A 112,873-nucleotide genomic window follows, 5' to 3' on the forward strand; every position below is an offset into this window, starting at 1 on the left:
GCTCCTGCAACGGAGCGGCGGGCAACTGATGTTCAGGCTGAGCCGTACCGAACAGGGCACGACGCATTTCTTCTTCAGTCAAATCAGCACTCATAAACATCTCAATGGGGTGGGGCAGTAAGCTTGAAAGCTACTGGGACAGCTACGGCAGGGGGCTGACTGCTGTATAAGTGAGGTCAGATGCCCAAGTCAATTTCGAGGCAGGAGCCTCTCCAGGATCGCGAAAGCTGCTGTTTCGGCAGTCGCGTAATGAGCCCGTCGGCAAGATCGCTCGCGTGACGAGCGTACAATGTTACGGCCCTGGAGCCGGCGTTCGACCAGGTACAAATGCCCCGACTCGCTCTTGGGCAATTTTCAGTATATTCAGGACTTGTTGGCTCTCAGATGCTCGACTAATCGTGTGGGTGGAGGAGACGCGCCTCCCCACAGCTCCACAACCAGCTCGAGTAGCCCATCATGGCCAAGATGCTGGAGGGCCATGTCCCATAGCTGTCCTTCCTGCGCCATATTTAGGCGGGCCCTAGTCATCACGGAGTTTTCGTAACATGAGGCTCTTTCTTGATTGCGAATTCACCGAGCTCTCAGCAGCAGCGAAGCTGATTTCGCTGGCACTGGTTGCCCCGGATGGTCGCGAATTCTACGTCGAAGTGATCGGCACGTGGCGAGAATACGACTGCAGTTATTTCGTGAAGGAGATCGTACTGCCACAGCTCTGGGCCGGTGAGTACGCCATGCCGATAATCGAGGCCAGGAAGGCACTCCTCCAGTTCTTGGCAACCTACGACGAAGAGCTCGAAGTTGTCACTGACGCCCCTGTCTACGACTGGGAGCTGTTTTGCGAGCTCGCCTATCACGATGGGAAATGGCCCAAGAACGTCAGAAACTTTCCCACTGATGCCACGACCCTGACAGCGATGAATGATGGGGAAGAACTGCCTCACCATGCCCTGCTAGACGCCAGGATCATCGCAAGCATGTTCACAGCTAGAGCGTAACCATCTCACGCTCGATGGATTGCCTGAGGTGTTCAGGCATGTCGTTGCTCACGTGAAAGTCGACCGGCACACCCACCAAGACCTGAAGCTCGTCTTCGAGGCCGGCGATGTCGAACAGGGAGATTTTGCCGACCATTGCTGGAGGAATGGTGGCGAGCAGATCGAGGTCACTCCCTTCGTGATCATCTCCTCGAGCGGCAGAGCCGAAGAGTCTGGGCTCAATGAAGCCATAGGTCTCGATCAGACGTCGAACCTCCCCTTCCTTTCCTCGTATCGCGTCAGTGGGCCTCATACCTTTCTCCTTGAGCCACAGGCGCTCATCGATGCCCCCGGCGAACCAGCATTTTGGTGCCCGTCTTTCCGGAGCTCAAGCGGCTCGTTAGACTCGGTATAACGCCTTCGGCGACCACTATCTTGATCAGGGACGACAGCACTATGCCTTCTATGCGGCCCTCGCAGTACGCCATGCAGCAGCGCACCGACGGAGGGCCTTTTCTTCGGTTTGATCTCGAAGACACTGGGGCTTTGAGCGAGGAAGAGCTCTCGGCCATCGAATCAGATGAGGGGTACGAGTCCATCGGTGAAGAGATATATGGGATTTCTAGGGTCTATTACAGCGACGTCGCGTTGGCAGAGCATGAGCCAGGTTGGCACCTTCTGCTGGAGGTTGCACCGTCTTACCTGACCATTTATCCCATCAACCCTAGAGCCGAACACCCCGAGTACGGTCAGCCCCGATATCACGGAATCAGGTCGATCATCATTACAAGACCTGTTTATACACCGTACTCCCATCCAGCCACTCCTTACGAAGTAGATGAATTGCTCGATGGGCTTCCGGAAGGGCTTTATACGGATTGGCGCTACGGCCTTGGCTTCAAGTACGAATACAGGTGCATCGTCCAGGCACTGAGCAGCCTAAAGGGGGTTGATACCATCGTGATACACGGTGGTACTGGTCACAACGATGCGAAACTCAAAGGCAACGAGTTTTACTTGGGCGTTGATCGTCTAGAGCAGCTGCGGAAATGCCTGGATCGGTTAACCCAGCGCCACCAGCGGGAGACGGCGTCTGACAAGAAACTTGCCTGCTATACAAGCCTGCTTCATGAAGCTGCGCCTGAGCTCTATCCTCCACGCGCCAGGAAGCTGCCTCCTGACCTTCTCGCTAACTTGGTTTCTCTAGGATCCCTGTCGCCCCGGCTTTCGCCTAAAGATCAACAGCAGGCAGCCAAGCTGACGGAGCAAAACGTTCCTGCGCTTGCTAAATCTGCGCCCAACTCACTGTTCAATCTCAAGGCAGAAATCGAGCTCGTTACACTCGGAGAACTCATTGAGATCTATCGAAAAATGATGGACAACAAGGTAAGCGAACCTAGATGGCAGCGGTTCTTAAGTGAACACCCCTTCGTGCTCGACATGGCATTTGGGTATCCGGTCAAGAAGATTGCAGACCAGCCATACATCGGCGGTAAAGGCTTCAGTGGCCGGGGCGGTCAGTTTTCGGATTTCCTGATGGCCGCCAGAGCAACCGGAAATCTTGCCCTCATCGAGATCAAGCATCCTCAGACTGAGCTGCTCGGTCAGTCATACCGGCAGACATTCGTGCCTTCCTATGAGCTAGGCGGTGCAGTCGGTCAGATCATTAGCCAACGCAGCGTGCTTCAACGGGAGGTTTTCGGTTTGTCCCAGGAGCTTGATGAGCGCGTTCACGCACACGCCATTGCGGCAATCGTCATCATTGGTCGAACTCCCAGGGATCTGGCTAAGCAGCGTGCCTTCGAGCAGTATCGAAGCGGCCTGAAGGATGTATTGGTGGTGACTTTTGATGAGCTCCAAGTACGACTAGAAAGCATCCACCAAGCCCTCACGCCCAAGCCGCCGGTGGAGCCAGAGCCAATCCGCGAGGAAGATCTACCATTCTGAGCCTAGGGCAATCAAATTTGCGCCCCGTGAGCGATGCGCACCAATAATTAATTTCTGCTGCTGGCCGTTCCAGAGCTCGAATCTGATAACCAGTGACGGCTTGAAAACGATGCTCGGCCACCGTTAAACAATGGTAGAGAATTTAATGCAGCCGACTCGGCGTTGGGATATACCGATCACCCGCAATACCCATGAACTCACGCAGGCTAAGCCGTTCGACGTCTAGCCTGAAAGTCGCTTCGACTCAACAGTATGGATGTCGTCCATGGCTACACACCCTCCGACGACGATGTTAAACCGGAGGTCTGAGAGCGGCGTCGGTACAGCTCCTTGACCCCGACCAAGGCATCAACATCAAGGTCACGCTGATGAGTATTGATGTACACATCACCGCTCTCGACCTGAAGAACGCAGATCGGCACCGCTACCTGGTTGAGTCCCATCGACAAAGACGTCAATTGCTCCATCTTCCAGCCCGAACCTTTGTTCATCCAGCCAGGTGTAACGACTTGGACGTCCTGAACAACCATGCTCTCATCCTGAGCAATGAGTAGCTCCACAAGGCGGGGCTCATCGCTGACCATCTCCTCAAAGGCTACAAATCGGCCCTCATGCCGGCGCTTGAGACTGACGTGATACCAATGCGTTGCGAGAGATCGTGAGACGGCGTGAAAGTGAGCTAGGCCATCGCCAAACATTCCAACGGGCCCAGCCTGATCTTGCATGCAAATCCTGAACATCTTGTTTCTCGTGTGAAGCAGGCCCATCAGGCGCACCTGCAGTTGACTTGAAGGGATCATTGTCTTGTCGCAAGCCGTTGCCTTGAGGCCTTACCAAGCGCTCCAACGAAACTTATGATTCTGAGCTTCGTCGCATTGAGCTGCTGCGGACACCCTACCCAGCAGGGGCCGGCTGACGATCAGAAAAGGGAAAATATTGCGTCGATGGAAGACGACTTCCGGTGCCCAGGGCCGAGAAGAACGTAAACGGAGTTCCGCGTAGCGAACAGGAAGCCTTCTTTGAAGGTGGTGCCCATACTGGAGCGCACCCAGTTACCGGGTTCGAATCGTCTCTGTTCGTCGTGCACCACCTGGTGGGCAAACAGAAACATTGGCTGGCAGCCTGCGGCGATTACTTTTGCGCGCTCGGTGTCAGTGACTACGGCGTCCAGGATGATCCACTCTTCGACGACGCATAGTGGAAGGTGCTTATAGTGCCTTCTTGCCGCCTGCAGGGCGTCATCAAGGCAAAGCTCCGCGCCCATTAGGCTGACACCAGGATCGCCCAACAGACCGTCTTGAATGGGACTATCCACGTCCATATCTCCACCCTCAGGATTTATCATAAATTGTCAGGCCGTGGTCGCTGTCAGCTCCCCCCTGTTGGCGTCGGGCCTGAAGAGAGGGATTGGAGCCGCCCCGATCTTTACAATAATACCTCATATTGATGTTTATCGGAAACCCAATGGTATGGCTATATCCTGACTTTTGGCAGAGCCATGCATCTCAAAATCGCCTTAGCAGGCACCCTCAGGGCTCTACGCCTGAACAAACGCTTCCGGTATGAGAAGCTTTCGGATGCCAGCGCCAAGTCCAAGATCAGTGCTCTGGAGCGCGGTGAAACCAGCATCACGCTTGAGAAATTCGAAAGCCTGGCTGAAGCACTTGAGATAGATCCGCTCGCCCTTCTGGCCTTGTGCATGTCCGCACGGCTGGGGACGCCATATCCTGACCTCATGAAAAATGCACAAGAGCAGCTTCGAGCGTTTGAAGCTGGTGGGGGCATGGAGCTATTAGCAGAGCAATTTGCCGATGGGGCTTTAGTTCAGCGTACACGCGGAAAACCTCAGAACCCCGCAAGCCTCGACGCCGTTAGGAGGCTTAGAGCAACCGGCATGACACAGGCGCAGATCGCCCAGGAGTTGGGCTTGTCGCCGAGCCTAGTCAATCGTCATTGGAAGCGCATTCTCTCCGAAGACTCGAGTACGTGAAACAGGGCTCTTCCGTTGCGTCCAAGTTGGCATGGCACCGCACACTCATAAGAGGTTTTGATCTGAGTTGAAGCGAGGATAGTCTGTTTAGGCCTCATGCCGGCATCACTGCTGCCGCGATACGGCAGCGCGCTTTACGACCGTCCTTGCTTCAATCCGGATTTGAAGCGGGTCATGCCTATTGTTCTAGTTCAAGTATATCTAGGAGTTCCCAGCATACTTGATACCCTGACCCTATCGCCAAGTCCCGCAGACTCAGCGGCAAGGCGAATAGCTTGAGTGTCGTCAATAGACAGTTCTGGGCCAAGATAAATTCGATCTATAAGCAAGCAAACATCTACGGCCACTTTAATACCAGACTCAGGAACCTTTACGCCAAATTCCTCTGCCAAACGAAGTGATATCATCAGCCTGAATTCTTGCTCCCAGGAAAATGCCTTATGCTTGTACATAAAGCGCTCAAGCACATTAACCCTAAGTCTTTCTTTTAACAGATCGAGATACCGAACATTACCGCTCCAGAGAGTTTCGTCAGCGTAATCCTCCCTCAGTTTGAAGGGCTTAATCGCCTTGGCCAATCTCGCTGGACTTGTTCGAATAGCTACTCCTTTCCATGCTGCAGCATACAACTGCCACATCGCATCACTTTCATATGCAGCTCGATGCCAACAACATATTTTTGTTAGACGACGTAGCTGCTCGAAGGCTCTTTCGCCGCCCTCATTCTGCGGCAAAAACCGGGGATCATGAATTGATCCTGGTGGTAGTACAGCAGTAGCCCCCTCAAAAGGATCTTGAAACTGTCGGGCAGATGCAAAATAAAGACACCCTTGATTTATCATCTCTAAAAAACGATCAGGCCTAAAGTATCGCCACAAGTGTTCGTTCGCATCAATAGACTCATCAAACACAGTTCTCAACATTCACCTCTACCAATTACTTTCGGTTACCATCCCATGTCGGTAATAGAACTTGGCACCACCGAACATCCTCCTCGACCACTCTTTATTCGCCTGACTCCATTTCTTGAAAGGCAGCATGTAACGCTTCCGGATTTTGAAATGCCTTGTTATCAAGAAGACGATGTGCAGATCCGTATTCCAGCTGCTGGATGTTCATGAAGCATACGGGGCCACCTGATAAAAATCTAATAGCTTCCTTATGTGACGGAAGTTGGGGAGTGTCGGAGTTATAGTCTTCGATTGATTGTTCGCGCATTTCCCTCTCCCAGTGATAGGAGTCGTCAGCATCGATGTTCACTCCATGCTGCAGGGTACATCCTACGTCCTCTCTGACATAGGGTTTTTTGCCCTGCGCTGTGAGGCGTTTAGCGAACATGAATATGAGAGGCGAACGGTCGTTGTTGATTTCTGGGATGTGTACAACCAGAGCATCTAAACAAAACTGATATTTGGTTCGAATATCCACGGCATGGATCGTGAGGATATCGTCTTCTGCTAGGCTTACAATTTGTGCATGACCGGAGTTGTGCATATTTACAAAGTCACAACCATACCGGATTTCGCTTCCCTGTATTTGCTCCAGTATAGCGTAAGCCTTTTTTGGATCTTTGATTAGAAAAGTGCTCGGAGCGGTCACATTTTTAAGATTATTAGATTGCAGCACATCAATTAAACGTTCAACCGTCAATCCTTTAATTTTGTTATCCAGCTCGCCGTAGACCGCTTTTGTCAGCCTATAGGCTCGATCTAACTCTGTTCGTCCCTGCCCTTTTAGGTAGGGTTCTCCGATCAAAGGGCCAAAAAAATCATCCAGCTCTGTCAAAAATTTTATTAGGATTCTTGCTACTTCAATTTCCCTCAAAAGCACAGCGCTATGAGTAATGCTATTCCGCCATGCCTCAACCTTTTTTAGAGTCTTGACAAACCGTTCATCCATATGAATGCCGCAGATATCCTTTAGGCGCTCGATAGACTCCTTAAATGTTACGGTATGTAAGCCTTCGTACTCATAGAGCTCTTTAATGATTTCCTCTCGTCGGCTTTTATAAGCTTCTTTGAGTTTTGAAATGTCGGTAAAGAGCAGGATCTCATTTTTTTCTTTGAGAGAGTATTTGAATAAGATTTCAACACCATGTTGGATTGATAGGACTGAGTCTTTTAGTGCTGAGAATCTTTCTGTGTCGCCGGCCTTTTCGGCTAATAATTTCTCATACCTACCCAAGTGGACGTAACCTTTGCGAAGGGAGTCAAGCCCATTGTCTATCAACGAAATCTTCATGTGGCGTTCCTGATTTTCGATATTTTCAAACTACAAGCCTGTACAGCTTGAAGCAAGAAAGCAACCACAGCACGGAGGTGCAGGCGCATCCGGATGCGTTGTGGATGGAAGTCCAATCGGCCAACACTACAGGGGGGCATAGTTAATGACTGCCAGACCCGTGAGGCGCTCCCCAAAATTTTCAATGACTCATTACTCTCATTCAGCGTCTTACAACGGCTGTCTTCCTGACTAACCTGACTTCATCACCTATTGCGAGCTTAGCCAAGCTTCCACTTTTTGCAGCCTGTTCAATTCCGAAAGCTTGGGCTTGCCAAGATTCAGTATTCCAAGCAGCCGCTGCGTAGCCTCAGGGGAAGGGAACCATTCCGCGACTTCTACGTTGCAGTATCTTGAATCGCTCAACGACCATTTCACGATCATGTCTGCAGCAGCTCTGTAGTGGTCAGCCATGAAGAGCTTTTTGTCCACTATGGGCCATCCACGCTTCCTGAGCTGTTCGGTCACGTCAGTGATGCCCGTGTCACCAAAAAACGCATCGGTGTCTGGGTAGTGAATCCCTGCTAGCGACACTTTAGCAACGCCCGAATCTCGGTCGAAGTAAGACAGGAAATGCCAACCACCAGTGATACATCCTGGCTGGGGGAAATTGATTGCGGCCTTGCCAGTTATGTAGTGCCGACGAGAAACGCGTTTTAGGTCAAAATCAAAGAGCGGTTGCGTCATGTAGCATGCCTCTGTGCGCCAGTGCTACCAAAAGCAGTGCCTCGGTAAGCAAGAGCCTGACTGCTCATCTCAGGCGTTTGGTACAGCGGAGGCCCTGATGGCTTCCTCATCCTTGCGGAACCTTATTCCGGCATCCTTAACATAGACGCCGCATTCAATTAGCTCACTCACGTCCTCGTGCTTGCCAAGAAATGATGCTCGAATCCCCTTGAGCAAAACGTGGGCATATCGGGCATCTTCAATCATGGTGTCCATTTCGCCTGATATTGTTATCCCTCGTGAGCTCAAATTCTTCACAGCAGACAGAGTGAAAGGCTGCTGTGGCTCCTCCATTCGATACTGGTGGCGCTGCTTCAGCAGTTCGCTTAACTGATGCGCGTCACTCAACATCTGTTCTGATAGGCCACTGCGGTTACTTTGCCGAGCTGCGACCAGCACATTTGCCTGCATGGATTGAAGCCCAGGCAGGATAAAGTCGCGGAGGATAAAGTAGAACTCCAGCTGCCGGTTCATCGCATCGTCAGCAGGCTTGCGCAGCCGCTTCAGGCGTTCAGCGGACGCGTCAGAATTGTTTGGAATGCACAATGCCTTCTGGCTATCCCTGATGCCCTGTTCAAAAAAATCAGTCATCTGATTGGCTATCAATCCTTGTCGATAATCCTCTCGCAAAAGATCGAGCAGCACATCCAGCTGATTAATCGCAGCAATATCAATCTTCAAACTGGCGTGCTGCACCTGATGCTCCATTGCATTCAGAGTCCTTTCCACAGGAACGATGCAAAATTGCTGAAAAGAATATGAGAAGGCAAAGGTCTCTTTGTCCAGCATCCCTAGGCAACCCTCATAGATCTGAATCAACCGATCATTCAGATCCATATACTCAGTGAGGCCCTCGACAGTCGCTTGGTTCATCTGTGCTGTATCGGCTTGATAGGTAAGGTACTTATGAGTTCCCACGACGGCAGCTACGAAAAAGCAGCTAGCCAACCCGACCCTGAGGAACCAGCCACGAAAAGAAATCTTCGGTTTGTAGTCAGGATAAAATGACTCCTGGAGCGAGGCGTTCTCTTGAATCACAGCTTCAAGCGCCCCCCAGCCCCATACGTCCACTGTTCCCTTTCCAACGATAGCTCGCTCTTCCGTGAGCTCTAAGGCACGATTGGTCAGGTGCTTGTCATGCGGACTGGTGGTAAGGATGAAGAAGTGATCGATCTTGAACGGAAAGTCTTCTGTTTCGAGAACCGCCTGGTTTACCTGAGCCAGGGTCAGATTTTTGCCGAGGTTATCATTTCGTCCCTTGCACTGAACGGCGATGAGAGAACCATTTTTGAGGCGACAATACAGATCCACGCCATGCTGCCGTTGGCCTTCCCGACCGTACTGATCGAACCTGCTTTTAAAGACGCAACTCATCACTGCTAAAGACAGACGCTCGAATTGCTTCCAGTCTGCGGGACGTCGGTAGGTCGAGGCATGTGGTGCGGTCATAACCTTAAAATCAACTCCATTTGTCAGTGCTAATGCTATGAAGCCATGGTGTTGCAACACCTAGTGGCTAAGCAGCCCAAGTCTACACGTGGTCTCCAACGGGCTCCTTGAGGGCAGAGCCTATGGGCCGCAGGTTTCCATCGAGCCGAGCGTCTATGTTGACTTAGAATCACCGTCAACTGAATTGCTGAGCACAGCCACATGGATGAAGACCTGATCTGCCACAAATGCTTGAACGAAGCCTATCTCATTGGGTTGATCAGGCGAACCGGCATGACTGCGGAGTGCTCGTTCTGCCTAATAAAAAGGCGTAAGGCTATCCCATTCGACGCCCTGATCACCATGGTCGACGATGTCCTCCAGAAGTATTGCCATCCTGGAGCGATATACGATCATTACGATGACAATGGGAAACGCTCTGAAACAGAGCAGGCTGGCGACCCCCTTATTTTTCATGTCGCAGAATTACTTGGTTTGGATGAGGACGACCCCGTTGTCGAGCGTGTTCTCTGCGACCTCAACGAAAGCTCCCATTACGACATCATTCAGGGAGGTGAAGCGAGGTACAGCTATGATGAAAACTATGAGTGGAGAGTGATTCGACCAAGAGAAGCAGAAGCTCGATGGCTGAATTTTCAGAACGAAATGAAGCATGGAAATCGATTTTTTAGTCAGCATGCCAAGGATTTTCTGGACTGGCTGTTTCGAGGGCTCTCATCCTTCAAAAGCCCTGATGGCTCGATGTCCGTTATTAGAGAGCTTGTCGACGAACAGATCTTTCGTGCCAGGCGCTGTGATTCCCTTGCAGAATACGACTCTATCATTAGCAAGCCTGCTGCAGAACTAGGCCCTCCACCCAAGGAGGCCGCTGGTGCTGGCCGAATGAACCCTAAAGGCTTGGCTGCATTTTATGGAGCCTTTGATCGAAAAACATGTGTTGCCGAGCTTCGCCCGCCAGTAGGAGGACGAGTCGTTAGCGGCGAATTCAAGCTCACAAGGCCCGTTCGCGTCCTGGATTTCATCGCATTGGATGAAGCCTACGAAGCGAGGCCGTTGAGTGCCTTTGAAGCAAGCTATGAAGAGCAAATGGGTCGGCGCATCTTCCTGAAAACGCTCCACGCAAAAATCACCGTACCAGTGCTTCCGAACCAGGAACACGAATACTTGGCTACCCAAGTCATGGCGGAGTACCTAGCTACGCAGTTCGACCCGCCGCTCGACGGTGTACTGTTCGAATCCGCTCAAGTGCGGAAAGGCACTAACCTGACCCTTTTTAATCATGCGGTGGTGGCTTCACTCGAGCCTCGAACTGCTTTCACGAAACTAGATGATTTGCTCAGCAGCCCCCCATCGCAGACGCCTGCGATTGAGTACGTTCCTGACACGCTGGTCAGGCATAAGGTTTGTCGTGTCAGATTCATAACGGAAGACCTCCAGCGCGAGGATGGTCAGCCAGAGTCCGACGAGTATTATGACGACTGGGATGATTACTAAAGGCTATGTACGCTGACGTAGGTGTTAAAAGATGCGCGGCTGCGGCAGTCGTCGTGGCCGAAGAAAACCTACCGCTAGAGAGCCTTCAGCAGTTTCTCAAGGGTCACCATACAGCATTAAGAACAAGGGAATTAACATGGTAACCACCAAGCCAATCAACCCCCTCCTTAAAGGAGTTGCCAGTTGAAAATCAAGCATATCTCAGTGACTAACTATCGAGGTCTAGAGTGCTTTGATATGAGATTCGAAAAAGACATAACAATTATAGTTGGAGAGAATGGCAGCGGAAAGAGCTCCGTCGTTAGCGCAGTAAAACTATTACTGTGGGCATATGTTAAAAGCTATGGAAAGGATATCAGGCGAGGTGCTGTGCCTACAATTAAGGCGGAGGACGTTCTTTCTAAACATGGCCAACAACTATATCCTTGCTCGGTAAGAGCTGAACCTTGGTTTTCCGAAGATGGTGTTTTTCAGCGAGACTGGGATGACATTGATGAAATACACGACGCCGATGATTTTGATGTAGATGAATTCGCTCTCGATTGGTCTGAGATGTATCAGATAAGCTGCTCTCTAAATAATAGCGGAGGGAAGTGCAAATGGAAAAATGTTTCAATGGTAGCGTATCACGCAGCCTCGAAGAGCATGGATGCGATATGGGCAGACATACAAAAGCTAACCGGTCAAGAAAATGACACACCAAATCTTCCTGTAATTGCATTTTACGGGACGAATAGGCTATGGAAAAAAAATGCCGGTCGGCGTAGTATCCATAGGGAAATCCCTAGACTTGCTGGTTACGATGGAGCAGTCAATGTAACCACTAGCTTTATGGGGTTCAGCTATTTTGTCGGTAATCTTTTTTCTTCCGTATATGCAGGTCTTTTTGACAAGAACTATGCAACCATACTTTGGCTTGGTGTCAGAGATACAGTAAAAAATGTTACCGGCTGGAAATTAATACTGCCCCGTAAAGGTGAAAGCGAATTATATTTCGAGCAGAGTGGTGCAGGGAAGCTTAAACTTTCCCAGCTCGGGGATGGGGCTCGGGGATTGATTCAAATGGTGGGTGATTTGGCTTGCAGGTGCGCATTATTAAACCCCCACTTCGGTGCTAAGGCGGCGGAGAAGACGGATGGAATAGTTCTGATTGACGAGATTGACTTACATCTTCATCCAGCTTGGCAGCAAACAATTCTCAACGATCTTAAGCAAGCTTTCCCATGCATTCAATTTATAGTTACGACTCATAGCCCGCAGGTATTAAGCACGGTACGTCGCGACAATATACGCATCTTGGGACGAGACAGTACAAATCGGGTTGTAGCAGGAAAGCCATATGCGCAAAGTTATGGTGAGCCCGCCGGGGATGTACTCCAGGGAGTGATGCTGGTTGACCCGCTGCCTCCAGTTCCAGAGAGAGTAGAACTGCAGCACCTGACCTCATTAGTGGAACAAGGTTATTATGACAAACCTGAGGCCGTTCTGTTGATGACTAATCTGAGCCAGGTCTTGGGTGAAAAACACCCTCAGTTGCTCCGTCTCCAACGGAGTATTTTTCGTCAGCGGGCTCTTAGTCAATGAGATATATAGCTAAGTCTCAGCAAGGCTATCACCAACTTAAACACATTAATAATCCCCCTCCCGAATCCTCAAAGGAGGCAGGGCGCAGGTGGAGTGGATTCAAAAACAAATCCGCACTCCTTGATGCGTTACTGGAGGAGCAGTTTAAAATATGCTGCTATAGTGAGCTTAGGGCTGAAAATTATGGGTACGGCTATCATGTGGAGCATGTTTTAAATAAAAGCCAATACCCAAGGCTTACATTTGAATACGCAAATCTTGCAGCAAGCGCACTTAGTAGCAGTGATCTTTGCTCAATAAGCAACGCCTGTAGTAGAGCTGCATTTGGCGGGCATGCAATAGGCAAGTCACAAACCGTGGACAAGAAGCTTTTTATCACTCCGCACAAGCCAGGCTGTGAAAGATTTTTTTACTACTTGTCCAATGGCGAGGTAGTTCCTGCTATAGGGTTAAATACGCTTGACTCTGCTCGGGCAAAATACACTATCGAATGCCTAAACCTGAACAGCCAGTTTCTAGTTCGAGAACGCAAATCTTGGTGGAACGAACTAAACGATTTAATTATTGATGCGCTTCCGGATGGCTATGCAATCCAAAGGCTAGCCGACCTATATATTGGAAAATCTAGCGGAGCTATTTACTCATTCTACAGCATGAGCCTTCAAATGTTCGGGAAAGTTGGCAAAGGCGTGAAATGATCTAGTTGCAACGCAAATCAAATATAGAGAAATCACAACGCATCTCAAGGGGGGGTAAGATGTTTTAAGTTTTTAAATCACCACCCTCCTGGGGCTTAAGACTTTGATTTGTGCATTAGCTTCAGCTTTAAACTGTCGTCGACGCCCTGATGCCTTTGTAGATTAACCCCCTCATTAAAATAGCTATTTCTTCGACCTGGTTTTTTCTACAACCTTTGCTGCCGCCATACTTAAAGCGGGTCATGACACAATTGTATGCTCGCCTATTTTAGGTGTATGGCTGGGCAACTAGATAGCGACTTCTGGCTAGCCTGAATCGTCGATATCTGGCGAACTGCAGGCTCAGGTATTCCAGTATTTCTGGACGGTGCTCCTGGCAAGCCCGAGCCTTTCCGCAATTGTTTTCTTGTCGAGACCTTGTGCCTTCAGGGCCCGGACACTTTCAGCATTCAACGGCTGCTTGGGTTTTCCTTGGGAACGCTTAATCAGCTTACCGCCACTGAATTGCTCCTCGACCAACTGCCACCCACCTGTCGCCTCAAACTCTCGGACTCTCAAGGCCGTGCGCTGCAATACATTCGATGGAGGCTCATTCCCCTGAGCCGCTAAGGCTAACGTGACCATGGTTAGGAGGTCGAGCCCAAGGTACTCAGCGATCTCGTCGAGCTTTTCGAGCGTCGGATTCGCTCGTGCTTGCTCAAGCATTCCAACGTAAGTCCTGTGGGTTGCCCCTGCCAGTTCGTCGTAGCTCAAGCCTTGATGAGCACGTGCTCCACGCAACGCCGCCGCTAGCGCCTCTTTCAGTTGCATGAGCAGGATCCTCAAAACTGAGGATAGAGCCACGACGGGCACGTTTCGATAAACAGATCATAATGATATTATCGTGACATATCGGTAGCTAGGCGGCTGCTTGATCACGACGGCGCGATATTCGGCATAGCATCGCAAGGGACATCTCAAGGGCGCCACGCTCGTCTGATGCGTCATTGAGTCATCGCTTATGAACCGCACAAGCCCGCTTGCGTTCAGCATCGATCAGTGTCTAGCCATGACTGGGATAATTTTTGTGAAGGCAGGGATAGGTAGTAATGAAGTTTGATTGCGTGAAATTTTCAGGAAAGGTTGACTACGTTCGATCTGTAAACCCCATAAGCGGTGGTCATAAAATCAAGATCAGCTTGGATGGCGCGGTGATTCCGAATCTCCAGGTCTCCAACAAGCTCTATGAAGAGCTAGAAGCAGGTGAAACTGCGACCCTCTATGGAATTTTCAACAGGAGTAAGAAAAAAGAGAAAAATCATGGAGTGCTCTACGGCCTGACCCAGCGCGGTGAGAAAATATTTGATACCAGTCAGCGGTTCAAAGTACCTGTCGCTCTTGCAGGATTTGCAGTCATCGCGTTTTGCCTGATGTTCGTAATTGGGTGGGTTCCGTCTTTGTTCGCTCTGGGACTCCTGTTTGGGCCTAACCCAGACGTGTTCTCCAACGCCACTGTGCTTGCGCTAGTGGAAGGCAGCTTGGCTGCGCTGTTTTTTCTTTGGCGCTCTCAGGTGATGCTCAGTGCAACGGCGAATCCAGAGGTTTGGGAAAGCATCGACCCTGCGACACTTTCGAGTCGCTTCAGTAAATTTCATAAGTAGCCAACCTGGCGGTACGCTGGGGTACCTGCAACATCGTGCCCCACTCGCTAGAAAGCGCAGCAGGAATTCCAGATTCGCAGCGTGATGCCCTCCATACCATGCGAGCATCTAGCAAGCGGAGCGCGCAGGCGTGCAGGATGAGCGCCCGGAGGGCCGAGACGCAGCTTGCTGTGGCTCGGTTCACACCAGCCATACGCCGTCAGGCGGCACGCCATTACCGCTGCTCAGCTTCGAGCCATCTCAGAGGAATCTGCAATGACCAGTAAGGAGCTCAGCGAGCTTGAGAGAGCAAGACGAAGGGCTCTCTGGGCACTTGCTAGCCTCCATCCTGGTGATTCAATGGCACTAGGTGTCTTAGCCATCCTTGACGATCTCGACGACCAGGAGCGAAGCAGCACAGCCTTCGTCCATGAGCCACTCGATCTCAACAAGATTCGTCATTCTGCCCCGGTGAAACGCCATCACTCCGGCACCGATATAGTCTTGGAGCAAGAAATCCCGCAGCCTTGGAGAGAGCGCTTTCTGCAAGCCAGCATCGGTTCAACGCGACTCCCTGAAGGGCCTTATGCATGTGACTGGAAGAGGTTTCTGGTCGAATGGGAGCGTGAGATGCAGCACCTGCATAATCACCGGGTAGCGCACGCAGCCAGCGGCTAAAGCGACTGGCTAGGAGTAGCTGGAATCGCAACCTTCTAACAGGAGCAGCAGGATGGAACAGCCTTCGTTCTTTATTGATTTCGAGGCATCAGGGTTAGCACCAGATAGCTATCCCATCGAGGTGGCTGTCGTGTCGAGTGACATCACTTTCAGCTCCCTGATCCAGCCAGCCCGCTACTGGACGCATTGGTCGTATGATGCACAAGACATGCATGGTCTCAGTCAGGATCAACTGCGTGAGCAAGGTGATGCGCCGGTCGGCGTGGCGAGACGTATGAACCAGCTTTTTTCAGGTCAAATTCTCTGCAGCGACTCGCCACAAGATACTTTTTGGCTCGATGTCCTCTACGAAGCAGCAGAGCTGACTCCCACCTTCCAGTTGAAGCCTTTGGAATCGTTCGTGGGCCGGCAGGCTGCCAGTGACATTTACCGCCTGCTGCCCACAACCAGGATCCACCGAGCTCTCTCTGATGCGTCTGCTTTGATGCTTGCCTGCCGGGCTTTTTTCGAAGCTTGACTACTTTGGGGGACGGTTATCTGAAACCGTCCGGCCAAGTGATCTAGTCGAATATCTGGAATTGGCACGAGCGCTCGGTATTCTTGAGCGAGTCATCCTGCCCGTCAGTGAAGGACTGACGCCCATCAATTAATCGCTGGTGTGCGTGATGCCAGATTTGCCTGGGCCCACTGCTCAGCAGTCGTGACCTGAATCGACTGCTGCGCGTTGAAAGTCCCCGATTTAGGCCAGGCCACGCCTCTACCCTGGGCAAAGACAGCACGATACTTCTTGATGTGATGCGTTGGATCTTTCTCCAATTCCTCAAGCAAGTATGGAACAGTCCACACGTTTCGTTTGAACGGGCGGCCCAGCACACGTTCAAGGAGGCTGGCGACCTCTCCGTACGTCACAGTGTCTCCCGATAGATAAACGATTTCATTGCGAAACCGGGGTTCGAAGAAAACGATTTCCGCTGTCAATGCGCCGATGTCGTCTGGAGTCGTAAGGGTCACGCTGGTCTCAAGGCTGCCGAGTGCGTTCACGGTATCGTTTTCGAAATCAACCACCTCGAATACAGGCTCGAATAGGAAACTGGTAAACATTCCAGTCGAGATGATCACCCATTCAGTTTTGTCCTGTGCACGAAGCAATTCACGAACATCTAGCTGAGCATCGAACAGATCCTGGGGACTGCCCCGACCGATGACTTCAAAGTCGACGCCAAACTGCCATGGGAAGTAGCGCTTCACTCCGGACTTGAGCGCAGCGGTGGCCAGCTTCATCGGAGTTTCCCGGCCTGCAACCATGCCTGCACAGCCTATTACGGTATCGAAACGTGCGAAGACTTCAGCCAACTGATCAATTGAGTCATTCACGAGGTCTGCGGCCACCATCTGGATGCCAAGAGCCCGAAGCTCATCGATTTCGATCTTTTTCTCGGGCACCTCACTGTTGATGGTTGAATCTCTAAGCAGGACGCTGATTGTGGAACCGGGCGCGCGTTTTGCTAACCGCGCAAGATTTCGCAAAACCGGTAGCCCAAGCTCACCGGCGCCTAAAACCAGAATGGATTGGGATTGAAATGGGGTGACTTCGGTCATGATTTCTCCTGAGACCTCGTGCCTGTAAGATGAGCAAATGCTTGCACGATTAGGCAACGCTCGTAAGAAGGCACACCTGTGATACCAGACAAAGAAGTGACCGATGAGGAGGCTCTTAGCCAGGCAGAGACAATCTGCAGAACGCTAAGAGAGGACGATGATGGTGTCAGGCGGGAAGTGCTTGCTCACGCAGGCAGCCGCTGGTCGCTAGGTATCCTGCACGCCTTGGGGGTGTACGGCACCATGCGTCATGCCGAAATAAAAAGGCAGATGACTGGGGTGACTCAGCGGATGTTGACCAAGACGCTACGCTCGATGGAGCGGGATGGCCTGGTACTTCGGCGGGAGTTCGGTGAGGTTCCGCCACGTGTCGAGTATGAGCTGACCTCGCTGGGTATGGGGCTGCTGGTTCGTATGTCCCCTATCTGGACTTGGGTAGTCGAAAACGCTGAGGATTTCCGCAAGGCCCGGCAGATTTTCGACAGCCAGGATGACAAGAAACCTGCATGGCAAATACCTACCTCGATTCCACTAGATTCATAAGCGTCTGGCGAAAATGGCTGAGTAGCTAGACACTACGATCTCCTCTCCAGCGCCAAGAAGCCCTGGAGCAAATACCGCATCGCCTACCGCGCAAAGGCAGCCGAACACTGCAGGTCAGCTGCGTTGCTGTACATCGCCTGAGGACAGCTGAAAACTACGAGCGATTCCTGCTCAGTGGAATTTTGGACGGCAGCAATTGTCCCACTGAAAATTCTCACGAATCTTCATGCTATGGACTCTATTTTGGTTGTGGAGGATGAGCCTCTGATCCTGGAGCTCATCGCTGAAGCGCTTGAAATGTACGGCTACGGTGTACGTGCGTTTGAAAGCGCTGACCTCGCTTGGCAATTCATTCAGCAAAGCGGTTACCCACCACGCTTGCTAATCACCGATCTACGGATGCCAGGCCACACAGATGGTCTCGAACTGGCTAAACGGCTGCGCGATGCTGATGCAGAGGTGCCTATAGTCGTTGCCTCGGGGTTTCATCCTGCAGCAAGAGAACTGCATTCGCTCAACGTGCACTGGTTGATCAAACCATTCGAGATCGAGCAGTTGCATACCATTTGTAGAAAACTTGCCCCTCCGCCTTGATAGCCGGTTGTACTCATGTCGCTCGCGCCCTGACCGCGAACTAACTTAAGTAAGGATCTTTATGCCGAACCGCTCTACACCCGTCAGCAACACTTCTACCGGCGATATTAGCGGTTCAGATCACAACGTCTTCTTTGCCGCAGTTGAAACTACGCGCATGCCAATGATCGTCACGGATCCCAAACGACCAGACAATCCGATCATTTTCGCGAACAACGCCTTTATCGACATGACTGGCTATGATCGAGAAGACATTGTTGGCCATAATTGCCGTTTCCTTCAGGGCCCGGAAACAGACCCGCTTGTTGTAATGCAGGTACGGGACGCCATTGAATCTGAAACAGAGGTGGCGGTGGAGCTGGTGAATTACAAGAAGGACGGATCCTCCTTCTGGAACGCCCTTTTCATTTCCCCGGTATACAACGAAGCTGGCGAACTGATCTATTTCTTCGCGTCGCAACTGGATGTCAGCCGACGCCGGGACGCCGAGGATGGTTTGCGGCAGGCGCAGAAGATGGAAGCTCTCGGTCAGCTAACAGGAGGTATCGCGCACGATTTCAACAATCTGCTGCAGGTCATGATCGGCTACTTGGACATGATTCAGCGCACCGCCGACAAGCCTAATTACGATCAACAACGTATTCTGCGCAGCGCGGCAAATGCCCGTGATGCGGCTGAGAGGGCTAAAACCTTGACGCAGCAATTGCTGGCGTTCTCTCGCAAACAGAAACTACAGGGACGTGTAGTCAACCTGAACAACATCGTCGGCTCCTCCCAGGAAATGGCTGAACGTACTCTTGTCGACACCGAGCTTAGGTTGGCGTTGCAGGGAGATCTGTGGAACTGCCGCGTCGATACAACGCAGACCGAAGTGGCCTTACTGAACATTTTCATCAATGCCCGAGACGCGATGGACTCTCGTTCTGCGCGCAGGCTGACGGTTGAGACGAAGAACGTAACTATCCAAGATTTAGGATCAACCTCTTATGACGGCCTGATGCCGGGCCGCTACGTCAGCATCGCCATAACCGACAACGGTATTGGGATGCCTGCTGCGATTGTTGATAGAGTGATGGATCCATTTTTCACCACCAAGGACGAAGGTAAAGGCTCAGGCTTGGGCTTATCCATGGTGTACGGTTTCGTAAAGCAATCCGGTGGGACTGCGCGCATTTATTCGGAAGAAGGCATCGGAACAACAATCCGCATGTATTTCCCGGCTGACGATAGCCAACTCCATGCATTGGGCCCAGCAGAGCACGTTAATGATCAGTTAGGAAATGAGCGGATCCTGATTGTGGAAGACCGACCTGATGTTGCTGAGCTTGCGAGAATGGTGCTGGAGGAGTACGGCTACTCTTGTGCGTTGGCTTACAATGGCAAGGAAGCGCTGGGTCTTCTAAAAACCGATCATTTCGACTTGCTGTTCACAGACCTGATCATGCCAGGCGGTATGAACGGAGTGATGCTGGCCCGTGAGGCAAAACGGCTGTACCCCAGTCTGAAAGTATTACTTACTACCGGCTACTCCGAAAACTCTCTGGAGCGAACGGACGCAGGTGGAAAGGATCTCGATGTCATTTCCAAGCCCTACATACCAACCGATTTGGCGAAGAAGGTGCGTCAGGTTCTGATAGGGCCGAACGGCGTCAGTTGAAGATATTTCTCGTGTATGGGCAGCGTTGTAACTGGGTCATTGTATGACCTAGTAGCTCAGCGACTAGCGAAGATAGAGGTGTCACCGGAGAGCGTCCTTCGGTCGAATCAGGGCTCCATACCCATTTCCGTACTCCCCTTACCGCGCAACCAATAACGCGGATGGCACTGTAGTTTGTAAGCAAATACGAGCGCGTGAGGATGGAAGCCCGAAGGGCCAAGACGCCTGCTGGCGGCTTGGTTTACGACAGCCGTGCCGCAGGCCACGCCCAACTGATGTGGCACTCAATGCTCTAACGTAGGTAAGAGCTGATTATCGATGAGGCAGGACGCAAGCCCTCAGTCCAAGGAAGGGAGATGTATGGGAATTCTGGATAGATTATTCGGCGGCCGCTTCACTCAACCACCTCCTGATGAGCCACCGTTGAGTGACGCCGCAATCATGCGAGAGCTTCATCCTTACCGCGCTGAGCTCAAGGCTTTCACTCAGAGCCTGCTGACAAGTCTCCCTGAGAAGGAGCAGGAGCGTCTCGTTCGACGAGTCATGCGTTTCTATGGCCAGGGAGAGGAGCCATCCAGCGCGCTGACAGAGGGCTTGCTGGATCCTGACAAAGGGCAATCAATCGAGCACCTCATTCTGCTCGCCATAGATTGGAAAGGATTCGATGGTTTCGAACATCTGGCCCCATACCTGACCAACGCCTGTGGCATCCAAGAACCATATCCGTACGAGCTACGCGAAGGGATGACCGTTGTACAGGTGCTGGCCGAGTTTGATGAGTGGCTGACCAGGTTCGGCAAACGCTATCTGCACCTGAATACCGGCGGTGACGAGTACGTAGGCTTCATCGTAGATATCGACCGCGTCGACATCATGATTGCTATGGCCAGTGACGCCGGCATTCAGGCGAGGCTTGAGGCCTTCTAACAAGGCGAGTGGCCGATTCGCCTCTATACCGACTGCACTTTCCAGTTCCAGCCGAGGCTACTGGCGCAGGGAGCCAACCACTGGCGCAGCTCCGGATTGGAGGCCAACGCCTCAGGCTCTAGCAGGCGCGCGCCTATATCTGCATGCGGCAAGAAACTTACCTCAAGGGTGCGCTCCAACGATCCAATCAATTGCGGAAAGTCCATGACGCTCGCTAGGCGCGGCCACTCCAAAAGCTTTCGATATCGCAGTTGCTGAGACTCAATTCTTAGATCGTCGCCGTGACGCCATTGAGCCCGGAACAGCTTGTCGTGCCTTGCCAGGTCGACCCGCCAGCCCCCCGTGGAAGGAACGAGCAACTCGAGCTTCAGACTCTCAGGTCTCAATTTATTTCGCTTGTAAAACCAATGCTCGATGGGTTCGTTGCTCAGCGTCATGGAGATGACGCTGTAGTGGGGAGCATCGCCCAGGCCGAGCATTGCGAACCATTGGGCAGTCTCTGACGGGGTTTGCGTTTCGGGCATGCTGGATCATCCTTGATGAGTAATTCGGAGTACCGAGTAGTGTGCGGAGGCCGCTCTACGTGGGCAAGCGGAGCGCGCAGGCTTGCGGGATGGAAGCCCGCAGGGCCGAGACGAAGGCTCGGTGCACGACAGCCCATCCCCAAAGGGGCACCCCCCAACGCCAGGTCGATAAGCGAGAAGCGAAGACCATCCTACGAGGATTTTCGTTGGGAATGACAGACGATGACGACACAGTCTATTGCGACATTCAGATGCCTTTGGCTCAAGGTCGAGAGCTATTGCTCTTGGTGACAACATTGAGAGAGTCAAACGCCCACCCACGCTTCACAGGGTCTTAGAGCGCATGCAGTACGAGCTCAGCACCTCAATTGACATCATAAAGGATCCCCCTTCTTGGGGCTTCTCGTGCCCAACCCATCACTGACAACAGGCGCTGGCAGCATGACGTCCAGAATCGCGCCGTCAATCTTGGAGCTGAGCCCCTCAGGAAGATCAGGTGCGCTTCTCGCAGTAATGGAAAGCGGAGTAGTCAGTGAAAATGCGGATGCTGAGCCAGAAGATTCTTGCGAATGAACTCATAGGATAGTGGCATACTGCCTTTATTTAAACGAAAGGAATCGTCGATGAGCACCCAGCTAACGCAGTCTCAGGCAGATCAGATCGACTCAGCACTCGGTAATATCTACCCGAGGCTGGGAGGAGGAGAGCTTACGCAGTTGGCGAAGCTGTTCGGCTCACGGGGACTTTTAAACGCGCTGCGTACAACTCTTCGACCGCCAAAACCTGCTCAACCGCCTAGAGGGAATCCCCCCAAAGTAACCGTAACAGTTCAATTGGCATGGCTCGACAAAAGACCATATGCGCTGATGAATGGTGAGAAACACAAAGTTGAAATTGCTGATGTCGCTGTTTTTCATTTCAACACAAATAGATGGAACACAGGAAGTAGCACGACAGCTAGATGCCTGCTATTACAGGCCAAAGCAGTCAAGACCCCAGACCAACTATCAGCACCAAAAGTATGTTTAAACCCTCCCACGCCCAAATCAAATACAACCACTCAGCGGGAGCTTTTGCTTTTGTCAAAATGGCCTAAATTTGACATGTATTTAGGCTCTAACAGCAAAACTCCCCTTGCCACCAACATACAGATTCCTTTCTCAACCAGTCCTCCACCGATGGGGTGGTTTATTGGAACCCCGATGATCAGACCTTCCAGTTCACAAATGGGCGCCTGGGTTAGCCCATGGATGTGTGCTCCTGCGAAGCAGGATCACGCGTGCGACGAAACATTGGGAAGTTTGCTGTGTAGGCATTTCTCCGGAGGCCAGTCATCGCAGATAGCCAAGAGGCCAACAGATGCGGGAGCTCCCTTCAGCTACAACCCCACTTCGCATGGCCAGGGGAACCCCACCTCTTCCGATTGGGATCGGCTATGCATCGAAATGATGGGAGCTGTAAGGGGCCAGATAATCCCACCCCATTTGACCAACGGTACGCCTCAAGACCGGTTGCAGGCGGGCGTGATGTACTCGATACCCGTGTGGCCTGCGCTCAGAGTGCTCGCTGCTACAGTGGTCAACATCTTGATGCGATTTAGCAAGAAGCGTATGCCGATTTTGGTAGTTTCGCGAGTATTTGACGAGAGAATCATGCCGTAATTTTATTAAATTCACCGGTAGCGTGTGGGTGACCCGACTTACCTGCAACTTTGTTACCGAGACATACAGGGCTCATCTGGCTTAGCTGAGCCTTGGCGGGACTACTGATAGGGAACGTTCGTATGCCACGCTGCATCTTTCACACGATCACGATCTCCTGCGCTCGTTTTTGACGAGAGCTTTAGCTGCATTGACCAACACCTGCAATGCCTCGGGCAGCGCGAATAGCGGCAAGAGTCTGAGTGAAAACCCAAATAAGTTACTCACAAGCCTCAGAATCTGATTCGGAGCCGGCTTCCCGTGACTGCCAGTCCTACCAACCCATTGAGCTATCAGAACTCCGCATCCCACGCATTCATTGCCCCACCCACAGTCGTGAACCACCTGAGCTCGCCATCCTGTAGAGCATTTGCTACCTGCCTGTTGATATTGCCATCGACCCACGTAGGAAGGCTCTCCAAAGCTCCCGAAAAGAGACTGGCCGCCGCTACAGCGTATCGACCTGTACTTAGGCACTGGAGGCACGTGTAGCGCACAGCTGCGCCGCTGGGAAGTCGACGCCAAGCCACAACCTCTATGGAGTCCTGCAGCTCCTCAGAAGAAGGCTCAGCCTCCTGGGCCACCTCGGTAGCTGAGACTGCTTGGCACGGCTCACTACGCGTTCCAGGGTTGTGCACGAGGTGCTTCAACTGCTCGCGTGCGGAGACAATCTGTTCACGGAGCTCTTCTGGATCGATGGACATGCCACCCCGGTCAGTTACCGAGAGGGTTTTCAATGAGTTCGCCGCCAGGATGAACTCGCGCTCACGCTTCTGCTCCCAGTCGGGACGACGGTCAGGAAACAGCCAGCTTATTAAGCGATGGAGGTTGATCATGTGGCGCTCCGATTACGCGGATGGTAAGGCATCCAGTAGGCTATCACCCAAAACCTCCTTGCTTGAACGATGACGCCTTAAATAGCCGGCAGATGCCACGGGTTGTTCGTAAAGAACGTGATCCGGCAGGACAAGCGCACAAAGGCTATCCACCGCGTGATTGCACTGATTAGAGTGAAAGCCGTGGCAACAATTGTGCTGTCAGGTTCGTGTCGTGTTGCCTGAATCTTCCCCGACTCATACTTGACCCATCCGAACAGCCACTGAAACAGGGGTAATGAGATGAGCAGCTTCGACAACGTTGAAACCCGCGTGCTGAACAAAGATGAACTTGGCCAAGTGATCAGGTATCTGCGCGAACTCCGCCAGTGGTCTCAGGAGACACTGGCAGCCCTCGCCAGGGCTACGCCCAGAACCATTCAGAGGGTTGAAGCAGGGGCCGGCGCCAGCCTTAATACGCTTCGCTCACTCGCCTCTGCTTTTGAGTTTCAGGACATCGACGCATTCACGAAACCGATGGCAATTCCGACCGATGAGCAACTGCGCTCGGCTCGTGAGCAGTTTCATCAGAAATATTTCATGACCAAGGCACTGAAGCCCGAATCAGGCAGGGCCTTAGCCAAACTCGCAGCTGAAAGCATCGGGGATTATATCGAGCCCGCATTCGAACCCTCTAAAGACCAGGCACTGGCGTTCGCGGAGCTCACTGATTACCTCCGGGAATACCGCGACTGCGCCGAGTTCTACTCCAGCACAGGGCTCTTGGAAGTTTTTGAAGAACTCCAAGCAATAATCGAGCGCCTGAATGAACAGGGCGTTACGCTGCGCTATGCAACCTGCCCAGTAATCCAGAACACAAGCTCGGATTCGGAGGTGGGAGCAAGCCCAATTGGGGACGTACTTTATTTGATTGGATTCAAGGCAGGTGAAGCGCCGGAAGAATTGGGCCTGCGCCGGAAAATGGGTATCTAATAGCCTGCTTAACCAGGGGTACGATGTAGCTAGGCATTTTTGCCAGCTACGCCCACGTCAACTCAGTAACAGGCATTGGGGCGCTGAGGACTGTTATGACGTCCTCCCCAAATAATCCAAGCCTCGCACTCTCCCGGCCAACCTGTTCGGGGCTAACGGCCCATACTGACTTGATCTAGAGCACCGCAGGAATCACAGACCAGGAGGGTCGTAGGCATGAGGATAGAAGCCCGCAGGGCCAAGACCTGGCTTAGACAGGGCTTGGTTAACGACAGCCGTCCCTGCAGGGGCATGCCACTGTAACTATTGCGTGGCTCATTGCTAGAAGGTGCGCAGGACAGATGATCAAACTACACCCTCTAGGGGAACGTGCCATCCGCACTGTGACTGGTGTGCGAATCTGGTTGATCTCCGTTGGGAAAGAACTCCGTCAGACGCGAGACTTGTCAGTGCGTGAGGACGGCACAAGTTCAACCACGTTGCGCTCCCTCAACTGAGTCTTGAGCTTCTGATTCTCATCCATCAATACCTCATTGATGGATGCGATCTTGGCGAGCTTGGCCTCGAGCTCCTCAATCTCTTGACGGTAGCCCTTAGACTTCTGACGCTCAGCAATCAGATCCTGATGTTTGACATCCCGCATGGCACGACTAGACCGCCCCTGGATCTGTCGTATCTCCTCAGCGATTGATGGGTAATGATTATGGATGAGCGCCGTCGATACTCCCGCCTCACGGGCAACAGCGGCGATAGTCACTTTGGTTTCACCGCTTTGAGCTCGTCCTTTTTGAATGGCGTAGATGGCTAGCTTCAGATCCTTCGCTCGATCCATCGCAGGCTTGTAGTTGGATGTTTTGTCCTTCCTCTTCATGCGCTGAGATCCTCAGGAGGCATACCCAACCGTACCAACACATCTCGGCAACGTTTGAGGTCGCGCTCGACGCGTTGGCGACCACCTTCACCGATGTCCTTACAGTGCAGAAGCTCTTTAAGTTCATCGTAAAGCCGCTGATACATAGGTGCATGGATGCTCCCAATCACTGAGTGCTCGCAGCCAGTGCAGCGGGTGCGTTCAAGGGTATTGCCGACACAGCCGTCATTGTCCGCTGTACACCAGGCGTGGCCGTTGCTGCGGATGAATGTGCTCCCAGAGATGGACTTCAGCATTGAGGCACGATCTTTGAAGATCAGCAGGTTTTCCGGCTCTCGTTTCCATCCCTTGATGGCGCCCCCATAGCCTCCTGCCAACGATTCATCACCCATCCAGCCGTCGACGACGCCAAGTTTGATGTCTTCCAGCTCATCTTGAATCTCCGAATACAGTTCTAGATCCAGATGCTGGCCCCAGCTTTCGTCCATGGCGTAACCTAAAGTCATATCCATAGACCAGTGAGCGTAATGCTCCTTGAGGTAACGCAGGTCGCCAAACCTGCTGTGCGCAGCGTAGTTGGCGAATTTGCGCCTGAATTGATGGCTGGCGAGCTTCCAGCTCAATGCGCAATTTTTGGCGAACGATTTCAGCGCCGCATCCCAACTTGCGATGGAGAGCGTGCGGACTTGGTTGCCTTGGGTCGTGTCCATGCCGAGGAAAAGCGAATTGCGATGTTTTTGCGCCTCTGCGATTTGAGGATCCTGCGGGTCGATGCGCCGTCGCTGAATAATCTCGTCGGCAATCATGGCTTGGTAGGGCATGGCCCAGCGCTCCATAACCCTAAGGGCTCGCACAGCTGCCTCTGGAATCATCCAGTCATGGACTCCTTCATCGGTCTTTTCGGACACAGACCGCATCCAATGATAGATCGTACCGTCATCATCTTCTGTGCGGTGATGGGCGCCCGAGTGCAAATTAGTCAATTCGTGATTACGGCAGCCTGAGGTGCTGGCTAGTACGACATAGCAGGCCGTGCGGAGTGCTGTCAGTGACTTGTTGAATATGCTTAAACCGCCGTCCCAGCCTGAGAGAGCCAAATGGCGGTTTTTCTGCCAGATTAATCCCTCGACACTGTATCCCTTAAATTTCGCTGTGATTGCACTAAGATCATCCCGCAGATCAAGTAATTGCTTTCCGCGCTCTACTTGGCTATGGGCTTCTTCGAACAGTGTACAAAACACCTCATCTGGGATCAGTGGCGTTTTCCCTCTGAGGATGTCGCCATTACTTCCTGCCATGGCCATTGCGGATGTTTCGATCCATGGATGCTGCTGCATCCGGTCGTCGGTAAAATGGCTCAGTGCATAGAGCGCCTCTACAGTGCCGTAACGAGAACGTAACGTTTCTGGCGACAGCGGCTTGTCAGATCTCGCTACTTTGTGGGCTTTGCAAGCTGCCACGTATGTTGCTGCGATAATCGGTGTTACAGCTCTTAAATACTCAATCTTAAGTGCTTCAAGGTGCCTAAGGAACGGCAACGCGTCATGAAATAAAGTGATAATAGACCTTCCTTTAGGCCGATCCGATCCGCTGAGACCGCGCCTCATATACCTATAGATCACTGCTTTCATTGTTGCGCGAAACGCTGATGGTACGATGGAGAAGTTGATCTGCCTCCCGCTGGCCGGAACGTTACTAGGCAAACCATGAAGCTGCCAGATATCTTCAACGTACCTACTGAGGATAACCCAATGCCCATCGACGTTCGCAGCGGTGATGATTAGCTTGTCCCGCTCTGAGTCAGATAGCCGACGCACATCGCCAGGTTGAGCGGCAATGTCTGCAAAAGGCAGCCCCCCTAGGTTGTCGTCAATCATAAGGAGACCTCCAGACTGGCAATGAGATCGACTGACCAGAACGAGTGGGGCTCGGTACGGGCATGCTCACGTGCGGCCTCTACGGTCTCAGCCTTGAATGTGCCACGGCGTAGGCCTTCGGCAACGATGTAATGGTCAATCAGACGAGGGATATGGGCGTACTCGCGTGCCCACCGTCTCTTGTCCATACGGGAACGTTCACTCAGCACTCGAAAGTAGAAGCTAAACAGTTTGTACAAGTCTTCGGCGGTCACTGCGTAGTGCCTACAGCGCAGGCAGTTCATGAAGTTCATACAGGTTTCGCCTTCGCGTTTCGGGGCAAACTGACCATTGACTGGATCCGCACAACGACCCAAAGGACTTTTCTTGTAGGTTGCGCCAATAGTCTCTGCCAGTAGCTCATCCACAAGCATTTCCCCCATAAACCGCCAGTTTCGACGTGCGTCCCCGCTAGGCGCCAAGTAGTTTTGGTCGGCTACTCGTGCGGTGTTGCCGAGAGCAGATGCAGTGGTCGCCAGGTCTCCATCGGTTAGCTCAAAGATGCGATTTGCAAAAGTCTTACGCAGACGAGAGATGTTGATACGCAAAGGCTTTCCGTCGCTGTCCTTCAGATCATATTTGGCTACAAGCCGCTCAATACTTTTATCTAACCTTTGCACTTGCAATGCCGTGACATGACCTGCAGTGTTATGAGCCCGACTGCGGTACAACCACACACGTCCCTTGAAGTCATCGGGAGCTTCAGAGTCTAAGGGTTCAGTCAACACCATTACTCTACGGATCAAACGTTCTACGCTGGGTCTGATGCTAGGCATTGCCTCCAGCACACGCTCGGAGTCCGAGTCGACCCGCAAAGCCACCTTACTGGTGTTGTAGCCACGGCGCTTCCATAGCACGAGGAAGACGGTGTTGTCTTTGGGATGAGGGCGCAGACAATTGCGGCCCATTTCCAGCAATGGGATGGTATTGCGCCCGGTGTGAAGTGCTACTACCAGTAACGCGTAAACCAGGAGTTCGCTAGTCACCATTGTGTCATCGCTCCATATGGGCTTAATCGCCTGCCGCAGCGCCGCAGCAAACTCTTGACGCTCACGTTTCGAAAGCGCTGTCTCGCCCTTGACCTTGCGGTTGGAGTTTGGGAATGGGTTACGTGGAAATGTGGCCGCATCGCCAGAGATGATCAAAGGGAAAATGCCGCGCTTTCCGAGGGCAACGAGCACCGCTTTAGCTTTCGAGTAATAGTTTTTCTGGGCGTTGGTTGCTGTACCCTTTTCACGGAGATGAGCTAGAAAGCCGTCGATAAGACCACGATCCAAATCATTCAGCGTCAACCTACGCTCGTAAGCCACCGCTTGGAGCAGGCAATAGTCAAGAAAATGGTTCAATCCAGTGTCGCAATAGCTTGCAACAGTGGTAGCCGAGAGAGTGCCCTCTTGCCCCGCTAGGAAACGCTCAACCTGACGCTGACAGGCGTAAGTTAAGTCATCAATCTCCGAACCATACCATCTCGCAAAATCGAAATTGCGGCGGGTTGAGGAGTTTCGCCCGAACGAAACTATAGTGTTCGCTGGAGGGACGACATCGGGCCAGATGACCACACAGCCAGTTGCGTCGATGCAATGCTCGACTTGGGGAACGCTGAGATCAGTCTTGGTAAATACCTTTCGCTTCCCCATCACATTGCTCCGGCCATTTCATTCAGCTCGTCGTCGTACGCCAACACGGCTTCATCGGCCATTTCGTTAACAAGGTGCAGGTAGATCATGGTGGTTTGGATTGAGCTGTGACCAAGCTGCCGCCGGAGGAACACCAAGGGGTCAAGGCCTTGTTGTGGGTAGCGCTGAAGGTTTACCAGGGTGTGGGTCGCGTAGGTGTGTCGCAGCATGTGTGCATGGACTTCAATGCCAGCGCGTTTTCCTGTCTCGACGATGATCCGATTCAGGCTCTTGCCGTTGCTTCCATAGGGCTCTCCGAGGTGGTTGAGGAAGAGAGCCTTTTGATCCTTGCTCAGAGATGCTCGCTCTCCTCGCAGTTTCGTCACGTAGCGGTAGAGCTCAGCCATGAATTTGCGACTGACCAAGATATCCCGCGCCTTATTACCCTTGGTCTCCATCCCACTGCCGTCAAAAGGATCAAGGCAAATACGCAGGTTACGTTCGGTTCCTCCAGTCTTGTCAGGGTCGACAACATAAGCCATCGGGAAGGTAGCCAGTTCGTTACGACGTAGGCCTGTTCGCAGGGCCAACTGAATCATGATCCGGTGATGTGGATTGCCCGCCATGGACAGAAGAGACTTCGTCTGGGACATGCTCAGGTATTTAGGTAGGGGCTTGTCACTACGCGGCATCACATTGTTCACCAGCGCCTTACCACCGCTAGCGTCGACATGTTCAAGGAAACCTGTTTCGCGTGGCACAATTCGTTCTTCATGACCGAAAGGCAGGCGCCTTACCCAACCTTTCCCCAGGGCGAACTCGTAGAACTTGCAGATGTACGTCAGTCGCTGGCGGGTAGTGTTGCGTGCCAATCCGCACGTAACCAGACAGTAGTCCCGATAGGCAGCAACAAGACTCTTGGCCTCACCACGATCTACGTCCCGCCAGTCAAGGTCATGCGCTTGTAGGAAGCTGAAGAAGTCGTACAGCGCTCGTCCGGTATTCGGCCAGGATTCCTTCGAGCCGATCTCCCCACGAAGGAGGTAATGACGGAAGAATAGATTGGCCTGAGTGCAGCTCTCCATCGAGTCCCACAGCAGAATCGGAAACCCTTGATAAGGTTGCCCTGCGATCACGAAATCCTTGCTGCCCCACACAAGCTCCATCGTTCATCCCGTCGTCGGCCAATCACTATGTCACTCTGTCTGCTTGGGCTGTGTGATGGTTACTGCTGTGACCCTTCACTCCCCGTGGACAGAGATATGATTTTAATATCACATAGATCTAACGACCGCAACGCTCCAGTTCATAAGGCATTCCTGAGGGTTTGCAGGCACGCCACCTGTCGGCTGAAATCGGCGCTGGAAAGCCGTTTTGCCGGGAGTGGGCCAAGGGCCTGGTTGATGACGTGAGAGGGTTGGCGCGTCAGGTGTTCAAGCACGCGGCACTGTTCTGCGTTGTCGAGGCGTTCAAAACCGGGGTGGCGGCGTCGGGTCGCACGCAAGATATCGCGTTGCAAGGCCTGCAGCAGGGTGCCCTGGCCGCTGCGCCGCAGCAGGAAATCGGCACTGGCTTTCAGGTGTTCCTGCAATTGGCGACGCGCGGGGGATGCAGGGGCCCGAATCGGGCCTTGACGCACGCCGGCCCGCCAAAGTCCCAAGGCGACGAGGGCAGTGAGTGCCACCAGGGCTTGGGGGAAATACCGCATCAGCAAGGTGAACAGGTCGTCGAAGTCGCTGGTGAACAGCAAAGTCACGGCGGTGCCCTGGTTCAGGTACCACAGCAGCCAGGCATTGTCGTGCTTGCCGATGTTCGGGGTTTTCCACAGGTCGCTGTCCGTGATCACTGTGACACTGCCTTCCCCAAGGTCGAGCTGCATCAGGTGGCTGGCCCTTGCGCTGTTGGCGGAGAATTGAGCCAGGTGCTTGGGGTCGGTCAGGTTGAAATCTGTGTCGAAACTGAAATAAGCCGGTGCGGTTTCATTGTCGACATAGAGTTTGGTCAGGTCCCGGGCTTTCTTGCTTGAGGGCTTTTTGAGGGAAGTGGCAGGTTCTTCAGGTTCGTCACTCAGTGTCTGGTGAATCTGCAGGCGATCGAGCAGCAGGTCACCGCTTTTGCCAGTCTCTTCATCCCACAGCGCCTCGGCGACCAGCAACAGATGGCCGCCTGACCTGGTCCACTCCAGCAACTGTTCTACCTGGCGTGGCGACATATTACTGCGCTCGCCGAGCAGCAGTAGGCTGTTGCCCTTGGAGGGCAAGGTATCCAGCTGTTTCAGGTTATAGGCATGCTCTACGGTCAGGCCTTGTTGGCGCAGAAAGTGTTCGGCTGCCAGGTAAGGATTGGCCAGCGCCTCTGGCGAAGGACCACGATCTACCACTTCGTCATAGGGAGTCGCCTTGCTCCATGCGTAGTAACCGCCCGCGCCAAGCAGGCACGCCAGTAATAACCCCACCCATAGTAATGGCCGATTCATGGATTGCTCCCTGGGCTGAACAGGGCGCGCCAATCACTGCATAGTTTCTGCTGGGCAGGGAGCGGAGGCAGGCGGTGACCATAAGCGAGGTTTTGCCAATGACGGGTCAGTTCATCACTGAAGGCCAGCAGCTGTGGTTGCTGCAACTGGTGTACACGTGCCAGGACCTGGCCTTCGGTATCAGCGCCTTTCAATGGCAGGTTGAAATCATGCAATAACCGGCTGAGCAGGCCTCGATACAGCAGGGCGAGGGCTACCCTGGGTTGGGTGGCCCATAGCTGTTCGGCGGCGCCGGCAACGTCGTCGGGCAAGGTTTCGGTACCCAGTTCAAGACCGAACAATTGCGTGGGCAGGGGTTTGGCAACCTCTGTCTTACGCGGCCCGCGCCGGCTGACGAAGGTGTGCAACCAGTCTCGGTAACGCCACGCGAGCATGATCAGGCTGCCGATGAAAACGCCCCACAGTAGAACTTCCAAGCCTTGGGCGATGTGCTTGAAGGTATTGCTGTTGAGGTTGTCCAGCAGCGCCTTCAGCCAATCGGGAAGTCTGCCGTCACTGTGTGTTTTGTTTTTACCGGCTGGCTTTTCTTCGCCAAACCGATAACGGGTTACGGTTTCCGGGTTCTTGAAGGGCGGTTTGTCCAGCAGCGATTTGATGGATTGGCTCGCGCTCGGGGTACTCAGCGGTTTGGAGGGACTGGAAGCTTCGGCCATGACAGGATGGCTGAGAGGCAGCAGCATCAGTCCGATCATCAATAACAACAGCGGGGCCACATTGCTCAGGCGCTGACGAAGGCGTCGGAAGACCAGCTCCAGGTCCCAGGCTTCCAATACGGTGCGACGATTAAGGTAGAGGCTGAAGCCGCAGGCGACATAGATGGGTTCCCAAAATATCAGCAGCAAGACATAGAATGCGTTGCCCAGGTGCTCCAGCCATAACCCTTCCGAACTTGTCGCCAATAACAGGCGCTGCCAGTCCCAATCCATCTCGAGGTTTTGTGGGATGAACAGATAGAACAGTGCCATGCAGCCGAACCACAGGCCTATTTCCAGGTGCATTCCGATGATGGTGAGCCAGCGCGCGGCTCCGGCATTGCGTTGCTGCAACACGCCCAGGCGTTTCTGGCGTGCCGGGCCGTCCAGGCCTTCGAGCTGGCTCACCGGCATTACAAAGCTGCGGCTCAGGCTCAGCCGTCGCCAGGTCAGGCTGGCCAGCAGTTGACCCTTGAGGAGGAGCGGCCACTGGCGCACAGCGTGCTTGATAGTGGGCGTTTCACCAAACAGGGCCTTGGACAAAATGTACAGCGGCAAGCGGTCGAAGGCCGGCTTGAGCCACCAGAACAGAAATATGGCGGTGGACGGATACTGCCACAGCAGGGCTGTAAGCAAGGCGTACACAGGTACGGTGACCAATGCCCAACTGCCCATCAATAGCACGCGATGCTCCCGTGCCATCAAGGCGCCAAGATCCATGGCTTCCCAGGCAGTACGCGGCCGGATGACCACGCTGGCATCAGTCAGGCGCATGGCGATTCCTTCCCGCAAAGCCCAGGTAAGTGCCCACCAGCAGCCACAGAACAGCGCCCACCAGGTATTTGACCCACGGGGTTATCACGGTGGTGGATGACCAATAAGCCTCGATGAACGCTGCGATCAGCAGGAAAATCATGACACCGCAGAGCATTTGCACGCTCTTGCGTGCAGCCAGCCGCAATGATTCACCACGGGTCAATTGTCCCGGAGCGACCAGTGCCCACCCCAACTGCAAGCCTGCGGCCCCGGCGAGGGCGATCGCGGTCAGTTCGAATGCGCCATGGCCGATGACGAATGACCAGAAGGTCTGGCCATAGCCGATCTCGGTCAGGTGACCGGAGACCGCACCGATGATGAGGCCGTTGAAAACCAGAAAGAACACGCTGCCCAGACCGAACACTAAACCGGCGGCAAACGTCTGGAACGCGATACCGATGTTGTGCATCACGTAGTAGCCGAACATCATCCAATCTTCGCTCGATGCACGCTCGGCGGCGCGGCCCAGGCGGCTGGCATCAGGGTCGTACATGCCCTGCATCTCGGCCACCTGTTGCGGGCTGACGATGCTGTAGATCAGGTCGGGAAACAGGTAGACCAGCAGGGCAATACCCACCAGGCTGCCAAAGAACAGCAGGCTGGCGATCAGCACAAAACGCCACTGCTCCCGTACCAGCCGAGGAAAATCGGCGAGTACAAAGCTCAGCGCATTCGCCGCCAGTTGGCTGCGATGACGGTAGAGTTGTTGGTGGCCGCGCAGGGCCAGTTGTTGCAATGGGTCTACCAGATAGCTGCTGTAGCCGCGTTCCTGGGCCAGGGCCAAATGCTGGCACAGGCGTCGATATTGATGAGGGAAATCGGCCACGTCACCGGCCTTGGCCTGGCCTTGCTCCAACTGTTTGAGCTGTTCGGCGAAGGCTTGCCATTGGCGCTGGTGACGGCTTTCGAAAAGGCTCTGTTTCATGCTGGCCCCAGCAGGCCACGGGCCACGCCATTGAGTTGTTCCGCAGCGCGGGCAGGGGATACCTGCAAGGGGGCGGCAAGAATCGAGGCCAATTCGTGAACGCGCTCGGTGGACAGTTCCCCCTGGCGTTCCGCGAAACCAAGGATCGCCCGTTGTTCGCTCAAATCCAGGGCGAAGGGCAGGCGCAGGGCCGTCGCTTGAGGAATCTGGGGGCGTACCAGCGGCTGTTCACGGTAGATCACCAGAGTGCCGGCGGCCAGGTCGCCCAGGCGCTTGAAATGGGGGTGCTGCAGGCAACTGATCGCGCCGAGGCAGTAGCCGAACGGCAGCATGTCGACAAACCGCAGCAGGTTGCGGATCAGTGATGCGGACCAGCCAATCGGAGTGCCGTCATCTTGTACGACACGCAACCCCATGACCTGCTTGCCGGGTGAGCAACCCTGGTTGAGCACCTCGAACAGCACCATGTACCACCAACTGATCAGGAACAGCAGCAGCGCTCCCAGGCCGATACCGACGTTGCCAAGCAAGGCCAATGGCACCAGCAGAACGCCCATGACCACCGCGCGTACGCCCAGGTCGAAGGCAAAGGCGAGCACGCGCGGCACCAGGCCGGCCGGGCGCAGGGGCAGGTCGATGCCCTCCGGGGTCTCGATCTGGTAGCGGGTGTCCAATGGGGCTGACGGCATCGCGATCCTTGGCAGTGCAGAGTGGCTGGAAGACACGGATGCTAGCAGTGTCGGGGATGGAAGCAACCACTCAAGATTTTGCTGGATTTTTGTACAGTGTATTTGGTGCTGGTCGCGGACGCCTTCCAGCGCCTAGACTTTGTCGATCTTCAGTACAGGAACAGCCCGTGACCTCCATTTTCTGGTACGACTATGAAACCACCGGCATCAACCCGCGCAGCGATCGCCCTCTTCAGGTAGCCGGAATTCGTACCGACCTTGAACTCAACGAGATCGGCGCGCCGGTCAATCTCTATTGCCAGCCCAGCGACGATATCCTGCCGCACCCCATCGCCTGTGCGATCACTGGAATCACGCCCGCAATACTCGCGGAAAAAGGCTTGGCCGAGGCCGACTTCATGACTCGGGTGCACACTGAACTGGCCGTCCCGGGTACATGCGGCGCCGGTTACAACACGCTGCGGTTTGATGACGAGATGACGCGCTACAGCCTCTATCGAAATTTTTTCGACCCCTACGCACGAGAATGGCAGGGGGGTAACAGTCGCTGGGATTTGATCGACGTGGTTCGCACCGCCTACGCCCTGCGCCCGGAGGGCATCGAGTGGCCGCAGGAGGATGGGCGTGTCACGCTCAAGCTGGAGCGGCTGACCGAAGCCAATGGTATCGACCATGGCCAGGCACACGATGCGTTATCCGATGTGCGTGCCACGATTGCATTGGCTCGGCTGGTACGTGAGAAACAGCCCAAGTTGTATGAATGGCTGTTTCAACTGCGCAGCAAGCAACGGGTGATGGACCAGGTGCGTCTGCTGCAACCGATGGTGCATATTTCCGGGCGTTTCTCTGCCGAACGTCATTACCTGGGGGTGGTGCTGCCGCTTGCATGGCACCCGCGTAATCGCAATGCATTGATTGTCTGTGACCTCGGACTCGACCCGCAAGGGCTGCTGGACCTTGATGCCGATACCTTGCGCCAGCGTCTCTACACTCGCCGTGACGATCTGGCCGACGGTGAACTGCCGGTCCCCCTCAAATTGGTGCATATCAATCGCTGCCCCGTGGTGGCGCCCTTGAATGTGCTGCGCGCAGAAGATCGTGAGCGTCTGCACTTGGACATGAGTATTTATCAGGAGCGGGCGCTGCGGCTAACTGACGCACAGGAACTTTGGCGCGATAAGTTGGCGGCCATTTACGCGCACGAAGACTTCACGCCGAGTTCGGACCCTGAGCAACAGCTTTACGACGGTTTTATCGGAGACCGTGACCGGCGTTTATGTGAACAAGTCCGAACGGCTGAACCTGCGCAATTAGCGCGCCAGCAGTGGCCTTTTGATGACGAGCGTTTGCCTGAATTATTGTTCCGCTACCGAGCACGCAACTTCCCCGATACGTTGAACAGCGAGGAGCAACTGCGCTGGAAACTTTTCTGTCAGCAACGTTTGTCGAGCCCGGAATGGGGCGCACCGAATACCCTTGAGGCGTTTGAACAGGCTCGGCGTGAATTCGCTATAAGTGCTTCACCGTTGCAGTCCCAGGTGCTGGAGCAATGGCAGGAGTATGCGGACTCTCTAGCAACCAGAATGAATCTGTAGTCGGTTTTGCAGACTATGCAGACAATAAAAAACGCCAGCAAGCTGGCGTTTTTTATGTGTAACGGCTCAGGCGCAAGCCTGGTGAGGCTTAGCCCAGCAGGGTAGCCCAACCTTCAACTACGTCACCGCCCCACTTGGCTTTCCACTCTTTCAGCGTTTTGTGGTTGCCACCTTTGGTTTCAATCACTTCGCCGTTGTGCGGGTTTTTGTACTGTTTGACTTTGCGGGCACGCTTGGTACCGGTAGTTTTTACGGCGCCGCGTGGAGCCTTAACTTTCGACTCTGGATCCAGCAGCGCAATGATGTCACGCAGGGATTTGGAGTATTCACCCATCAGGGCGCGCAATTTACCTTCGAATTCCAGCTCGGTTTGCAGTTTGTCGTCTTGGGACAGGTTCTTCAAACGGGCTTGCAGCTCTTTGATAGCTTCTTCGGTGGCACGGTATTCGTTGATCAGAGACATGTGGACTACCTTATGTAGAGCGCTGATTGACAGGGATAGTGGCCCAATAATAGTCAGGCGGTTTGCCCAAGTAAACATTTAAGGTCGCATTTATGTGAATTACTTTGAATGTTTGTAGCAATGCTATGCATTCGAGTTAATTACCAGGGCGTAGACCCTAAGATAAATCTGCTTGAAAAGCGGGAGCAGCCGTGACGTGGCGCAACAGCCTCATATATGCAGTGGTAAAACCATAGGCTATTAAGGGACAAGGCTGTGGGCGGTGATCGGAATAAACGTTAACGAGTACTGCAGTTTTCCTGCGCAATCGCTAGAATGGCGACCTTTGCGAAGTTCTGGAGTTTTCCCCTAATGCGCACTTTTCGGCTGGTGATTGCTTGCCCGGACCGGGTCGGCATCGTTGCCAAAGTCAGTAACTTTCTGGCCTCCCACAACGGCTGGATCACCGAGGCGAGTCATCACTCGGACAATCTCAGCGGTTGGTTCTTCATGCGTCACGAGATTCGTGCCGATTCGCTGCCTTTTGGTCTTGATGCCTTCCGCGAAGCGTTTGCGCCGATCGCCGAAGAGTTTTCGATGACCTGGCACATCACCGACACCGAGCAGAAAAAACGCGTGGTGTTGATGGCCAGCCGCGAATCCCACTGCCTGGCCGATTTGCTGCACCGCTGGCACAGTGATGAACTGGACTGCGAGATCGCTTGCGTGATTTCCAACCACGACGACCTGCGCAGCATGGTCGAGTGGCATGGCATTCCGTATTACCACGTGCCGGTCAACCCGCAGGACAAGGAGCCGGCGTTCGCCGAGGTTTCTCGCCTGGTCAAGCAGCACGAGGCTGACGTTGTGGTGCTGGCGCGCTACATGCAAATCCTGCCGCCGGAACTGTGCCGCGAATACGCCGGCAAGGTGATCAACATTCACCACAGCTTCCTGCCGTCGTTCGTAGGGGCCAAGCCGTACCACCAGGCTTCCCTGCGGGGGGTGAAGTTGATCGGCGCGACTTGCCACTACGTCACCGAGGAGCTGGACGCCGGCCCGATCATCGAGCAGGACGTGGTGCGTGTCAGCCACAGCGACAGCATTGAAGACATGGTGCGTTTCGGCCGTGACGTCGAGAAGATGGTCCTGGCCCGAGGCCTGCGCTACCACCTGGAAGACCGCGTGCTGGTGCACGGCAACAAGACAGTGGTGTTCTGACCGACCTGTTGTGATTGAAGAATGAAGGGCCTGGGCGTTAAATCGTTCCAGGCCCTTTTTGTTTGCGCGCCTTTGAGGATTGAGCGATGAGTGATCCGTTGGACAAAGCCACGTCAAAAGCCCCCGCTACGTTGGGGGAGGGGTGTTTGAGTCGATATGACCCGAATGACCTGGACAGCGAGGACGGCACCGAGTTTCCCGGTGCCGCCCAGTTGTGGGAGCAAGAGCAGGCCAGGTCCGAGCCTGAGGACTGCTGATCAAATCCGGAAACTACCGACCAATTGCTTCAACCGTGTCGCTTGTTGCTCAAGGTCGGCACATGCTCGCAGCGTGGATTGCAAGTTTTCCACCCCTTCCTGATTGAGGGTGTTGATCTCGGTAATGTCCATGTTGATCGACTCCACCACTGAAGTCTGTTCCTCAGTCGCGGTGGCGACCGACTGGTTCATGCCGTCGATCTCGCCGATGCGCTGGGTCACGCTGTTCAGGCGTTCGCCGGCCAGGTTGGCGATGTCCACGCTGTCGAGGCTATGGCGCTGACTATCACTCATGGTACTGACCGAATCCCGGGCGCCGACTTGCAGTTCCTCGATCATCTTCTGCACTTGCTGCGCGGATTCCTGCGTGCGATGCGCCAGGTTGCGCACTTCATCGGCAACCACCGCAAACCCACGGCCCGCTTCCCCGGCACGTGCCGCTTCAATGGCAGCGTTTAACGCCAGCAGGTTGGTTTGCTGGGAAATACTGGTAATGACTTCGAGAATCTGGCCAATATTCACCGTCTTGCTGTTAAGCGCTTCGATATTGCTGCTGGAAGCGCTGATCATCGCTGACAGCTGATTCATCGCCTTGATATTGCGCTCGACCACTTGCTGGCCGTCCTCAGCCAGATGCCGCGCATCGCTGGCCTGATGGGACGCTTGCGCGGCATTGCGCGCAATTTCCTGGGCGGCTGCGCCCAATTCATTGATGGCGGCGGCGACACTGTTGGTACGGTTGGCCTGCTCGTCGGAGTTGACCATCGACGAGTTGGACGCGCTGACCACCCGCAGTGCTACCTCATTCACCTGTTCGGTGGCTGAGGACACCTCGCGGATCGACGTATGAATACGCTCCACGAAGCGGTTGAACGCGTTACCCAGTGTGCCGAACTCATCATGATTCTGGATGGTCAGGCGACGGGTCAGGTCGCCTTCGCCATCGGCAATATCCTGCATGGCGCGGGTCATCACATGCAGCGGTTGCATCAATACGCGGATAAGCATGCCGAGCAGGGCAATGATGATCACCACGGCAATAACCGTGGCTATTACCGCCGAAGTGCGGAATTCGCTGAGCATGGCGAAGGATTTGTCTTTATCTACTGAAATACCGAGGTACCAGTTCACCGAGGGCAGGCCCTTGATCGGTGTAAAGGTCACGATGTTGTCCTTGCCGTTGACCTCGACTTCGCTGAAGTCAGGGCTGATCTTCGGTGTGTTTTTTGGATAAACGTCAGCCAGGGTTTTCATCACCAGGTTTTTGTCCGGGTGTACCAGTACCTTGCCATCGGCGCTGACCAGAAACGCATAGCCCATGCCGCCGAAGTCCAGCGCGCCAATGTTATCCACCAGGGTTTGCAGGCTCAGGTCGCCACCCACTACGCCGATGCTCTGAGCGCCTCGAGTGCTGGGGGTAGCCACGGAGATGATCAATTTGCCGGTGGCCGCATCGATATAGGGTTCGGTCAGGGTTGAGCCGTTGCTGCTTTGGGCGCCCTTGTACCAGGGCCGCACACGCGGGTCGAAACCATCCGGCATCTTGGTGTCGGGGCGGATGGTAAAGGCGCCCTGACTGTCGCCGACGTAGGTCGCCATAAATGAGGACGTCAGGGTTTTCTGTTCCAACAGGCCGGCAACCGCAGACGGCTCGGGGTTGATGGCGATGTTTTGTGCGGCGTTTTCCACCAGCGCAATACGCCCGCTAAGCCAGGTTTGAATGTTGCTGGCGGTGACGTCGCCCATTTCATGCAGGTAGTTGTTGAGGTCGTCGCGAATGGCGTTGCGTTGCAGGTAGTCGTTGTAGAGGGTAAACAGCGCGAAAGCCGCGATGACGATAAGGGAGGCTGCAAGCAGGATTTTGTGGCTGAAGCGCAGATTTTTATTCATGGCTTGTAGGGTCCGCTAAGGTCTTAATATCCAAGGCGCGTCCTTGTGGGATGCGCAAAATGACAGCGTCAAAAAAGGTGTGATACTTCTTGTAGTAGCTCTGGTGGTCCATGTAGGAACTATCTGACCTATTTTTAGACTTTGTGGGTCTCACATCTGCCTGTATCGACCTGGCGACACTAAAGATTAACCATGGGTGACGAAATGCCTGACTCCTCGCAACTGCTTATCGGTGCCGATCTTTCCGGCCAACCCATCGCCCAGGCCATGCGGTTGGCCAATCGCCACGGGTTGATCGCCGGTGCCACCGGCACGGGCAAGACCGTTACATTGCAACGCCTGGCGGAAGCCTTCAGTGACGCCGGCGTGGCGGTGTTTGCCGCGGACATCAAAGGGGACCTTTGCGGCCTGGGCGCCGCAGCGAACCCGCAAGGCAAGGTCGCCGAGCGCATCGCCAGCATGCCTTTCCTGAACTACACGGCCAAGGCTTATCCGGTCACGCTGTGGGATATCCACGGGCAGTCCGGTCATCCATTGCGCACCACCATCAGCGAGATGGGCCCGTTGTTGCTCGGTAGTCTCCTGGAGCTCACGGACAGCCAACAGTCGGCGCTTTACGCAGCGTTCAAGGTGGCGGATCGTGAAGGCTTGCTGTTGCTGGACCTCAAGGACCTCAAGGCGCTGCTTAACCACCTGCGCTATCACCCGGAATTACTGGGTGAAGACGCGGCGCTGATGACCACCGGATCCAGCCAGGCCCTCTTGCGGCGCCTGGCGGTGCTGGAGCAACAGGGCGCTGAAGCCTTGTTTGGCGAACCGGCCCTGCAGTTGGAAGACATCCTGCAACCCACCAGCGATGGGCGCGGGCGCATCCATCTGCTGGACGCCAGCCGCCTGGTGCACGAGGCGCCGAAGGTGTATGCGACGTTCCTGCTGTGGCTGTTGGCGGAGCTATTCGAGCAACTGCCCGAGCGTGGCGATGCAGACAAGCCGCTGCTTGCACTGTTTTTTGATGAAGCTCATTTGTTGTTCGCCGATACGCCCAAGGCCTTGCAGGAGCGCCTGGAACAGGTGGTGCGGCTGATTCGCTCCAAAGGCGTCGGTGTGTATTTCGTCACTCAATCGCCAGGCGACCTGCCGGACAGCGTGTTGGCCCAACTCGGCCTGCGCATCCAGCATGGCTTGCGGGCGTTCACCACCAAGGAACAGAAATCCCTGCGCGCCGTAGCGGATGGGTTTCGGCCAAACCCTGCATTTGATGCCTTGTCGGTATTGACGGAACTGGGCACAGGTGAGGCCTTGGTGGGCACCTTGCAGGAAAAAGGCACGCCGGAAGTCGTCCAGCGCGTTTTGGTGGCACCGCCGCAATCACGGATAGGGCCGCTCAGCGAAGCCGAACGCGCCGCGTTGGTAGCCAGCTCGCCGCTGCAGGGGCGTTATGACAAGCCGATCGACCGGGAGTCCGCTTACGAAGTGCTGATGTCACGCAAGGCGCTTGGCCCGACCGAAGTAACCAGGCCGACCAACGACGAGCCGAGCTTCACCGACAGGGCCGGTGCATTTCTGGGCACCACGGCAGGCAAGGCGTTGAAATCGGCGATGCAGCAGGCCGCCAATCAGATGGGACGGCAACTGGTGCGTGGTTTGTTGGGATCGTTGCTAGGCGGCAGCAAGCGCAAATAGAGACTCAGGGTTTGGGCCTGGCGTGGGCTGCCAGCCGCTCAAGTGCAGCGCGCAAGGCGGGGTTGCTGATCCCGTCGGCTGTTGCCTGAATGGTTTCGGCGGCATTCGTCGACAGGTCGTGAGTATGCTCCACCACGGCAGGCAGGGTGGTGGGCGGTTGTACCTTGAACTGGATGCGCGTCAGGCCGGCGAATTCATCAAAGGCCATCAATTGACGTTGCAGGCGTTTTTGCTGATAACGCAGACGTGTCGCCCAATGCCCATCTGTGACAATTAGCAGCAGGTTGCCTTCGCGCCAGGACGCTACGCGGCAGTGTTCGCGCGCGGCCGGTTGCAGCTGGCTTTCAAGCAGGCGTTGCAGGCGGCCCAGGCGTTGCGCATGGCCGAAGATGGCTTTCAGCGGCTTGGCATCACGAAGCAACACCGCAGGCGCGCGGGCTGGTGAGGGGCGAAATGCCATTATTGGACACCTTAAGTAACAGAGCTGCCATCGTAGCAGAAAGCCCCCGTACGCCCCAGGCGCTGCATCCATGGGTTTTGTTCGTGAAATCAATCGGTAACTTCTGCGCTCCATGGGTTGAAGTTCCGGTAAAAGCCCTTATTTTAAACAAGCCCTCTCACCGCCCCATGCCAGCATCGGGGAACAACGCCACTTTCCTCACCCACGATTCCGGGTAGAATGCGCGTTCGCATGCGGCCGTGAGGGCTGCTCGGGCCACTCACGGTGCGCCCTCCATCCCTATGTGTGGAAGAACCTGCCGATATGTTTGCGCCTTTGTTAAAGAAACTTTTTGGAAGCAAGAATGAGCGCGAAGTCAAACGCATGCTCAAGACGGTGCAGCTGGTCAATGCCTTCGAAGAGCAGATGGTTGCCCTTTCGGACGAGCAATTGCGCGCCAAGACCCAAGAGTTCAAGGCCCGCATAGCCAAAGGTGAAACCCTCGACAAGCTGCTTCCCGAAGCCTTTGCGGTCGCCCGTGAAGCCGGTAAGCGTGTCATGGGCATGCGCCACTTCGACGTCCAGTTGATCGGCGGCATGACCTTGCATGAAGGCATGATTGCCGAAATGCGCACCGGTGAAGGCAAGACCCTGGTGGCGACCCTGGGCGTTTACCTCAACGCATTGTCCGGCAAGGGCGTGCACGTGGTGACGGTGAACGACTACCTGGCTCGCCGCGATGCCAACTGGATGCGCCCGCTCTATGAATTCCTCGGCCTGACCGTCGGCGTGGTAACGCCGTTCCAGCCGCCGGAGGAGAAGCGCGCCGCCTATGCCGCCGACATCACCTACGGCACCAACAACGAATTCGGTTTCGACTACCTGCGCGACAACATGGCGTTCAGCATGGAAGAAAAATTCCAGCGCGAACTCAACTTTGCCGTGATCGACGAAGTCGACTCCATCCTCATCGACGAAGCCCGTACCCCGCTGATCATCTCCGGCCAGGCCGAAGACAGCTCGCGCCTGTACACCGAGATCAACAAGTTGATCCCGCGCCTGGAGCAGCACATCGAGGAAGTGGAAGGCGTGGTGACCAAAGAAGGCCACTTCACCATCGACGAGAAGACCCGCCAGGTCGAACTCAACGAAGCCGGTCACCAGTTCGTCGAAGAAATGCTGACCCAGATCGGCGAGCTGGCCGAGGGGGAAAGCCTGTACTCGGCGCACAACCTGGGCCTGTTGACCCACGTGTATGCCGGCCTGCGTGCCCACAAGCTGTTCCATCGCAATGTCGAGTACATCGTGCAGGACGGCCAGGTCGTGCTGGTCGACGAGCACACCGGCCGTACCATGCCGGGTCGCCGTCTGTCCGAAGGCCTGCACCAGGCCATCGAAGCGAAGGAACACCTCAACATCCAGGCTGAAAGCCAGACGTTGGCGTCCACCACCTTCCAGAACTACTTCCGTCTTTACAACAAACTGTCCGGCATGACCGGTACGGCCGACACCGAAGCGTTCGAATTCCACCAGATCTACGGTCTGTCGGTGGTGGTTATCCCGCCGAACAAGCCACTGGCGCGTAAGGACTACAACGACCTGGTGTTCCTGACCGCCGAAGAGAAGTACGCGGCGATCATCAACGACATCAAGGACGGCATGGCCAAGGGCCGTCCGATCCTGGTGGGTACCGCCACCATCGAGACTTCCGAGCATGTGTCCAACCTGCTCAACAAGGAAGGCATCGAGCACAAGGTTCTCAACGCCAAGTTCCACGAAAAAGAAGCCGAGATCATCGCCCAGGCCGGTCGTCCGGGCGCACTGACCATCGCCACCAACATGGCGGGTCGTGGTACCGACATCCTGTTGGGCGGCAACTGGGAAGTGGAAGTCGCGGCCCTGGACAACCCGAGCCCCGAGCAGATCGCCCAGATCAAGGCCGACTGGCAGAAGCGCCACCAGGCCGTGCTGGAATCCGGCGGCCTGCAGGTGATCGCTTCCGAGCGTCACGAATCGCGCCGTATCGACAACCAGCTGCGTGGCCGTGCCGGTCGCCAGGGTGACGCCGGTTCCAGCCGCTTCTACCTGTCCCTGGAAGACAGCCTGATGCGCATCTTCGCCTCGGACCGCGTGAAAAACTTCATGAAGGCCCTGGGCATGCAGTCCGGTGAAGCGATCGAGCACCGCATGGTGACCAACGCCATCGAGAAGGCGCAGCGCAAGGTTGAAGGCCGCAACTTCGATATTCGTAAGCAACTGCTCGAGTTCGATGACGTCAACAACGAACAGCGTAAAGTGATCTATCACATGCGTAACACGTTGCTGGCCGCCGACAACATTGGCGAGACCATCGCCGATTTCCGCCAGGACGTGCTCAACGCCACCGTCAGCGCGCACATCCCGCCACAATCCCTGCCTGAGCAGTGGGATGTTGCCGGCCTGGAAGCGGCGTTGAAGAGCGACTTCGGTGTCGACTTGCCGGTCCAGCAGTGGTTGGACGAAGACGACCATCTTTACGAAGAAACCCTGCGCGAAAAACTGATGGCCGAATTGCTGGCCGCGTACAACGAGAAAGAAGAGCAGGCGAGTGCCGAAGCACTGCGCACCTTCGAGAAGCAAATCGTTCTGCGCGTGCTGGACGACCTGTGGAAAGACCACCTGTCGACCATGGACCACCTGCGTCACGGCATTCACCTGCGCGGTTACGCCCAGAAGAACCCGAAGCAGGAGTACAAGCGCGAGTCGTACACGCTGTTCTCCGAACTGCTGGATTCGATCAAGCGCGATTCCATCCGTGTGCTCTCCCACGTTCAGGTGCGTCGCGAAGACCCGATCGAGGAAGAGGCCCGCCTGCGTCAGGAAGCCGAGGCACTGGCTGCGCGTATGCAGTTCCAGCACGACGAAGCACCGGGCCTGGAAGCTCCTGAGGTATTGGGCGAAGAGATCGATGTGGCCCTGGCTAAAAGCCCGGTGCGCAACGAACAGAAGCTGGGTCGCAACGAGCTGTGCTGGTGCGGCTCGGGCAAGAAGTTCAAACACTGCCACGGCCAGATCGAATAAGATTTCCGCCTGACGCTGCAACACCCTGCGCCGCGACCGGCTCCTGCCGTCGCGGCGTTTTGCCATTAATTTCACCGTCGCTCACGACGGCACAGACATCACCCATTTTTAAGGAGCGCATTCATGGCTGTTGGTCTTGGTCCTTTGCCCACGTTGCACCCGGTTGCCGGTTTTGAACTCGGTATCGCTTCGGCCGGCATCAAGCGCCCGGGGCGCAAGGATGTGGTCGTGATGCGTTGCGCCGAAGGCTCGACCGTTGCTGGTGTGTTCACCCTCAACGCCTTCTGCGCCGCGCCGGTGATCCTGGCCAAGCAACGCGTGGCCGGTACCATCCGCTACCTGCTGACCAACACCGGTAATGCCAACGCTGGCACCGGCGAGCCAGGTCTGGTAGCGGCGGCGCGTACCTGCGCCAAGCTGGCCCAACTGACCGGCGTGGACGCCAGCCAAGTGCTGCCGTATTCCACCGGCGTGATCGGTGAGCCATTGCCCGTCGAGAAAATCGAAGGCGCGCTGCAAGCCGCATTGGACGACCTGTCTGTGGATAACTGGGCGGCCGCCGCCACCGGCATCATGACCACCGACACCCTGCCAAAAGGCGCCAGCCGCCAGTTCGTGCACGACGGCGTGACCGTCACCGTGACCGGCATCAGCAAAGGTGCGGGCATGATCCGTCCAAACATGGCCACCATGCTCGGCTACATCGCCACCGACGCCAAAGTCTCCCGCGACGTGCTGCACAGCCTGATCCTGGACGGCGCCAACAAGTCGTTCAACCGCATCACCATCGATGGCGACACTTCGACCAACGACTGCTGCATGCTGATCGCCACCGGCCAGGCCAACCTGCCGGAGATCACCGAGGCCAGCGGCCCGCTGTTCGCCGCGTTGAAGCAGGCGGTGTTTGAAGTGTGCATGGACGTGGCGCAGGCCATCGTGCGGGACGGCGAGGGCGCGACCAAGTTCGTGACGGTTGAAGTCAACGGCGGCGCTAACCACCAGGAATGCCTGGACGTGGGTTACACAGTGGCTCACTCACCGCTGATCAAGACCGCGCTGTTCGCCTCTGACCCGAACTGGGGCCGTATCCTGGCGGCCGTCGGCCGCGCCGGTGTGCCGGACCTGGACGTGAGCAAGATCGATGTGTTCCTGGGCGATGTGTGCATTGCCAGCCGTGGCGCCCGTGCTGAAACCTACACCGAAGCCCAGGGTTCGGCGGTGATGCAGCAGGAAGAAATCACCATCCGCATCGAGTTGGGTCGCGGCGAATGCAGCGAAACCATCTGGACCACTGACCTGTCCCACGAGTACGTGAAGATCAACGCGGAATACCGTACCTAAGAGGATAAGCGCGGTGAAACGAGTGCATGTAGCAGCAGCGGTGATCCGCGGTGTCGACGGCAAAATCCTGCTGGCGCGCCGCGCCGATACCCAGCATCAGGGCGGCCTCTGGGAGTTTCCCGGCGGCAAGGTGGAAGCCAATGAATCGGTAGCCGGCGCACTGTCCCGCGAATTGCAGGAAGAGCTGGGCATCCAGGTCACCACGGCGCGACCGCTGATCAAGGTGCAGCATGACTACCCGGACAAGCAGGTGTTACTGGATGTCTGGGAAGTCTCGGCTTTTACCGGTGAGCCCCATGGCGCCGAAGGGCAACCGCTGGAGTGGGTGGCGCCCCGGGATCTGCTCAACTACGAGTTCCCGGCGGCCAATGCACCGATCGTTGCGGCTGCGCGTTTACCTGCCGAGTACCTGATCACACCGGGCGAACTGGAAACCCCGACGTTACTGCGGGGTATTCAGAAAGCCATTGCTGGCGGCATCAAGCTGGTGCAACTGCGCGCGCCCAACGGCTACGACCCCAAATACCGCGACCTTGCGGTGGATGCGGTGGGCCTGTGTGCGGGCAAGGCCCAGTTGATGCTCAAGGGGCCGTTTGAATGGCTGGGGGATTTTCCTGCGGCCGGTTGGCACATGACCTCGGCGCAATTGCGCAAATACGCCAGCAAGGGGCGCCCGTTGCCGAAGGATCGCTGGCTGGCTGCTTCCTGCCATAACGCCGAGGAATTGGCTCTGGCAGAAATGATGGACGTGGATTTTGTCACGCTGTCGCCGGTGCAACCGACCCAGACCCATCCTGATGCGCAGCCGTTGGGTTGGGAGCAGGCCGCAGAGCTGATCCGTGGGTTCAGCAAACCGGTGTTTCTGTTGGGTGGGGTTGGACCCGCCGAGCGGGAGAAGGCTTGGGAGGCTGGGGCCCAAGGTGTCGCAGGGATTCGTGCGTTCTGGCCTGAGATTTGAGGCTGTTCTGACCGGCCTTATCGGGGAGGCAAGCCCCCTCCCACATTCGACCGAGTTCTACCGTTGGAATGCGGTCAAATGTGGGAGTGGGCTTGCTTGCGAAGGCGTCAGATCAGGCGCTGGATAATCAGTGGGGTTTAGCGGCAGCCTGCCATAAAACCTCGGCCACGCCCTGGCGCCTTGCAATCACCCGCGCCGCCACAAACAGCAAATCCGACAACCGATTGATATACGCCAACCCCACCCCTTCCAACGGCTCGATCGCATTCAACTGCTGACACCGCCGCTCCGCACTGCGCGCCAGGCTGCGGCACATATGGGCCTGGGCGATCAACGCCGAGCCTCCGGGCAGGATGAAGTTTTCCAGCGGTCCCACTTCTTCATTCCAGCGGTCAATCGCCGCTTCCAGCCGGTCCACTTCCGCCGCATTCAACGCCTTGTACACCGGCATCGCCAACTCGCCCCCCAAGTCGAACAAGCGATGCTGGCAAGGCGTAAGCACCTCGATCACATCCTTCAGTTCCGGATGTTTGCCACTCTGTTCTTCCAGGCTGGCCAGTAACAAGCCCAACTGGCTGTTCAACGTATCAACCTCGCCAATGGCCTCCACCCGTGGGTGATCCTTGGGCACGCGGCGGCCGTCGCCCAGGCCGGTTTCGCCCTTGTCGCCGGTGCGGGTGTAGATTTTCGACAGGCGAAAGCCCATGTTCATTGCTCCAGTTGGGTGAGTTCGTAAGGCGGCAGTTGGCTGCCGGCCAGGGGTAAGCGCAAGGTAAAGCAGGTGCCCTGACCGAGGGTGGAGTGCACTTCCATCTGACCTTTGTGGTTGTTGGTGATGATGAAATACGACACCGACAGCCCAAGCCCGGTGCCCTGGCCGATTTCCTTGGTGGTGAAGAACGGCTCGAAAGTGCGTTTGCGCACGTTTTCGCTCATGCCGATGCCGTTGTCTTCCACCTGGATCTCCGCCCACGGCGGGTTGAGGCGGGTACGCAGGATGATGCGCCCCGGTTCGCTGTCGTCTTCACGCAGGTGGATGGCCTGGGCCGCGTTTTTCAGCAGGTTGAGCAGGACCTGTTCGAGTTCGTTGGCGGTGCCGGGGACCGGACCCAGTTGGGGATCGAACTGGCGGATGATCGCCTGGCCCTTGAAGTCAAAGCCGATGGCCAGGTCGAAATCGTTGCCGGCGATCTCCACCGCCTGGTCGATCAATGCCGGCAAGTCGCAAGGCGCCATCTGCCGGTTGCTGCGGCGACTGAAACTGAGCATATGGGTGACGATCTTCGCCGCCCGCGCCCCGGCCTGCTGGATGCCGTCGAGCAACTGCGGCACTTCGCGGCTTTGCAGGTAGCGGTTGACGGTCTCCAGCTCGATACCCACCTGTTCCGCGTGTTCCAGGTTCTTCGGCAAGTCGGGGGACAAGCGGCGGCGGATGTTCTGCACGTTATGCAGGATCGCGCCCAGCGGGTTGTTGATCTCGTGGGCCATGCCGGCGGCCAGGCCGCCGACGGAAAGCATTTTCTCCGACTGCACCATCATTTCTTCCAGGGACAGGCGCTGGGTGATGTCATCGATGCGGATCACCACGCCACGCCCGGCACCGCCCATCAGCGGGTAAAACGTGAGGGCATAGTGCTTGGCTTCGTCGTCCTTGAACCAGGTGACGCGTTCGATGCGCTCCACCGTGTGTTGCTCGACCGCCGCCCTGATCTGCGGCAAGTAAGGCTTGAGCGGCTGGAAGGCCAGGTAGATCGGCTGATTCAGGGCTTCATCCAGGCGCGTGCCGGAGAGGGCGCTGGCTTCCTGGTTCCATTGGGTGACGTAGAGCTGTTCATCCAGGGCGATCAAGGCCGAGGGCATCGAGTCGATGATGCTGTTCAGGTAATTCTGGAAACCGGTGAGCTTTTTCTCGATCTTGCTGCGGACCTGGACTTCCAGCTCCAGCTTGCGGTTGGTGTGGCGCGTCTCCTCGGCCAAGCCTTGGGCCTGGTCGTACGCCGCCTGGGAGTCGTCCCGTGCACGCTTGAGCTGCTGCTCTCGGGCTTCGATGCGCGACAGCATGGTGTTGAAGGCTTCGGCCAGGCTGCCGATTTCATCGCGGTTACCGCGACCGGCACGCAGGGCGTAGTTCTCTTCGCGGGTGACCTGGCGCGACAGTTCTTCCAGCTCGTGGATCGGCCGGGTGATCAGGCGTTTGATCTGGCGGGCGATGACCAGCCACAACAGTACGCTGAAAATCAGGATGCCCAGGCTGGCTGTCAGCGTGCCGGTGTAGAACGCCACTGGCAGCTCGCTGCTGGCCACCAGCAGCAAATGCCCGGACGGTTGGCCGGCGCGAGGCAGGGTGATGACTTGGTTGCTGCGAAACTCGGTGACACGCCAGGCCTCGATATGCCGGTAGTTATCGGGAAGGTGCAGGCGGTCACCGTGTTGCATCTGCGCTAAACGGTTGCCGTCGCCGTCATACAGGGCGGCGGCGCGCAGCGGCGAATAGCTGGTCAGTTCATTGAGCAATGCGTCGGCCTTGGCCGGCGATTCGAGGGCCTCGGCGGCGAGCGCCGGGTTGGACACCAGGCGGCCGATGGCCTGCAAGGCCTGGGGCGCCATGCTTTCCTGGGAAATCCAGTAGGCGGCGCTGATAAAGGTCAGGTTGGCCACCAGCAGTACGGTGGTCAACAGCACCAGCAAGGCGGCCAGCAGTTTCTGCCCGACCGGTAGGTTTTCAAGACGCTGGCGCAGCGGCATCAGGGTTTTCCCAGGTGATAGACAGGCGGGCAGGGTAGCGCGTGGTTCAGTCGCGGGGCAATCCGCGTGCAAGCAACTGCTCGACCAGGCGCACTTGCAGCTGTTGAAGGTGCGGCAGGTTCAGTTGGTGACGGGCAGCCGCCTGGCAAGCATAGCCCAATAGGTAGCTGATTTCGGTGCGGCGGCCGGCGGCCACGTCCTGGTACATGGAGGAGTAGTTCGCGGCGGTGGCCTGGATCACCCGTTCCACCTCGTGTTGCAGGTCCAGCGCGGCGGCGGGCTGGCCGCAGCATTCCAGCAGTTCGCCGAGTTCGGCGCACAGGGTGGCGACTTCGCACTGGTGGGCCTGTAGCTCGCCATTGCGGCACTGATACAGCACGGTCAGCGGGTTGATGGCGCAATTGAGCGCCAGCTTGCGCCAGAGCCGCGTGAGGATGTCGGTGCTCCAATCGTGGGGGATGCCGGCGGCGTGCAAGTCGTCGAGCCACAGCGGCGGGGTAGGGTGGCCCGCATCGCCCAGCCAGGTGTAGCCATGGCCGGCGAACACCACGCGCCAGTCGCCGTCGCGAAACGCGCCTTCGGTGCTGGAGGCGAAGATGCAGCGGGCCTGGGGCAGTTGCGCGGCGACGGCATCCTGGCTGCCCAGGCCGTTCTGTAACAGGATCAGTTCGGCGTCCAGTGCGAGGCGGTGTTGCAACTGTGCGACGGCGGCTTGAGCGTCGTAGGCTTTGCATGCCACCAGCAGGCGATGAATCGGCCCCGGACTGTCAGCTGTTTCGCCGATCACCGGGTAGGTGTGTTCTACACCTTGTTCCACCAGGGTCAGCCCCTTGGCTGCCTGATAACTGGCCAAGCGCGCTTCATCGCGCAGGATCAACCGTACGGGCACGCCAGCGCGCGCCAGGCGAGTGGCCCAAAGGGTGCCCAGGCTGCCGGCGCCGAGAATATGCCAGGTGGTCGACATCAGTTTTTGCTCCGTAGGGTCGCCCGCAGCGAACGGGACGAAAGAACCGCTATAATGCCCCGGCATTTTAGCTTGGGCGCGCTCCATCTCTACTGAGCCCGCCCCTTATATTGGAGATATGACATGCCTTCGTTCGACGTGGTATCCGAACTGGACAAACACGAAGTCACCAACGCCGTCGAGAACGCCGTCAAGGAGCTGGATCGCCGCTATGACTTGAAAGGCAAGGGCAGCTTCGAATTCAAGGAAAAAGAGCTGACCGTCAACCTGACCGCTGAAGCCGATTTCCAGCTGGAAGCGATGATCGAGATCCTCAAGCTGTCGCTGGTCAAGCGCAAGATCGATGTGCAGTGCCTTGAAGTCAAGGACGCCTACGCCTCCGGCAAATTGATGAAGCAGGAAGCCGTGCTCAAGGAAGGCATCGACAAGGAGCTGGCGAAGAAGATCGTCTCCCACATCAAGGACGCCAAGCTGAAAGTCCAGGCCGCGATCCAGGGTGAACAGGTACGCGTTACCGGCAAGAAGCGTGACGACCTGCAAGAAGCCATCGCGGCCCTGCGCGCCAAGACCTTCGACATGCCGCTGCAGTTCAATAACTTCCGCGACTGATGGCACATTGGGGAACCTGTGGGCGTTTTTGACGTCCCACGCCCCACAACCTGCGCCTACTATTGAGCCCTCCTGGGCTCAATTGCATTTATGGCCACTCGATACGCCGAACATCCGGTAACCAGGAGAATGTAGATGGATTTCAATGCTGAAGTGGATCACCTGATCAAGACCTCAGAGTCGTGGCTGCCGATGATCATGGAATACGGCAGCCGGTTTTTGCTGGCGGTGGTCACCCTGGCCATCGGTTGGTGGCTGATCAATGTGTTGACCCACCGCGTGGGACGTTTGCTGGCAATGCGCAATGCCGACCTGGCCCTGCAACACTTCATTACCAGCCTGGCGAACATTGCGCTCAAAGTCATGCTGGTGGTCAACGTGGCCTCGATGATCGGCGTGGCAACCACCTCGTTCGTAGCCGCGATTGGTGCCGCCACCCTGGCCATCGGCCTGGCCTTGCAAGGCAGCCTGGCGAACTTTGCCGGCGGCGTGCTGATTCTGCTGTTCCGCCCGTTCCGCATTGGTGACTGGATCGAAGCCCAGGGCACCTCGGGTACCGTCGACAGCATCCAGATCTTCCACACCGTGCTGCGCACCGGCGACAACAAGACCGTGATCATCCCTAACGGCAGCCTATCCAACGGCCTGATCACCAACACCAACCGCCAGCCGACCCGCAAGGTGGTGTTTGATGTGGGTGTGGACTATGAAGCCGACCTGCAGAAAGCCCGTGAAGTGCTGCTGGAGCTGGCGAAGGATCCGCGCGTACTGGCCGATCCGGCCGCCGTGGCGGTGGTTTCGACTTTGGGCGACAGTTCGATCACCGTTTCCCTGCGTTGCTGGACCAAGACAGCGGATTATTGGGATGTGATGTTCATGTTGAATGAACTGGCGCGTGACCGTTTGAAAGCGGCGGGAATTGATATTCCATTTCCGCAGCGGGTTATTCGTGTGATGCAGGAAAGTGTTACGAAGTAACTAAGGACAATGGCGTTGAACTTGGCCAAAAGGTCAGGTTCAAGGTCGACGGGTTAATCTCGTTAGTTAGCTTGCTAGTTATTTTTCGATTGAAATTAAACGGCAATAAAAAAGCCGCCTCCTTGTCTGCAAGGGGGCGGCTTTTTATTTAAGGCCGAAGCCCTAAGCCATCGTTGTAATCAAACGGTCAATTACAAGATGTTCAGCGGGTAGTTCGCGATCAGACGCAGTTCGTCGATCGAAGGCGAACCGTAGTAAACGCCATCACCCGAACGATAGGTGGCTTGACGCAGACGCAGGCTCAGGTCCTTGGCGGGACCACTTTGGATCACGTACTTGGCTTCGATATCGCGTTCCCACTCTTTACCGTTGGAGGTTGTGGCGGTTTGAGCGCCGCTACCGGTTACGTAACGAGTCATGAAGCTCAGACCAGGAATGCCGAAGGTCGCCATGTTGATGTCATAACGCGCCTGATAGGACTTCTCGCCTTCGGCGTTGAAGTCGGAACGGGCAATGGAGTTGGCCAGGAATACAGAGCCGCCGCCATCTACGCCGTAGCCGTAGTCGCCATCACCGGTGACTTTCTGTGCTGCCAGGGTGAAGGTGTGAGCGCCAATGGTGTACGCACCCTGCAAGCTGAATGCACGGTTATCGAGCTTGACGGAGTTGTCGTAGTAAGCGCGTTGCTTGCCTTCGCCGTCGCTTTTGGTGTCGTAGATGTTGAAGTCCAGTGCGAAGGACTGATCGTTGCTCAGCGCGTGGGTCCAGTTAAGGTTGCTGTACCACTTGCGGAAGTAATCTTCGGTTTTTGCGTAGTACAGGCTGCCAGTGACCTCTGGGGTGAAAGAGTAGACGGCACCGGCAAAGTCGGTTTTCGTCAGGCCCAGGCTGTCACGGAAGGTCTGGTTCTGTGCGACGCTGGAGGTGAAGTGACCGCCTTCCAGTTTCAGGCCCTTGATCTCGTTGCTGGTGATCGAGATGCCCTGTGGCAGCTCAGGCAGCAAACGGCTGTCGTCGGAGGCGAATACTGGGGCTGTGGTGTACTGATCACCCACTTTCAGCACAGTATCGGAGATACGGAATTTAACCGCGCCGCCGCCTTTGGAGTAATCGTCTTGCGAGCGACCGTCTGCACCGGTGGGGAACAGACCGGTACCGGCGCGACCCTTTCCGCTGTCGAGCTTGACGCCCAGCAGGCCGATCACGTCAACACCAACACCGATGGTGCCTTGGGTGAAGCCCGATTGGTACAGGGCGTTGAAGCCCAGGCCAGTCTCTTCGGCACGACTTTTGTTCTTGCCGTTGACTTGCTCGTAGCCACGCAGTGGTTCGTTGCGGAAGTCGCGGCTGAAGTACAGAGCGCGAGTATTGATGCTGAAAGTGCTGTCTTCAACAAAGCCTTTGGAATCGTCCTGGGCGGACGCCATTGCGAACTGCGAGGTGCCTGCTGAAACAGCCAGGGCGATCATGCTCCACTTCATCACGCGCATCGTGATTTGCTCCTTTGGTTTTAGGAAGAGTACTGCCGTCCCACCTGTATTTTTATCTGGGCGGCTCTTTCTTTTATGTGTCGGCGCAAAGTTATATCACGCAGACTCTATTGACGATACTTACCCATCTATCCTTTCAGCTTCTTTACGAGGCTGTCGTAAATTGCTAGCTCCATGTCGCAAATCCACAGTCCTGTTGTAACCGGACTGACAACTTCAATACTGTTTCCAAACCCTTTTCAAAGTTTGAACGCTTCCTTGATACGCATTGAAACGCTGCTGTTCTTTATCGCGAAACACCTGCTTCCAATCGGGTGTCGTTGCCGACGATGCAGGTGTCAATGCAACAAGCGTGCACAAAGCGGTAACCGAATGTCATTTTTTCGTGAAAACCGTTCCGGCCCTGTAAAAACCGCATAAGCACGGGCTTTTTACGCCGTTTGGTTTGGGCTTGACGCGGCTGTGTTACCCCTGTTCGGTGGTACATAAAACCTGTGCGACGGAAAAACGTTACCGGTTCACCCTCATGAGTGGGTACTTGGCGGATCCCTTTGAGGCACAAGTGGGTCATTTTGGTGCGTCCCGGTGAGGCCCGGTTTAGCGTAGCTCAAATATTCGACCGCCTCGAAAGAGTGCATATTTTTTCATCACTGGCGCCGGCGCTTTCCTGCATTCGTCGTGAAGCCGTGCGCATTCGAAGGTATGCTGGGCGCCTGAACCTGACTTGCCGAACGGAGTGCCCGCGGTGTTCGCCCTAGATCAACGCCTGCAACAAGACACACTGGTCATCGGGGACTTCCCGCTGTGCCGCCTGCTGCTGTCCAATGACTCAAACTATCCGTGGTTCATCCTGGTGCCACGCATCAACGCTATCAGCGAAGTGTTTCAACTGGATGTCGCCGACCAGCAGCGTTTGTGGCAAGAGACGACTGCCCTGGCCCAGTTGTTGAATGAAGGCTTGGCCGCCGACAAGATGAACATCGGCGCTCTGGGCAATGTGGTCAGCCAATTGCACGTGCATGTGATCGTGCGCAAGCGCGACGATGCTGCCTGGCCGGCGCCGGTATGGGGCAAGCATCCGGCGCAGCCTTACACCGATGAGCAAGTCGCTGCCATCCGCGCCCGTCTGCGCGAGCTGTTGCCTGCCGACTTCATTTTCAACCAGGGCTGAATCATGGACCTGCAAGACCGCGTCACCGACCTGGAAAGCCGCCTGGCCTTTCAGGACGACACCATCGAGACCCTCAATGACATCCTCGTCACGCAGCAGCGTGCTGTAGAGCGCCTGCAATTGCAGATGACCGCGCTGCTCAAGCGCCAGGAAGAAATGGGCGGCCAGTTCGAAACCTCCGAAGAAGAAGCGCCGCCTCCTCACTATTGATAGCCACGCATAAAAAAACCGCGACCCAGCCAGGCTGGATCGCGGTTTTTTGCTGCGAACGCAGGTATCAGCGGCGCGGCAGTGCAGCGATCACGTCTTCGGCCTGCAGGCCTTTGTCGCGATTCATCACGGAGAACTCCACGCGCTGGCCTTCCACCAGGACGCGATGGCCTTCGCCGCGAATGGCCCGGAAGTGGACGAAGATATCGTCGCCCGAATCACGGGAAATAAAGCCGAAGCCTTTGGATGTGTTGAACCACTTGACGGTACCGGTATCCCGATTGGTCATGTCGTAGGTTTGCGACGAGGCCGCAGGGGACGAACGGTAGAAGCTGATGGCCAGGTGAAGAACGATGGCGACCACAGCGATCACCAGGCTGAGCAGGATGGCCGGGTGGCCGCCGACTTCAGGCATGGGTGCCAGGAGGGTGAGGGTTTGTACGACAACGGTCAGTACCAGCAGCGCGCTGACCAGGTTTTGCAGTTGATGACGCGTGCCTTTGTTCCAGTAAGGGGTCACCGGTGCCAGCGTCAGGTTAAGAAGGCCGAACATGGCCAGGTACAGAGCGTCGTGTTGTTCCAGATACGGCAGGCTTTCAGGCTGCAGGCTCGGGATAAAGGACAGCAGCAAAGCTGCAACGCCCGTTAGCAGGTGGACGATTTTCAACATTTTGATTAACTCACGTTAAGACGGATCACAAGGAAGAGCTGACTGGCACGGTTCGCTTCTGAACAATGGGAGGCGTTGGGCACGTGCGCGGGGTATCAGCCTATGCCGCTGCCGCAGAAAGTAACGGCGGCGACACGCTGTCTATTTAACAGCAAAGGCTGTGCCTACTCAAATCAAGCATTTCGGGGTATTGCAAGGGCGATGGCATTTCTGCAGCAAACGCTTGTCCTAGACACGTGCAGGTTTTTCAAACGGCCAGCAGAGAAATTTCCTACTTGCCTCAAAGGCTTGGGTTGCTCCGGTCGGCAGGGCGCACCGGGGCGAATTGCCGCGCCGGGCTGCGCATCACCGGCACTCTTGCTAGAGTGGTCCTGCACCTGATCAATGAATGCTTGTCAATTGAAGGGGATAAACATGGCAATCGATATCGGTATCAGTGAAGAAGATCGTAAATCCATCGTCGACGGGCTTTCGCGACTGCTTTCCGATACCTATGTTCTGTATCTGAAAACCCACAACTTCCATTGGAACGTCACGGGCCCCATGTTCCGCACGCTGCACTTGATGTTCGAAGAGCAGTACAACGAACTGGCCCTGGCCGTGGACTCCATTGCCGAGCGTATCCGTGCCCTGGGGTTTGCTGCGCCGGGTGCCTACTCCATCTATGCCCGTCTTTCTTCCATCAAGGAAGAAGAGGGCGTGCCCAGTGCTGAAGAGATGATCAAGCAGTTGGTGGCTGGCCAGGAAGCGGTCACCCGCACCGCGCGCGGTATCTTCCCGCTGCTCGACAAGGTCAGCGATGAGCCGACGGCCGACCTGCTGACCCAGCGTATGCAGGTGCATGAGAAAACCGCGTGGATGCTGCGGTCCCTGCTTGAAAATCAGTAAACGCTGACCTTGAGTGGCGCCGCCCTGGCGCCGCTCGCTTGTTTCCGCGCATTTCCTGGCGTTGTCCTACGTCGATCAACTCCGCGTCTTCTGGCTGCCTGCCGCTCCCTGCTGTTTTTATAGGGCATTGCCCAATGGGACGACCCATGGGCGGTTGTTTGGCAATGGAGTGTCAGGTGTATGTCACGCGGAGTCGGTAATGGAGTGATGGAAACCGGTGGTTTCCATAAGATAAAGATCGACCCTTTTGCAAAAGGGTTCGATATGGGGCTGGCCAAGCCGCTGTCCCGGTCGGTGAGGCTCAATGGTTTTTCCACGTGCCTGCGGCTGGAGCAGATCTATTGGAATATCCTCACGGAAATCGCCAGGATCAATGCCTGTTCAGTCAGTGCGTTGCTGTCTTATGTCGATCGGGAAGTACACTTGCGTTATGGCGGTGTGAAGAACTTCAGTGGGTTGGTCAGGGTGGTGTGCGTGGTTCATGTCCTCAAAGGGCGTTTTGACCCTGCGTGCTCACCGGGATAGCCACCGGGCTTCGGGGCCGGCCCTCCATCATGGCGGGCAGGGCCCTGGGCAGAATGCCGGCTGCGCTGCCTCGATTTACCAGATATAATCCCGCGCTTTGCTACGCATGCTGCGGACCCGTAGGGCAGGCGTGGCGCAGTAACGTTCTGATCGCCGAGACATCGCCATGCCCATGTACGACTACCAATGTGCTTCCTGCGGTCATCAGCTGGAAGCCATTCAGAAGATCAGCGCAGCGCCGTTGGTCGATTGCCCAGCCTGCCAGGCGCCTGAGCTCAAGAAGATGTTGTCCATGCCGGGCTTTCGCTTGAGCGGCAACGGCTGGTACGAGACCGACTTCAAGACCGGCTCGAAGAAGAACCTGGCCGGCGGCGACAAAGCAGACTGAGTTGAACTCTACGCGCAGGCTCCTGCATTATCCGTCCCCTGCTTTAATGTACGGTGACGAGGCAGGCCTCCACCGAATTTCGAATTACGAGAAGTGAAACCACTACCATGATGCGCAGCCACTATTGCGGCCAACTGAACGAGACCCTGGAAGGTCAGGAAATCACCCTTTGCGGATGGGTTCACCGTCGCCGCGACCACGGCGGGGTGATCTTCCTCGATATCCGTGATCGTGATGGTCTGGCCCAGGTGGTGTTCGACCCGGATCGCGCCGAAAGCTTCGCCGCCGCCGACCGCGTGCGCAGCGAATACGTCGTGAAGATCACCGGCAAGGTTCGCCTGCGTCCGGCGGGTGCCGTGAACAAGAACATGGCGTCCGGCGGCATCGAAGTGCTGGGCTATGAGCTGGAAGTACTGAACGAGTCGGAAACCCCGCCGTTCCCACTCAACGAATACTCTGACGTGGGCGAAGAAACCCGCCTGCGCTATCGCTTCCTGGACCTGCGTCGTCCGGAAATGGCCGAGAAGCTGCGCCTGCGTTCGCGCATGACCACCAGCATCCGTCGTTTCCTCGACGAAAACGGCTTCCTCGATGTCGAAACCCCGATCCTGACCCGGGCCACCCCGGAAGGCGCGCGCGACTACTTGGTACCTAGCCGTACCCACGCCGGTTCGTTCTTCGCCCTGCCGCAATCGCCGCAGCTGTTCAAGCAACTGCTGATGGTCGCCGGCTTCGACCGCTACTACCAGATCGCCAAGTGCTTCCGCGACGAAGACCTGCGCGCTGACCGCCAGCCTGAATTCACCCAGATCGACATCGAGACCAGCTTCCTCGATGAAAAAGAGATCATGGGCCTGACCGAACAGATGATCCGCAACCTGTTTAAGGAAGTGCTGGGCCTGGAATTCGGCGACTTCCCGCACATGACCTTCGAAGAAGCCATGCGCCGCTACGGTTCCGACAAGCCAGACCTGCGTAACCCGCTGGAACTGGTGGACGTGGCTGACCAACTCAAAGAAGTCGACTTCAAGGTGTTCAGCGGCCCGGCCAACGACCCTAAATGCCGCATCGCCGCCCTGCGCGTGCCTGGCGGCGCGAGCATGCCGCGCAAGCAGATCGACGACTACACCAAGTTCGTTGGCATCTACGGTGCCAAGGGCCTGGCGTATATCAAGGTCAACGAGCGCGCCAATGGCGTTGACGGCCTGCAATCGCCGATCGTGAAGAACATTCCGCTGGACAACCTGAACGCGATCCTCGATCGCGTCGGCGCAGTCGACGGCGATATCGTGTTCTTCGGCGCCGACAAGGCCAAGATCGTCAGCGAAGCCTTGGGCGCGCTGCGCATCAAGCTGGGTCACGACTTGAACCTGCTGACCTGCGAATGGGCCCCGATGTGGGTCGTTGACTTCCCGATGTTCGAAGAAAACGACGACGGTAGCTTCAGCGCCTTGCACCACCCGTTCACCGCGCCGAAATGCTCGCCGGCCGAACTGGAAGCCAACCCGGCTGGCGCGCTGTCCCGCGCGTATGACATGGTATTGAACGGTACCGAGCTGGGTGGCGGTTCGATCCGTATCCACCGCAAGGAAATGCAGCAAGCGGTGTTCCGCCTGTTGGGCATCAACGAAGCGGAACAGGAAGAGAAGTTCGGCTTCCTGCTCGACGCCCTGAAATACGGTGCGCCGCCCCATGGTGGCCTGGCGTTCGGCCTGGATCGCCTGGTGATGCTGATGACCGGCGCCCAGTCGATCCGTGAAGTGATCGCCTTCCCGAAAACCCAGAGCGCTGCGGACGTCATGACCCAGGCGCCAGGTGTGGTGGATGCCAAGGCATTGCGCGAGCTGCACATCCGTCTGCGCGAGACGCCGAAGGCTGAGTAAGGCTGCTGCGTGAAAGCGCACTGAGGTTTACGCAGTCAAAAAAGGCGCATCTTCGGATGCGCCTTTGCGTTACAAGGGTTGCATTCCGCCTGGGGCGGAATTGATAAGGTTTCTAGAGAATTTTTGGAGTTGTGTTATGGCTGGCCATTCCAAGTGGGCGAACATCAAGCACCGCAAAGAGCGTCAGGATGCCAAGAAAGGCAAGATTTTCACTAAATGGATCCGCGAGCTGACCGTCGCGGCCCGCCAGGGTGGGGGTGATCCAGGCTCCAACCCGCGTCTGCGCTTGGCGCTGGACAAGGCCCTTGGCGCGAACATGAGTCGCGACATCATCGACCGCGCCGTGGCCCGCGGTGCCGGCGCTGCCGATACCGACGACATGGTCGAGCTGAGCTACGAAGGCTATGGCCCGGGTGGCGTGGCCGTGATGGTCGAGTGCATGACCGACAACCGCAACCGTACTGCCGCCGCTGTGCGTCATGCATTCAGCAAATGTGGTGGCAACCTTGGCACTGACGGTTCGGTGGCCTACCTGTTCGAGCGCAAGGGGCAGATTACCTTCGCGCCGGGCACCGATGAAGATGCGCTGATGGAAGCGGCGATGGAGGCGGATGCCGACGACGTGGTGACCAACGAAGACGGTTCCATCGACGTGTTCACTTCGTTCGCCAGCTTCTATGCGGTGCGCAATGCCCTGGAAGCGGCCGGTTTCAAAGGTACCGACGCGGAAATCGTGATGCTGCCGACCACCAGCGCCGAGCTGGACCTGGACGGTGCGCAGAAAGTGCTGAAGATGCTGGATATGCTCGAAGACCTGGATGATGTGCAGAACGTGTATTCCAACGCCGACATCCCTGAGTCTGTAGCCGAACAGCTAGGCTGAAGGACGATGTAGATCAAAAAGTGGGAGGGGGCTTGCCCCCGATGACAGTGTGTCAGTTACGTATAAATCGACTGATTCACCGCTATCGGGGGCAAGCCCCCTCCCACATAGGGTCTTCTCTGTGTCAAAAAATGTGCTTACCCAACCCGCAGGCGTTATGACTTTAATCCTAGGTATCGACCCCGGTTCGCGCATCACCGGTTTTGGCGTGGTGCAACAGACCCCGCGTGGCTGCGTGTACGTGGCTTCGGGCTGCATCCGCACCGGCGCGGGCGAGTTGGCCGAGCGCCTGCAGATCGTTTATCGCGGCGTGCGTGAGGTGATCCAGACCTACGGGCCGGTGACCATGGGTATCGAAAAGGTGTTCATGGCAAAGAATGCCGACTCCGCGTTGAAGCTTGGCCAGGCCCGTGGCGCCGCCATCGTTGCCGGCGCCGAGGAGGGCATGGAAATCGCCGAGTACACCGCCACCCAGGTCAAACAGGCCGTGGTCGGCACCGGCGCGGCGAACAAAGAGCAGGTGCAGATGATGGTCATGCATATGCTCAAGCTCACTTCAAAACCGCAGATCGACGCCTCGGACGCCCTGGCTATTGCCATTTGCCATGCGCACACTCGCTCAAGCTTACTGCCTCACGGCCTGGGCACGGCACGCAGTCGTGGCGGGCGCCTGCGTCTCTGATAGCATCAGCGCAATCGTTATTTCCGGTCGGGCCCTGCTCTGACCCTAGCTTTAAGGATCTGAACCGTGATTGGACGCTTGCGCGGCACTCTGGCTGAGAAACAGCCGCCACACCTGATTCTGGATGTAAATGGGTTGGGGTATGAGCTGGAAGTGCCCATGACCACCTTGTATCGCCTCCCGTCGGTCGGTGAGCCGATTACGCTGCATACTCACTTGGTGGTACGTGAAGATGCGCAATTGCTCTATGGTTTCATTGGCAAGCGTGACCGTGACTTCTTCCGTGAGCTCATCCGCCTGAATGGCGTAGGGCCGAAACTGGCCCTGGCGTTGATGTCGAGCCTGGAAGTGGATGAGCTGGTGCGTGCCGTTTCGGCCCAGGACACCTCGGCGCTGACCAAGGTGCCAGGCGTCGGCAAGAAGACCGCCGAGCGCCTGCTGGTGGAACTCAAGGACCGCTTCAAGGCCTGGGAGGTCGTACCGAGCATGTTCGCCCTTGTACCGAACCAGCCGGACATGCCGGCCGGCCAGGTGGCGAGCGCCGAAAGCGATGCGGTCAGCGCGCTGATTTCCCTGGGTTACAAACCCCAGGAAGCCAGCAAGGCCGTATCGGCCATCAAGGACAAGAACCTGAGCAGTGAAGACATGATCCGCCGCGCCCTGAAGGGAATGATTTAAGTGATTGAAGCTGATCGTCTGATTGCAGCCACCGGCCCGCGCGACCGTGAAGAGGTCCAGGACCGCGCCATCCGCCCCCTGAGCCTGGCCGAATACATTGGCCAGCCCACCGTGCGCGAGCAGATGGAATTGTTCATCCAGGCTGCGCGTGGGCGCAGTGAGTCCCTGGACCACACGCTGATCTTCGGCCCACCGGGCCTGGGCAAGACCACCCTGGCCAACATCATTGCCCAGGAAATGGGCGTATCGATCAAGTCCACCTCCGGCCCGGTGCTGGAACGTCCGGGTGACCTGGCGGCGTTGCTGACCAACCTTGAACCGCACGATGTGCTGTTTATCGACGAGATCCATCGGTTATCCCCGATCGTCGAAGAAGTGTTGTACCCGGCCATGGAAGACTTCCAGCTCGACATCATGATCGGCGAAGGCCCGGCCGCCCGCTCGATCAAGCTCGACCTGCCGCCGTTCACGCTGGTCGGCGCTACAACCCGCGCAGGGATGCTGACCAACCCACTGCGAGACCGTTTCGGCATTGTTCAACGTCTAGAGTTCTATAGCACGGCTGATCTGGCGACCATTGTCAGCCGTTCGGCGAGCATTCTCGGCTTGCCGCTGGACCCGGAAGGCGCGTTTGAAATCGCCCGTCGGGCCCGCGGCACGCCGCGGATCGCCAACCGCCTGCTGCGACGCGTGCGAGACTTTGCCGAGGTGCGGGCCAAGGGGCACATCACCAAGGCCGTGGCCGACCTGGCCTTGAACCTGCTGGACGTGGATGAGCACGGCTTCGATCACCAGGATCGACGTCTGCTCCTGACCATGATCGAGAAGTTCGACGGTGGCCCGGTGGGCGTCGACAGCCTGGCGGCGGCCATCAGTGAAGAGCGCCACACCATTGAGGATGTGTTGGAACCGTACCTGATCCAGCAGGGCTACATCATGCGCACGCCAAGGGGCAGGGTGGTGACGCGTCACGCCTATCTGCACTTTGGGTTAAACATTCCGTCACGATTGGGCGAGATGCCCGTAGTAGACGAATTCCTCGATGCAGTGGACGATTAAAAACCTATAGCCAGTCGATTTATCCGAGGTTTGTGCTGTCCTAGTGGCTGGTGTCGTCATTCAGTCGTTAGAAATGTTTCAGACAATGAAAAAACAGTTGCCCAGCCGGATTGGCAACCTGAGGAGTAAGCACTAGAGTATGCGCGCGCAAAACGGGGATCAGTCGTTCGCACATCGCTGTCGCGTTTATTACGAGGACACCGATGCCGGCGGCATCGTGTATTACGTCAATTACCTCAAGTTCATGGAGCGGGCTCGAACCGAGCGGCTACGGGAGCTGGGCTTTGCCCAGTCCGAGCTGGCAGGGGAGGACCTGTTATTCGTCGTGCACTCCAGCGAGGCGCGGTATCACGCGCCGGCGCGGCTGGACGACGAATTGTTGGTCAGCGCTGAAGTAATCGAATTGAACCGTGTCAGCCTGCGTTTCAAGCAGCAGGTCAGGCGGGCAACGGATGCAACGCTGCTCTGTGAGGGGCAGTTCCTGGTGGCCTGTGTGCGCACCAATAGCTTGAAACCCCGGGCCATTCCCGAAGCTCTATGTGCGGCCTTTGCCGACGTAAGCGGCGCGGGTAAACAATCAAAGCAGGAGATTTAGCGTGGAACCTACCGTCGTCGACCATTCCTCCATGTGGAGCCTGGTCAGCAATGCCAGTGTTGTGGTTCAACTGGTCATGCTGACCCTGGTAGCCGCATCGGTTACCTCTTGGGTCATGATTTTTCAGCGCAGCAACCTGCTGCGTGCCGGTCGACGTGCCCTGGAGAGCTTTGAAGAGCGCTTCTGGTCGGGTATCGACCTGTCCAAGCTGTACCGCCAGGCCGGCAGCAACCCGGACCCGGACTCGGGCGTCGAGCAGATCTTCCGCGCCGGCTTCAAGGAATTCTCCCGTCTGCGCCAGCAGCCAGGCGTTGACCCGGAAGCGGTGATGGAAGGTGTGGCCCGTGCCATGCGCGTGGCCATTTCCCGCGAAGAAGAAAAGCTTGAGCAAAGCCTGCCGTTCCTCGCCACCGTCGGCTCCGTGAGCCCGTACATCGGTCTGTTCGGTACCGTGTGGGGGATCATGAACTCCTTCCGTGGCCTGGCCCAGGCCCAGCAAGCGACACTGGCCACCGTGGCGCCGGGTATCGCCGAGGCCCTGATCGCCACCGCGATCGGCCTGTTTGCCGCTATCCCCGCAGTAATCGCCTACAACCGCTTCGCTGCTACCAGCGAAACGTTGATCGGTCGTTACTACACCTTCGCCGACGAGTTCCAGGCGATCCTGCACCGTAAAGTGCACACCAGCGAAGAATAAGCAGGTAATTCCCAATGGCTTTAATCGCTCGAGCTCGCAAAAAGCGCAAGCCGGTCGCCGAGATGAACGTAGTGCCTTACATCGACGTGATGCTGGTGCTGCTGGTTATCTTCATGGTGACCGCGCCGATGCTCAACCAGGGCGTGAAGGTTGATTTGCCCAAGGTTTCCAGTGAAGCCTTGCCGCAAGACAACAACACTCAAGTCCTGACCATTTCGATCAAGGCTGACAAGACCTATTACTGGAACCTTGGCAGCGAAGTCGACACGCAGAAGCAGCAAGACAAGGCGCTCACCTTGCCTGCGATGACCGATGCAGTGACCAAGATCATTCGCTCCGGCAACGAAGGCGGCAAGCACACCCAGGTGTTCATCCGTGGCGACAAATCGGTCGACTACGGCTCCGTCATGGGCGCCATGGGCGGGCTGCAGAAGGCCGGCGTGGGTAACGTTGGCTTGATTACCGAGGCGCCCTGATGCAGCAACAGCGAGAGCCGTCCGCCTCGGAAAGCTACTTCTGGCCTAGCGTCTGGGCGATTGCGCTGCATGTCCTGGTGTTTGGCATGCTGTTCGTCAGCTTCGCCATGACCCCGGACCTGCCGCCAGCCAAGCCGATCGTGCAGGCGACCCTGTATCAGCTGAAGTCGAAAAGCCAGGCCACCACCCAGACCAATCAGAAGATTGCGGGTGAAGCCCAGAAGTCGGCTGCGCGCCAGACTGAAGTCGAACAGATGGAACAGAAGAAGGTCGAGCAGGAAGCGGTGAAGGCGGCTGCGGAACAAAAGAAAGAAGAGGCGGCTCAAAAGGCCGAGGAATCGAAAAAGGCTGACGAAGCCAAGAAGGCTGACGAGGCGAAAAAGGCTGATGAAGCCAAGAAAGCCGAGAAAGCTGCCGAAGCGAAAAAGGCCGAAGAGAAACAATTGGCTGATATAGCCAAGAAGAAATCTGAAGAAGAAGCCAAGAAGGCTGCCGAAGAAGAGGCCAAGAAAAAGGCCGCTGAAGACGCCAAGAAGAAAATAGTCGAAGACGCGAAGAAAAAAGCCGCCGAAGACGCCAAGAAAAAAGCTGAAGCAGACGAGGCGAAGAAAAAAGTCGCCGACGACGCGAAGAAGAAAGCTGCCGCCGACGCCCAGAAGAAAAAGGCCCAGGAAGCAGCGCGCAAATCCGCCGAAGAGAAGAAGGCCCAGGCCTTGGCAGATTTGCTCTCCGACACGCCGCAGCGTCAGCAAGCCTTGGCCGATGAACGTGGTGATGAAGTCGCGGGCAGTTTCGACGATCTGATTCGGGCACGGGCAGCGGAAGGCTGGACACGTCCACCTTCGGCGCGCAAAGGCATGACAGTAGTGCTGCAGATCGGCATGTTGCCGGACGGTACGGTGACTTCGGTCAGCGTGGCCAAGTCCAGTGGTGACGGTTCGTTCGACAGTTCGGCGGTTGCCGCAGTCAAGAACATTGGCCGGTTGACCGAGATGCAGGGAATGAAACCAAGCGACTTCGCTCCCTATCGTTCATTCAAGATGACATTCACACCTGAGGATCTAGCCTTGTGAGAAACCTTCTTCGAGGAATGCTTGTCGTTATTTGCTGTATGGCAGGGATAGCGGCGGCGGATGAAAAGAACATCCTGGTTACCAGCGGTAGTGATCGGGCCACTCCGATCGCGGTAGTACCGTTCGGCTGGCAGGGCGGCAGCGTGCTGCCGGACGACATGGCCCAGATTGTCAGTGATGACCTGCGCAACTCCGGCTATTACGCACCGATTCCGAAAGGCAACATGATCAGCCAGCCTACCCAGGCCAGCGAAGTCATCTTCCGTGACTGGAAAGCAGTGGGCGCGCAGTACCTGATGGTCGGCAATATCACGCCGGCCGGTGGTCGTCTGCAAATCACCTACGCCTTGTTCAACGTGGCGACCGAGCAGCAGGTCTTGACCGGCAGCGTCTCGGGCACGGCCGAGCAGATCCGCGACATGGCCCACTACATCTCGGACCAGTCGTTCGAAAAACTCACCGGTATCAAGGGGGCTTTCTCGACGCGTCTTCTGTATGTAACGGCTGAGCGTTTCTCCGTAGACAACACTCGTTACACCTTGCAGCGTTCGGACTACGACGGTGCTCGCGCTGTGACCTTGCTGCAATCCCGTGAGCCAATCCTGTCGCCGCGTTTCGCGCCGGACGGCAAGCGTATTGCCTACGTGTCTTTCGAGCAGAAGCGTCCGCGTATCTTCGTCCAGCACATTGATACTGGCCGTCGTGAGCAGATCACCAACTTCGAAGGCCTCAACGGTGCGCCGGCTTGGTCACCGGATGGTTCGCGCCTGGCGTTCGTGCTGTCTAAAGACGGCAACCCGGACATCTACGTGATGAACATGGCTTCACGCCAGATCACTCGCGCAACCAGCGGCCCAGGTATCAATACCGAACCGTTCTGGGGCAAGGATGGTTCGACCATCTACTTCACCTCTGACCGTGGCGGCAAGCCACAGGTCTATAAGGCGAATGTGAATGGTGGTGGTGCAGAGCGCGTTACTTTTATCGGTAACTACAACGCCAACCCTAAGCTTTCGGCTGATGAAAAGACGTTGGTGATGATTCACCGTCAGGATGGTTTCACTAATTTCCGGGTTGCGGCCCAGGATTTGCAGCGCGGAACCGTAAAAATCCTTACAGATACCAACCTTGATGAGTCAGCCACTGTTGCGCCCAACGGCACCATGGTAATCTACGCCACCCGCCAGCAGGGCCGGGGAGTCTTGATGCTCGTGTCCATTAATGGACGCGTAAGGCTCCCGCTTCCTACCGCACAAGGCGAAGTCAGAGAACCATCCTGGTCCCCTTACCTGAACTGACGCGGCGCTACAAAAAGATTTGCTTAACACACTGGGGTTCATTAGGAGTTTCACGATGGAAATGCTGAAGTTTGGTAAGTTTGCTGCTCTGGCTCTGGCTCTGTCCGTAGCCGTTGGTTGCTCGTCTAAAGGCGGCGACAATGCCGGTGAAGGCGCAGCTGTTGATCCAAACGCTGGTTACGGCGCTAACACTGGTGCGGTTGACGGCTCCCTGAGCGAAGAAGCTGCTCTGCGCGCTATCACCACTTTCTACTTCGAATACGACAGTTCGGACCTGAAACCAGAAGCCATGCGCGCTCTGGACGTTCACGCGAAGGACCTGAAAGCTAACGGCGCTCGCGTTGTTCTGGAAGGTAACACTGACGAACGTGGTACTCGTGAGTACAACATGGCACTGGGCGAGCGTCGTGCGAAAGCCGTTCAGCGCTACCTGGTACTGCAAGGTGTTGCTCCAGGCCAACTGGAACTGGTTTCCTACGGTAAAGAGCGTCCAGTTGCTACTGGCCACGACGAGCAGTCCTGGGCTCAAAACCGTCGCGTCGAACTGCGTAAGTAATTCGTCATGCGAACGTGCCGTCGTGCTCTGACTGTATTGGCTCTCAGCCTCGCACCGCTTGCGGTGTGGGCTGCGGTTCCTGTGGAAGATAGCAACTCTGGCTATAACAATAGCGGGAGCAGTTATCCGCCAGCGGGTTATGGCACGAACGGCGCCTATGCGGGGGGAGCGGCTACGTCCGCTCCCTCGGCACAGGGCGAACTGTTCAACCAATTGCAACGCATGCAGGATCAAATCGCGCAGCAGCAAGGCGCTATTGAGGTACTGCAAAACCAGGTGAACCAGCTCAAGCAAGAAGGCCTGGAGCGTTACAAGGATCTTGATCAACGTATTGGAGCCGGCGTTCAACCTGCCGCAACTCCTGATAATTCTCCTGCCGGTGGCGCGCCTAGCGCTGCTGCCGGTGCAGCAGCAGGGGCGGCTGCCAGCCAAGCCCCTGCCGCGAGCAGCGAACCGGGTGATCCGGCGAAGGAAAAGCTGTATTACGATGCAGCCTTCGACCTGATCAAAGCCAAGGATTTCGACAAGGCCAGCCAGGCCTTTACCGCTTTCCTGCGTAAATACCCGAACAGCCAATATGCGGGCAACGCCCAATACTGGTTAGGTGAAGTCAACCTGGCAAAGGGTGACCTACAGGGCGCGGGCCAGGCATTTGCCAAGGTCAGCCAGCTGTACCCCAAGCACGCCAAGGTGCCGGACTCGCTGTACAAACTCGCTGACGTAGAACGCCGCCTGGGTCATACCGACAAGGTCAAAGGCATTCTGCAACAGGTGGTGGCCCAGTATCCCGGGACTTCCGCTGCCCAGTTGGCCCAACGGGACTTGCAGCGCTTGTAAGCGATGTTTGCCCGTTTAGAAGAAACCCGCGCCTGGCGCGGGTTTTTTCGTTAGAATCCACGCCCTTTTATGAAACACGCTTTTTGGGGTCTACGCGTTGGCGGGGTCCCTCAAAGTGCCTGACGGAGGCGGACAGCCTGTTTAGCTGTTACGCCCGTGGCGACTATGCAAGACACATTACGTATTACCGAAGTTTTTTACTCGTTGCAGGGTGAAACGCGGACGGCCGGCCTGCCCACAGTATTTGTGCGCCTGACCGGTTGCCCCTTGCGTTGCCAGTACTGCGACAGCGCCTACGCCTTCAGTGGTGGCACGGTGCGCACCCTCGATGACATCCTGGAGCAGGTTGCCGGCTACAAGCCGCGCTACGTTTGTGTGACCGGCGGTGAGCCGCTGGCCCAGCCAAATGCCATCCCATTGCTCAAGCAGCTGTGTGACGCCGGTTACGAGGTCTCCCTGGAAACCAGTGGCGCCTTGGATATCTCTGCAGTTGACCCCCGCGTAAGCCGGGTAGTCGACCTCAAGACCCCCGATTCCAAGGAATCGCATCGCAACCGCTACGAGAACATCGAGCTGTTGACGGCCAACGACCAGGTCAAGTTCGTCATCTGTTCGCGTGACGACTACGACTGGGCGAACTCCAAGCTGATTCAATACGGGCTGGACCGCCGTGCAGGCGAAGTGCTGTTCTCACCAAGCCACCATGACCTGAATGCACGTGACCTCGCCGATTGGGTGGTTGCGGACAATCTGCCGGTGCGCCTGCAATTGCAGTTGCATAAATACCTTTGGAACGACGAGCCAGGACGCTGATATGACTGAACACACCATGGATCAAAAACGCGCGGTAATCCTGCTGTCCGGCGGCCTCGACTCCGCCACGGTGGTTGCCATGGCGCAGGCGCAAGGCTACAGCTGCTACACCATGAGCTTCGACTACGGCCAGCGTCACCGTGCCGAGTTGAACGCTGCGGCCCGCGTCGCCCGCGACATGGGCGTGGTCGAACACAAGGTGATTGGCCTGAACCTCAACGGCATCGGCGGCTCAGCACTGACCGACAGCAGCATCGATGTGCCAGAAACCCCCGGTGAAGGCATCCCGGTGACCTACGTGCCGGCACGTAACACGGTGTTCCTGTCCCTGGCGCTTGGCTGGGCAGAGGTACTTCACGCTCGCGACATTTTCATCGGCGTCAACGCGGTGGATTATTCAGGTTACCCTGACTGCCGTCCGGAGTTCGTCGAGTCGTTCGAACGCATGGCCAACCTGGCGACAAAGGCCGGTGTAGAAGGGCAGGGCTTCCGTATCCTGGCGCCGCTGCAAAACCTGAGCAAGGCTGACATCGTGAAGGCAGGCGTAGGACTTGGCGTCGATTATTCGCTGACTGTTTCCTGCTATCAGGCAGACGATGACGGCCGTGCTTGTGGGAAATGCGACAGCTGCAGACTGCGTGCAGAAGGCTTCCAAGCCGCCGGAATTACTGACCCAACGCGTTATTTCTGATTTATTTCAAATAAGGTGTTGAATAATCCTTAGAAATCAGTATTATACGCGCCACCACACAGCGGGTCGTTAGCTCAGTTGGTAGAGCAGTTGGCTTTTAACCAATTGGTCGTAGGTTCGAATCCCACACGACCCACCATTTTTGGCGGTTTAGAAAATCCGGAAGGCCCACGCAAGTGAGGATTTCCGGGTTTTTTTTTGCCTGCCTGAAAACCCGACAGCCCCAGGCCAACGAAAAGCCTGGGGCTTTTTTGCGTCTGCGCGAGGCTGACGCTATCGCCGAAACCCGTGGGTCACAATCGGGTTTCAAGGTCATTACTGGAAACGAAAAAACAGGCAAAGTCTTTGAAATGCATAGAATTGTCCGACAATCCTGCGCATGAAAAACTCTTCATAAACCGGCCGCTCGAACGTTGGTAGCTTCCCCATCGCTGCCCCACAATTCGAGTCCTAATAATGAATAACAAAACTCTTAAAGGCGCCTTGGCGCTCGCCGTTTCCCTTGCCTCAACCCCGTTGTTCGCCGGTGGTTTCGCGCTCAATGAACAAAGCATCAGTTCAATGGGCACGGGCTACGCCGGTCGTTCCTCCTCCGCCGAAGACGCCAGCACGGTGTTCGGCAACCCCGCCGGCATGTCGCGTCTGAAACAGAATGAAGTCAGCCTCGGCGCGACTTACCTCGATGCCAAATCCAACATCAAGGACGCCAGTTCCTCGCAGTTCGGTGCCAACAACCCAGGCACCAATAAGGGCGACATGGTGCCCGGCATTGCCGTGCCGATGGGGTACCTGGTCACGCCCATTGATGAGCACTGGGCGTTCGGCCTGGGTATCTACGCGCCGTTCGGCCTGGTGACCGACTATGAGCACAGCTTCCAGGGCAATGGCTTTGGCAACAAGAGCAAGGTCCAGGTCATCACCGTGCAGCCGACGGTCAGCTATGCCTTCAACGACAAAGTGTCGGTGGGCTTTGGCCCGACCTTCAATCGCATCAGTGGCGAGCTGGATTCCAATGTGCCGCTGGGTGGCGGAGCCGGCGAAAGCGTGAAGGTCAAAGGCGACGACAACGCCACCGGGTTCAATGCCGGTCTCCTGGTGCAGCCCCTTGAAAGTACGCGCATCGGTGTGACCTATCACTCGCAGGTGGTCTACCACCTCAGCGGCAAGACCCACGCGTCCGGTTTGATCTCCGATGCCTTCGACGGTGGGCCACAAAAGTATGACGCCAGCCTGGATGTGACTACGCCCTCTTCGGTGGATTTCTCGGTAACCCATCAACTCAATGATGACTGGACCTTGTACCTCGGCAGCACCTACACCCGTTGGAGCCAGTTGAAGAAGATCACCATCAACAACGACGGGGTCTCCGACCTCACCGCTCAATTCGGTGGCCTGGGCTCGATCACCGAACAACAGCATTGGCATGACACCTGGTCCCATGCCATTGGTGCGGCCTATCGCGTCAACAAAGAACTCGTACTGCGGACAGGTTTCTCGGTGGACCAGACGCCTACCAACAACACCGACCGCTCCGTTCGAATTCCTACGGGGGACCGCACTGTTTTCAGCTTGGGTGCTGGCTGGACGCCCGTCGATAACCTGACCTTCGATGTGGCGTATTCCTACCTCAAGGAAGAACCGATCAAGGTGCGGCAGAACCTTTCCCAGGTTGGCCTGACTTACGATGCCAAATATGAAAACAGTGCCAACGGGTTCGGTGGCTCGGTGACATACCGTTTTTGATAAAAAAACCGGCGGTAAATACGGGAAGCCCATGTGGGGCTTCCCGTTTTTTTTGCCCGACGCAGGCGCAGGCGAACACCAGATTAGGCTTTTGAAACCATTCGATATTCTGTAGCCTTGCCGAGCTTCACCTTAACCCGTGCTTGATGAACACAATCACTTCGTCCGGCGGCGCCCGAAGGGCTCCAGAGCCGGTGGTACACTCGACTTTCGCGCAACTGCGCCTGCAGGTCTTGCGAACATGACGCAAATTTCCGAACGCCTTCTGGTTCAAGCCCACCTCGACGCCAAGCAGCCCAAGGCCCTCAGCGCCGATGAAGAGGCGAGCCTGCGCACTGCCATCGCCGCCGAGCTCAAGGCTCAGGATGCGGTGCTGGTTGCCCACTTCTACTGTGACCCGGTGATCCAGGCCCTGGCCGAAGAAACCGGTGGCTGTGTCTCTGACTCCCTGGAAATGGCGCGCTTCGGCGCCGCTCACCCGGCCAAGACCGTGTTGGTCGCCGGTGTGCGTTTCATGGGCGAGACCGCCAAGATCCTCACCCCTGAAAAACGTATCCTCATGCCCACCCTGGAAGCAACCTGCTCCCTGGACCTGGGCTGCCCCGTCGATGAGTTCTCGGCGTTCTGCGACCAGCATCCCGAACGCACCGTGGTGGTGTATGCCAACACCTCGGCGGCGGTCAAAGCCCGGGCGGATTGGGTGGTGACGTCAAGCTGCGCGCTGGAAATCGTCGAAAGCCTGATGGACAACGGCGAGACGATCATCTGGGGGCCGGACAAACACCTGGGCACTTACATCCAGCGCCAGACCGGTGCAGATATGCTGCTATGGGACGGCGCCTGCATCGTCCACGAAGAATTCAAATCCAAGCAGTTGGAAGACATGAAAGCGCTGTACCCGGATGCGGCCATCCTGGTGCATCCGGAATCGCCGACATCGGTGATCGAACTGGCGGATGCCGTAGGCTCGACCAGCCAGCTGATTGCCGCGGCCCAACGCCTGCCGAATAAAACCTTTATCGTCGCGACCGACCGCGGCATCTTCTACAAGATGCAGCAACTGTGCCCGGACAAGGTCTTCGTCGAGGCGCCTACCGCCGGCAATGGTGCGGCGTGCCGCAGTTGCGCGCATTGTCCATGGATGGCAATGAACACGCTGGAGCGCACGTTGCAGTGCCTGCGTGAAGGCAGTAACGAGATATTCGTCGAGCCTTCGGTGATCCCGCAGGCTGTGCGTCCGCTCAAGCGCATGTTGGACTTTACCCAGGCCGCGCGCTTGAAGCTGGCGGGTAACGCCTGAGTCGCTACTTTTTCTGTTTGGGGATACGAACCAGCTGGCTGTCGGAATAGATGTCATGCCAGCTGCGTTTGCGTTTATCAAACAGCGACCAGATAAACCCCAGCCCTACGCACAACCACGACGCAATCGACACCACGAAGCGCAGCAACGCCTGCCACAGGCTGATCCGCGAGCCGTCAGCGTTCTGCACGCGTACGCCCCACACCTGCATGCCCAGGGTCTGCCCGGAATGGGTCCAGAACTTGGCAAAGAAGCCGAACAGCACAAACAATAGAATCGTCGACAACAACGGGTCGCCGTCCAGCGCGCCGGATTCGGTGAGGGTGCGCATCCTGGCTTCACCGACAAACGCGATCCAGATCAGCTTGTAGATAAACGCGGTGACGATCAGCAGTGCGGTGCATAGCAGGAAATCATAGAACATCGCTGCCAGGCGACGGCCCAGGCCAACGGCGGGGAATTCGCCTTGCGGGCTCAGCAGGGGTTTCGACATGGCAGGGCTCTCTTATGAAAAAAAGCCATTTTACGAGCAAATGCACATAAAAAAGCCCCTGATGTCACCATCAGGGGCTTTTTGTCGCAGAAGAACTCAGTGGTTTTCTGCTTGTACTTCGTCAGCCTGCATGCCCTTCTGGCCTTGCACAGCAACGAATGTCACTTTCTGGCCTTCTTTCAGGCTCTTGAAGCCGTTGCCCTGAATAGCGCGGAAATGCACGAACAGATCCGGACCGCTTTCTGGAGTGATAAAACCAAACCCTTTCTCGTCGTTAAACCACTTGACGGTACCGCTCTGACGTTCAGCCATTTTCTTATTTCCTTGACGCTAAAAATTAATGACAGCCCCTTTCGCATGAAAGAGTACTGGGCTGGGTTGCAGGAAAGTAAGAGACGTCGAACGGGTTGTAGCGGACTTCTTCAGCTACTGCCCAGGTCCAGGTTCCAAGCGACCCATGCAAACACAGTGGGCAAACTCTACGCCAACTAATAGAGAAAAAACAAGCCCTGCCAAAAGCCCAGGTTTTGCTGGGGCTCATGACACTTGGTTGAACAGTGTGGAACTGACTTATTCGATAGAGTTGGTCACTTGTTATAGGTTGAACCCTCTATAAAAGACTATCGGAAGTGCACTGTTTTATGGCGGTTGCGTTACAGATTAGTGCACGTTAACGCAACCTCGTTACTTATAGAAACAGTCAATCAGCCACGATAGTAACGTTGTGGCACAAATGGCATTTTACTTACACGAAGTGGCACCTTTTTCCCACGCACCAGCGCAGAGACTTCGGTATCCAGTGCAATAAAAGCGCTGTCCAGGTAACCCATGGCGAGCGGGCCGCCGAGGGTCGGGCCGAAACCACCGCTGCACACACTGCCGATCACGGTGCCGTCTGCGTCGACAATTTCCGCGCCTTCACGCACGGGTGTGCGCTCCTGTGGCAGCAGGCCTACACGTTTGCGGCTCACGCCGGTTTGCTGCTGGGTGAAGATCTGGTCGGCGCCAGGGAAGCCACCGGCACGTGCACCGTCGGCACGGCGGGCCTTCGAGATAGCCCACAACAGGCTGGCCTCGATGGGGGTGGTGTCGGTGTTCATGTCGTGGCCGTAGAGGCACAAGCCGGCTTCCAGGCGCAACGAATCGCGGGCACCCAGGCCGATGGCCTGTACTTCGGTCTCGGCCAGCAGGCTGCGCGCCAGGCTTTCGGCATTGGCCGCAGGTACGGAGATTTCGAAGCCGTCTTCACCGGTATAGCCCGAACGGCTGACATAGCAGTCCACGCCCAGCAGGCGCAGGGCGGCGAATTGCATGAAGGTCATCTTGGTGACTTCCGGTGCCAGGCGCGCCAGCACCTTGACCGCGGCCGGGCCCTGCAGCGCCAGCAACGCACGCTCTTCGAAGAGCGGCTCGATGGTGCACTGGTCGCCGATGTGTTGGCGCAGGTGCGCGAGGTCCTGATCCTTGCAGGCGGCATTGACCACCAGGAACAGTTCGTCGTTACCCAGGTTCGCCACCATCAGGTCATCGAGAATGCCGCCTTGCTCATTGGTGAACATCGCGTAGCGCTGCATGCCCACCGGCAGGTCGATGATGTCGACCGGCACCAGGGTTTCCAGGGCCTTGGCAGCGTTGGCGCCGGTGAGGCGGATCTGGCCCATGTGGGACACGTCGAACAAACCGGCTTGATCACGGGTGTGCAGGTGTTCCTTCATCACGCCCAGTGGGTATTGCACCGGCATGTCGTAGCCGGCGAAGGGCACCATGCGTGCGCCCAGTTCGAGGTGCAGGGCGTGCAGAGGGGTTTTCAACAGGGTTTCGGTGGACATATTCAGCTCCTGAAAAACGTGCTGGCGCGCTGTTAGGCGTCAGCACTCGATAATGTTGACCGCCAAACCGCCGCGGGCGGTTTCCTTGTATTTGCTTTTCATGTCGGCGCCGGTCTGGCGCATGGTGCGGATCACTTTATCGAGGGACACAAAGTGCTGCCCATCGCCGCGCAAGGCCATGCGCACTGCGTTGATCGCCTTGACCGAGCCCATGGCGTTACGCTCGATGCAGGGCACCTGCACCAGTCCGCCAATCGGGTCGCAGGTCAGGCCGAGGTTGTGTTCCATGCCGATTTCGGCGGCGTTTTCCACCTGGGACACGCTGCCGCCCAACACTTCGCACAACGCACCGGCGGCCATGGAACAGGCCACGCCGACCTCGCCCTGGCAGCCGACTTCGGCGCCGGAGATCGAGGCGTTTTCCTTGTACAGAATGCCGATGGCGGCCGCCGTGAGCAGGAAGCGCACTACGCCATCCTCATTCGCGCCGGGAATGAAGCGCATGTAGTAATGCAGCACCGCCGGCACAATCCCGGCCGCACCATTGGTGGGCGCCGTGACCACGCGCCCGCCGTTGGCGTTTTCTTCATTGACCGCCAGGGCGTAGAGGTTGACCCAATCGAGCACCGACAACGGATCGCGCAACGCCGACTCCGGGTTCTTGCACAACTGGCGATGCAGGGCCGCCGCGCGACGCTTGACCTTTAATCCACCGGGCAGAATCCCTTCGTTGCGGCAACCGGCGTCCACGCATTCCTGCATCACCTGCCAGATCTTCAGCAGGCCGGCGCGGGTTTCCGCTTCCGGGCGCCAGGCGCTTTCATTGGTCAGCATCACCTGGCTGATGGACAGCCCATAGGTGGTGCAATGGCTCAGCAAGTCCTTGGCGTGCTTGAACGGGAAGGTCAGGGGTGTGGCGTCTTCGACAATCCGGTCGGCACCGGCGGCGTCCTCATCCACCACAAAACCGCCGCCCACCGAGTAGTACTCGCGGCTGCGAATCTGGATGTTGGCGGCGTCGAAGGCACGGAAAATCATGCCGTTGGGATGGTAGGCGAGGGGTTTGCGAATCATCGCCAGGTGTTCTTTCTCGTTGAACGCAATGCGGCGTTCACCGAGCAGATTCAGGTGGCCGTCCTTGCGCATCTGCGCCAGGCGTGTTGCCACGGTTTCGGTATTCACGGTGTCCGGGTGTTCGCCTTCCAGGCCCAGCAACACGGCTTTGTCGCTGCCGTGGCCTTTGCCGGTGGCGCCCAGCGACCCATAGAGTTCCACCTTGACGCAGGTGGTGGCGCCCAGCAGGTGGTCACGCTTGAGACCCTCGACGAATCGAGCGGCCGCACGCATCGGGCCGACGGTGTGGGAGCTGGAGGGGCCAATGCCAATCTTGAACAGGTCGAACACGCTAAGGGACATGGTTGTTCTCCGGTTTCTTATTATTTTCTGAAAGTTGACTCGATCTAGTGTGGGAGGGGGCTTGCCCCCGATGACAGTGTGTCAGTCAGCTTATCTGTGGCTGATGCACCGCAATCGGGGGCAAGCCCCCTCCCACATTTGTACCCAATGCATCCTTTGGTTATGCGTAGCTCTCGATCGACGGGCACGCACACACCAGATTACGGTCACCAAACACGTTGTCGACACGCCCCACCGGCGGCCAGTACTTGCCTTCGATCAACGATGGCACTGGATACACCGCCTGTTCGCGGGTGTAGGGGTGGGTCCACTCACTTACCAGTTCAGCTGCGGTGTGGGGTGCGTTTTTCAGCGGGTTGTCGTCCTTGTCCAGCGTGCCGTTCTCCACTGCGCGGATTTCTTCGCGGATGGCGATCATGGCGTTGCAGAAACGGTCCAGTTCCTCCTTGGATTCGCTTTCGGTCGGCTCGATCATCAAGGTGCCGGCCACTGGGAACGACATGGTCGGCGCATGGAAGCCGAAGTCGATCAGGCGCTTGGCCACGTCATCCACACTGATGCCGCTGCTGTCCTTCAGCGGGCGCAGATCCAGGATGCATTCGTGGGCCACCAGGCCGTTGCTGCCGGTATACAGCACCGGGTAGTGCTCTTCCAGGCGACGGGAAATGTAGTTGGCATTCAGGATCGCCAATTGCGAAGCGCGCTTGAGGCCTGCGCCGCCCATCATGCTGATGTACATCCAGGTGATCGGCAGGATGCTCGCGCTGCCGAACGGCGCGGCGCACACCGCGCCTTCCTTGCGTTCCATGGCCGCGTGGCCGGGCAGGAACGGCGTGAGGTGCGACTTGACGCCAATCGGGCCGACGCCCGGGCCGCCACCGCCGTGGGGGATGCAGAAGGTCTTGTGCAGGTTCAGGTGGGACACGTCGCCGCCGAACTTGCCCGGGGCGCACAGGCCGACCATGGCGTTCATGTTGGCACCGTCGATGTACACCTGGCCGCCGTTGTCGTGAATGATGCCGCAGATTTCGCGGATGCCTTCTTCGAACACGCCGTGGGTGGACGGGTAGGTGATCATCAAGGCCGCAAGGTGCTCGCGGTGCTCGATGGCCTTGGCGCGCAGGTCTTCGATGTCGACGTTGCCACGTGCGTCGCACGCGGTGACGACCACGCGCATGCCGGCCATGTTGGCGGTCGCCGGGTTGGTGCCGTGGGCCGATGACGGGATCAGGCAGATGTCGCGACGTTCCTCGCCACGGCTCTGGTGGTAGGCGCGAATGGCCAGGAGGCCGGCGTACTCACCCTGGGAACCGGCGTTCGGTTGCAGCGAGATCGCGTCGTAGCCGGTGGCCGCGCACAGCATGGCTTCCAGCTCGGCCGTCAATTGCAGGTAGCCGGCGCTTTGTTGGGCCGGGGCGAATGGGTGCAGGGCGCCGAATTCGGCCCAGGTCACCGGGATCATTTCGCTGGCGGCGTTGAGTTTCATGGTGCACGAGCCCAGCGGGATCATGGTGCGGTCCAGCGCCAGGTCCTTGTCGGCCAGTTTGCGCAGGTAGCGCATCAGCTCGGTTTCCGAGTGATAGCGGTTGAACACCGGGTGGCTGAGCACAGGCGACTGGCGCAGCAGGGCGGCAGGCAGGGTGCTGTCGACGCTGGCGTTGAAGGCCGGCAGGGACTTGCCGTCGGCGAAGATCGACCACAGGGCTTCGATATCGGCCTGGGTGGTGGTTTCGTCAACCGAAATACCCAGGCGCTCGGCGTCCACCACGCGCAGGTTGATGTTTTGTGCGCGGGCCTTGTCGTGCAGGGCGGCAGTGTTGGCGCCAGTATTCAGGGTAATGGTATCGAAGAAGTTGGCTTGTTCGACGGTCAGGCCCAGGGCGGTCAAGCCCTTGGCCAGGATCGCCGTCAACTGGTGCACACGCCGGGCGATCTGGGTCAGGCCCTTGGGGCCGTGGTACACGGCGTACATGCTGGCGATGTTGGCCAGCAGTACCTGGGCGGTGCAGATGTTCGACGTGGCTTTCTCGCGACGGATATGTTGCTCACGGGTCTGCATGGCCAGGCGCAGGGCCGGCTTGCCGAAACGGTCGACGGACACGCCGACCAGACGGCCCGGCATGTCGCGCTTGAACGCATCCTTGGTGGAGAAGTACGCCGCGTGCGGGCCACCAAAGCCCAGCGGCACGCCGAAGCGTTGCGCGCTGCCGATGGCCACGTCGGCGCCGAACTCACCCGGTGGGGTCAGCAGGGTCAGGGCCAGCAGGTCGGCGGCCACGGCCACCAGGGCATTGGCGGCGTGGAAGCGCTCGGTCAGTTCGCGGTAGTCGAACACGTCGCCGTTGCTGGCCGGGTATTGCAGCAGGGCGCCGAAGAATGGGCTGACGTCGGTCAGTTCACGCTCATCGCCGACGACCACGTCGATGCCCAGCGGTTCGGCACGGGTGCGCAGCACGTCGAGGGTCTGCGGGTGGCTGTGGATCGAGGCGAAGAAGGCGTTGCTGCTCTTGTTCTTGCTCAGGCGCTTGCAGAAGGTCATGGCTTCGGCGGCGGCGGTGGCTTCGTCGAGCAGGGAGGCATTGGCGATCGGCAGGCCGGTGAGGTCGCTGATCAGGGTCTGGAAGTTCAGCAGCGCTTCCAGGCGGCCTTGGGAGATTTCGGGCTGGTACGGGGTGTAGGCGGTGTACCAGGCCGGGTTTTCCAGGAGGTTGCGCAGGATCGGCGACGGCGTGTGGCAGTTGTAGTAGCCCTGGCCGATGTAGGTCTTGAACAGTTGGTTCTTGCCGGCGATGGCCTTGATCTTGGCCAGGGCCTCGGCTTCGCTGAGGCCGTCTTCCAGGCCGAGCACGCTGGTGCCCTTGATGCTTTCCGGGATCACGCTGGCGCTCAGGGCTTCCAGGGAGTCAAAGCCCAGGCTGGCGAGCATCTGTTGCTCGTCTTCGTGGCGCGGGCCGATATGGCGGGCGATGAATTCTTTGGCGGTGGTGAGATTAACGGTCATGGCGCGCTCCTCAAGCTTCAGCGTTGGCTTTGATCAGGCGATCGTACGCGTCCTGATCCAACAGTTTAGCGACTGCCCCGGCATCGGCCGGTTTAAAGCGGAAGAACCAACCTTCGCCCATCGGGTCTTCGTTGACCAGTTCCGGGCTGCCGTCAAGCTTGTCGTTCACTTCGAGGACTTCCCCGTCCAGCGGCATGTACACGCCGCTGGCGGCCTTGACCGATTCCACGGTGGACGCTTCGGCGCCCTTGTCGTAGGCCTGCAACTCCGGCAGTTGCACGAAAACCACATCACCCAGCGCGTTCTGCGCAAAAGCGGTGATACCCACGGTGACGCTGCCGTCGGCTTCGGCGCGCAGCCATTCGTGATCTTCAGTGAAACGCAACTCGCTCATGGAAACTCCTCAGGGCCAGATTCGTCTGGTGGACGGGATTGGAATAATGAGGAGTTGCTTAGCAATATCGCGGCCAACGTGATTAAACCGTTGTAAATCAATAGCTTGATAAAATCGGTTATGAGGATATGCATGTTGGCTGTATCGATTTCGCTACAGTTGGGCCTGTGAAAAAAAGCCTATGTGGATCAAAGCCTTGCATGGCGCGTAAAAAACAGGGTTGTAGCGATATCGTTACGCTGTAGCGCTTTCAGTACAGCGGATGTCGTTCTCAGACCAAAATCTGTAATGCGGTCAACGTTTGGAATGGTGCCAATGTGGGAGGGGGCAGGCCTCCTCCCACATTTGACCTCTATCGACCCAGCCAGTCAGGGCTTGCCGGTGGGAATGCCGTACTTGCGCAGACGATGGGCAATCGCCGTATGGGAAGTCTGCAAGCGGCTGGCCAGTTGGCGAGTCGAGGGGTAGCTGGTGTAGAGGGTTTCTAGCAGGTTGCGCTCGAAGTCTTCCACCGCCTGTTCCAGGCTGTCGATTTCGCCGTCGCTCTGGCGCGCCACCGAGGTGCCAGCGATGTCGAGGTCGCCGATGTCCACCAGGCTACTTTCGCAGATCGCTGCGGCGCGGAAGATCACGTTCTGCAACTGGCGTACGTTGCCCGGCCAGCGGTTGCCCAGCAGCGCCGGGTAAGTGCCGGGCGCCAGGCGGCAGACCGGGCGCTGGATCTGCGCACAGGCCTGCTGCATGAAATAGCGGGCCAGCAACAGGATGTCCTGGCCGCGTGCGCGCAGGGGCGGTACTTCGACGTTGAGCACGTTGAGGCGGTAGAACAGGTCTTCGCGGAAGGTGCCTTCGCTGACCATCTTCTCCAGGTCGCGGTGGGTGGCGCTGAGGATGCGCACATTGACCTTCACTTCACGGTCGCCACCGACACGCCGGAAGCTGCCGTCATTGAGAAAACGCAGCAGCTTGGCCTGCAAGTACGGCGACATCTCGCCGATCTCATCGAGGAACACCGTGCCCTGGTTGGCCAGTTCCATCAGCCCCGGCTTGCCACCGCGCTGCGCGCCGGTAAAGGCGCCGGGCGCATAGCCGAACAGTTCACTCTCGGCGAGGTTTTCCGGCAGCGCCGCGCAGTTCAAGGCCAGGAACGGCGCACTGTGACGTGCACTGATGGCGTGACAGGCACGCGCCACCAATTCTTTACCGGTGCCGGTCTCACCCTGGATCAACAGCGGCGCATCCAACGCCGCCACGCGCTGCGCGCGCGCCTTTAGGGTGCGGATCACCGGCGACTCGCCAAGCAGCGCGTCAAAGCCCTCCGCATGATCATGGTGCAGCGCCGACAGTTGTTCACCGATGCGGTTGGGTTGGTAGAGGGTGAGCAGGGCGCCCGCGTCAGTGATCGGCGTGGCGTCCAGCAGCAGGGTCTGACCGTTGACGCTGATCTCGCGCAGCGGCAAGCGAAAGCCCTGTTCCAGCAAGGTGTCCAGCAGCGTAGGGTCGTTGAACAGTGCGCTGATGCTTTCGCCGGCCGGTTCGCGGCCATACAGGGCGATCAGCGCCGGGTTCGCGAGCAGGATCTTGCCCGCGCTGTCCAGCGCCAGCACCGGGTCGGTCATGGCGGCCAGCAGGGCGTCGAGTTGCAGGTGACGGCGTTGGCCGGGGAGGATGTCCACCACGGTCACCGCCTGCACGCCGTGCACGCTGAACAGCGCGTCGCGCAGTTCTTCGAGCACATCGGCGCTGAGGGTCGGCGCGTCGATGTAGACGTTGGGCGGCACCATCTCCACCGCATCCAGATTGAGATTGCGCCCACCGAGCAGGGCCAGGACTTCCTGGGTAATGCCGACGCGGTCGATGAAGCTGACGTGGATACGCATGGGGCGCTAACGATTCTGGGGAGCTGGAGGCGGCAAGTATGCCTTGCAGATGTTGGAGATCAAAATGTGGGAGGGGGCAAGCCGCCTCCCACCGTTGAAGCTGAGTGTCCTTTATTCCAGGTGTTCGGGTTTGATCGGGTCCCCGGCCTTCACATCCAATTGATGCCGCACATCCTCGAACATCAGGTCGTACTGCTTGTGCATCGAGCCGTTCAATACCGCGACCTTCGGCATCCCATACTTCTGCGCGATGTTCATCGCATGCCGCGCAAAGTCGAACGCCTGGTCCTTGGGCAGGAAGAACTCTTCCTTGAGGTCCTTGCCCTGCACCGAGCCATGCAGCTTGAACAGCATGCCCTTGCCCTCCTTTGGGTCCTGGCTGACTTCGTAGTCGATGCACAGGTTGTAGCTGTAGTCCTGGGCATTCAGTGCGTGACGTTCAACATGCAAGTGACCGGGTTCAAAGGTGGCCATAGGCGTCTCTCCTCTACTTCACAGATAGGTGATGCCAGGTGTTGCCGTGCTGATGCGGGTGCCGGCGCTGCCCTGGACGATGGCTTCGATGTCCGAGAGTGAACCGATGACGGCGGTTTTGCCAGTCTTGCGGGCGAACTCGCAGGCCGCTTGCACCTTGGGGCCCATGGAACCGGCGGCGAAGCCGAGCTTTTCCATTTCGTCGGGATGGGCCTGGCCGATGGCTTTCTGGGTCGGCTTGCCGTAGTCGATGAAGGCCGCGTTGACGTCGGTGGCGATCACCAGCAAATCGGCGTCCAGTTGCGAGGCCAGCAGCGAGGAACACAGGTCCTTGTCGATCACGGCCTCAATCCCGCGCAGCTTGCCGTCTTCGCCATACATCGTCGGGATGCCGCCGCCGCCGGCGCAGATCACGATAGCGCTTTTTTCCAGCAGCCACTTGATCGGGCGGATTTCAAAAATGTGTTTGGGCCGTGGGCTGGCAACAACGCGACGGTACTTGTCACCATCCGGCGCAATGGCCCAGCCTTTTTCGGCGGCGAGTTTCTCCGCTTCGGCCTTGGAGTACACCGGGCCGATGGGCTTGGTCGGGTTCTTGAAGGCAGGGTCCTTGGCGTCCACTTCCACTTGGGTGAGCAGGGTGGCGAAGGGCACCTCGAAGTCCAGCAGGTTGCCCAGTTCCTGTTCGATGATGTAGCCGATCATGCCTTCGGTCTCGGCGCCGAGCACGTCCAGCGGGTACGGTGACACCTGGGTGTAGGCCGCCGCCTGCAACGACAGCAGGCCGACCTGCGGGCCATTGCCGTGGGCGATCACCAGCTCGTTGCCGGCATGGATCTTGGCGATCTGTTCGGTGGCGATGCGGATATTGGAGCGCTGGTTGTCCGCGGTCATGGGTTCACCACGGCGCAGGAGGGCGTTGCCGCCCAGGGCTACGACGATGCGCATACAGAATGTCCTTCTGAAAGTTCTGATGAAGGAACGCGGTCAATGTGGGAGCTGGCTTGCCTGCGATAGCATCACTGCAGCCTTCTTGAAAGACTGAGGTGCCTGCATCGCGGGCAAGCCCGGCTCCCACGTTTGTCCTCATTGCCAACTAGAGGTTTAGATATCTGCGAGAGCCGACACCAGAATCGCCTTGATGGTATGCATGCGGTTTTCCGCCTGCTCGAACGCGATGTTGGCCGGCGACTCGAACACCTCTTCAGTCACCTCCACGCCATTGGCCAGGTTCGGGTACCGCGCGGCGATGTCCTTGCCCACCTTGGTTTCGCTGTTGTGAAACGCAGGCAGGCAGTGCATGAATTTCACCCGTGGGTTGCCCGAGGCTTTCATCATCTTGGCGTTGACCTGGTACGGCAGCAGTTGCTCGATGCGCTCGTCCCACGCTTCCACCGGCTCGCCCATGGAGACCCAGATATCGGTGTGGATGAAGTCCACGCCTTTCACTGCTTCCTTCGGGTCTTCGGTGATGGTGATGCGTGCGCCGCTTTCTTCGGCAAACGCCTGGCATTGCTTGATGAAGTCCGCGTGCGGCCACAGCGCTTTCGGTGCGCCGATGCGCACGTCCATGCCCAGCTTGGCGCCGATCATCAACAGCGAATTGCCCATGTTGTAGCGCGCGTCACCGAGGTAGGCGTAGCTGATGTCATGCAGCGGCTTGTCGCTGTGTTCGCGCATGGTCAGGGTGTCGGCGATCATTTGGGTCGGGTGGAATTCGGCAGTGAGGCCGTTGAACACCGGCACGCCGGCGAACTTGGCCAGCTCTTCGACGATTTCCTGCTCGAAGCCACGGTACTCGATCGCATCAAACATGCGGCCGAGTACGCGGGCGGTGTCTTTCATGCTTTCCTTGTGGCCGATCTGCGACGACACTGGGTCGATGTAGGTGACGTGGGCGCCCTGGTCATGGGCCGCGACTTCGAACGCGCAGCGGGTGCGGGTCGAAGTTTTTTCGAAGATCAGCGCGATGTTCTTGCCCTGCAGGTGCGGACGCTCGGTGCCGGTGTATTTGGCGCGCTTGAGGTCGCGTGAAAGGTCCAGCAGGTAGTGCAGTTCGCGGGTGGTGTGGTGCATCAGCGACAGCAGGCTGCGGTTGCGCATATTGAAAGCCATGATGGAATCTCCTTAATAGTCGATAGGGTCGCGGATGATCGGGCAGGTCATGCAGTGGCCGCCGCCACGCCCGCGGCCGAGTTCACCGGCGCTGATGGTGATGACTTCCACGCCGGCCTTGCGCAGCAGGGTGTTGGTGTAGGTATTGCGGTCGTAACCGATCACCACGCCAGGCTCCACGGCCACCACGTTGTTACCGTCATCCCACTGTTCGCGCTCGGCGGCGAAGCTGTTGCCGCCGGTCTCGACCACGCGCAGTGCCTTGAGGTTGAGGGCTGCGGCCACGGTTTCGAGGAAGTTGGTTTTCTCGCGTTGGATGTCGATGCCGTGCGGCTTGCTCTCATCCGGGCGCAGGGTGAACGGCACGATCTGGTTGACCACTTCGGGGAAGACGGTCACCAGGTCGCGGTCGCAGAAGCTGAACACGGTGTCCAGGTGCATCGCCGCGCGGGATTTCGGCAGGCCGGCGACGATCACGCGCTCCACCGCCTTGTTCTTGAACAGGTTGCGCGCCAGTTGGCCGATGGCCTGGTGGGATGAGCGCTCGCCCATGCCAATCAGTACCACGCCGTTGCCGATCGGCATCACGTCGCCGCCTTCCAGGGTGGAGGCGCCGTGCTCCTGGTCGGGGTCGCCGTACCAGATCTGGAAGTCCGCGTTGGTGAACTCGGGGTGGAATTTATAGATGGCCGAGGCCAGCAGGGTTTCCTGGCGTCGCGCCGGCCAGTACATCGGGTTCAGCGTCACGCCGCCGTAGATCCAGCAGGTGGTGTCGCGGGTGAACTGGGTGTTGGGCAGCGGCGGCAGGATGAAGCTCGAATGCCCGAGGAAGTCGCGGAACATCTCGATGGTCTTGCCGCCGAAGCTGCTCGGCAGGTCGTCGGCCGACACGCCGCCAATCAGGTACTCGCTGATTTTGCGCGGCTCCAGGCTGCGCAGCCAGGAGCCGACTTCATCGACCAGGCCGAGGCCAACCGTGTTGGCGGTGATCTTGCGCTCCAGGATCCAGTCCAATGCTTCGGGGATGGCGACGATGTCGGTGAGCAGGTTGTGCATTTCCAGCACATCAATATCCCGCTCGCGCATCTTGGTGACGAAGTCGAAGTGGTCGCGCTTGGCCTGGGCCACCCACAGCACGTCATCGAACAGCAGTTCATCGCAGTTGTTGGGGGTCAGCCGCTGGTGGGCCAAACCTGGGGAGCACACCATGACTTTGCGCAGTTTGCCGGCTTCGGAATGTACGCCGTACTTCACTTTTTCCGTGGTCATTACAGATCCTCCAGTCAGAATTACAGAGTCAGGAAGCCGTCGTAGAGGCCATAGGCAGCCACCAGGGCGCCAATGACTACCGCGGCGAAAATCAGCTTCTCGACGTTGGTGAAAATCGGTTTGCCCAGTTCATGCTTGGCCTTGGCGAACAGGATCACGCCGGGGGCATACAGCAGGGCGGAAAGCAGCAGGTATTTGACGCCGCCGGCGTAAAGCAGCCAGACCGCATAGACCAGCGCGATAGCGCCGATGAACAGGTCTTTCTTGCGCTCGGCAATGGCGTTTTCGTAAGTCTCGCCGCGTACCGCCAGCAGCAACGCGTAGGCCGCCGACCACAGGTAGGGCACCAGGATCATCGAGGTGGCGAGGTAGATCAGCGACAGGTAGGTGCTGGCGGAAAACAGCGTGATCACCAGGAATATCTGCACCATGGCGTTGGTCAGCCACAGGGCGTTGGCCGGTACGTGGTTGGCGTTCTCCTTGCGCAGGAACTCCGGCATGGTGTGGTCCTTGGCGGCGGCGAACATGATCTCCGCACACAGCAGCACCCACGACAGCAGTGCCCCCAGCAGCGAGATGATCAAACCGACGCTGATCAGCACCGCGCCCCAGTGGCCTACCACATGCTCCAGCACGGCGGCCATCGACGGGTTCTGCAGCTTGGCCAGTTCCGGTTGGGTCATGATCCCCAGGGACAGCACGTTCACCAGCATCAGGAACAGCAGCACGGTGATAAAGCCGATCACGGTGGCTTTGCCCACGTCGGAGCGTTTTTCCGCACGGGACGAGAAGATGCTCGCGCCTTCGATGCCGATGAACACCCACACGGTGACCAGCATCATGTTGCGCACCTGGTTCATCACACTGCCCAGGTCGGGGTTTTTCACGCCCCAGATGTCGGCGGTGAAGATGTCCAGCTTGAATGCGAACAGCGCGATCAGCACGAACAGCACCAGCGGCACGACCTTGGCGACGGTGGTCACCAGGTTGATGAACGCCGCTTCCTTGATCCCGCGCAGCACCAGGAAATGCACGGCCCACAGCAGCACCGAGGCACCGATCACCGCAGCCGGCGTGTTGCCTTCGCCGAAAATGGGGAAGAAGTAACCCAGGGTGCTGAACAGCAACACGAAGTAACCCACGTTGCCCAGCCACGCACTGATCCAGTAACCCCAGGCGGACGAGAAACCCATGTAATCGCCGAAACCCGCCTTGGCGTAGGCGTACACGCCACCGTCGAGGTCGGGCTTGCGGTTGGCGAGGGTCTGGAACACAAAAGCGAGGGTCAACATGCCGATGGCGGTAATTACCCAACCAATCAATACCGCGCCGACATCGGCACTGGCGGCCATGTTTTGCGGCAGTGAAAAGATCCCGCCGCCAATCATCGAGCCCACGACAAGTGCAACCAGTGCGCCGAGTCGTAGTTTTCCGGGAGATTCAGACATCGCATAACTCCAATGCAGGAGAAGAGAGACCACAGAATAAATCCGTGCGCTAATCAAACAGCTGACTCAGATCACTTCATTGGCACATTCCATTGTGAATTAATGACTTAGGGTAGAAGTTCGTGGGCGATGCAAATCCTCGGGAAAGCTTGGCGCAGAGCCATCTATCCCTTTTTGATTAATCATTTGGCCAAGTCTATGGACGTTTGAAGCTAGTCCGTATTCCTGAATGTGCAAACTTTTTGAACGATGTTTTACGAAGTCTCAGACCCAGGCGTATTTAAATTCTAAATACGCCTGAACGGGACGACCTGACATGCCATTGTGTTATGAGCTCGTCTGTTTTATCGCCTTCACTAATAACCGCTACACTCGCTGAGTTAATTAGCCGAGTGCACGGTTGTCAGCTCAAGTTGCAGTTCATTCAGGAGTGTTCATGTCTCAACCGGCCCAGAAACTGCGTCTTGGTGCCCTGATTGCCTTGGTGGTGGGGTCGATGATCGGTGGCGGGATTTTTTCCTTGCCGCAAAACATGGCCGCACGCGCCGAGGTGGGGGCCGTGTTGATCGGCTGGGCGATCACCGCAGTCGGCATGCTGACCCTGGCCTTCGTGTTCCAGACCCTGGCCAATCGCAAGCCCGAACTGGATTCGGGCGTGTATGCCTACGCCAAGGCCGGGTTTGGTGACTACATGGGGTTCTCGTCGGCCTGGGGCTACTGGATCAGCGCGTGGATGGGCAACGTCGGTTACTTCGTGTTGCTATTCAGTACCCTCGGCTACTTTTTCCCGGTGTTCGGCCAGGGCAACACGCCGGTGGCCATCGGCTGCGCATCATTGTTGCTGTGGGCCGTGCATTTCCTGGTGCTGCGCGGGATCAAGGAGGCAGCGTTCATCAACCAGATCACCACGGTGGCGAAGATCGTGCCGTTGCTGATGTTTATCGTGATCGCCGCCGTAGCCTTCAAGGCGGATATCTTCACTCGCGATATCTGGGGCCTGGGCAACCCGAATATGGGCAACGTGGTGGACCAGGTGCGCAACATGATGCTGGTCACCGTGTTTGTGTTTATCGGCATTGAGGGCGCCAGTGTGTACTCGGCGCGGGCCGAGAAACGCTCGGACGTGGGCCGCGCCACGGTGATCGGTTTTCTGGGCGTGCTGGCCCTGCTGGTGCTGGTGAATGTGTTGTCCCTGGGCATCATGAGCCAGCCGGAACTCGCGCAATTGCAAAACCCGTCCCTGGCCGGTGTGCTGGAGCATATTGTCGGCCCCTGGGGGGCGATGGCGATCAGCATCGGCCTGGCGGTGTCACTGCTCGGCGCCTTGTTGTCCTGGGCGCTGCTCTGTGCGGAAATCCTCTACGCCACGGCCCATGACAAGACCATGCCGGCGTTCCTGAAAAAGGAAAACGCCAACCAGGTGCCGGTCAACGCGCTGTGGCTGACCAATGTGATGATCCAGGTGTTCCTGGTGATCACGCTGTTTTCCCACAGCACCTACACCACCCTGATTTACCTGGCCTCGTCGATGATCCTGGTGCCCTACCTGTGGTCGGCGGCGTATGCCGTGTTATTGAGCGGGCGCGGCGAAACCTACGAAGATGCCCACGGCCAGCGCATGAAGGACTTGCTGGTGGGCCTGATTGCACTCGGCTACGCCGTGTGGCTGCTCTACGCCGGGGGCTTGAAGTACCTGCTGCTGTCGGCGCTGTTGTATGCGCCGGGGGTGATCCTGTTTGCCCTCGCCAAGCGTGAGCAGCGCCAGCCCTTGTTTACCCACATGGAAAAAGGCATTTTCAGCTGTGTGATCACCGGCGCAGGGCTGGCGGCGTATGGGCTGTACAGTGGGGTATTGTCGTTGTGAGGCTGACGTATCAGCCGCCTTATGATTGGGCGGCGATGGTAGGTTTTCTGGCGGCGCGGGCGATTACGGGTATGGAGACCGTCGAGGCCGGCGTTTACCGGCGCAGCATCAGCGTGGGTGGCCGGCATGGCTGGCTCAGCGTCGCGCCGGGCGCGGGTGACTGGCTGGACGTCGCGGTGGATTTTCCGGAGGCGGCGGCGCTGCCCGAGATCGATCGGCGCTTGCGCAACATGTTTGATCTGGACGCCCAACCTCAACGGATCAGCGCTCAACTGGCGACTGATCCCTTGATGGCTCAGCTGGTTGCGGCCCGTCCCGGCCTGCGTGTGCCGGGCACCTGGGACGGCCTGGAGTTGGCGATTCGTGCAGTGCTGGGCCAGCAGATTACGGTGGCGGCGGCGATTCGCCTGGCGGGCAAGTTGGTGGCGCAGTATGGCCAACTGCTTGAGACGCCGTACGCCGGTATCACCCATGTGTTCCCCGCGCCCGAGGTGCTGGCGGCGGCGGACCTGGCCACCTTGGGCATGCCGAAGGCGCGTGGGCGGACCTTGTCCGGTGTCGCGCAGGCGCTCCTGGATGACCCTGAGGTGTTCCAACCCAAGGCCAGCCTCAAGGAAGGTGTGGCGCGCTTGGTGGCGTTGCCGGGGATTGGCGACTGGACCGCGCAGTACATCGCCATGCGCCAGATGCGTGAGGCGGATGCATTTGCGTCGGGGGATATCGGATTGATCAATGCGCTGGCGGCGCTGGAAGGTGGGCCGGTGTCGGCGCGGCAGCTGCTGGCGCGGGCCGAGGCGTGGCGGCCGTTGCGGGCGTATGCAGCGCAGCATCTCTGGACGTCGTTGCAGCGCTCAGATTGATGGTGCCTGTACTGGCCTCATCGCAGGCAAGCCAGCTCCCACACTTGACCGAGTACATCCTTTGGAATGTGGTCAAAATGTGGGAGGGGGCTTGCCCCCGATGGCGATAGTCGAGTCACCACTGCGCTTGGTGTGAACCCAGTTCCCCAGCCGGCAGATCCCATTGCAACGGCGTGCCGCTGATAGTCACCGGCGGCAACAATCGATGCGCCTGGCCCCAGGCCGTCTGTTCCACTACCAGGCCTTGATCGCTCGGTTGCTCGGCCCGCAACGCCGGCTGCTCCGGCACTTGTCCGGCGTCCACCAACAACTTCGCCGTACGCGCCAGCGACAACAGCGCCGACCCACCACGGCCGGATTTCAATCGCTCACTGAGTGCCTGAATCGCACTGGCCGCCATCAAATACCCGGTGGCGTGATCCAGCGCCTGCAATGGCAGCGGCACCGGTTTGTCCGCTTGTTTCCAGGCCATGCCCGCGGCGGCAATCCCGCTGCTCATCTGCACCAGGCTGTCGAAACCCCGGCGATTGCGCCACGGGCCGCTCCAGCCGTAGGCGTTGAGGCTCACGTCGATCAGGCCGGGGGCGAGGGTTTGCAGTTCACTGGCGCTGTAGCCCAGTTGTTCCAGGGCGTCGGCACGGTAACCGTGGAACACAATGTCGGCGTCCTTGAGCAGGCGCTCGAAAACCTCGCGGTCTTGGGCGCTTTTCAAGTCCAGGCGGGCGCAGCGTTTGCCCAGGGTCATTTCCGGCACCACGCCGGGTTCGTTCCAGGTCGGCGAGTCGATACGCAATACATCCGCACCCAACCCTGCGAGGAAGCGGCTGGCCACCGGGCCGGCCAGCACGCGGGTCAGGTCCAGCACCTTGAGGCCCGCCAGCGGCCGCGCCACCGAGCCGAGCCAAGGCTTTTTGACGGAGGTTGCAAAGGTCTGGCGCTGCACCAGGGCCTCGGCATTGACGGCCAGGCCCTGAGGGTGGGTTTGCCAGGCTTGCCAGGTACGCATCTGCGCGGCGCAACCGCCTTCATCGACAATCGCCTGTTCCAGTTCGGCGGTATTCCAAGTGGCAACTTTGTTGGCCATCGCGATGCGATCAGCCACCTTGCCCAGTACCCGTTCGGCGGCGGCGCGGTGGTGGGGTGCGTTGGTGTGCAGGCGAATCCAGCCATCGGTGCTGGCGTAGTCACCGGCCACCGGGTCCCACAGCGGCGGCGTCTCCCAGCCTACCGGACGAATCGAAGACGAGAACCAGAAGGACGCGAGTCGCCGGTCTACGCTGACGCCGGGAAGGCGCCCGGTCTGTTGCTGGATCAGCTGGGCCACGGCCTGGCCGGCCGCACCGATACTGGCAACGGCCAGGTCGGTGACGGCAAAGGCCGAGGGCAGGGCGCCGGCTTCGGTGCTGGTCAGCGGCGCGCGCGGTAGATCGAGTGCGGCTTGGATGGGAGTCAGCAGGTTTGTCATCAAAGGCCCTCCATGAGAGAAGGGCCACTATAGAAGATCATCAGGCCGGTGTGACAATCCCGGGTTCCAGCGGCAGGTCGATACTGGCGATAAAACCGCCTTGGGCGTGATTGGCCAGGAACAGGCTGCCGCCATGGCGCTCGGCGGCGCGACGGGCTATCGCCAGGCCCAGGCCGTGACCTTGTGCGGTCTGGCCGGGGGCGCGGTAGAACGGTTCGCCCAATTGGCTCAGGTGTTCGGCGTCAACGCCGGGGCCGTGGTCGCGCACGCTGATCACAATATGCTCGCCGTGAAGGTGGGCGTGCAGCTCGATCGGCTGACCCGGCGGGTTGAAGCGCTGGGCGTTGCGCAGCAGGTTGTCCACTGCCCGTTCGATCATGGTCGGCCACCCCTTGAGGTGCAGTTCGGGATCGGTGGTGAGCTGCACCACCTGGTCGGGCGCGCTGAGTTGAGCGTCCTTTTGCAGGGTCTTGAGCAACGGGTTGAGGTCGATCTCTTCGGCGCTGGCGTTATCGGCATCGACGCGGGCCAGTACCAGGATCTCGCTGATCAGTGCCTCCAGGCGATCACATTCGCGGGTCAGGCGAGGCCAGAGTTTTTCCCGTTCTTCGGGGCTGGCGCGTTCGGCCAGGGCCAGGGCGATGCGCAGGCGGGCCAGCGGCGAACGCAGTTCATGGGACACGTCGCGCAGCAACTGGCGCTGACTGCCGATCAGACTTTGCAGGCGCGCGCCCATGCGGTTGAAGTCGGTGGCCAGCACGCCGAATTCATCGCGTCGGTTGGCCAGCTGCGCCAGGCTGTTTTGCTGGTAGGTGGCTTGCCCCAGGTCATGCACGGCGCCGCGCAGTCGGCTCAAGGGGCGCGTGATGGACAGCGTCACGAACAGGCTGAACAGGGTCAGCACCACCAAGGCGATGACCAATGCGCTCAATGGCCATGTCAGGCTGCTGCGATGCCATTCGTCCAGTTCCGGGTGCGGGATGCGGTAGATCAACAGGTAAGTGTCGCCGGTCTTCTCACTGGTGTATTCAGCGGTCAGGCGGCGCCAGGGCAGGTGGCTGTCCTTGCTATCGTTCTGGCGGGCTTCGAAGGCGGCGGCTCGGCGGGGAAAGGTGCCGCGCACCACCGGCTCGCCGCTTTCGTTCAGCACCTGCACGTCGATGTGGTACTGGCGTTTGCGCTGTTGCAGCAAATCCTGGGCAGCGTCCTCACCCTGGGTTTCGTAGAGTTGGGTCCACTCTTCGGCCAGGTTGTTGAGGCCTGGGTGACGGCTGAGAATCCAGGCATCTTGATTGAGCATATGCCCAAGCAGGATCGACAACCCGGCAACCAAGGCGATGGCCAGCCAGAAACTGGCCAGGATGCGCCAGAACAATGAACGCACAGGGAACCCTCAAGCAGGAAAAGCCCAGTGGCGGCGGCCACTGGGCTGGGAGCGTTAACGCGGGGGCATTATTGCGCTTTTTGCGGCTGTTGCGCTTTCCAGGCCTGGAATTCCTTCCATTCGGCGCGGCGCTGTTCCTGCTGCTTGACGATCTCGTCGAATTTCTTCTGCTGGTCAGGCTTGAGTACGGCGCGGATATCCGCCTGGGTTTTCTGCTTGCCGGCGGCGATTTCGTCCTGCATGGCCTTCTGGTCAGCAGCCGGGAGCTTGTCCAGGTACTTCCTGGTCAGGTCCTTGCGAGCGTGCCACTGGTCGCCCATCAATTTGCGGATCTGCTCGCGCTGTTCCTTGCTCAGGTCCAGTTGGCTGAAGGGCCCGCCTTTGCCACGCGGACCGTGTTCGCCGCCGTGACCCGGGCCACCCATCATATGGCCTTCAGGGCCGCCCATCGGGCCCGGGCCTTCGGGCATTGCCGCCATGGCAACGGTCGGCAGGGCAGCGGCGAACATCAAAGCGATAAGGGTCTTGCGCATGGTGATTCTCCTGTCTCTATTCCGGTGAGTCCGGATGTGAGTAGATTAAGGCGATCAAGGTCAGCGGCGGTCAGGTGTGGGTAAAGCTTGGGTAAAGAGGGTTTTGGGCTGAGTTGACAAAACTGCCGATAGCTATAGGAAAAGAGGGGCTCACTCAATTGCTACAGCATGTCTTGAGGGAGTTGGCGTGTGGTCGTGATGGCTGTATAAATGAACAGCTTTTTTCGATGAGACCCTGAGTGCTAAACATTTTTAACCTGTCAACTACAATTTGACGGGGTCTATCGACTTGTTCAGACTTCGATCTAATTTCTGACCCCGTCAAACTACCGTTCCCGCCATCTATTAAGGAGGCCGCATGGAGTACCGAACTGCAGACGACGTCCTGCGTGCCCACTGGAATGGTCGGTTGCCGGTGAACCCGATAGCCATTGCCGAGGCAATGGCTATCGAGGTGAAGGCGCTTGCACCTTTTGAACCGGATACCTGGCGACCGAATGAAAGCGGCCATTACTCCTTCCGGGACGGCGCTCCGCTGATTACTTACAACTTCATGGATGCGCCGGTAAGGCAGCGTTTCACCATTGCGCACGAGATTGGTCACCATGTGCACGGAGACCTGGACGCACCTCGAGATACTTCCGAGCAGTTCAGTGCCAAGTCCAGGGACCCGAAAGAGATCGCAGCCAATCGATTTGCCGCTGCTCTGTTGATGCCGGCCGCGCTGGTGAAACATATGGTGCTTGAGCAGCGCGTCACAGACATCGTAAAGCTGGCCAGTGCTTTTGGTGTGTCGACGGCAGCAATGGAATTCAGGCTGAAGGCGATTGGGCTTTTATGATTGATACCAGCGACGACCTGGCGGGAGGGGAGGCTGATAATCCTGGCCTGATCAGCGACTATCTGAGAAGAGAGTCCTGGCGCTTCAGGTGGGAGAAGCGACTGACGACCGTCACCGTCGTCTTGATCTTGTTGTTTTACATTGCGCTGTTGGGCTTCGTCTTTTTGGGAAACATCCGGGTCTCAGCCGGCGCCTGGTATTTTTTCAGCGCCGTGCGCCCGCACAGTACGGGTGATATTCCCATCATCGTGGCCCTCTCAACCGTCCCGACCCTGCTGTTGATCGCGCTGCTACGGTATTTCCACCACCGGCCCAAGTCAGATCCAGATGATTTGCAGGCACCGCTGCCCATCAGTGTCGAAGCGGCGAAAGCGATCATCAAGGCGACGACCGACGCGATGAAAACCCCTTGAACAACAAGCCCAGCCTGCCAGCTGGGCTTTTTGCATCAGAATGGACCCCGCGTGTTTTTACAGGCTGTAGTAGTAACCCCGACTGCGCAACGCCACGATGCGTGGCCGTCCGTCCGGGTGCGGGCCGATTTTTTTGCGCAGGTTGCTCACGTGCATGTCCAGGCTGCGATCGTAAAGGGTCAACTTGCGACCCAGGGCGATCTGCGCCAGTTCCTGTTTGTCCAGCGGCTCGCCGGGCTGGCGCAGCAAGGCTTCAAGCAGGCGGCTTTCGGAGACGGTGAGGGAAAATTCCTGTTCATCGATGCTGACCACGCCGCGCACCGGGCTGAAACACAGGTCGCCCAATTCGAGCTGGGTGGACACGGCGGCCGGGTGGCTGCGGCGCAGCACGGCGCGCAGCCGGGCGGTAAGCTCGCGTGGGTCGCAGGGCTTGGCCAGGTAATCGTCGGCGCCCAGTTCCAGGCCGAGGATGCGGTCCAGCGGTTCGCCGCGTGCCGAGAGCATCAGCACCGGCAGCTCCGGGTGGTCGTTGCGCAATTGCTTGAGCAGTTCCAGGCCGCTGCCGTCGGGCAGCATCACGTCGAGTACCACCGCGGCCGGGGCACTGTCGGCCAAGGCTTTGCGGGCGCTCAAGCCATCATGGCAGGCACGCACCTGGAAGCCTTCCTGGCTCAACCAACTGGTCAGCAGCTCGCAGAGCTCCTGGTCATCATCTATCAGTAACAGCTCGCTCATGACTCACTCAATTTAGCCATTGTCGACGGCGACGGTGCCCACCGCTGGCGAAGATCCCGCACAGCAAGGCGATCAGCGCGACGGCCCCACCGGTGACGAACCATTGTTGCTGCTCGGTCAGCCATCGGGTCAAGGCGCCGCCCTGTGTTTCTTTGAGTTGCTGGGCCAGGCGTTGGTTCTCTTGGCGAAGGCGACTCAGTTGGGCGCTTTCGCGGGTAGCCTCTACGTTTTGCAGTTGCTTGCTCAATTCTTCACGCTGGCGTTCGCTTTCTTTCAACCGCTGCTGCAACTCGGTGATCTGGGCGCCGGCACTCAAGGACAGAGGCGTGGAACTGCCGGTGTTCGAGGTTTCTTCAGCGTGGGCCGTAGCCCCGATCATTACCACTGCCAACAGACACAACTGACGTAAGCGCATCGGAACTCCTGATTCCACACGAATATTCAGAACGTTGTCGGCAGGTTACCGAGAATAATGAGCAATTAGGAGCGCGCCGAACCGATTAGGTTCGGCGTGGCCGTGATCAAGGCAGGACTTGCTTGAACGGCTTGATCACGACGTCGGCGTAAACGCCGGCAGCTACATAAGGATCAGCCTTGGCCCAGGCCTGGGCCAAGGCCAGGGAGGCAAACTCGGCGACGATCAGGCTACCGGTGAACCCGGCGTCGCCTGGGTCGTTGCTGTCTACCGCAGGGTGTGGACCCGCCAGCACGATACGGCCTTCGGCCTGCAGCTGCTTGAGGCGCTCGACATGGGCCGGGCGCACGCTCAGGCGTTTTTCCAGCGAGTCGGCAACGTCGGTGGCAATGATGGCGTAGAGCATGTCAATCCTCGGTTTTCGGAGTGGTAGGGGCGACGTCATGCAGGTGGCGCGACAGATAGATACCCTGGCCGACCAGGAACAGCACGGTCATGGCCAGGCTGCCGAAGACCTTGAAGTCGACCCAGTAGTCCTGGAAGGTAAAGGCCACGAACAGGTTGGCGGCGCCGCAGAACAGGAAGAACACGATCCACGCAACGTTCAAGCGTGTCCACACCGGATCCGGCAGGGTCAGCGCATGGCCCATGATCCGCTTGATCAGCAGACGGTCACCGATGAAGTGGCTGCCGATAAAGACCAGGGCGAACAGCCAGTTCACCACCGGTGCTTTCCATTTGAGGAAGGTTTCGCTGTGGAACGCCAGGGTCAGGCCGCCGAATACCAGGCATGCGACCAGGGTGAGCCATTGGCTTTTTTCCAGCTTGCGCTGGGAGATGAAAATGGCGCCGTAGACGACGATAGAGCTGATGATCAGCACGGCGGTGGCGCTGTAGATGCCCCCGAACGAGAACGCATGACCGGCGATTTCGATGACCCTGGGGTCGAGCTTGGTAACGATGAAAAACAGCAACAGCGGGATGAAGTCGATGAATTGTTTCACAGTAAGAGCCAGAAGCTGGATGTGGCGGCATAATAACAAACATCCTTGGTAGCGAAAGCGCCAGCTGACTTGAGGTTACAGATCCCCGTGAATGTTGATTTGCACTGCCACAGCACGGCCTCCGACGGCGCCCTGGCGCCCGCGGTACTGGTTGCGCGTGCGTTTGAAAAAGGCGTGCGAGTCCTGGCGTTGACCGACCACGACACCCTCGAAGGCCTCGACGAAGCCCGGGAAGCCGCGCATGCCTTGGGCATGCAGTTGGTCAACGGTGTGGAATTGTCCTGCACCTGGGGCGGCGCCACCATTCATGTGCTCGGCTACGGTTTTGATCAAAACGCCCCGCCTTTGGTTGAAGCCATCGCCCAACTGCACGATGGCCGCTGGCTGCGGTCCGAAGAAATAAGCCGCAAACTCGGCCTTAAAGGTATGTCCGGTGCCCTGGACGGCGCCCGCGCCATCCAGCAGGAACTGGGTGACAGCGGTAACGCACCGGCCCGGCCGCACTTTGCCGACTGGATGGTACGTGAAGGTTTTGTAAAGGACCGCGCCGAAGCGTTCCGCAAATGGCTGGGCGCCGGCAAGTTGGGGGATGTGAAGCAACACTGGCCGACCCTGGAAGACACCGTCGAGACCCTGCGCACCTCCGGGGCCTGGGTCAGCCTGGCCCATCCCTGGCACTACGATTTCACCCGCAGCAAGCGCCGCAAGCTGATTGCCGACTATATTGGAGCGGGCGGCCACGCAATCGAGGTGGTCAACGGGCATCAACCCGCCGAACAGGTCGGCAGCCTGGCGATTCTTGCCCGCGAATTTGGTCTGCTGGTCAGCGCCGGCAGTGATTTTCATGGCCCAGGCGGCTGGTCCGAGATCGGTGAGTATCGCCCCGTCCCGGAAGATTTGCCGCTCTTGTGGGGGCGATTCAAGCATGACCCCATTATTGCCACCGTCTGAACAGGTAGAGCACGTGAGTCAATTCTTCCAGATTCATCCGGAAAACCCCCAGGCGCGCCTGATCAAACAGGCTGTCGAGATCATCCGCGCCGGCGGCGTGGTGATCTACCCCACCGACTCGTCCTACGCCATTGGTTGCCAGATCGGCGACAAGGGTGCGGTCGAGCGGGTAAGACGCCTGCGTCAGCTGGACGACAAGCACAACTTCGCGCTGATCTGCAGCGACCTGTCCCAATTGGGGCTGTTTGCCAAGGTCGACACCGGCACCTTCCGCCTGCTCAAGGCGCACACGCCGGGGCCCTACACCTTTATTCTCAACGCTACCCGCGAAGTGCCGCGCCTGCTGCTGCACCCCAAGAAGCGCACCATCGGCCTGCGGGTGCCAGAGCACCCCATTGCCCTGGCGCTCCTCGAAGAGCTGGGTGAGCCGTTGATGAGCGTGTCGTTGATCATGCCGGGTAAAGTCGAGCCGCTGTACGATCCTTACGAAATGCGCCGGCTGTTGGAAAAGCACGTCGACCTGATCATCGACGGCGGCTATGGCGGCAACAAGGCCTCCACCGTGATCAACCTGGCCGACGGCGAACCCGAAGTGATCCGCGTGGGTTGCGGCGATCCGGCTCCGTTCATGGTCGAGGCCTGAATGTCGGCCGTGGAAACCGTCGACAGCCAGGCGGGGGCCCAGCAGGAACTGCCGTTTGCCATGGTGTATGGCCAGGCGGTCATGGAAATGCCCCTGGACCTGTACATTCCGCCGGACGCGCTGGAAGTCTTCCTTGAGGCGTTCGAAGGCCCGCTGGACTTGCTGCTGTACCTGATCCGCAAGCAGAACATCAACATCCTCGACATCCCGGTGGCGGAGATCACCCGTCAGTACATGGGCTATGTGGAGTTGATGCAGTCGGTGCGTCTGGAGCTGGCCGCCGAGTACCTGGTGATGGCTGCCATGCTCGCCGAGATCAAGTCGCGCATGCTGCTGCCGCGCTCGGAGACGGTGGAAGCCGAAGAAGATGACCCGCGCGCCGAACTGATCCGCCGCCTGCAGGAGTACGAACGCTTCAAGGCCGCCGCCGAAGGCATCGATGGCCTGAGCCGGGTGGGCCGCGATGTGGTTGTGCCCAAGCTGGATGCCCCCGAGGCCCGTGCGCGCAAACTGTTGCCGGACGTGAGCCTGGAAGAATTGCTGATGTCCATGGCCGAGGTACTGCGCCGCGGCGATATGTTTGAAAGTCACCAGGTCAGCCGCGAGGCGCTGTCCACCCGCGAGCGCATGAGCGACGTACTGGAGCGCCTCAAGGGCGGCGGTTTTGTGCCGTTTGTCGAGCTGTTCACCGCCGAAGAAGGGCGCCTGGGAGTGGTAGTGACATTTATGGCGATCCTCGAACTGGTCAAGGAGTCCCTGGTCGAGCTGGTCCAGAATGAGCCTTTTGCGGCTATCCACGTGCGGGCGCGAGCCGAATAACGAGCTGAATCGATGAATCTGACTGAACCCCGCGAACTGGCACCGCTGCTGGAAGCTTTCCTACTGGCGTCGGGCAAACCGCAATCCCTGGAACGCTTGTTCGAACTCTTTGAAGAAGCCGAACGCCCCGAACCGCCAGTGTTCAAGAAGGCGCTGGAGATTCTGCGCAAGTCCTGCGACGGTCGTGCGTTCGAACTGCGCGAGGTGGCGTCGGGTTATCGCCTGCAGATTCGTGAGAAATTTTCCCCTTGGGTGGGCCGCCTGTGGGAAGAGCGCCCCCAGCGCTACTCGCGGGCGATGCTGGAGACCATGGCGCTGATCGCCTATCGCCAGCCCATCACCCGGGGCGAGATCGAGGACGTGCGGGGCGTGGCGGTCAACAGCCACATCGTCAAGACGCTGCTGGAGCGCGAGTGGATCCGCATCGTCGGTTACCGTGACGTGCCCGGCAAACCGGCGATGTTTGCTACCACCAAGGTGTTCCTCGACCATTTCAACCTGAAAAACCTCGACGACTTGCCGCCGCTGGCCGAATTGCGCGAGATGGAAGCGGAGCCGGTGCTCGACTTCGACGATGCCCCTGTGCCGGCCAGCCTGCAAGAGCTCGCCGATGCGACGGCAGAGCCGGAAGAGCCGAAGGACGAAACCAGTTTCCATACCTTGCTGCTGGAACTGGACGACATGGAGCAGGGCATCAAGACCGACTTTGATGACTTGTTGCGTGACGGTGCGACTGAGGCAGAACCCCAGGAAACCGTTGACCCCGAGCCGGAACCCGACCCTGAAGAAGACATCCTCGGCGTCGCTGAAGCCCGCGAAAAACTCCTGGCCGCCGTCGCCGCCCTCGAACAGCCGCCGTTGAGCGACGAAGAAGACGAAGCCCGGGCCCTGGCTGAAGCCATTGAGGCCGAGCGCCGCCAGTTCGAAGATTGACCCGGACCCCACATGGCTCACCGGTCGGCGGAAAAACCGACGACCGGCCACTAATCGACTAGTCTCTGATGCGCAACGCGCGCCATGCGCGTATGATTCGCGACCCTTTGCCGAGCTATTCGGCCAAAGCCCCGCTTTCAACACTCTTCAGGCCATGCCTGAATCGACCCACCGGGAGGTGCTTAAGATGAACGACAAAGACCAGAACGACAGCCAGGAAATCGGCCCAGCAGGCGAAAAACTGCAAAAGGTGCTGGCGCGTATCGGCGTGGGCTCGCGCCGCGACGTCGAAGCCTGGATCACCCAGAAGCGCATCAAGGTCAACGGCGTCGAGGCTACCCTCGGCCAGCGCGTCGACCTGCACGACGCAATCACCATCGATGGCAAGGTCATCAAGCGTGAAGAGGCCGCCGAATCGGTGCGCCGCGTGATCATGTACAACAAACCCGATGGCGAGATCTGCACCCGTGACGACCCGGAAGGCCGTCCGACCGTGTTCGACAAGATGCCCAAGCCCAAAGAAGGCCGCTGGATCAACATCGGTCGTCTGGACATCAACACCACCGGCTTGCTGATGTTCACCACTGACGGTGAGCTGGCCAACCGCCTGATGCACCCGTCCTACGAGATGGACCGCGAGTACGCCGTGCGCGTACGCGGCGAAGTCGATGACGAGATGATCGAGCGCCTCAAGGCGGGCGTGGTGCTGGAAGACGGCCCGGCCAAGTTCACCGACATCAAGCAGGCACCGGGTGGCGAAGGTTTCAACCACTGGTACCACTGCGTGGTGATGGAAGGCCGTAACCGTGAAGTGCGTCGCCTGTGGGAATCCCAGGGCCTGGTGGTCAGCCGCCTGAAGCGCGTGCGTTTCGGTCCGGTGTTCCTCAACTCCGACCTGCCGATGGGCCGCTGGCGCGAAATGAGCCAGTACGAAGTCGACATCCTCAGCGCCGAAGTCGGCCTGACGCCGGTGGCGATGCCGCAGATGAACGCCAAGAGCAAAGACAAGCTTGAGCGGATGCAGCGTAAATCGTCGCGCCCGGTGGCGCGCACCGAGCGTGTTGCCCGCACCCTGCGCCCTGCGTTGAATGCACCGGCGACTGGCGGTCGTATCTCCCGAGAGCCGCAGATCGAAGGTGAACGCCGCCCAACCGCGCCGTCGCGTCAGGAAGGCGAGCGTGCGCCGCGTGCACCGCGTCCGGCCCCGGCCGGTGGTCGCAGCAACCGGGGTGAAGCGGATCGCCCAGCCGACAACGCCAGCACCAAGCGTCCAGCCAGGCCGGCGGCGAACAAGCGCCCTGGCCCGAAACTGGTCGCGGACGAGCCGTCTGGCAAGCGCCGTGGCGCACCGGCCGGTTCCGGCCAGCGTCCTGGTTTTGGTCGCAAGAAGCCGCAGTGATTTGATCGCCGCATAAAAAACGCCAACCCTCGAGTTGGCGTTTTTTTTTATCTGAATTTGAAATGCATTCAACTGTGGGAGGGGGCTTGCCCCCGATAGCGGTATGGCAGCCACCACATACATCAACTGACCGACTGCCATCGGGGGCAAGCCCCCTCCCACATTCAGATTTTCAGTGTTAGTTAAAGCTTTGCTCAGAACGCAAAGGCCCCGTCAAACACCGGCTTGTCATCCAGCGCCAACACCCCACTGGCAAAGATCAAGTCCAGGTGATGGCTGCCTTTCTGCCCACCTCCCAGTCCCAGGTGCAACCCGCAATGGCGCTCCTCGAACCCGGCGTTGCGCGCATACAGATCCTTCACCCCTTCATTGGTACCAATCCCCAACTCTTCCACACGCCGGTTCGACGGATTGGCATTCAGGTACTTGTTGAAATCATCGGCCAACCCCGGCACTTCACTGGCCACGCTGCAGATGGTCGAGTTCTCGATCCACAGCTCCAGCGGTGACTCCAGCACGCCGTATTTGCGTGCGAACGGGATAGTGCTGAGAAAGGTGCCGACAAACCGCACCTGGCCATTGATCGCTTCGCTGTGCGTGGCGATCTCACCCGGCGCCAGGTCGTGGTTGCCGACGCCGTTGATATTGGTCCACTTCTTGATGCTGCTCATTGGCGCTTCCAGCCGCGAGCCATGTTTGTCGGTAAAGCTCAGCACGTTGGCCTGGGACATGCGCCGAATCAGCGTGGCGTTGAGGTCGGCGATGCGCTGCGGCTCGACGCTGAAGGTGTCGTAGAAATAGTCGCCGTAATCCTTGAACAGCAGGGATTTTTTCCAGTGTTCGGCCATCACGCCCTGCAGGGCACGGATGAAGTCCGGGCCTTCGGCGCGTGGGTTGGGCAGGGTGGAGGAATCGTAGAGAAACAGGTACAGGTCGCAGGCTTCGATGGCAATGGCCAGGGTGTCGCTGGCGGCCAGGTCCAGGCGCTGCACCTGGAAGTTGAAACGCGCGGCGCTGCCCTGGGTGATCGCCTGGGCGATGGCGTCGTAGCGCTCGGTATGGCCCAGCAGCACGGTGGGGCGGCTCAGGCCACTGAGGGCCGGATGGTGCGCGAGGTAGTAGAGAAAGTGTTCGACGGCGCGGGCCTTGTCCATGACGTACATCCTTCTGTGCCTTGGGTAAGGGAGCAGGTGCCGAGCGCGGCACCTGCCAAGAGCGTGCCGGTTTTAGAAGGGCCACATCGCGGTGCCAAATGGCACAACGGCATCGGCTTGCATCATCTCAACGGCGGCGTCATGGGTCGGTGCTTCAAACCAGTCGTCGAGTTGCAGTTCGGTTTCCAGGTCGTTTTCCAGTGCTTGCATGGTGTATCTCCTAGAGGACGGTGTTTGAGAACGACTTGCCAACGGGCTTCGTCAGCAAGTGGGATGAACCTAGGAGAGAGTGTTTCAAAATGCAAAATTTTTATTGACACGGTTTCATTTGGATATTTTGTTCTGTTTTTCCCATTTGATTTTTTCTTGAGTAAATACAGGCGGCTGAAGCGACTGCTGGGTCAGAATCTTCCTACCGTCAATTTTTATGAAGATCATGGCTGTAACGTTAATTTTCCGTGCTGTAACGATTAATTTACGAGTAAATGTCGGCATCATTGACCGTTTTTGCCCTGTAAGAATTACCTGACAGATCGTCGCACTCGCTTTTCGCCGGCGCCTCCAAGCTGTCGAGCGGTGTACAATCCGCCGCGTTTTACTGTGACCCCCTTGCGTAACCACGCAAAAGGACAAGACCTCAGGGTTCACCCACCCTGATCACTCCGCCTGGCCATGAGCCGGACGGGTTCGATTTCGTCACAGATAAAAACAAACAGGTGACGCATGACCGTAAGAAAGACGCTGTACTCCTGGTGCCTGCGCTGGGGTTTGAGCGGCGCTGCTTGAGTCGTTGATTCAACGCAGCAACCTGCAGTCAAAATTCTCAAACCTTGCGTGAGACCCTTTTCATGAGTGGACCCCATTCCTCTTCAGGCGAGCTGAAACGCGGCCTGAAAAACCGGCATATCCAGCTGATCGCCCTCGGTGGCGCCATCGGTACCGGCCTGTTCCTCGGCTCGGCCGGGGTGCTCAAATCCGCCGGGCCGTCGATGATCCTGGGTTATGCCATCTGCGGCTTCATTGCCTTCATGATCATGCGCCAGCTTGGCGAAATGATCGTCGAAGAGCCGGTCGCCGGTTCCTTCAGCCACTTTGCCCACAAGTACTGGGGCGGTTTCGCCGGCTTCCTGTCGGGTTGGAACTGCTGGATTTTGTACATCCTGGTGGGCATGTCGGAACTGACCGCCGTCGGCAAATACGTGCACTACTGGTGGCCGGAGATTCCGACCTGGGTCTCGGCCGCGGCGTTCTTCGTGCTGATCAACCTGATCAACCTGGCCAACGTCAAAGTGTTCGGTGAAGCCGAGTTCTGGTTCGCCATCATCAAGGTGGTGGCCATCGTCGGCATGATCGCATTGGGCAGCTACCTGCTGGTCAGCGGCAGTGGCGGGCCACAGGCCTCGGTGACCAACCTGTGGGAACACGGCGGCTTCTTCCCTCACGGCGTCGGCGGATTGGTGATGGCCATGGCGATCATCATGTTCTCCTTCGGCGGCCTGGAAATGCTCGGCTTCACCGCTGCCGAGGCGGACAAACCGCGCACCGTGATCCCGAAGGCGATCAACCAGGTGATCTACCGCATCCTGATTTTCTACATCGGCGCCCTGGTTGTGCTGTTGTCGTTAACGCCGTGGGACAGCCTGCTGGAGACCCTCAACGCCTCGGGTGACGCCTATAGCGGCAGCCCATTCGTGCAGGTGTTCTCGATGCTCGGCAGTAACACTGCCGCGCATATTCTCAACTTTGTGGTCCTGACAGCGGCGCTGTCGGTGTACAACAGCGGCACTTACTGCAACAGCCGCATGTTGCTGGGCATGGCCGAGCAGGGCGATGCGCCCAAGGCATTGGCCAGGATCGACAAGCGCGGCGTGCCGGTGCGTTCCATCCTCGCCTCGGCGGCGATCACCCTGGTGGCGGTGCTGATGAACTACCTGATCCCGCAGCACGCGCTGGAACTGCTGATGTCCCTGGTGGTGGCTACGCTGGTGATCAACTGGGCGATGATCAGCTTCTCGCACTTCAAGTTCCGCCAGCACATGAACCGCACCGGCCAGGTGCCGTTGTTCAAGGCATTGTGGTACCCCTACGGCAACTTCGTGTGCCTGGCGTTCGTGGTGTTTATCCTGGTGATCATGCTGATGATTCCGGGCATCCAGGTGTCGGTGTATGCGATACCGGTGTGGGTGGCGTTTATGGCGGTGTGTTACGGGATCAAGAACAAGCGTCGTGCGCAGCAAGCCTTGGACGCGGCAGTGCCCGCAGTTAAGTAAGCGTAATCCGTGATCAAGCAAACCCGGCCGTGTGCCGGGTTTGCTGCTTAGAGGACGGAGGGAGTGCGCATTCGCGTATCCTTGAGCTTCTCCATTCGAGGTAGCTGCCGCTCATGCTGGTAATTTCCAACAACGTCCACCTGCCCGACACCGAGATCGAGCTGACCGCCATTCGCGCACAGGGCGCCGGTGGGCAGAACGTCAACAAGGTGTCGAGTGCGGTGCACCTGCGCTTTGATATCCCGGCGTCGTCGCTGCCGGCGTTCTACAAGGAGCGTTTGCTGGCGCTGCGCGACAGTCGGATTACCAGTGAGGGCGTGCTGGTGCTCAAGGCCCAGCAATACCGGACCCAGGAGCAGAACCGCGCGGATGCGCTGGAGCGCCTGGTGGAGTTGATCCTCAGCGCCACCAAGGTGGAGAAAAAGCGCCGCCCGACCAAACCGACCCTGGGCTCGAAAAAGCGTCGCCTCGAATCCAAGACCAAGCGCGGCAGCATCAAGGCCGGGCGTGGCAAGGTCGACTTTTAGTCGCCACGTGCCTCACGGGCTTTTGGCGCTTGTCGGTACAGGTAAACACTGAGCAGCAAGCCACCCACGGCGGCGAGGGCGGCGAACAGGAAGATCGACGCAAAGCCGAAGCCTGCCGCCACGGCCCCGGCGAGCGGGCCGGTGATGCCCAGCGACAGGTCGATAAACAGCGAGTAAGCCCCCACCGCCGAGCCCCGGCTGGACGCCGGTACCAAGTTGACGGCTTCGACGCCCAAGGCGGGAAACACCAGGGAGAAGCCAAACCCGCTCAACGCCGCGCCGGCCAGGGCCAGGCTGGCATCCGGGGCGAGCCACAGCAACAGCAGGCCGAGGATCTCCACCGACAGGCAGGCAATCGCCACGCGAAACCCGCCGATCCGGTTGATCAGGTTGCCGAACAGCAGACGTGCACCGATAAAGCTGGCGCCGAACAGGCTCAAGGCCCACACCGCGTTATCCCAGTGCTGGGTGGTGTAGTACAGGGTGATGAAGGTCGCGATGGTGCCAAATCCAATCGAGCCCAGCGCCAGCGCGCAGCCGTGGGGCAATACCCGGCCCAGCACATTCATGAAGGGCAGGCGCACGCCGGCCACGATCGGTGCGGCGACCTTGTTCCAGGCCAACAGCAGGCCGACGATGGCCAGCAGGATGATGCTGACCCCCATGCTCCACAGCCCGAAACTCTTCACCAGCACGACGCCCAACGGTGCACCGACCGCCAGTGCGCCGTAGCTGGCGATGCCGTTCCAGGAGATGACCTTGGCGGTGTTCTGCGCGCCGACCCGGCCGATGCCCCAGCCGATGGCGCCCGAGCCCACCAGGCTTTCCGCGCTGCCCAGCACCAGGCGGCCGATCAACAGGCTGCCCAGGCTCAAGGCCGGCAGGCTGGAGAACCACGCAGCGAGCAGCATGAACACGCCGCTCAGGCCGCAGCCGGCCAGGCCTATCAGCACGGCGCGCTTGCTGCCCAGGTTGTCGATGATCTTGCCCGCGTACGGGCGGCTCAGCAGGGTAGCCAGGTATTGCACGCTGATCACCAGGCCGGCAATCACCGCGCCGTAGCCCAGCTCACTGTGGACATAGCCCGGCAACACGGCCAGGGGGATGCCGATATTCAGGTAGCCGATGAAGGTGAACAGGACGATGGAAACAACTTGCAGCGTGACCGCCATGGGGCGCTGGGTATCGAGCATGGGAGGGGTCCACTGTCGCAGCAGGTAAAGATAGGTTGCTAATGATACCGGTGGTTTGCTTCGCGCAGGGCGCTAAAACACAAAAACCTCGGATCAAAAAGACCTCAGGCGCGCGCAGGGGCCAGCAGTTGGGTGGTGACCAGGGCGGCCAGCGCGTTTTCCTGGGTGCCGAAACGCTTGAGCAGTACGGCCTGTTTCTCCGCGCTGAGGCGGTTCCACACCTCGACCATCTGCAGGGCTGCGTCGAGTACAGCGGTGTTCGGGTTGTCGGGGAGGGTATCGGTCATGGCGGGGCCTCGATTCATTCAGGCAGTGTGGAAAGCGCTCAACATTGCGCTTTCCACACGGTCTGGTACGGCGTCAGTCCTGGCTTTTGCTGTCGACTGGTTTGGCTTCTTTTTTGGCCTCAGGCTGTTTATCGCTGGCCTGCTGCGGTGTTGGCTGCTCTGTAGGGTGCAGGCTTGGGAAGGGGAGATTAGGTATCTCGTGCATCGTGGTCGCTCCTCGCAAGGTCTGTTTTTTCAATCGCAGGTGATTCCGCGCTCTCAAAAAGCCTTGGCAGGATACAGCACCGCAAATGACAAAAAGATTTTTATGTCGCCGGATGCAGGAACTTTCATCGTTTAAACGGTCGTTCGCCTAGAACGGCACCTTGCCCAGAATCATGTCGCGGTACATCACAAAGTCCCCCAACAAGCTGTAAAACGGGTGCTGAAAGGTCGCCGGGCGGTTCTTTTCGAAGAAGAAGTGGCCGACCCAGGCAAAGCTGTAGCCGGCAATCGGCAACGCCACCAGCAAACCCAACGAACCGCGGCCGATGGCATACGCCAGAATGCCGATTACCAGCGTGGTACCGATGAAATGCAGGCGCCGGCAGGTACTGTTGGCGTGCTCGGCCAGGTAATAGGGGTAGAACTCAGCAAAGCTATTGAATCGCTTGACGTTTTCCACAGTGGCTGGCCCTTTGATTGTTATGCCGCCCAACAGATGTTCGGCGGGGAGCTTATTTGAGTCTAGAGTGATCAGTAGTAACAGCCAGTGACAATAGATGCCACTTTAGTATCCTTGGCTTCCTGGCTGTCGTTTGAGCCTGCTTTATTAAGAAGACGCCATGAGCGAACGAACAACTTCTGCAAGCTGGGCGATGGGGATCGTCAAGGCATTGGAAATGGACGGCCTGGATTGCCGCGCCTTGTTCAGGCAGTTGGGCCTGGACTACGCCGCCCTGAATGACCCCGATGCGCGGTTTCCACAGGATTGCATGACCCGCCTGTGGCAGCGCGCGGTGGAGCTGTCGGGCAATCCGGCGATCGGTCTGAACATGGGCAAGGTGGTGCGCCCGGCGTCGTTTCATGTGGCCGGCTATGCGCTGATGTCCAGCAACACCCTCGCCGAGGGTTTTATGCGCCTGGTGCGTTACCAGCGCATCATCGCTGAAAGTGCCGACCTGAGTTTCCGACTGATCCCCGAAGGGTATGCGCTGATTCTGACGGTGCACGGGGATCACCTGCCGCCGACCCGGCAAAGCGCCGAAGCCTCGCTGGCCAGTGCCCTGGCGCTGTGTGGCTGGCTCACCGGCCGCACCCTGCAGCCGCGCAAGGTGGTGCTGCAAGGTGATCAGCCGGCGGACCTTGGCCCGTACAAACAAGCCTTCCACGCACCCCTGGAGTTCAACGCGCCCTACGACGCGTTGATTTTCGAGCGGGCCGACATGGAAGCGCCGCTGCCCACGGCCAACGAGGCCATGGCGCTGTTGCATGATCGATTTGCCGGTGAATACCTGGCGCGTTTCTCGGAAAGCCGCGTGACCCACAAGGCGCGGCAAGTGCTGTGCCGGCTGTTGCCCCAAGGCGAGCCCAAGCGTGAAGTGGTGGCGCAGACGTTGCACCTGTCCCAGCGCACCTTGCAGCGGCGGCTACAAGAGGAGGGCACCAGCTTCCAGACCCTGCTCGACGACACCCGACGCGAACTCGCCGAGCAATACCTGGCACAGCCGAGCATGACCTTACTGGAAATCGCTTACCTGTTGGGTTTTGCCGACCCGAGCAACTTCTTCCGTGCGTTTCGTCGCTGGTTCGATGCCACGCCCGGTGAATACCGGACGCGGTTGTTGGAAACCTCGGTTGTCAGTGACGCCAAAAAGCCGGAATACACAGAACAAAGACCGTAATGATCTCCAGTCGACCGAGCAGCATGCCCAATGACAGGATCCATTTGGCCGCATCCGGCAGGCTGGCGAAGTTGCCCGCCGGGCCGATGGTTTCCCCCAGGCCCGGGCCGACACCGGACACCGTGCTGGCGGCGCCGGTCAAGGCGGTCATCCAGTCCAGGCCCAGCAGCGACAAAGCGAGGGCGATGGCGCAGATGGTGATGGCGAAGAAAAACGAAAACGTCAGGATCGAACGCACGATCTCTTCGTCCAGACGATGGCCGTTGTACTTCTGCTTGATCACCGCGCGCGGGTGAATCAGCTGGTTCAAGTTGGCTTTGAGCAGGATGTAGGCGACTTGGAAACGGAAGATCTTGATCCCGCCGGCTGTCGAGCCCGAACAACCACCGATAAACCCCAGGTAGAAGAACAGCATCAGTGAGAAGTTGCCCCAAAGGCTGTAGTCCCCCAACGCGAAACCGGTGGTGGTGACCACCGAGGTCACGTTCAACGCCACATGGCGCAGGGCATCGAGCCAATGCAGGTTGGTGGTCCACCAGTACCAGGTACCGAGCACCAACCAGGTCACGATCAGCAAACCGAGCAAGCCTTGTACCTGCTGATCCTTGATCAGTGCCTTGCGGTTGCCGCGCAACGTGGCCACATACAGGGTGAACGGCAGGCTGCCGAGAATCATCACCACCACCGCCACCCAGTGCACCGCCGGTTGTTTCCAATGGGCCAGGGACTCATCCGAGGTGGAGAAACCGCCGGTGGAAATCGCCGACATTGCGTGGTTGATTGCATCGAACAGGCCCATGCCCGCCCACCAGAACGCCAGGCTGCCAAGGATGGTGATGCCCACGTAGGCCGCCACGATCAGCCGCGCCACCATGTGCGAGCGGGGCATGACTTTTTCCGAGCGGTCCGAGGACTCGGTCTGGAACAGGCGCATGCCACCGATGCGCAGCAGCGGCAGGATCGCTACCGCCATGCCGATAAAACCGATACCACCGAGCCAGTGCAGCAGCGAGCGCCACATCAGGATGCCCGGCGACAGGGTGTCCAGGCCGCTCAACACCGTGGAGCCGGTGGCGGTGATGCCGGACATGCTTTCGAAGAACGAGTCGGTGTAGCTGATGTGCTGGGTCAACAGAAAGGGCAGCGCGGCGAAGACACACACCACCACCCAGCTGCTGACGGTCAGCAGGTACATGTCCCGCGGGCGCAGGTGCACATGCTCGGGGCGACCGGGAATCACCAGGGCCAGGCCGGCGAGAAAGGTGATCATGCTGGCCCACAGGAACGAAGGCAGGTCGCTGGTGCGTTCGAAAATCACCAGGGTGGCCATGGGCACGACCATGGCGATCGCGAGGGTGATCAGGAAGATGCCGATGATGAAACCGATGATACGCAGGGTCGGCAACGCCATGAAATTCGCTCGAGGTAGGGCAGAGGCGCCATTCTACCTGGGGTGCGGGGCATGTAAACCGGGGTTTGAGGCAATGCAGTCAAATGTGGGAGGGGGCTTGCCTCCGATGGCGATGTGTCAGTAAACACCTGCTTCACTGACACACCGCTATCGGGAGCAAGCCCCCTCCCACCTGGATCAGAACTCGTGATCAGCGTTATCCGGGTTCAGGTCGCTGATACCCAGCTTGCCCGCTGCCGCTTCGATCGAGCCAGTCTGCTTGACCAATGCGGCGATGGCGTCGCGCACGATCTGGTTGCCCGCGTCATTGCCGGCCGCGATCAACTGGTCGTAGTGCTCACCCTTGTTGGCGTGGTCCACCATGACCTGGATCTTCGCTTCGGTCGCCGCCAGGTCCGCTTTCAAGGCGGTGTCGGCAGCCGGGTCGGCCTTGGCCACCAGGGACGACAGGCTGGCGCCGGTCATTTTGGTGCCGTCGACGCGGGTGTACTCGCCCAGGTAGACGTTGCGGATGCCCTTGGCGTCGTAGAAGTGCGAGTTGTGGGTGTTGTCGCTGAAGCAGTCCTGTTCGTCTTCCGGCGAGTTGGCTTCCAGGGACACCTTCATGCGCTCACCGGCCAGTTCGCCCAGGGACAGGCTGCCCATGCCGAACAACATTTTGCGCAGGCCGTCGGTGGCAGGTTCTGCCTCCAGGGTGGCGCGGTAGTTGTCTTCGACGTTGGGTTTCCAGTTGCCGACCATTTCTTCCAGATCGCTGACCAGCAGTTGGGTCACGGCACGCAGGTAAGTGCGGCGGCGCTCGTTGTGGCCACCGGTGGCACCGTCGCCCGTCAGGTAGTCCGACGCCGGACGGTTGCCGGCGCCTGGGCCGGTGCCGTTCAGGTCCTGGCCCCACAGCAGGAATTCGATGGCGTGGTAGCCGGTGGCGACGTTGGCTTCGGAACCGCCCAGCTCATTGAGGCTGGCGAGTTTTTCCGGCGTGATGTCCTTCACGTCGACCTTGTCTTCGCCGACCTGGATCTGGGTGTTGGCAATGATATTGGCGGTGGCGCCCGGGTTGCCCAGGGCGTGTTCGTAGGACTTGTCGACGTAGTCGATCAGGCCTTCGTCCAGCGGCCATGCGTTCACCTGGCCTTCCCAGTCGTCGATGATGGTGTTGCCGAAGCGGAACACTTCGCTCTGCAGGTACGGGACGCGGGCCGCGATCCAGGCGGTACGTGCGGCTTTCAGGGTTTCGTCGTTCGGCTTGGCGAGGAACGCGTCGATCGCGGTCTGCAGGGTTTTCGCGGTGGACTCGGCATCGCTGTAGACCGCAAATACCATGTCTGCGTAATGCGCGACCACGGCCTTGGCGGCCGCTTCGTCGACCTGACCGGCAGGGGTGGCAGCCGCTGGAGCGGTAGTGCTGGCAGCCGGGGTCGGCGCCTGTGGCGCTGCGGCCTTGTCTTTACCTTCGCCACAGCCGGCGAGAGAAATGGCAATGGCCAGCAGACTGGCGGTGGCCAGGGGCATACGAATCATGGCGAACATCCTGCTTCGGTTGTTGATGGGGCGCGCGGGGGGAGCGCAAAAACTGCGACATAATGCGAAAGATTTGCATTTTGTGTAAAGGGTTATGCGCGGGAAATATTCAGTATCGTTTTGGCCGGTCAAAGAATGACGGCGTTGTTACGCTCCGACTGCTTCAGAAATGCCGCCAACTCCCTGGCCTGCAAGGGTTTGCTGTAGTGGTAACCCTGACCCTCATGGCAGCCCTCGGAGATGATATAGGCCTCCTGCTCAGCGGTTTCCACGCCTTCGGCGATCACCTGCATGCCCAGGCTTTTGCCCAGTTGGATGATCGCGCGCACGATGGTGGCATCGTCGTCATCGTCCAGCAGGTCCTGGACGAAGCTCTTGTCGATCTTGATCTTGTCCAGGGGCAGGCTTT

General features: G+C 58.0%; 113 protein-coding genes, 1 tRNA gene and 2 pseudogenes (2 of these 116 cut by a window edge). 60 read left to right on the forward strand and 56 right to left on the reverse strand.

The window, feature by feature from the left end; all coding sequences use genetic code 11:
* On the reverse strand, window positions 1-94 hold the 5' end (the start) of the coding sequence (locus BMX59_RS20310; protein ID WP_071489342.1) for a hypothetical protein. Its footprint begins 242 nt before the window's first position; the window shows 94 of its 336 coding nt (coding positions 1-94); it begins with the start codon at window positions 92-94; its stop codon lies beyond the left edge, outside the window.
* Window positions 95-545: 451 nt separating this feature from the next.
* Between BMX59_RS20310 and BMX59_RS20320 the strand changes: the two genes are divergently transcribed.
* Window positions 546-995 (forward strand): 3'-5' exoribonuclease, encoded by a 450-nt coding sequence (locus BMX59_RS20320; RefSeq protein WP_071489343.1) that lies wholly within the window; start codon window positions 546-548, stop codon window positions 993-995.
* Here the strand turns inward: BMX59_RS20320 and BMX59_RS20325 are convergent.
* Window positions 985-1,287, reverse strand: a complete 303-nt coding sequence (locus BMX59_RS20325; RefSeq protein WP_071489344.1) for a nucleotidyltransferase family protein — start codon at window positions 1,285-1,287, stop codon at window positions 985-987. The two genes, BMX59_RS20320 and BMX59_RS20325, sit on opposite strands and share 11 nt — an antisense overlap.
* 173 nt (window positions 1,288-1,460) lie before the next feature.
* Here BMX59_RS20325 and BMX59_RS20335 point away from each other — a divergent pair, with 173 nt between their 5' ends.
* Window positions 1,461-2,921, forward strand: a complete 1,461-nt coding sequence (locus tag BMX59_RS20335; RefSeq protein ID WP_156792151.1) for a Shedu anti-phage system protein SduA domain-containing protein — start codon at window positions 1,461-1,463, stop codon at window positions 2,919-2,921.
* 269 nt (window positions 2,922-3,190) lie between these two features.
* Here BMX59_RS20335 and BMX59_RS20340 read toward each other — a convergent pair whose 3' ends face one another.
* Both BMX59_RS20340 and BMX59_RS20345 read right to left on the reverse strand, forming a co-directional pair.
* Window positions 3,191-3,661 (reverse strand): hypothetical protein, encoded by a 471-nt coding sequence (locus tag BMX59_RS20340; RefSeq protein WP_071489521.1) that lies wholly within the window; start codon window positions 3,659-3,661, stop codon window positions 3,191-3,193.
* A gap of 179 nt (window positions 3,662-3,840) precedes the next feature.
* Window positions 3,841-4,242 (reverse strand): DUF6957 family protein, encoded by a 402-nt coding sequence (locus BMX59_RS20345; RefSeq protein WP_371914384.1) that lies wholly within the window; start codon window positions 4,240-4,242, stop codon window positions 3,841-3,843.
* A gap of 177 nt (window positions 4,243-4,419) precedes the next feature.
* On the opposite strand from BMX59_RS20345, the gene BMX59_RS20350 reads away from it, so the two are divergent.
* Complete coding sequence (locus tag BMX59_RS20350; RefSeq protein WP_071489347.1) at window positions 4,420-4,911, forward strand: transcriptional regulator; 492 nt, start codon at window positions 4,420-4,422, stop codon at window positions 4,909-4,911.
* Window positions 4,912-5,102: 191 nt separating this feature from the next.
* On the opposite strand, the gene BMX59_RS20355 is transcribed toward BMX59_RS20350, so the two are convergent.
* From BMX59_RS20355 to BMX59_RS20370, 4 genes are all read right to left on the reverse strand, one after another.
* Entirely contained in the window at window positions 5,103-5,834 is a 732-nt protein-coding gene (locus BMX59_RS20355) for a DUF2971 domain-containing protein (protein WP_071489348.1), read from the reverse strand.
* Between the two features lie 82 nt (window positions 5,835-5,916).
* Complete coding sequence (locus BMX59_RS20360) at window positions 5,917-7,152, reverse strand: hypothetical protein (RefSeq protein WP_093125173.1); 1,236 nt, start codon at window positions 7,150-7,152, stop codon at window positions 5,917-5,919.
* 249 nt (window positions 7,153-7,401) lie between these two features.
* Window positions 7,402-7,878, reverse strand: coding sequence for a hypothetical protein (locus BMX59_RS20365; protein WP_071489350.1), 477 nt, complete (start codon window positions 7,876-7,878; stop codon window positions 7,402-7,404).
* Window positions 7,879-7,947: 69 nt separating this feature from the next.
* Window positions 7,948-9,366 (reverse strand): PDDEXK family nuclease, encoded by a 1,419-nt coding sequence (locus BMX59_RS20370; protein ID WP_130898125.1) that lies wholly within the window; start codon window positions 9,364-9,366, stop codon window positions 7,948-7,950.
* Between the two features lie 201 nt (window positions 9,367-9,567).
* Here BMX59_RS20370 and BMX59_RS20375 point away from each other — a divergent pair, with 201 nt between their 5' ends.
* The 3 genes from BMX59_RS20375 to BMX59_RS20385 all read left to right on the forward strand — a co-directional run bounded on the left by BMX59_RS20375 (window position 9,568) and on the right by BMX59_RS20385 (window position 13,142).
* Complete coding sequence (locus BMX59_RS20375; protein WP_093125177.1) at window positions 9,568-10,860, forward strand: RES family NAD+ phosphorylase; 1,293 nt, start codon at window positions 9,568-9,570, stop codon at window positions 10,858-10,860.
* A gap of 183 nt (window positions 10,861-11,043) precedes the next feature.
* Window positions 11,044-12,444 (forward strand): AAA family ATPase, encoded by a 1,401-nt coding sequence (locus BMX59_RS20380; RefSeq protein WP_083351502.1) that lies wholly within the window; start codon window positions 11,044-11,046, stop codon window positions 12,442-12,444.
* On the forward strand, window positions 12,441-13,142 hold the full coding sequence (locus tag BMX59_RS20385; RefSeq protein ID WP_083351501.1) for a retron system putative HNH endonuclease: 702 nt from the start codon (window positions 12,441-12,443) through the stop codon (window positions 13,140-13,142). The genes BMX59_RS20380 and BMX59_RS20385 overlap by 4 nt, the downstream gene beginning before the upstream one ends.
* Before the next feature lie 342 nt (window positions 13,143-13,484).
* Here the strand turns inward: BMX59_RS20385 and BMX59_RS20390 are convergent, their stop codons facing one another.
* Window positions 13,485-13,952 carry a helix-turn-helix domain-containing protein gene (locus BMX59_RS20390; protein WP_071489354.1) on the reverse strand — a complete coding sequence of 156 codons (468 nt, stop codon included), beginning with the start codon at window positions 13,950-13,952 and terminating at the stop codon, window positions 13,485-13,487.
* A 278-nt stretch (window positions 13,953-14,230) separates the two neighbouring features.
* Between BMX59_RS20390 and BMX59_RS20395 the strand changes: the two genes are divergently transcribed.
* From BMX59_RS20395 to BMX59_RS20405, 3 genes are all read left to right on the forward strand, one after another.
* Window positions 14,231-14,782, forward strand: coding sequence for a hypothetical protein (locus BMX59_RS20395; RefSeq protein WP_071489355.1), 552 nt, complete (start codon window positions 14,231-14,233; stop codon window positions 14,780-14,782).
* Between the two features lie 255 nt (window positions 14,783-15,037).
* A complete protein-coding gene (locus BMX59_RS20400) occupies window positions 15,038-15,439 on the forward strand; it encodes a hypothetical protein (protein ID WP_093125180.1) in 402 nt (133 codons plus the stop codon).
* Window positions 15,440-15,491: 52 nt separating this feature from the next.
* The gene (locus BMX59_RS20405; protein ID WP_093125185.1) at window positions 15,492-15,956 is read left to right on the forward strand and encodes a 3'-5' exonuclease family protein; all 465 of its coding nucleotides are present in this window, start codon (window positions 15,492-15,494) and stop codon (window positions 15,954-15,956) included.
* A gap of 125 nt (window positions 15,957-16,081) precedes the next feature.
* Here the strand turns inward: BMX59_RS20405 and BMX59_RS20410 are convergent, their stop codons facing one another.
* Window positions 16,082-17,038 carry an aromatic alcohol reductase gene (locus tag BMX59_RS20410; RefSeq protein ID WP_071489358.1) on the reverse strand — a complete coding sequence of 319 codons (957 nt, stop codon included), beginning with the start codon at window positions 17,036-17,038 and terminating at the stop codon, window positions 16,082-16,084.
* Between the two features lie 96 nt (window positions 17,039-17,134).
* Here BMX59_RS20410 and BMX59_RS20415 point away from each other — a divergent pair, with 96 nt between their 5' ends.
* From BMX59_RS20415 to BMX59_RS20430, 4 genes are all read left to right on the forward strand, one after another.
* Entirely contained in the window at window positions 17,135-17,581 is a 447-nt protein-coding gene (locus BMX59_RS20415; RefSeq protein WP_093125494.1) for a winged helix-turn-helix transcriptional regulator, read from the forward strand.
* 231 nt (window positions 17,582-17,812) lie between these two features.
* Entirely contained in the window at window positions 17,813-18,175 is a 363-nt protein-coding gene (locus BMX59_RS20420) for a response regulator (RefSeq protein ID WP_093125190.1), read from the forward strand.
* A 61-nt stretch (window positions 18,176-18,236) separates the two neighbouring features.
* Complete coding sequence (locus BMX59_RS20425) at window positions 18,237-19,832, forward strand: histidine kinase famiy protein (RefSeq protein WP_071489360.1); 1,596 nt, start codon at window positions 18,237-18,239, stop codon at window positions 19,830-19,832.
* 360 nt (window positions 19,833-20,192) lie between these two features.
* A complete protein-coding gene (locus BMX59_RS20430; protein WP_093125193.1) occupies window positions 20,193-20,759 on the forward strand; it encodes a DUF6630 family protein in 567 nt (188 codons plus the stop codon).
* Between the two features lie 23 nt (window positions 20,760-20,782).
* On the opposite strand, the gene BMX59_RS20435 is transcribed toward BMX59_RS20430, so the two are convergent.
* Complete coding sequence (locus tag BMX59_RS20435) at window positions 20,783-21,283, reverse strand: hypothetical protein (protein WP_093125198.1); 501 nt, start codon at window positions 21,281-21,283, stop codon at window positions 20,783-20,785.
* 212 nt (window positions 21,284-21,495) lie between these two features.
* Between BMX59_RS20435 and BMX59_RS30840 the strand changes: the two are divergent.
* Together BMX59_RS30840 and BMX59_RS30250 are read left to right on the forward strand one after the other, a co-directional pair.
* Window positions 21,496-21,707: pseudogene (locus tag BMX59_RS30840) on the forward strand (hypothetical protein).
* Window positions 21,708-21,906: 199 nt separating this feature from the next.
* The gene (locus BMX59_RS30250; RefSeq protein WP_139212915.1) at window positions 21,907-22,944 is read left to right on the forward strand and encodes a hypothetical protein; all 1,038 of its coding nucleotides are present in this window, start codon (window positions 21,907-21,909) and stop codon (window positions 22,942-22,944) included.
* Window positions 22,945-23,276: 332 nt separating this feature from the next.
* Here the strand turns inward: BMX59_RS30250 and BMX59_RS20450 are convergent, their stop codons facing one another.
* Window positions 23,277-23,819, reverse strand: a complete 543-nt coding sequence (locus BMX59_RS20450; protein ID WP_093125204.1) for a hypothetical protein — start codon at window positions 23,817-23,819, stop codon at window positions 23,277-23,279.
* A gap of 282 nt (window positions 23,820-24,101) precedes the next feature.
* On the opposite strand from BMX59_RS20450, the gene BMX59_RS20455 reads away from it, so the two are divergent.
* On the forward strand, window positions 24,102-24,791 hold the full coding sequence (locus tag BMX59_RS20455; protein ID WP_071489366.1) for a helix-turn-helix domain-containing protein: 690 nt from the start codon (window positions 24,102-24,104) through the stop codon (window positions 24,789-24,791).
* 430 nt (window positions 24,792-25,221) lie between these two features.
* On the opposite strand, the gene BMX59_RS20460 is transcribed toward BMX59_RS20455, so the two are convergent.
* The 8 genes from BMX59_RS20460 to BMX59_RS20495 form a co-directional block, all read right to left on the reverse strand.
* Window positions 25,222-25,662, reverse strand: coding sequence for a TetR family transcriptional regulator (locus tag BMX59_RS20460; protein ID WP_071489367.1), 441 nt, complete (start codon window positions 25,660-25,662; stop codon window positions 25,222-25,224).
* Window positions 25,659-27,539 carry a site-specific integrase gene (locus tag BMX59_RS20465; protein WP_071489368.1) on the reverse strand — a complete coding sequence of 627 codons (1,881 nt, stop codon included), beginning with the start codon at window positions 27,537-27,539 and terminating at the stop codon, window positions 25,659-25,661. Before BMX59_RS20465 ends, BMX59_RS20460 begins: the two co-directional genes overlap by 4 nt.
* Window positions 27,536-29,215 carry a site-specific integrase gene (locus tag BMX59_RS20470; protein ID WP_071489369.1) on the reverse strand — a complete coding sequence of 560 codons (1,680 nt, stop codon included), beginning with the start codon at window positions 29,213-29,215 and terminating at the stop codon, window positions 27,536-27,538. Before BMX59_RS20470 ends, BMX59_RS20465 begins: the two co-directional genes overlap by 4 nt.
* The gene (locus BMX59_RS20475; protein ID WP_071489370.1) at window positions 29,215-30,360 is read right to left on the reverse strand and encodes a tyrosine-type recombinase/integrase; all 1,146 of its coding nucleotides are present in this window, start codon (window positions 30,358-30,360) and stop codon (window positions 29,215-29,217) included. Before BMX59_RS20475 ends, BMX59_RS20470 begins: the two co-directional genes overlap by 1 nt.
* 140 nt (window positions 30,361-30,500) lie before the next feature.
* A complete protein-coding gene (locus BMX59_RS20480; RefSeq protein WP_093125208.1) occupies window positions 30,501-31,670 on the reverse strand; it encodes a DUF4350 domain-containing protein in 1,170 nt (389 codons plus the stop codon).
* Window positions 31,667-33,196 carry a DUF4129 domain-containing protein gene (locus BMX59_RS20485; RefSeq protein ID WP_092246847.1) on the reverse strand — a complete coding sequence of 510 codons (1,530 nt, stop codon included), beginning with the start codon at window positions 33,194-33,196 and terminating at the stop codon, window positions 31,667-31,669. The genes BMX59_RS20480 and BMX59_RS20485 overlap by 4 nt, the downstream gene beginning before the upstream one ends.
* Entirely contained in the window at window positions 33,183-34,163 is a 981-nt protein-coding gene (locus BMX59_RS20490) for a stage II sporulation protein M (protein ID WP_093125214.1), read from the reverse strand. Before BMX59_RS20490 ends, BMX59_RS20485 begins: the two co-directional genes overlap by 14 nt.
* Window positions 34,160-34,852: an RDD family protein gene (locus BMX59_RS20495; protein WP_092246852.1), complete on the reverse strand. Its 693-nt coding sequence runs from the start codon at window positions 34,850-34,852 to the stop codon at window positions 34,160-34,162. The genes BMX59_RS20490 and BMX59_RS20495 overlap by 4 nt, the downstream gene beginning before the upstream one ends.
* A 167-nt stretch (window positions 34,853-35,019) precedes the next feature.
* Here BMX59_RS20495 and sbcB point away from each other — a divergent pair, with 167 nt between their 5' ends.
* Window positions 35,020-36,447, forward strand: coding sequence for an exodeoxyribonuclease I (sbcB, locus tag BMX59_RS20500; RefSeq protein ID WP_093125220.1), 1,428 nt, complete (start codon window positions 35,020-35,022; stop codon window positions 36,445-36,447).
* A gap of 88 nt (window positions 36,448-36,535) precedes the next feature.
* Here sbcB and mvaT read toward each other — a convergent pair whose 3' ends face one another.
* Window positions 36,536-36,910 (reverse strand): histone-like nucleoid-structuring protein MvaT, encoded by a 375-nt coding sequence (gene mvaT, locus BMX59_RS20505; RefSeq protein WP_016970296.1) that lies wholly within the window; start codon window positions 36,908-36,910, stop codon window positions 36,536-36,538.
* A 351-nt stretch (window positions 36,911-37,261) separates the two neighbouring features.
* Here mvaT and purU point away from each other — a divergent pair, with 351 nt between their 5' ends.
* Both purU and BMX59_RS30515 read left to right on the forward strand, forming a co-directional pair.
* Window positions 37,262-38,110 (forward strand): formyltetrahydrofolate deformylase, encoded by an 849-nt coding sequence (gene purU, locus BMX59_RS20510; RefSeq protein ID WP_071489376.1) that lies wholly within the window; start codon window positions 37,262-37,264, stop codon window positions 38,108-38,110.
* Between the two features lie 86 nt (window positions 38,111-38,196).
* On the forward strand, window positions 38,197-38,367 hold the full coding sequence (locus BMX59_RS30515; RefSeq protein ID WP_175486693.1) for a hypothetical protein: 171 nt from the start codon (window positions 38,197-38,199) through the stop codon (window positions 38,365-38,367).
* Here BMX59_RS30515 and BMX59_RS31180 read toward each other — a convergent pair whose 3' ends face one another.
* Both BMX59_RS31180 and BMX59_RS31185 read right to left on the reverse strand, forming a co-directional pair.
* Entirely contained in the window at window positions 38,368-39,132 is a 765-nt protein-coding gene (locus tag BMX59_RS31180) for a methyl-accepting chemotaxis protein (protein ID WP_371914386.1), read from the reverse strand.
* A gap of 93 nt (window positions 39,133-39,225) precedes the next feature.
* A pseudogene (locus BMX59_RS31185) lies at window positions 39,226-40,257 on the reverse strand (cache domain-containing protein); the annotation flags it as partial.
* 204 nt (window positions 40,258-40,461) lie between these two features.
* Here BMX59_RS31185 and BMX59_RS20520 point away from each other — a divergent pair.
* On the forward strand, window positions 40,462-41,940 hold the full coding sequence (locus BMX59_RS20520) for a helicase HerA-like domain-containing protein (protein ID WP_093125498.1): 1,479 nt from the start codon (window positions 40,462-40,464) through the stop codon (window positions 41,938-41,940).
* Between the two features lie 4 nt (window positions 41,941-41,944).
* Here BMX59_RS20520 and BMX59_RS20525 read toward each other — a convergent pair whose 3' ends face one another.
* Complete coding sequence (locus BMX59_RS20525) at window positions 41,945-42,400, reverse strand: DUF721 domain-containing protein (RefSeq protein ID WP_071489378.1); 456 nt, start codon at window positions 42,398-42,400, stop codon at window positions 41,945-41,947.
* A gap of 303 nt (window positions 42,401-42,703) precedes the next feature.
* On the opposite strand from BMX59_RS20525, the gene secA reads away from it, so the two are divergent.
* The 3 genes from secA (at window position 42,704) to BMX59_RS20540 (ending at window position 47,738) form a co-directional block, all read left to right on the forward strand.
* Window positions 42,704-45,439: a preprotein translocase subunit SecA gene (secA, locus tag BMX59_RS20530; protein WP_092246861.1), complete on the forward strand. Its 2,736-nt coding sequence runs from the start codon at window positions 42,704-42,706 to the stop codon at window positions 45,437-45,439.
* Window positions 45,440-45,562: 123 nt separating this feature from the next.
* Window positions 45,563-46,780: a bifunctional glutamate N-acetyltransferase/amino-acid acetyltransferase ArgJ gene (argJ, locus tag BMX59_RS20535; protein ID WP_071489380.1), complete on the forward strand. Its 1,218-nt coding sequence runs from the start codon at window positions 45,563-45,565 to the stop codon at window positions 46,778-46,780.
* Window positions 46,781-46,793: 13 nt separating this feature from the next.
* A complete protein-coding gene (locus tag BMX59_RS20540) occupies window positions 46,794-47,738 on the forward strand; it encodes a Nudix family hydrolase (RefSeq protein ID WP_071489381.1) in 945 nt (314 codons plus the stop codon).
* Window positions 47,739-47,865: 127 nt separating this feature from the next.
* Here BMX59_RS20540 and BMX59_RS20545 read toward each other — a convergent pair whose 3' ends face one another.
* From BMX59_RS20545 to BMX59_RS20555, 3 genes are read right to left on the reverse strand one after another with little or no spacing between them, the layout of a single operon-like run.
* Window positions 47,866-48,444 carry a cob(I)yrinic acid a,c-diamide adenosyltransferase gene (locus tag BMX59_RS20545; protein WP_071489382.1) on the reverse strand — a complete coding sequence of 193 codons (579 nt, stop codon included), beginning with the start codon at window positions 48,442-48,444 and terminating at the stop codon, window positions 47,866-47,868.
* Window positions 48,445-48,446: 2 nt separating this feature from the next.
* Complete coding sequence (locus BMX59_RS20550; protein ID WP_071489383.1) at window positions 48,447-50,483, reverse strand: sensor histidine kinase; 2,037 nt, start codon at window positions 50,481-50,483, stop codon at window positions 48,447-48,449.
* 46 nt (window positions 50,484-50,529) lie between these two features.
* Window positions 50,530-51,447: a putative 2-dehydropantoate 2-reductase gene (locus BMX59_RS20555; protein ID WP_093125227.1), complete on the reverse strand. Its 918-nt coding sequence runs from the start codon at window positions 51,445-51,447 to the stop codon at window positions 50,530-50,532.
* Between the two features lie 123 nt (window positions 51,448-51,570).
* Here BMX59_RS20555 and BMX59_RS20560 point away from each other — a divergent pair, with 123 nt between their 5' ends.
* Both BMX59_RS20560 and BMX59_RS20565 read left to right on the forward strand, forming a co-directional pair.
* Window positions 51,571-52,056, forward strand: a complete 486-nt coding sequence (locus BMX59_RS20560; protein WP_093125230.1) for a YajQ family cyclic di-GMP-binding protein — start codon at window positions 51,571-51,573, stop codon at window positions 52,054-52,056.
* A gap of 135 nt (window positions 52,057-52,191) precedes the next feature.
* Complete coding sequence (locus BMX59_RS20565) at window positions 52,192-53,034, forward strand: mechanosensitive ion channel family protein (RefSeq protein WP_071489386.1); 843 nt, start codon at window positions 52,192-52,194, stop codon at window positions 53,032-53,034.
* Between the two features lie 191 nt (window positions 53,035-53,225).
* Here BMX59_RS20565 and BMX59_RS20570 read toward each other — a convergent pair whose 3' ends face one another.
* A complete protein-coding gene (locus BMX59_RS20570; RefSeq protein ID WP_071489387.1) occupies window positions 53,226-54,524 on the reverse strand; it encodes an OprD family porin in 1,299 nt (432 codons plus the stop codon).
* A 745-nt stretch (window positions 54,525-55,269) separates the two neighbouring features.
* On the opposite strand from BMX59_RS20570, the gene BMX59_RS20575 reads away from it, so the two are divergent.
* On the forward strand, window positions 55,270-55,695 hold the full coding sequence (locus BMX59_RS20575) for an HIT domain-containing protein (protein WP_071489388.1): 426 nt from the start codon (window positions 55,270-55,272) through the stop codon (window positions 55,693-55,695).
* Between the two features lie 3 nt (window positions 55,696-55,698).
* A complete protein-coding gene (locus BMX59_RS20580) occupies window positions 55,699-55,905 on the forward strand; it encodes a SlyX family protein (protein WP_015885618.1) in 207 nt (68 codons plus the stop codon).
* A gap of 67 nt (window positions 55,906-55,972) precedes the next feature.
* On the opposite strand, the gene BMX59_RS30975 is transcribed toward BMX59_RS20580, so the two are convergent.
* The gene (locus BMX59_RS30975; protein ID WP_093125234.1) at window positions 55,973-56,575 is read right to left on the reverse strand and encodes a cold-shock protein; all 603 of its coding nucleotides are present in this window, start codon (window positions 56,573-56,575) and stop codon (window positions 55,973-55,975) included.
* A gap of 414 nt (window positions 56,576-56,989) precedes the next feature.
* Here BMX59_RS30975 and BMX59_RS20590 point away from each other — a divergent pair, with 414 nt between their 5' ends.
* From BMX59_RS20590 to nadA, 20 genes are all read left to right on the forward strand, one after another.
* Entirely contained in the window at window positions 56,990-57,463 is a 474-nt protein-coding gene (locus BMX59_RS20590; protein ID WP_071489389.1) for a Dps family protein, read from the forward strand.
* Window positions 57,464-57,643: 180 nt separating this feature from the next.
* The gene (locus tag BMX59_RS20595) at window positions 57,644-57,988 is read left to right on the forward strand and encodes a ribbon-helix-helix domain-containing protein (protein WP_092246880.1); all 345 of its coding nucleotides are present in this window, start codon (window positions 57,644-57,646) and stop codon (window positions 57,986-57,988) included.
* A 166-nt stretch (window positions 57,989-58,154) separates the two neighbouring features.
* A complete protein-coding gene (locus BMX59_RS20600) occupies window positions 58,155-58,376 on the forward strand; it encodes an FmdB family zinc ribbon protein (RefSeq protein WP_003209804.1) in 222 nt (73 codons plus the stop codon).
* 107 nt (window positions 58,377-58,483) lie between these two features.
* Window positions 58,484-60,259 (forward strand): aspartate--tRNA ligase, encoded by a 1,776-nt coding sequence (gene aspS / locus BMX59_RS20605; protein WP_071489391.1) that lies wholly within the window; start codon window positions 58,484-58,486, stop codon window positions 60,257-60,259.
* Window positions 60,260-60,395: 136 nt separating this feature from the next.
* Entirely contained in the window at window positions 60,396-61,142 is a 747-nt protein-coding gene (locus tag BMX59_RS20610; protein ID WP_071489392.1) for a YebC/PmpR family DNA-binding transcriptional regulator, read from the forward strand.
* Window positions 61,143-61,299: 157 nt separating this feature from the next.
* The gene (gene ruvC / locus BMX59_RS20615) at window positions 61,300-61,824 is read left to right on the forward strand and encodes a crossover junction endodeoxyribonuclease RuvC (protein ID WP_016975450.1); all 525 of its coding nucleotides are present in this window, start codon (window positions 61,300-61,302) and stop codon (window positions 61,822-61,824) included.
* Window positions 61,825-61,890: 66 nt separating this feature from the next.
* Window positions 61,891-62,502, forward strand: coding sequence for a Holliday junction branch migration protein RuvA (gene ruvA, locus BMX59_RS20620; protein ID WP_003175802.1), 612 nt, complete (start codon window positions 61,891-61,893; stop codon window positions 62,500-62,502).
* Window positions 62,503-63,561 (forward strand): Holliday junction branch migration DNA helicase RuvB, encoded by a 1,059-nt coding sequence (gene ruvB, locus BMX59_RS20625; protein ID WP_003193867.1) that lies wholly within the window; start codon window positions 62,503-62,505, stop codon window positions 63,559-63,561.
* A gap of 139 nt (window positions 63,562-63,700) precedes the next feature.
* Window positions 63,701-64,156, forward strand: a complete 456-nt coding sequence (ybgC, locus tag BMX59_RS20630; RefSeq protein WP_093125237.1) for a tol-pal system-associated acyl-CoA thioesterase — start codon at window positions 63,701-63,703, stop codon at window positions 64,154-64,156.
* A gap of 1 nt (window position 64,157) precedes the next feature.
* Window positions 64,158-64,853 (forward strand): protein TolQ, encoded by a 696-nt coding sequence (gene tolQ / locus BMX59_RS20635; RefSeq protein ID WP_015885609.1) that lies wholly within the window; start codon window positions 64,158-64,160, stop codon window positions 64,851-64,853.
* A gap of 23 nt (window positions 64,854-64,876) precedes the next feature.
* Window positions 64,877-65,329 (forward strand): protein TolR, encoded by a 453-nt coding sequence (gene tolR / locus BMX59_RS20640; protein WP_161793227.1) that lies wholly within the window; start codon window positions 64,877-64,879, stop codon window positions 65,327-65,329.
* A complete protein-coding gene (tolA, locus tag BMX59_RS20645) occupies window positions 65,329-66,402 on the forward strand; it encodes a cell envelope integrity protein TolA (protein WP_034109149.1) in 1,074 nt (357 codons plus the stop codon). Before tolR ends, tolA begins: the two co-directional genes overlap by 1 nt.
* 17 nt (window positions 66,403-66,419) lie before the next feature.
* A complete protein-coding gene (gene tolB / locus BMX59_RS20650) occupies window positions 66,420-67,700 on the forward strand; it encodes a Tol-Pal system beta propeller repeat protein TolB (protein ID WP_071489395.1) in 1,281 nt (426 codons plus the stop codon).
* Between the two features lie 55 nt (window positions 67,701-67,755).
* Window positions 67,756-68,256, forward strand: a complete 501-nt coding sequence (pal, locus tag BMX59_RS20655; protein ID WP_003209827.1) for a peptidoglycan-associated lipoprotein Pal — start codon at window positions 67,756-67,758, stop codon at window positions 68,254-68,256.
* Between the two features lie 6 nt (window positions 68,257-68,262).
* Entirely contained in the window at window positions 68,263-69,093 is an 831-nt protein-coding gene (gene ybgF, locus BMX59_RS20660) for a tol-pal system protein YbgF (RefSeq protein WP_071489396.1), read from the forward strand.
* Window positions 69,094-69,258: 165 nt separating this feature from the next.
* Window positions 69,259-69,906, forward strand: a complete 648-nt coding sequence (gene queE / locus BMX59_RS20665; protein ID WP_058423265.1) for a 7-carboxy-7-deazaguanine synthase QueE — start codon at window positions 69,259-69,261, stop codon at window positions 69,904-69,906.
* A gap of 16 nt (window positions 69,907-69,922) precedes the next feature.
* A complete protein-coding gene (gene queC / locus BMX59_RS20670; protein ID WP_071489524.1) occupies window positions 69,923-70,597 on the forward strand; it encodes a 7-cyano-7-deazaguanine synthase QueC in 675 nt (224 codons plus the stop codon).
* Window positions 70,598-70,660: 63 nt separating this feature from the next.
* Window positions 70,661-70,736 (forward strand) — tRNA-Lys (locus tag BMX59_RS20675).
* A 317-nt stretch (window positions 70,737-71,053) separates the two neighbouring features.
* Window positions 71,054-72,340 carry an OmpP1/FadL family transporter gene (locus tag BMX59_RS20680; protein ID WP_092246886.1) on the forward strand — a complete coding sequence of 429 codons (1,287 nt, stop codon included), beginning with the start codon at window positions 71,054-71,056 and terminating at the stop codon, window positions 72,338-72,340.
* Between the two features lie 241 nt (window positions 72,341-72,581).
* Entirely contained in the window at window positions 72,582-73,640 is a 1,059-nt protein-coding gene (gene nadA, locus BMX59_RS20685) for a quinolinate synthase NadA (protein WP_060754176.1), read from the forward strand.
* Between the two features lie 4 nt (window positions 73,641-73,644).
* On the opposite strand, the gene BMX59_RS20690 is transcribed toward nadA, so the two are convergent.
* The 12 genes from BMX59_RS20690 to arcD (BMX59_RS20745) all read right to left on the reverse strand — a co-directional run bounded on the left by BMX59_RS20690 (window position 73,645) and on the right by arcD (BMX59_RS20745) (window position 87,959).
* Window positions 73,645-74,133, reverse strand: a complete 489-nt coding sequence (locus BMX59_RS20690) for an RDD family protein (RefSeq protein WP_071489399.1) — start codon at window positions 74,131-74,133, stop codon at window positions 73,645-73,647.
* Window positions 74,134-74,229: 96 nt separating this feature from the next.
* Window positions 74,230-74,445, reverse strand: a complete 216-nt coding sequence (locus BMX59_RS20695; RefSeq protein WP_071496541.1) for a cold-shock protein — start codon at window positions 74,443-74,445, stop codon at window positions 74,230-74,232.
* Between the two features lie 392 nt (window positions 74,446-74,837).
* A complete protein-coding gene (gene gcvT, locus BMX59_RS20700; protein WP_093125244.1) occupies window positions 74,838-75,962 on the reverse strand; it encodes a glycine cleavage system aminomethyltransferase GcvT in 1,125 nt (374 codons plus the stop codon).
* A 39-nt stretch (window positions 75,963-76,001) separates the two neighbouring features.
* Window positions 76,002-77,378 carry an L-serine ammonia-lyase gene (locus tag BMX59_RS20705; protein WP_093125248.1) on the reverse strand — a complete coding sequence of 459 codons (1,377 nt, stop codon included), beginning with the start codon at window positions 77,376-77,378 and terminating at the stop codon, window positions 76,002-76,004.
* 160 nt (window positions 77,379-77,538) lie between these two features.
* Entirely contained in the window at window positions 77,539-80,379 is a 2,841-nt protein-coding gene (gene gcvP / locus BMX59_RS20710; RefSeq protein ID WP_093125251.1) for an aminomethyl-transferring glycine dehydrogenase, read from the reverse strand.
* Window positions 80,380-80,389: 10 nt separating this feature from the next.
* On the reverse strand, window positions 80,390-80,773 hold the full coding sequence (gene gcvH, locus BMX59_RS20715; protein WP_010208126.1) for a glycine cleavage system protein GcvH: 384 nt from the start codon (window positions 80,771-80,773) through the stop codon (window positions 80,390-80,392).
* Window positions 80,774-81,141: 368 nt separating this feature from the next.
* The gene (locus BMX59_RS20720; RefSeq protein WP_093125254.1) at window positions 81,142-82,653 is read right to left on the reverse strand and encodes a sigma-54-dependent transcriptional regulator; all 1,512 of its coding nucleotides are present in this window, start codon (window positions 82,651-82,653) and stop codon (window positions 81,142-81,144) included.
* 111 nt (window positions 82,654-82,764) lie between these two features.
* Complete coding sequence (locus BMX59_RS20725; RefSeq protein WP_058423256.1) at window positions 82,765-83,127, reverse strand: DUF5064 family protein; 363 nt, start codon at window positions 83,125-83,127, stop codon at window positions 82,765-82,767.
* Between the two features lie 18 nt (window positions 83,128-83,145).
* The gene (gene arcC / locus BMX59_RS20730) at window positions 83,146-84,075 is read right to left on the reverse strand and encodes a carbamate kinase (RefSeq protein WP_093125257.1); all 930 of its coding nucleotides are present in this window, start codon (window positions 84,073-84,075) and stop codon (window positions 83,146-83,148) included.
* Window positions 84,076-84,231: 156 nt separating this feature from the next.
* Window positions 84,232-85,242 carry an ornithine carbamoyltransferase gene (locus tag BMX59_RS20735; protein ID WP_058423254.1) on the reverse strand — a complete coding sequence of 337 codons (1,011 nt, stop codon included), beginning with the start codon at window positions 85,240-85,242 and terminating at the stop codon, window positions 84,232-84,234.
* A 12-nt stretch (window positions 85,243-85,254) separates the two neighbouring features.
* A complete protein-coding gene (gene arcA / locus BMX59_RS20740) occupies window positions 85,255-86,511 on the reverse strand; it encodes an arginine deiminase (RefSeq protein ID WP_071489406.1) in 1,257 nt (418 codons plus the stop codon).
* Between the two features lie 20 nt (window positions 86,512-86,531).
* A complete protein-coding gene (gene arcD / locus BMX59_RS20745; protein ID WP_071489407.1) occupies window positions 86,532-87,959 on the reverse strand; it encodes an arginine-ornithine antiporter in 1,428 nt (475 codons plus the stop codon).
* Between the two features lie 436 nt (window positions 87,960-88,395).
* Between arcD (BMX59_RS20745) and arcD (BMX59_RS20750) the strand changes: the two genes are divergently transcribed.
* Complete coding sequence (gene arcD / locus BMX59_RS20750) at window positions 88,396-89,823, forward strand: arginine-ornithine antiporter (RefSeq protein WP_093125261.1); 1,428 nt, start codon at window positions 88,396-88,398, stop codon at window positions 89,821-89,823.
* Window positions 89,820-90,683 carry a DNA-3-methyladenine glycosylase family protein gene (locus BMX59_RS20755; RefSeq protein WP_093125266.1) on the forward strand — a complete coding sequence of 288 codons (864 nt, stop codon included), beginning with the start codon at window positions 89,820-89,822 and terminating at the stop codon, window positions 90,681-90,683. Before arcD (BMX59_RS20750) ends, BMX59_RS20755 begins: the two co-directional genes overlap by 4 nt.
* A gap of 115 nt (window positions 90,684-90,798) precedes the next feature.
* Here the strand turns inward: BMX59_RS20755 and BMX59_RS20760 are convergent, their stop codons facing one another.
* The 3 genes from BMX59_RS20760 to BMX59_RS20770 form a co-directional block, all read right to left on the reverse strand.
* Complete coding sequence (locus BMX59_RS20760; RefSeq protein ID WP_093125270.1) at window positions 90,799-92,148, reverse strand: CoA transferase; 1,350 nt, start codon at window positions 92,146-92,148, stop codon at window positions 90,799-90,801.
* 40 nt (window positions 92,149-92,188) lie between these two features.
* Window positions 92,189-93,532, reverse strand: coding sequence for a sensor histidine kinase (locus tag BMX59_RS20765; protein ID WP_092246915.1), 1,344 nt, complete (start codon window positions 93,530-93,532; stop codon window positions 92,189-92,191).
* Between the two features lie 68 nt (window positions 93,533-93,600).
* A complete protein-coding gene (locus BMX59_RS20770; RefSeq protein WP_093125276.1) occupies window positions 93,601-94,065 on the reverse strand; it encodes an LTXXQ domain protein in 465 nt (154 codons plus the stop codon).
* A 358-nt stretch (window positions 94,066-94,423) separates the two neighbouring features.
* On the opposite strand from BMX59_RS20770, the gene BMX59_RS20775 reads away from it, so the two are divergent.
* Complete coding sequence (locus BMX59_RS20775; protein ID WP_092246921.1) at window positions 94,424-94,906, forward strand: ImmA/IrrE family metallo-endopeptidase; 483 nt, start codon at window positions 94,424-94,426, stop codon at window positions 94,904-94,906.
* The gene (locus BMX59_RS20780; protein ID WP_092246924.1) at window positions 94,903-95,319 is read left to right on the forward strand and encodes a hypothetical protein; all 417 of its coding nucleotides are present in this window, start codon (window positions 94,903-94,905) and stop codon (window positions 95,317-95,319) included. The genes BMX59_RS20775 and BMX59_RS20780 overlap by 4 nt, the downstream gene beginning before the upstream one ends.
* Window positions 95,320-95,376: 57 nt before the next feature.
* Here BMX59_RS20780 and BMX59_RS20785 read toward each other — a convergent pair whose 3' ends face one another.
* From BMX59_RS20785 to BMX59_RS20800, 4 genes are all read right to left on the reverse strand, one after another.
* Entirely contained in the window at window positions 95,377-96,054 is a 678-nt protein-coding gene (locus BMX59_RS20785; RefSeq protein WP_071489415.1) for a response regulator transcription factor, read from the reverse strand.
* A gap of 7 nt (window positions 96,055-96,061) precedes the next feature.
* On the reverse strand, window positions 96,062-96,469 hold the full coding sequence (locus tag BMX59_RS20790; protein ID WP_092246926.1) for an SH3 domain-containing protein: 408 nt from the start codon (window positions 96,467-96,469) through the stop codon (window positions 96,062-96,064).
* 106 nt (window positions 96,470-96,575) lie between these two features.
* The gene (locus BMX59_RS20795) at window positions 96,576-96,875 is read right to left on the reverse strand and encodes a YciI family protein (protein ID WP_092246929.1); all 300 of its coding nucleotides are present in this window, start codon (window positions 96,873-96,875) and stop codon (window positions 96,576-96,578) included.
* A gap of 1 nt (window position 96,876) precedes the next feature.
* Window positions 96,877-97,473, reverse strand: coding sequence for a septation protein A (locus BMX59_RS20800; RefSeq protein WP_071489418.1), 597 nt, complete (start codon window positions 97,471-97,473; stop codon window positions 96,877-96,879).
* Between the two features lie 87 nt (window positions 97,474-97,560).
* On the opposite strand from BMX59_RS20800, the gene BMX59_RS20805 reads away from it, so the two are divergent.
* The 5 genes from BMX59_RS20805 to rluB all read left to right on the forward strand — a co-directional run bounded on the left by BMX59_RS20805 (window position 97,561) and on the right by rluB (window position 102,218).
* Window positions 97,561-98,424: a PHP domain-containing protein gene (locus BMX59_RS20805; protein ID WP_092246932.1), complete on the forward strand. Its 864-nt coding sequence runs from the start codon at window positions 97,561-97,563 to the stop codon at window positions 98,422-98,424.
* Between the two features lie 13 nt (window positions 98,425-98,437).
* Complete coding sequence (locus tag BMX59_RS20810; protein WP_093125290.1) at window positions 98,438-99,067, forward strand: L-threonylcarbamoyladenylate synthase; 630 nt, start codon at window positions 98,438-98,440, stop codon at window positions 99,065-99,067.
* A 120-nt stretch (window positions 99,068-99,187) separates the two neighbouring features.
* On the forward strand, window positions 99,188-99,886 hold the full coding sequence (locus BMX59_RS20815) for a segregation and condensation protein A (protein WP_164365898.1): 699 nt from the start codon (window positions 99,188-99,190) through the stop codon (window positions 99,884-99,886).
* A 12-nt stretch (window positions 99,887-99,898) separates the two neighbouring features.
* A complete protein-coding gene (scpB, locus tag BMX59_RS20820) occupies window positions 99,899-100,819 on the forward strand; it encodes an SMC-Scp complex subunit ScpB (protein ID WP_093125294.1) in 921 nt (306 codons plus the stop codon).
* 187 nt (window positions 100,820-101,006) lie between these two features.
* A complete protein-coding gene (gene rluB, locus BMX59_RS20825) occupies window positions 101,007-102,218 on the forward strand; it encodes a 23S rRNA pseudouridine(2605) synthase RluB (protein WP_092246939.1) in 1,212 nt (403 codons plus the stop codon).
* 194 nt (window positions 102,219-102,412) lie between these two features.
* On the opposite strand, the gene BMX59_RS20830 is transcribed toward rluB, so the two are convergent.
* Together BMX59_RS20830 and BMX59_RS30520 are read right to left on the reverse strand one after the other, a co-directional pair.
* The gene (locus tag BMX59_RS20830) at window positions 102,413-103,372 is read right to left on the reverse strand and encodes a CgnE/CgnB domain-containing protein (protein ID WP_093125300.1); all 960 of its coding nucleotides are present in this window, start codon (window positions 103,370-103,372) and stop codon (window positions 102,413-102,415) included.
* 72 nt (window positions 103,373-103,444) lie between these two features.
* A complete protein-coding gene (locus BMX59_RS30520; RefSeq protein ID WP_163034543.1) occupies window positions 103,445-103,582 on the reverse strand; it encodes a hypothetical protein in 138 nt (45 codons plus the stop codon).
* A 638-nt stretch (window positions 103,583-104,220) separates the two neighbouring features.
* On the opposite strand from BMX59_RS30520, the gene BMX59_RS20835 reads away from it, so the two are divergent.
* Together BMX59_RS20835 and arfB are read left to right on the forward strand one after the other, a co-directional pair.
* The gene (locus tag BMX59_RS20835; protein ID WP_093125303.1) at window positions 104,221-105,642 is read left to right on the forward strand and encodes an amino acid permease; all 1,422 of its coding nucleotides are present in this window, start codon (window positions 104,221-104,223) and stop codon (window positions 105,640-105,642) included.
* A gap of 113 nt (window positions 105,643-105,755) precedes the next feature.
* Entirely contained in the window at window positions 105,756-106,169 is a 414-nt protein-coding gene (gene arfB, locus BMX59_RS20840) for an alternative ribosome rescue aminoacyl-tRNA hydrolase ArfB (RefSeq protein WP_093125308.1), read from the forward strand.
* Here arfB and BMX59_RS20845 read toward each other — a convergent pair.
* The gene (locus tag BMX59_RS20845; protein ID WP_093125311.1) at window positions 106,166-107,362 is read right to left on the reverse strand and encodes an MFS transporter; all 1,197 of its coding nucleotides are present in this window, start codon (window positions 107,360-107,362) and stop codon (window positions 106,166-106,168) included. The genes arfB and BMX59_RS20845 overlap by 4 nt on opposite strands.
* 104 nt (window positions 107,363-107,466) lie before the next feature.
* Window positions 107,467-107,649 carry a hypothetical protein gene (locus tag BMX59_RS20850; RefSeq protein ID WP_093125314.1) on the reverse strand — a complete coding sequence of 61 codons (183 nt, stop codon included), beginning with the start codon at window positions 107,647-107,649 and terminating at the stop codon, window positions 107,467-107,469.
* Between BMX59_RS20850 and BMX59_RS30525 the strand changes: the two genes are divergently transcribed.
* Entirely contained in the window at window positions 107,648-107,989 is a 342-nt protein-coding gene (locus BMX59_RS30525) for a hypothetical protein (protein WP_156682176.1), read from the forward strand. The genes BMX59_RS20850 and BMX59_RS30525 overlap by 2 nt on opposite strands.
* Before the next feature lie 12 nt (window positions 107,990-108,001).
* On the opposite strand, the gene BMX59_RS20855 is transcribed toward BMX59_RS30525, so the two are convergent.
* Window positions 108,002-108,313: an Mpo1-like protein gene (locus BMX59_RS20855; RefSeq protein WP_092246957.1), complete on the reverse strand. Its 312-nt coding sequence runs from the start codon at window positions 108,311-108,313 to the stop codon at window positions 108,002-108,004.
* Between the two features lie 160 nt (window positions 108,314-108,473).
* Between BMX59_RS20855 and BMX59_RS20860 the strand changes: the two genes are divergently transcribed.
* Window positions 108,474-109,532 carry an AraC family transcriptional regulator gene (locus BMX59_RS20860; RefSeq protein ID WP_071489430.1) on the forward strand — a complete coding sequence of 353 codons (1,059 nt, stop codon included), beginning with the start codon at window positions 108,474-108,476 and terminating at the stop codon, window positions 109,530-109,532.
* Here the strand turns inward: BMX59_RS20860 and BMX59_RS20865 are convergent.
* From BMX59_RS20865 to BMX59_RS20875, 3 genes are all read right to left on the reverse strand, one after another.
* Entirely contained in the window at window positions 109,489-110,943 is a 1,455-nt protein-coding gene (locus BMX59_RS20865; protein ID WP_071489431.1) for a TrkH family potassium uptake protein, read from the reverse strand. The genes BMX59_RS20860 and BMX59_RS20865 overlap by 44 nt on opposite strands.
* A 177-nt stretch (window positions 110,944-111,120) precedes the next feature.
* Entirely contained in the window at window positions 111,121-112,464 is a 1,344-nt protein-coding gene (locus BMX59_RS20870; protein ID WP_071489432.1) for an imelysin family protein, read from the reverse strand.
* Window positions 112,465-112,592: 128 nt separating this feature from the next.
* Window positions 112,593-112,873: the end of a putative bifunctional diguanylate cyclase/phosphodiesterase gene (locus BMX59_RS20875; RefSeq protein WP_092246961.1), read on the reverse strand. It continues 1,771 nt past the right edge of the window; only the last 281 of its 2,052 coding nucleotides appear in the window; its start codon lies beyond the right edge, outside the window; it ends in the stop codon at window positions 112,593-112,595.

This window comes from Pseudomonas sp. NFR09 (assembly GCF_900111535.1).
GTDB classification, from domain to species: domain Bacteria; phylum Pseudomonadota; class Gammaproteobacteria; order Pseudomonadales; family Pseudomonadaceae; genus Aquipseudomonas; species Aquipseudomonas extremorientalis.

Bases quoted from the DNA above. Each gene is read 5' to 3' on its own strand.
- BMX59_RS30515 (WP_175486693.1), top strand. From the start codon at position 38,197: ATGAGTGATCCGTTGGACAAAGCCACGTCAAAAGCCCCCGCTACGTTG.
- BMX59_RS20460 (WP_071489367.1), bottom strand. From the start codon at position 25,662: ATGAAGAGGAAGGACAAAACATCCAACTACAAGCCTGCGATGGATCGA.
- BMX59_RS30520 (WP_163034543.1), bottom strand. From the start codon at position 103,582: ATGCAAGCACTGGAAAACGACCTGGAAACCGAACTGCAACTCGACGAC.
- BMX59_RS20520 (WP_093125498.1), top strand. From the start codon at position 40,462: ATGCCTGACTCCTCGCAACTGCTTATCGGTGCCGATCTTTCCGGCCAA.
- argJ (WP_071489380.1), top strand. From the start codon at position 45,563: ATGGCTGTTGGTCTTGGTCCTTTGCCCACGTTGCACCCGGTTGCCGGT.
- BMX59_RS20545 (WP_071489382.1), bottom strand. From the start codon at position 48,444: ATGGGCTTTCGCCTGTCGAAAATCTACACCCGCACCGGCGACAAGGGC.
- BMX59_RS20340 (WP_071489521.1), bottom strand. From the start codon at position 3,661: ATGTTCAGGATTTGCATGCAAGATCAGGCTGGGCCCGTTGGAATGTTT.
- BMX59_RS20550 (WP_071489383.1), bottom strand. From the start codon at position 50,483: ATGCCGCTGCGCCAGCGTCTTGAAAACCTACCGGTCGGGCAGAAACTG.
- purU (WP_071489376.1), top strand. From the start codon at position 37,262: ATGCGCACTTTTCGGCTGGTGATTGCTTGCCCGGACCGGGTCGGCATC.
- BMX59_RS20435 (WP_093125198.1), bottom strand. From the start codon at position 21,283: ATGCCCGAAACGCAAACCCCGTCAGAGACTGCCCAATGGTTCGCAATG.
- BMX59_RS20360 (WP_093125173.1), bottom strand. From the start codon at position 7,152: ATGAAGATTTCGTTGATAGACAATGGGCTTGACTCCCTTCGCAAAGGT.
- BMX59_RS20450 (WP_093125204.1), bottom strand. From the start codon at position 23,819: ATGATCAACCTCCATCGCTTAATAAGCTGGCTGTTTCCTGACCGTCGT.
- queC (WP_071489524.1), top strand. From the start codon at position 69,923: ATGGATCAAAAACGCGCGGTAATCCTGCTGTCCGGCGGCCTCGACTCC.
- tolB (WP_071489395.1), top strand. From the start codon at position 66,420: ATGCTTGTCGTTATTTGCTGTATGGCAGGGATAGCGGCGGCGGATGAA.
- BMX59_RS20680 (WP_092246886.1), top strand. From the start codon at position 71,054: ATGAATAACAAAACTCTTAAAGGCGCCTTGGCGCTCGCCGTTTCCCTT.
- BMX59_RS20370 (WP_130898125.1), bottom strand. From the start codon at position 9,366: ATGACCGCACCACATGCCTCGACCTACCGACGTCCCGCAGACTGGAAG.
- BMX59_RS20790 (WP_092246926.1), bottom strand. From the start codon at position 96,469: ATGCGCTTACGTCAGTTGTGTCTGTTGGCAGTGGTAATGATCGGGGCT.
- arcD (WP_093125261.1), top strand. From the start codon at position 88,396: ATGTCTCAACCGGCCCAGAAACTGCGTCTTGGTGCCCTGATTGCCTTG.
- BMX59_RS20320 (WP_071489343.1), top strand. From the start codon at position 546: ATGAGGCTCTTTCTTGATTGCGAATTCACCGAGCTCTCAGCAGCAGCG.
- BMX59_RS20695 (WP_071496541.1), bottom strand. From the start codon at position 74,445: ATGGCTGAACGTCAGAGCGGTACCGTCAAGTGGTTTAACGACGAGAAA.
- BMX59_RS20355 (WP_071489348.1), bottom strand. From the start codon at position 5,834: ATGTTGAGAACTGTGTTTGATGAGTCTATTGATGCGAACGAACACTTG.
- BMX59_RS20580 (WP_015885618.1), top strand. From the start codon at position 55,699: ATGGACCTGCAAGACCGCGTCACCGACCTGGAAAGCCGCCTGGCCTTT.
- gcvT (WP_093125244.1), bottom strand. From the start codon at position 75,962: ATGTCCACCGAAACCCTGTTGAAAACCCCTCTGCACGCCCTGCACCTC.
- tolA (WP_034109149.1), top strand. From the start codon at position 65,329: ATGCAGCAACAGCGAGAGCCGTCCGCCTCGGAAAGCTACTTCTGGCCT.
- BMX59_RS20835 (WP_093125303.1), top strand. From the start codon at position 104,221: ATGAGTGGACCCCATTCCTCTTCAGGCGAGCTGAAACGCGGCCTGAAA.
- BMX59_RS20565 (WP_071489386.1), top strand. From the start codon at position 52,192: ATGGATTTCAATGCTGAAGTGGATCACCTGATCAAGACCTCAGAGTCG.
- BMX59_RS20870 (WP_071489432.1), bottom strand. From the start codon at position 112,464: ATGATTCGTATGCCCCTGGCCACCGCCAGTCTGCTGGCCATTGCCATT.
- BMX59_RS20785 (WP_071489415.1), bottom strand. From the start codon at position 96,054: ATGAGCGAGCTGTTACTGATAGATGATGACCAGGAGCTCTGCGAGCTG.
- BMX59_RS20365 (WP_071489350.1), bottom strand. From the start codon at position 7,878: ATGACGCAACCGCTCTTTGATTTTGACCTAAAACGCGTTTCTCGTCGG.
- gcvH (WP_010208126.1), bottom strand. From the start codon at position 80,773: ATGAGCGAGTTGCGTTTCACTGAAGATCACGAATGGCTGCGCGCCGAA.
- BMX59_RS20465 (WP_071489368.1), bottom strand. From the start codon at position 27,539: ATGATTGACGACAACCTAGGGGGGCTGCCTTTTGCAGACATTGCCGCT.
- BMX59_RS20865 (WP_071489431.1), bottom strand. From the start codon at position 110,943: ATGGCGTTGCCGACCCTGCGTATCATCGGTTTCATCATCGGCATCTTC.
- nadA (WP_060754176.1), top strand. From the start codon at position 72,582: ATGACGCAAATTTCCGAACGCCTTCTGGTTCAAGCCCACCTCGACGCC.
- BMX59_RS20780 (WP_092246924.1), top strand. From the start codon at position 94,903: ATGATTGATACCAGCGACGACCTGGCGGGAGGGGAGGCTGATAATCCT.
- BMX59_RS20425 (WP_071489360.1), top strand. From the start codon at position 18,237: ATGCCGAACCGCTCTACACCCGTCAGCAACACTTCTACCGGCGATATT.
- BMX59_RS20795 (WP_092246929.1), bottom strand. From the start codon at position 96,875: ATGCTCTACGCCATCATTGCCACCGACGTTGCCGACTCGCTGGAAAAA.
- scpB (WP_093125294.1), top strand. From the start codon at position 99,899: ATGAATCTGACTGAACCCCGCGAACTGGCACCGCTGCTGGAAGCTTTC.
- BMX59_RS20345 (WP_371914384.1), bottom strand. From the start codon at position 4,242: ATGGACGTGGATAGTCCCATTCAAGACGGTCTGTTGGGCGATCCTGGT.
- BMX59_RS20390 (WP_071489354.1), bottom strand. From the start codon at position 13,952: ATGCAACTGAAAGAGGCGCTAGCGGCGGCGTTGCGTGGAGCACGTGCT.
- BMX59_RS20850 (WP_093125314.1), bottom strand. From the start codon at position 107,649: ATGACCGATACCCTCCCCGACAACCCGAACACCGCTGTACTCGACGCA.
- BMX59_RS20335 (WP_156792151.1), top strand. From the start codon at position 1,461: ATGCAGCAGCGCACCGACGGAGGGCCTTTTCTTCGGTTTGATCTCGAA.
- secA (WP_092246861.1), top strand. From the start codon at position 42,704: ATGTTTGCGCCTTTGTTAAAGAAACTTTTTGGAAGCAAGAATGAGCGC.
- BMX59_RS20410 (WP_071489358.1), bottom strand. From the start codon at position 17,038: ATGACCGAAGTCACCCCATTTCAATCCCAATCCATTCTGGTTTTAGGC.
- BMX59_RS20830 (WP_093125300.1), bottom strand. From the start codon at position 103,372: ATGGACAAGGCCCGCGCCGTCGAACACTTTCTCTACTACCTCGCGCAC.
- BMX59_RS20690 (WP_071489399.1), bottom strand. From the start codon at position 74,133: ATGTCGAAACCCCTGCTGAGCCCGCAAGGCGAATTCCCCGCCGTTGGC.
- BMX59_RS20845 (WP_093125311.1), bottom strand. From the start codon at position 107,362: ATGCTCGATACCCAGCGCCCCATGGCGGTCACGCTGCAAGTTGTTTCC.
- BMX59_RS20555 (WP_093125227.1), bottom strand. From the start codon at position 51,447: ATGTCGACCACCTGGCATATTCTCGGCGCCGGCAGCCTGGGCACCCTT.
- BMX59_RS20595 (WP_092246880.1), top strand. From the start codon at position 57,644: ATGTCACGCGGAGTCGGTAATGGAGTGATGGAAACCGGTGGTTTCCAT.
- BMX59_RS20325 (WP_071489344.1), bottom strand. From the start codon at position 1,287: ATGAGGCCCACTGACGCGATACGAGGAAAGGAAGGGGAGGTTCGACGT.
- BMX59_RS20705 (WP_093125248.1), bottom strand. From the start codon at position 77,378: ATGTCCCTTAGCGTGTTCGACCTGTTCAAGATTGGCATTGGCCCCTCC.
- BMX59_RS20475 (WP_071489370.1), bottom strand. From the start codon at position 30,360: ATGGAGCTTGTGTGGGGCAGCAAGGATTTCGTGATCGCAGGGCAACCT.
- BMX59_RS20490 (WP_093125214.1), bottom strand. From the start codon at position 34,163: ATGAAACAGAGCCTTTTCGAAAGCCGTCACCAGCGCCAATGGCAAGCC.
- BMX59_RS20375 (WP_093125177.1), top strand. From the start codon at position 9,568: ATGGATGAAGACCTGATCTGCCACAAATGCTTGAACGAAGCCTATCTC.
- BMX59_RS20610 (WP_071489392.1), top strand. From the start codon at position 60,396: ATGGCTGGCCATTCCAAGTGGGCGAACATCAAGCACCGCAAAGAGCGT.
- rluB (WP_092246939.1), top strand. From the start codon at position 101,007: ATGAACGACAAAGACCAGAACGACAGCCAGGAAATCGGCCCAGCAGGC.
- BMX59_RS30250 (WP_139212915.1), top strand. From the start codon at position 21,907: ATGAGCACCCAGCTAACGCAGTCTCAGGCAGATCAGATCGACTCAGCA.
- arcA (WP_071489406.1), bottom strand. From the start codon at position 86,511: ATGACCACGGAAAAAGTGAAGTACGGCGTACATTCCGAAGCCGGCAAA.
- mvaT (WP_016970296.1), bottom strand. From the start codon at position 36,910: ATGTCTCTGATCAACGAATACCGTGCCACCGAAGAAGCTATCAAAGAG.
- aspS (WP_071489391.1), top strand. From the start codon at position 58,484: ATGATGCGCAGCCACTATTGCGGCCAACTGAACGAGACCCTGGAAGGT.
- gcvP (WP_093125251.1), bottom strand. From the start codon at position 80,379: ATGACCGTTAATCTCACCACCGCCAAAGAATTCATCGCCCGCCATATC.
- arfB (WP_093125308.1), top strand. From the start codon at position 105,756: ATGCTGGTAATTTCCAACAACGTCCACCTGCCCGACACCGAGATCGAG.
- BMX59_RS20570 (WP_071489387.1), bottom strand. From the start codon at position 54,524: ATGCGCGTGATGAAGTGGAGCATGATCGCCCTGGCTGTTTCAGCAGGC.
- BMX59_RS20760 (WP_093125270.1), bottom strand. From the start codon at position 92,148: ATGACAAACCTGCTGACTCCCATCCAAGCCGCACTCGATCTACCGCGC.
- BMX59_RS20430 (WP_093125193.1), top strand. From the start codon at position 20,193: ATGGGAATTCTGGATAGATTATTCGGCGGCCGCTTCACTCAACCACCT.
- ruvC (WP_016975450.1), top strand. From the start codon at position 61,300: ATGACTTTAATCCTAGGTATCGACCCCGGTTCGCGCATCACCGGTTTT.
- BMX59_RS31180 (WP_371914386.1), bottom strand. From the start codon at position 39,132: ATGGTCAACTCCGACGAGCAGGCCAACCGTACCAACAGTGTCGCCGCC.
- BMX59_RS20350 (WP_071489347.1), top strand. From the start codon at position 4,420: ATGCATCTCAAAATCGCCTTAGCAGGCACCCTCAGGGCTCTACGCCTG.
- pal (WP_003209827.1), top strand. From the start codon at position 67,756: ATGGAAATGCTGAAGTTTGGTAAGTTTGCTGCTCTGGCTCTGGCTCTG.
- BMX59_RS20395 (WP_071489355.1), top strand. From the start codon at position 14,231: ATGAAGTTTGATTGCGTGAAATTTTCAGGAAAGGTTGACTACGTTCGA.
- queE (WP_058423265.1), top strand. From the start codon at position 69,259: ATGCAAGACACATTACGTATTACCGAAGTTTTTTACTCGTTGCAGGGT.
- arcD (WP_071489407.1), bottom strand. From the start codon at position 87,959: ATGTCTGAATCTCCCGGAAAACTACGACTCGGCGCACTGGTTGCACTT.
- BMX59_RS20385 (WP_083351501.1), top strand. From the start codon at position 12,441: ATGAGATATATAGCTAAGTCTCAGCAAGGCTATCACCAACTTAAACAC.
- BMX59_RS20485 (WP_092246847.1), bottom strand. From the start codon at position 33,196: ATGCGCCTGACTGATGCCAGCGTGGTCATCCGGCCGCGTACTGCCTGG.
- BMX59_RS20590 (WP_071489389.1), top strand. From the start codon at position 56,990: ATGGCAATCGATATCGGTATCAGTGAAGAAGATCGTAAATCCATCGTC.
- BMX59_RS20725 (WP_058423256.1), bottom strand. From the start codon at position 83,127: ATGGCCACCTTTGAACCCGGTCACTTGCATGTTGAACGTCACGCACTG.
- ybgC (WP_093125237.1), top strand. From the start codon at position 63,701: ATGCGCGCGCAAAACGGGGATCAGTCGTTCGCACATCGCTGTCGCGTT.
- BMX59_RS20770 (WP_093125276.1), bottom strand. From the start codon at position 94,065: ATGCGCAAGACCCTTATCGCTTTGATGTTCGCCGCTGCCCTGCCGACC.
- BMX59_RS20775 (WP_092246921.1), top strand. From the start codon at position 94,424: ATGGAGTACCGAACTGCAGACGACGTCCTGCGTGCCCACTGGAATGGT.
- BMX59_RS30975 (WP_093125234.1), bottom strand. From the start codon at position 56,575: ATGTTGAAAATCGTCCACCTGCTAACGGGCGTTGCAGCTTTGCTGCTG.
- BMX59_RS20860 (WP_071489430.1), top strand. From the start codon at position 108,474: ATGAGCGAACGAACAACTTCTGCAAGCTGGGCGATGGGGATCGTCAAG.
- ybgF (WP_071489396.1), top strand. From the start codon at position 68,263: ATGCGAACGTGCCGTCGTGCTCTGACTGTATTGGCTCTCAGCCTCGCA.
- BMX59_RS20420 (WP_093125190.1), top strand. From the start codon at position 17,813: ATGGACTCTATTTTGGTTGTGGAGGATGAGCCTCTGATCCTGGAGCTC.
- BMX59_RS20525 (WP_071489378.1), bottom strand. From the start codon at position 42,400: ATGGCATTTCGCCCCTCACCAGCCCGCGCGCCTGCGGTGTTGCTTCGT.
- BMX59_RS20405 (WP_093125185.1), top strand. From the start codon at position 15,492: ATGGAACAGCCTTCGTTCTTTATTGATTTCGAGGCATCAGGGTTAGCA.
- BMX59_RS20600 (WP_003209804.1), top strand. From the start codon at position 58,155: ATGCCCATGTACGACTACCAATGTGCTTCCTGCGGTCATCAGCTGGAA.
- BMX59_RS20400 (WP_093125180.1), top strand. From the start codon at position 15,038: ATGACCAGTAAGGAGCTCAGCGAGCTTGAGAGAGCAAGACGAAGGGCT.
- BMX59_RS20470 (WP_071489369.1), bottom strand. From the start codon at position 29,215: ATGGGGAAGCGAAAGGTATTTACCAAGACTGATCTCAGCGTTCCCCAA.
- BMX59_RS20455 (WP_071489366.1), top strand. From the start codon at position 24,102: ATGAGCAGCTTCGACAACGTTGAAACCCGCGTGCTGAACAAAGATGAA.
- arcC (WP_093125257.1), bottom strand. From the start codon at position 84,075: ATGCGCATCGTCGTAGCCCTGGGCGGCAACGCCCTCCTGCGCCGTGGT.
- BMX59_RS20735 (WP_058423254.1), bottom strand. From the start codon at position 85,242: ATGGCTTTCAATATGCGCAACCGCAGCCTGCTGTCGCTGATGCACCAC.
- BMX59_RS20495 (WP_092246852.1), bottom strand. From the start codon at position 34,852: ATGCCGTCAGCCCCATTGGACACCCGCTACCAGATCGAGACCCCGGAG.
- BMX59_RS20480 (WP_093125208.1), bottom strand. From the start codon at position 31,670: ATGAATCGGCCATTACTATGGGTGGGGTTATTACTGGCGTGCCTGCTT.
- BMX59_RS30525 (WP_156682176.1), top strand. From the start codon at position 107,648: ATGGCGGGGCCTCGATTCATTCAGGCAGTGTGGAAAGCGCTCAACATT.
- BMX59_RS20720 (WP_093125254.1), bottom strand. From the start codon at position 82,653: ATGCGTATCCACGTCAGCTTCATCGACCGCGTCGGCATTACCCAGGAA.
- BMX59_RS20560 (WP_093125230.1), top strand. From the start codon at position 51,571: ATGCCTTCGTTCGACGTGGTATCCGAACTGGACAAACACGAAGTCACC.